The following is a 90,830-nucleotide window of genomic DNA, read 5'->3' as shown; positions in this document are numbered from 1 at the left end:
CTCAGCCGAGCATGCCCGCCATCCGACAGGCCATCATTGACCGAATATCAAGACCTCCGCCAGACCAATGCCCTCATTGCGGTGGGAGCCTATCAGTCACGCATTTCAAACTTCTGCCAAAGTAGTGTTAGGCTCAGGACTCGTTGATCAGAGCCAGAAGAGCACGGTGGCTGGCAGAGTGAGGGCGGCGAAGAACACGGTTGGGCAGCGGTCGTAGCGGGTTGCCACGCGGCGCCAGTCTTTCAAACGGCCAAACATGATCTCAATGCGGTTGCGGCGCTTGTACCGGCGCTTGTCGTATTTGATGGGCGGAGAGCGGGATTTTCGTCCGGGAATGCAGGGCTTGATCCCCTTTTTGCTCGAGCGCGTTCCGAAACCATTCAGCGTCATAACCCCGATCGGCCAGCATCCACTGCGCCTTGGGCAAATCATCGAGCAGGGCCGTCGCACCGGTGTAATCGCTGATTTGCCCTGCCGTGATGAAGAAGCTCAAAGGGCGGCCATTGGCATCGGTGACGGCGTGCAGCTTGGTGTTCATGCCGCCTTTCGTCCGCCCGATCAGGCATCCGAGATCCCCTTTTTTACCCCAAGGCTCGATGCCGTGCGGTGTGCCTTGAGATAGGTCGCATCGATCATAACGGTCTGGGGCTCGGCCCTCTGGGCGGACAAGCCTTCCATCATTCGGGCGAATACGCCCATCGCGCCCCACCGTTTCCAGCGATTATACAATGTCTTGTGCGGTCCATATTGTCTTGGCGCGTCCCGCCAGCGCAACCCGTTGCGGTTGACGAAAATGATCCCACTCAGAACGCGACGGTCTTCCACACGTGGCTTGCCGTGGCTCCTGGGAAAATAGGGCGACAGGCGCGCCATCTTGCTCGTCCGTCAGCCAATACAGGTCGCTCATGCTCAGTCTCCTTGCGGAGCCTGAATGACATCGACCTCCGTCAATCAATGGGGCCTGAGCCTAGCGGTGCTTCTCGCTTTCGGGAAATACGTATCGTGAGCAAGTCTGCTTTGATCGCAATATCCGAGTTTAGAGGGTGGCAAAGGGGGGCTAAATTCTAATCAATGTATAACAATCATTATTTGGCCCTGCCTCCGCAACCAGTACTTGCAAAAACCAAGCCGTCCGAGCAGCGCTCAGGGCGGCTTTTCAGCGCTCGTCCGGGGGCTGTCGGAGGCTGAGAATCACGCGGTATTAACGACCCGGCGCGGACCGTAACCGGCGGTCCGCGCCCTTATCGATCATCTGGCCGCCGGCTTTCCCCGCAAGCGTCCGAGCCCCGATTGAACTTCGGCTGCTCGGGCGGCGGGGATGCCGTTGCCGTCAGGCGCCTGACGGCAACGGCGCGGCAGGATCGACGAGCCCGGCGACGCGCAGTTCCCGCCAGAAGTCCACCGGCACCGCCTCGCCGAGCGCCGCGCTGTCCTCGGCGATGCGCCCTGGCCGGCTGGCGCCCGGGATCACCGCCGCCACCGCCGGATTGGCAAGCGAGAACTGCAGTCCGGCCGCCTTCATGCTGACGCCATGGGCATCGGCAATGCCCTTGATGCGCGCGACCTTGTCGAGAATCTCGGGTGTCGCCGGGGCATATTCGAAGTTCGGCCCGCCGACGAGCGCACCCGAACTGTACGGCCCGCCGACCACTATTCCAGCGCCGCGTTCTGCCGCGAGCGGCATCACCCGCTGCAGCGCCCGGCCGTGATCGAGCAGCGTGTAGCGCCCTGCGAGCAGGAAGGCGTCAGGTCGCGGCTCCTCCAGCCCCAGAACGAGTTCGATCGGTTCGACCTTGTTGACGCCGAGGCCCCAGGCCTTGATCGTGCCTTCGTCGCGCAGGCGGTCGAGTGCGCGGAACGCGCCGGTGCGGGCTTCCTCGAACTTTTCCAGCCACAGGTCGCCCCAGAAATCCTGGGCGAGGTCATGGACGAAGGCGATCTCGACATGATCGGTGCGCAGGCGCTTCAGGCTGTCCTCTATCGAGCGCAGGGTCGCGTCGTAGGTGTAGTCGTTGACCACCCGATTGGCGCGGCCATGGGCGAAAACCCCGGATTTCTCACCCTGCTGACGGGCGCTGACGTCTTCCAGCTCGTCGAGGACGATGCGGCCGACCTTGGTGCTGATGACATACTGGTCGCGGGGCTTGCCCGCGAGCGCCTCGCCCATGCGCAGTTCGGCAAGGCCGGCTCCGTAGAAGGGGGCGTTGTCGTAATAGCGGATGCCGTCGTTCCACGCGGCTTCGACGGTGGCGAGAGCCTCGTCCTCGGGAATGTCGCGGAACATGTTGCCGAGCGGCGCCGCGCCGAAGCCGAGCTTGCTTGGCAGGATGTCTTTGAGAGTCATGTGGAAGGATCCTTTCAGGCGACTGCCAGGTGATCGAGCGTCAGGGCTGCCCGGGCCGCAAGCGGGTTGCTGTACGGCAGGGCCCGCTGGAAATGCGAACTGACCCGGTAGGATTCAACCATGTTCCTGTCGATAAGCGGTCAGGTCTCCGGAAGCGGGGGCGGGGAAGGCGCGAGCAGTCCGTGCTCGTCCTTGAGCGCGGTGCCGGTGAGGCGGCGGTGGCGGGCCTGTGTCATCAGCCAGGCCAGCTTGTCCGCCGCCCGTTCGGGCGAGAGGCCGTGCGGGCGGCGGATGTTGGAGACGCAGTTGCGCTCCGCATCGCTGCGGCCGATGCGGGGATGCCACGTCAGGTAAGCGCCGAGGCTGTCGGGGGAACTGAGGCCCGGCCGCTCGCCGATCAGCACCAGCACGAGGTCGGCCCCGAGCAGCGCGCCGATCTCGTCCCCCACCGCGACGCGGCCTTGCGTGACGATCGTGGTCGGCGCCCAGTTCCAGCCTTCGAGCCGCTGCATCAGGGCACGGGCGAGGGCGGCGGCGTGGCTGTGCACGGCGACGGCGGAAAGGCCGTCGACGATCACCAGCGCGGCGTCGCAGGGGGACGCTGCCACGCCTTCCAGAACGCCGCGCGACCGGTCGCTCAGGCCGCGGCCGAGGTCGGGGCGGGTGAGGTAGTCCGCGCGGGTCCGCGCGGCGCTTTCCAGCAGCAGCGGGGCTTGGGGCAAGGCGCTCGCCACCGCCTCGGCATCGAGCGCGTGATGCACCGCGTCGCGGGCGAGCGCATGGTCGAGCTGGAACGCGAGCAGCGCCGAGGTCGGCAGCCCGGCGCCGTTGCGGCCGAGGCCGATGCGTGCAGGGGTCGCGCGGCGCAGGCGGGCGGGGGTGCTCTCGTCGTTCATCGCGCCAGATCCGGCAGCGCCAGCACGCCCGGCGCCTTGTCGAACGCCACCTGCCGCAGCCGTCCGTCGTCGCCCAGCAGGCCGACCGAACCCAGCCACGCCTCGAACTCGGGCGCGGGGCGCAGCCCCAGCGTGGTGCGGGCGTAGAGCGCGTCGTGGAAGCTGGTGGACTGGTAGCCGAGCATCACGTCGTCGGCGCCGGGCACGCCCATCACGAAGTTGACGCCCGCCACGCCCAGCAGCGTCAGCAGCGTGTCCATGTCGTCCTGATCGGCCTCGGCGTGGTTGGTGTAGCAGACGTCGCAGCCCATCGGCAGGGCCATCAGCTTGCCGCAGAAGTGGTCCTCCAGCCCGGCGCGCACGATCTGCTTGCCGTCGTACAGGTACTCCGGCCCGATGAAGCCGACCACGGTATTGACCAGCAGCGGCGAGAACGCGCGCGCCACTGCATAGGCGCGGACTTCCATGGTCTGCTGGTCCACCCCGTGATGCGCATCGGCCGAGAGCGCCGAACCCTGCCCGGTCTCGAAGTACATGACGTTGTCGCCCACCGTTCCGCGCCCGAGCGCAAGCGCCGCCTCGCGCCCCTCGCGCAGCAGGGCAAGGTCGATGCCGAAGCTGCGGTTGGCGGCCTCGCTTCCCGCGATCGACTGGAACACGAGGTCCACCGGCGCGCCGCGCTCGATCGCGATCAGGGTGTTGGTGATATGCGTGAGCACGCACGTCTGCGTCGGGATGGCGTGGGCGAGGCGCACCTGCTCCAGCATGTGCATCAGCGCGCAGGCGGCATCGACGCTGTCGCTGGCGGGGTTGATGCCGATCACCGCGTCGCCGCAGCCCATCAGCAGCCCGTCGAGCACGGCGGCGGCGATGCCCAGCGGGTCGTCGGTCGGGTGGTTGGGCTGCAGCCGCACCGCCAGATGCCCCTTGAGGCCCAGCGTGTTGCGAAAGCGGGTGATGACCTCGATCTTCGCAGCGACGGCGATCAGATCCTGATTGCGCATCAGCTTGGAGACGGCGGCGACCATCTCGGGCGTCAGGCCGGGGCTGGCGGCGAGGATCGCGGCGCCGTCGGTCTCGTCCGCCAGCAGCCATTCGCGGAACTCGCCGAGGGTGAGGTGGGCCAGCGGGGCGAAGGCGGCGGCGTCATGGCTGTCGAGGATCAGCCGGGTCACCTCGTCGGCCTCGTAAGGGACGAGCGCGTCGGTCAGCAGGTCGGCCAGCGGCATGTCCGCCAGCAGCATACGCGCCGCCACCCGTTCGAGGTTGTTGCCCGCCGCCAGCCCCGCCAGCACGTCGCCCGAACGCAGCGGGCTCGCCGCCGCGAGCAGCGCGGCGAGGCTGGCGAATGTGTGGCGGGTGCCGCCGAGGTCGATCCTATACATCAGGGTTAGAACTCATGATGGGTGTCATGCGGTCGTCCTTTTTCGCATTCCGGCCCCTCCCTTCGTCATTGCGAGGACGCGAAGCGGGCGAAGCAATCCAGGGCGGTTTGCGCGGCCCTGGCTTGCTTCGCTGCGCTCGCAATGACGAGGGGGGCGGGAGGGTCGGGAAGGGGGAGCGTGCTCAAAACGGCGCCTCAATGATCCAGCAGCAGGGTGTCCTCGGGACGGAACGCCAGCGTGACCGGGCCGGTTTCGAAGCGGTCCTCGCTTTCGGCGGTGACGAGGCGGTCGCCCACGCGGATGGCATAGCCATTACGCACGCCGAGGAAGGTGCGCTCCTCGATCACGCCGTCGAGCCGGTTGTTGCCCGCCGCCACCGCGCTGCCCGCAGGGGCGAGGCGCAGGTATTGCGGGCGCACGGTCATGAACCCCTGCGTGTCGCTTCCCGTTGCGACGCTGCGGGTAGCGCGCAGCACTTCGCCATGGTCCAGCCGGGCCTCGACGATCTCGCCCTGCGCCCCGCGCGATGCGCGTACCGGCAGAAAGTTGCCCGCGCCCACGAAGTCGGCGACGAAGCGGGTGGCGGGGCGGTTGTAGATCGCCTCGGGCCGGTCGATCTGGACGATGCGGCCCTTCTCCATCACCGCGATGCGGTCGCTCATCGCCAGCGCCTCTTCCTGATCGTGCGTGACGTAGAGGGTGGTGAGGCCCAGCTGGCGCTGCAGCGACTTGAGCAGCGCGCGCGACTTGATGCGCAGCTTGGCGTCGAGGTTGGACAGCGGCTCGTCGAGCAGCAGCAGCGAGGGGCGGAACACCAGCGTGCGGGCCAGCGCCACGCGCTGCTGCTGGCCGCCCGACAGCTCGTGCGGGAAACGGTCCGCGTAATCGCCGAGGTCGACGAGTTCGAGCGCCTCGGCGATGCGGGCGCGTTGCTCGGGCTTGGGCACCTTGCGCAGTGCCAGCGGGAAGGCGAGGTTCTTTGCCACCGTCATGTGCGGCCACAGCGCGTAGGACTGGAAAACGAGGCCGAGGTTGCGCTCCTCCGGCGCGACGAAAGTGCCGTCCTCGCCGTCGTAGAAGGTGCGCCCGCCCACCGCGATATGCCCGCCCGAGGGCTTGTCGAGCCCCGCCAGCGCGAACAGCGTGGTGGACTTGCCGCAGCCCGAGGGGCCGAGCAGGGTGAGGAATTCGCCGCGCGGCACGTCGAGGTCGATGCCGTGGAGCACGGTCACCTCGCCGTGGCGCTTGGTCAGGCGCTGGATCAGGACATCAGACATCGCGGTTGGTCCTCGTGACGAAATGGGCAAGGGAGACGAACACGCCGGTGATCGCGATCTGGATCACCGAAAGCGCGGCGACGGCGCCGGTATCGCCATTGGACCACAGCGAGAGCATGGTGGTCCCGATGATCTCCGATCCCGGCGCATAGAGGAACACCGCCGAGGCATATTCCTTGAGGAAGCCGAGGAACAGCAGCGTGAAGGCGGAGAACAGCGCCGGGCGGACCAGCGGCAGGACGATCGCGGTGCAGGTCTTCCACCAGCCCGCGCCGACCGAGCGGGCGCTCTGGTCCAGCTCGGTGCCGACCTGGACGAGCGCGGCGGCGATGGCGCCATAGGCGGTGGGGATGCCGCGCATGGCGAAGGCGATCATCAGGATCCAGATCGTCCCCTGCAGCCAGTGCGCGAACGGCAGCAGCAGCATCGCCCAGAAGAAGCCGATGCCAGCGACGATCCCCGGCATCGCGCGCGGGAACATCGCGAGGTACTCAAGCCCCTTCGCGAAGCGGAAGGCGGAGCGCTTGGCGACCAGCGCGATCACCGCGATGCCCAGTGTCGCCACCAGCGCACCGACCGAGGCGACGATCACGCTGTTGGTGATCGAACGCAAGTAGGCCGGGTGGCCGAGGACGAGCGCGTAGTTGTCGGTGGTCAGAACCTTGAGCGGCGAGAGCAGCGGCGTCAGGAACGTGGTGAATGACCGCAGGGTGATGGCGAGGAGCGGCAGCATCAAGGTCAGCACGAAGTAGACCCAGAAGACCGCCGCGACCGGCCGCCGCAGCGCGCCCAGCGCAATCCGGCGCGGCCGCTGCGCCTTGCCGCGTACGGTGACGAACCGCCCTGCGCCTTTCAGCAGCACGCTCTGGATCACCAGCAGCACCGCGACGAGCACCAGCAGCAGCACGGCGGCGGCGCCTACCATTCCATAGTCCGGGGTGATCGCGCCAAGGCCCCGGCTGAACAGGAACGTGGTGAAGCTTTCGAGGCCCACCGGCCGCCCGAACACCAGCGGCACCGCCAGCGTCTCCAGCGTGCCGATGAACACCAGCAGCGCGGCATAGATGATCGAGGGGCGCATCAGCGGCAGCGACACCGACCACAGCACCCGGAGCGGCCCGGCACCGACGCTGCGCGCGGCGTCCTCCAGCGTGGCGTCGGCCATGCGCGCGGAACTGGAGCAGAACAGGTAGACCAGCGGCGTCATCGACGTGCCCGCGACGATCGCCATGCCGCCGATGCCGTACATGTCCCAGGGCGGCACCCCGATCAGCTTCTCGCCGAAGAGGGTGAGGTAGCCCGCCGGGCCATAGATCAGGTACCAGGCGAAGGCGTTGACCAGCTGCGACATATACATCGGCGCCAGCGCGAACAGCCGGAAAGGCCCCCGCGCGGGCAGGTCGGTGCGTTCGAGGAACAGCGCGAGGCCGACCCCGGTGACGCAGGCGATGGCGGTCGCGGTGAAGGCCAGTTCGAACGAGGTGGCGACGGCGCGCAGGAACCCCGCGTCGCTCAGCAGCCGGGCGAAATTGTCAAACGAAAGGACGGCGTTCGGCTGGTAGAGCGGCCGGTCGAGCAGCGATTGCCACAGGATCGGACCCAGCGGCGCGAGCACCAGAACGAGCGTGGCGATGGCGGTCAGCCACTGGATGCCGATGGCGAGCGTAAGCTGGCGGTTGGTGCCGCTAGGTGCCGCTATGGTGCCGTTGAGTGCCGTTGTGTCCCCGGACGGGAAAGCGGGCGCGTTCATCCGTCGAACCTCTTGAAAATGCTGTCCCATTTGCGGATGAAGGCGGCATTCTGCGCCACCATCCGGTGGTCGTAGCCGACCATGACCAGGTTGTCCCGGCCGATCCTGCGGGCGATCCCGTCGAGCGTGAGATAGGGCACCTCGCGCTCTCCCACGTCATGGCGATAGGGCGTCAGGCCCCCTTGCGCGGCGGCGATCTGGCCCGTGCGGCCGAGCATGAAATCGAGCGCGAGCGCGGCGCTGGCGGGATTGCGCGCCTTGCGCGTCACCGCGATCCCGCGCGGGACCACGGGGGTGCCATCGGCGCACAGTTCCCAGCTCACGATCTCGGCGCGGCCCTTGTCGCGCATCTTGGGCAGCACGGTCACGGCAGAGATGTGATAGCCCGCCAGGTATTCGCCGACGGTCACCTTGTCGAGCATCGTGGCGCCGCCGCTTTCCACGCGAACATAAGGACTTAGCTTCGCCATCAGATCCCAGCCGCCGGGCCTCCCGGCACTTATCGCGGCCCACTGCACGGCATAGGCGAGGGCATGGACTTCGGCATCGTAAGTGGTGATCCGGTGGCGGAACTTGCGCGGATTTGCGGCGGCGATCGCAGCCAGCTGGCGCAGCCCGCGCGGGCGCATCTGCGGGGGGAGCAGCGCCTTGTTGTAGACCATCACCATCGGATCGGCGGAGAGCGTGTGCAGCCCCGGCAGCGGCTTAGACCAGCCCGGCAGCGCCGCATCCTCAAGGCTGCGATGCGCGGCAATCTGCTGCTGCCCGGCGAAGCGCAGCCAGGCATCGGGCGCGCTGCTGACGATGATGTCGGCCGAGCGCCGACCGGCGGAAGTCTCGGCGTAATAGCGTTCGAAAACCTCGGTCGGCCCCATGTCGAGGGTATCGACGCGCAGCCAAGGATAGCGGCGGCGCAGGCCCGTGACGATCGGCTGCCAGTTGTACTCGGCCATGTTGGAATAGATCAGCAGATTGCCCTCGGCGCGCGAGCGGCGCTCCCGATCGTCCGCCATGGCCATGCGCGGGACAGCCGCTGCGGCGAGGGCGCCGCCGATCCACTGGCGGCGGGAGAGGATCGGATCAGCCATTGCGATCCGCTCCGGCAGTGGCCAGCGCCTGCAGCGCGGCGCTGCGCAGGAAGCCCGCGTCGGCCCCCACCGTAACGAAGGAATAGCCGCGTGAAAACAGCGCCTTGGCGTCATGGCCGGGAATGATCGCACCCCCCAGTGCCGCGCCCGATTCCAGGATGCGCCGCTCGGCCTCGTCCAGCGCTTCGCGGAACAGCGGGTGCGCATAGTCCCCGGCATGGCCGAGGCTGGCGGAGAGGTCGAGCGGGCCGACGAAGAACATGTCGACCCCGCCATGCGCCACCATCTGCGACAGGGCGGCGACGCCGGCTGCGGATTCGATCATGGCCACGGTCAGCAACTCGCGCTCGGCATGGTCGGCGTACTCGTTGACATGGCGCCCCCATCCGGCGGCGCGCGAAACGGTGTAGTGCAGCCCCCGGCGCCCGCGCGGCGGATAGTGCATGGCCTCGACGAGCGCGGCGACCTGTTCGACGCTCTCGACATTGGGGGCGAAGATGCCTTCCGCGCCCGCATCGAGCAACGGCTTGATGGCAGCCATCGAACAATCCGGCGCCCGCGCCAGCAGCGCCGGGGGGCTTCCCACCGACCCGGCGGCACGCAGCTGCGCGACGACCGATTCCAGCCCGCCGGGCCCGTGCTCCTGATCGATGACGAGGGCGTCGAACGGCACGTCGGCGAGCAGTTCGGCGTTCGCTGCCGAGGCCATGAACAGCCACGCCCCGATCGCCTGCCGCCCTGCCGCGATCGCCTGCCGCAGCGGGTTAGGCCGCAACATCGTTCTTGCCGTAGACCGCATCGAAGAACCCGGTCGCCGCCGCCACGAGGCGGTCGCGTTCGTGGCGCACGCCCGGCAGGATGTCGAACCGCGCGTCGATGCCCGCCTCGCGCAGCGAGCGCTCCAGGCTGGCGGCGCGGTCGACGCGGGTGACGCCGGCGTCGTTGGCACCCGGCATCCACGCGGCGCTGCCGGGCTTGTGGGTGATCTCCCCGGTGGCGTCGTCGGCCCCGCCCACCGCGACATGGACGCGCGTGCGCCGCATCGAGGGCAGGTCTAGCCAGCGGCCGAAACGGGCTTCCATGTCCGCCACGCCGACCCACCAGTCGCGCTGTTCGTCGAGCAGCGTGACCGAGCCCGGCGAGCAGATCGACACGGCATCGAGCCGCTGTGGGTGCAGGTAGAGGAAGCGATGCGCGAAGTGCGCGCCGCCCGAGAACCCGAACAGGGCAAACCGGTCCGCGCCGATGCCGTAGCGCTCAGCCACTTCGTCGACCATCGACAGGACGAGCGTGTCGAAGCGGATGTCGCCATATTCGATGTACTTGTAGTTCTCGCGGTCGCGCGGGTCGTCTATGCCGCAGGGGAACAGCGGGGCGATGACGATCAGCCCGTGCCGCTCGGCCAGCGGCGCGAAAAGATCGCGTAGCGCCGCGTTGTCTCGCTCGGTACCGTGAATGGCGACCAGAACGCGCGCCTTTGCGGGATCGAGTTCGGGCGGGACGTATAGGCAGTAGGAAAAGCGCTGGTCCGCCTTGCAGGCCGTGGCCGGCGTGCGCTTGAGGTCGTAGGCGGAAAAGCGCCCGGCTTCGGCTAGGGTGGTCATGTGGTATCCCGTATCGTGCCCTGCCGCCGGTCGGGTGATCCGGGGGGCGGCGGCAGGGCGACGTTGCTCTAGGTAGTCAGTAATTGGTGGCCGGTAATTGACGGCCATTAGTTGGCGGTCAGTAATTCACGCCCATCTTGATGAAGATGGTCCGCCCCTCGGCCTTGCTGTAAAGCTCGTTGCGATTGAGGAGCTGGGAGTCGATCGAGTAGTAATCGGCGTTCAGCAGGTTGCGGACGCCCACGCTGAAGTCGAACGGCGCGACCTTGAACCGGCTCGACAGGTCGATGCGGTCGGTCGGGCGCACGCGGCCGGTGTAGTAGTTGCCGATGGGCGAAGCCGGGAAGGCGTTGCGGCTGCCCGAATGGTTGTACTGCGCGCTCACGCTCCAGTCGGTCGCGAGGTCGTGCTCCAGCATCAGGTTGAACTGGTCCGGGCCGATGCGGCGGCCGCTGAGCGGGGTGTCGAGCTTGCCGTCCTGGTCGGCGTCGGTGCGCCCTTCGGTGTGGGCATAGTTCGCCGACCAGCGTGTCGCCGCGCCGATCTTGCCGCTGGCGGTGATCTCCCAGCCGTGGACGCGCTCCTTCTGGCGCAGGGTCGCGGCGTCGTTGGGGTTGAGCGGGTCGATCACGAAGTCGGTGCCGAACTTCGCGGTGCTGATAAAGTACGCGGCCGAGTAATTGACGCTGCCCAGGATCGTGCCGCGCAGGCCGAGTTCGTAGTTGTTGACGATCTGCGGTTCGGGGTGGAACCCGTCGAGCGAGGTCGCGGAGACGCGCCGCAGCGGTGAGCCGATGTCGGGGATCGAGAACCCCTGCGAGAACCCGCCGAACACCTCCACGGCGGGCGAGATCTTGGCCGTCGCGCCGATGTTGACGGGGGTGGCGTTGTATTTGAGCTTGCCGCCGGCGACGTGGACACTGGTGAGCGCGGCGACGAAGTCGTCGATCTTCATGCGGAACACGTCGTGGCGGATGCCGGCGCGCAGGGTCAGCCAGTCGGTCAGCGGCTTTTCCAGCTGGATGAAGGCGGCGTAGTTCATCTGCTGCAGCGGCGGCGTATAGGTGCGGCCGTCGCCGGGGGTGGCGGTCTGCGGGATCAGCGGCTGTGCGGTCTCGTCGCGGTTGATGTCGGCGCCCCACAGGATCTCGCCGTCGCCCAGCCCCAGCATCGCCAGCGGCGTGTTGAAGTCCATCTGCAGGCCGAGCTTCTTCGAGCGGATCACGCTTTGCGTGCCCCCGAAGTTGGCGGCGTTGAACGAGAACACCGAGTAGTTCTTCAGGTAATAGCCCTGCGCGTGGAAGCTGCCGAGCAGGCTGTTGTTGAAGTACGACAGCGACGAGATGAAGTTGCGGTTGACCGGGTCCATCGCGCGCGGATCGAGTTCGCCCTTGACGGCGGTTTCCTTGATGCCGGCGGCGATATCGCCCGCGACCGGGATGTAGTCGCTGTCCTGGTGCTGGCGGTAGTAGTTGACCATGCCCTCGATGCGCTGGTCGCCGAAGGTGTAGCCGATCTTGCCGAACACGTCGTAGATCTCGGAATCGGCGATGCCGCCGAAGTTGTTGGGATCGGGGGCGATGCGGTCGCCGTCGGCGTCGAACTGGCCGTTGGTGCGCTCGTAACGGCCGTCGAACGTCACGTCGAAGCCGCCGATCGCGCCCGATGCGCTCTGCTCGATGGCCGGGTTGAGGCTGTCCTTGAAGTGCTGGGTGGAGAAGCCGGTCGAGAGTTCGGTGCGGAACTTCCACTCGTCCGAGGCGCTGCCCCGCCGCGTCACGTAGTTGATGATGCCGCCCGCGCCGCCCTGGCCGTAGAGCGCCGAGGCGCCGCGGATCACCTCGATGCTCTGGATCGCGTTGGGCGAGATCAGCCGCAAGTCGCGGCCGCCGTCGCGCAGCGGGTTGGAGATGGGAATACCGTCGATGAAGACGCGCAACGGGCGGCCGCGCAGGCTCTGCGTGACGTTGGCGGCGGTGTTGCTCGACGCGGCGAGACCGGGGATGGTGGCGGCAAGGACCGAGCCGAGGTCGTTGGTGACCGAGAGCTGCTGGTCGAGCCGGGCCTTGTCGACCACGGTGGAGGAACCGGGGAAAGTCTCGAGCGTGTCGGCGATGCGCGATCCGGTGACGACGATGTCACCGCCGACGGCATTGTCGGCTGGGGCCGCGTCCTGCGCCAGAGCGGGCGAGGCGAGGGCGCAAAGCGCAGCGGTGCAAAGCAAATTCGTTACGATCTTCATGCGTGTACCATCCCTGTATCTTTTTTGAAAAAATAGTAGCCAATTTCCCTCGAGGTAAAATTTTTTGCGAGTACGGCGCGATCAGACCGCGCGCAGGAAGGATTCGAGGGTGTCGAAGTACGCTTCGGGCTGCTCGTAGAAGGGCATGTGCGAGCTTTGCTCGAACACCCGGATGCGCGAGTTCGGCATCGCCGCGTGCATCAGGTACGAGCAGGCCGGTGTCAGTTCGTCGTAGCGGCCGCACAGCACCAGCGCGGGCACGGTGATCGCGTGCATGGCGGGGATGCGGTTCCACGCCTTCATGTTGCCGGTATAGGTGAACTCGTTCGGGCCCTGCATGGTCTGGTAGGGCCCCATGTTCCAGTCGGCGAGGGCCTCGGTGAGACTGGCGGGCCACTCGGCCAGGCGGCAGACGTGGCGATAGTTGAGGAGCGTGATCGCGGCCTGATATTCGGGGTGGTCGAGGCTGCCTTCGGCCTCGCGCGCGATCATCATCGCCGCCGTTTCCGGCCCGAGCGCCCCGCGCAGGCGCTGGAGTTCGCCGACCAGGTGCGGGATGTCGCAGGCGCCGTCGGCGGCGATGTAGCTCTTCACCTTGTCCGGATGGGTCAGGCAGTATTCGGTGCCGAGCCAGGTCCCCCAGCTGTGGCCGAGGAAGTGGACCTGCCCCAGGTCCAGCGCGGCGCGCACCTGCTCGGCCTCGGCGACGTAGCGTTCGAGGGTCCACAAGGCCGGGTCTTCGGGCCGGTCCGAGGCGCCGCAGCCGAGCTGGTCCCACGCGACGACGCGGTATCCGCGCTGGCCAAGCACTGCATGTGGCTCACGCAGATAGAGGCTGGGGAGGCCGGGGCCGCCGTTGGCGAGGAGCAGCGTTTCCGGCCCGTCGCCATAGACATAGGCGACGACGTCGAAGCCTTCGGCAAGGCGGATGCGTTCGACCTGCGGAGTCATGCGGCGCTCTCGATGGCAAAGGTGCGGTCGGGCGCGAGCGAGGGTATCGCGGCGCGAAAGCGGGCCACTTCGGCCAGGTCGAGGTCGGCCGTGACGAAGCCGGGCTCGTCCCCGGCCTCGGCGAGCACGCGGCCCCAGGGATCGACGATCAGCGAATGGCCGTGGCTGCGGCGCGCGCCATAGTGGTGCCCGCACTGCGCCGGGGCGACGACGAAGCAGCCGGTCTCGATCGCCCGGGCGCGCAGCAGCGGTTCCCAGTGGAGCGGGCCGGTCATGCTGCTGAAGGCGGCAGGGGCGGCGATCACCGCCGCACCGTTCGCGGCGAGCGCGCGGTGCAGGTACGGGAAGCGCACGTCGTAGCAGATGCTGAGGCCGAGGTTGCCCCAGGGCAGCGGCGTCACCACCGCGCGGCGGCCGGCCTCGTAGAAGTCGGATTCGCGGAAGGTGTCGCCGTTGGGCAGGTCCACGTCGAACATGTGGATCTTGTCGTAGCGCGCGGCCACGTTGCCGTCAGGGGCGAACAGCAGCGAGCGGTTGGCCGGGCGGCCATGCTCGGCGAGCACCGAAACCGAACCGGCGAGCAACCATACGGCGTGCGACCGTGCGAAGGCCGCGCAGGCGAGGACGGCGGCGTGGCTGTCCTCTGGCCGGACATAGTCGAGCAGTTCCTCGCGCGTCGGCACGAGGCAGTCGAACGCCTCGGGCAGCCCGATGAGCTGCGCCCCGGCCCCCACCGCCTGCGCGGCAAGGTCGAGCGCCTCGGCGACGCTGCGGGCATGATCGGGCGTCGCGCGGCTTTGCACGCACGCCACCTTGAAGGTCGCGGTCAAGAAATTTGCCTCCCTGTTGGAGCGGTGAACACGCTCAAGAATAGGCGTGTTGATATGCGCATAGATTGGCTACTATTTTGAGCGTGTCAACACGTAACCGTGCTTTCGCGCTTTTCCATGCGGCGCGGTCGCCGCGTGAACTTCTGGCCCGCGCCGCCGAGTGGAGCTAAAGGACGTGGCGAGGAGAAGATTTTGGCGACTATTCAACCTTCGACGCGCAAGGCGCGCAGCCCCAGCACGCTGATCCAGCAGATGGAGGAAGACCTGCTGTCCGGTCATTTCAGGCCGGGCGAATGGTTGAAGCAGGCCGATATCGAGGAGCGATACGAGGCGAATCGCTTTGACGTGCGCATGGCGCTCAAGGATCTGAGCGCGCGGCGGATGCTGGAGCACTTGCCGAATCGGGGTTATCGCGTCTCGTCGCTGAGCGACAAGGAGCGTTCGGACCTGCTCGACACCCGCGCCATCCTCGAGCGGGCGGCGATGGTTCTGGCTGCGCGTAATGTGACCCCGCAGGATCTGGCGGACTTGCGCGAAATTCTCGACAGTTTCGCCGCGAACATGCTCAGCGGTGATCTCGTGTATCTGCGTCAGCTCAATGCGGTGTTTCATGACCGGCTCTACGCGATTTGCGGCAATGCCGTGCTGGAGGAGCAGATTCAGGCGCTGAGACACCGCGCGCAGAACGGCTTTCGCGGAGGCTGGCGCACCGTGGAAAGCATCGGGCGCAGCCACGAGGATCACGTCCGGATGTTCAATCTTCTGGAAGCCGGGGATGGTGAGGGCCTGGTCCGGCTTGTCGATCGGCATCTTCACTTGCGGGATCAGACTGGCGCTGAATGAGAGCGCTGCTCTACCCGGCGATAGACTGGTCGCTGGTTGGCGGTCGATGATGCCTTCGCCCCGAGAAGGACGGTGCTCGCCAGCGCCGGCTCGGTTCACACCGCTCGGGCCTCTTGGGTTCCGGGCGGCCCGCTTGCCAGCAAGCCATTCCGGACGCGCCCGTCAGAACGCGCGCGCCAGCGCGAGCGAGAAGACCGCGCCCGATTGCTGGTCCCGCTGCTCGCTCCCGTAGAGCGCCCCGGCCCGGCTGGGTGCATGGAACCGGCGCATGCGGTAGGCGTCCTGCCCGTTGAACGCGGCCGCGCGCAAGGTGGTCTTGAAGCCCGCCAGCGCGGTCGTCTCGACATAGGCGCCCCACAGCGCGCGCTCGCGCCAGCGCAGGACTTCGCCGGTGTAGAAGACGCTGGCTTCCTCCGGCGCGGTCCAGGTCAGGCCCCAGGAGGACTTCAGGGCGGGCAGGTCGTGGCGCAATTCCGCCGTGAGGCTCTGCGCCGGGATATCGTCCATCGCACGGGTCCGGCCGGTGACGGGATCGCGCAGGCGCGAGCCGCGCCAGGTGCCGTCGACGGTGAGCCGCGCGCCTTTCAGCAAGGCTTCGAGCGGGAGCGTTCCCTGGGCCGAGATGCCCCATTGCCGCCCATCGCCGATAGTGCCGAGCGCCTCGTCGCCGCTGGCCAGGAGAAGGTAGCCGAGCAGGCCGGCGTGCCATTGGTGATAGGCCTCCAGTGCGATCGCGCCGCCCTTGCCCCAGCGGTGGTCGAGGCGGGCCAGGGCGCGGGTCACGCGGGCCGGGCGCAGGCCGGAGTTGCCGCCCAGCGGGCGTCCGTCGGCCTGGTTCACCGAAGCCGCGAAATCGCCGAAGTCCAGCTGGTCCACGGTCCTGCGCAGGCCGAGCCGAAGCTGCGTGCTGCCGGCCGGCGACCAGACGAGGGCGGCGGAGGGCTTCAGGTATGACAGGCTCTGTTCCTGCGCGGCCTCGCCGGTCACCCGGATGCGGGAGAACTCGGCCGCCATCCCGGTTTCGAGATTGAGGTGCCCGGTGAGCCTGACGGTGAGGTTCGCGAAGGCCTCGCCGCGCATTTCCGAGACGCGGGTGCGGGCGTTGGCGAGGGCGACCGGGATGAGGCCGCCGCCGGTATCCTCGGCATAATCCAATCGGCTCGACAGGCGGTTGTAGGCGATCTCGGCGCCGAATTCGGGGCGCAGCGGATGATTGCCCTCACGCGTGACGGTGGTGCGGGCGACGAACTCGCTGGGCTTTTCCATTTGCGAGGAAAGGCCGCGATAGTCGGCTTCGACGTAGTCCTCGTCGGTTTCGTAGCGTTCGATCCGGCCAAGGCCGACGAGCTTGGCGGTCCAGCCCGATCCCAGCCGCCGGGTCCAGTCGAGCCCCAGTTCGCCGCTGCGGCCCTTTTCGTCGTAGGCGATGTCGCGCCGGGCGTCCGGGCTGTCGTCGGCGGTGCCTTCGAAGATGTCGATGCCCCGGCGGGAGGAGTAGCCGTCCTTGTTGAGCCGCAGATTCACCGTCAGCGTGCCGCCGCCCAGCGCGCCGGAGGTGCTGAGCGCCAGTCCGTATTCGGGCGCCTTGCCGGCGATGTGCTCCTTCCGGGTGCGGTAGAGCGCGCCGGTCGCTTCACGGTCGAGATAGATGCCGTCGGTGGGAAAGCGGGCCATTTCGCCGGAAAGCTCGATGTTGGTCTGCCAGCCGGCGATCCGCCGGGCGTGGCTGATCCGGGCGGAGGGCGAGACGACGCCGTCCGCCGTGTGGCTGAGGGTCAGCGAGGCGTTGCCCGACCCCCCGGCATCGGCGCGCAATACCAGGTTGGCGACGAGGGTCTGGCCTTGCGCCTCGGCCGCGTCGGTGCCGCGCAGCAGGACGATGCGCTCCACCCGCGACGCGGCGATGCGGCGCAGCACTTCGGTGATGCCGCCGCCCTTCACCGTCGGGCGTTGCCCGTCGATCAGGACATTGCCGGCTGCCCCGCCGAAGCCGCGCACGGACGATCCCTCGCTGAGCAGGAAGCCGGGGGTGCGCTCCAGCATGTCCAGCGCGGTCTGCGGCTGGAACGGCTTGTAGAAGTCGGCGGGATAGACCGGGTCCGGCCCGGTGGGAACGGCTGCGGGCGGCGCTTCCTGCCCGAGGCGCTGCGCGGGGCCGGTCTCTTCCATCGGTGCGGCCGTCGCGGCGACACCTGCGAGCATCAGGGAAAGGCTGTTCATCGAAGCGGGCTCAGAATCCATTGCAGCAGTGCCAGCGGAACCGCCGTGGCGGCCAGCCAGAGCCATGCCCGGCCGGCGCTGCGGGCGTGGAACGTCGCCATCGAAATGCCCGCGAAGATCGCGAAGCTGGCGAGCGTCGCGGCGACCACCGCCTCGGCGCGGGCCATGCCGGCCAGGGCGAGGAGGAAGGAGAGGACCACGGTGGCCTGCGCCGTCAGCCCATAGGCTCCAAGCGTGCCCGCGAGGGTTCGGGAGAGGGGCCGGGCGATCGCCGCGAGACGATGGCGGTATGGCGGCGGCGGGGCGGCGGCTGGATCGAGACCGGGATTACGGCTGGGCATGGGGCTTCTCACGAGAACAGGCGCAGGATGCGTTCGCGGTTGGTTTGGGCGGTTAGCACCAGCACGGCGGCGACGCTCAGCCAGCCGCACCATGCGACTGCGCCGTAAGCCCAGCCGAGACCCAGCCCGGCGGCGGCGAAGGCCAGCGCGAGGACGCCGAACCCGCCGCCGCGCAGCGCCGTGGAGGTGCGGGCAGGCAGCTTGCGGCGCAGCCAGTCCTGCTGATGACGCGGCATCGCCAGCAGCAGCAGGACGAAGCCAGACAGGGCGAGGGCGGCGATGGCGATATGGATCATGCGGCGGCCTCCACGGTATTGCGCCGGCGTCTTGCGGGCGGGGCCTTGGGCTGGTGGCGCAGCACCTTCCAGGCGGTCCAGGCGAGGCTGGCGGCGAGTGCGGCAAGGGTCAGGTCGAAGGTGGCGAAGACCCAGTCCCCGCGAAGGAGGCTCGGCCCCAGCCCGCGCGACGTGGTCACGGCGTTGACGATCGGGACCAGCGCGAACAGCACGGCGCTGGCCGCCAGCGCCTCCACCCAGGCGCGCTTGGCGGGCCGGGCCAGCGTCCAGGCGAATATCAGGCCCCAGACGATGAACAGGCTGTCGATTTCCCACTGGTCCCGCTCCGCCAGAGTGAAGGGCAGCAGGCGGTTGGCGAGGAAGTAGGCCGCCACGCCTCCGGGCGCGCCGGCGATGAAGCCGATGTTGAGCCGCTCCACCAGCCTGAACCCGAAGTGCGGGCGTGCCGGGTCAGGCAGCTTGGTGCGCCGCTTCACGCACCACAGCGCAAGGCCCGTGGCGCACATGGCGGTGCCGCCGATGCCGGACAGGAAGTAGAGCCAGCGCACGCCGATGCCGGCGAACCAGCCGGTGTGCAGGTCGACCATGACCTCGCGGGTCAGGCTGCCGCCGCCCTTGTCCTGCGCGGGGAGCGGGATGACCCGGCCTTGCGCGGCGTCCAGGTACAGGGAGTCGCGCCGTCCGCCGCTCCAGTCGCTGCGTTCGGGGATGAGCCTTGCCGCCGCATGGGTGTCGCCGGGGTGCTCGATGATGATGTAGCCGGGACGGACGCCCTGCCACTTGCGCTCGGCGGCGGCCATGATGCGGGTGAGCGGCATCGTCGGCGCCGGGATGCCGCTGGCGGCGCGCTCTTCGGGACGGGGGCTCGATGCCTGCGAGAAGGCCTTCTGGTCGACGAAGTTCGCGGTGATCGCCCAGGGCATCAGCGTGAAGAGCAGCGTGACCAGGCCGGTATAGGTAATCATGATGTGGAACGGCAGGGCCAGGACGCCGGTGGCGTTGTGCGCGTCCAGCCAGCTGCGCTGCCCCTTGCCCAGGCGCATCTGGAAGAAGTCGGTGAAGATCTTCTTGTGCGTGACCACCCCGGAGAGGATCGCCACCAGCATCGCCAGCGCCGCCGCGCATACCGTGTACCGGCCCCAGCGCACCGAGATGTAGTGCAGGTCGAAATGCATCCGGTAGAGGAAGAAGCCGCCCTGGGTGCCGCGCACCGCCAGCTCGCGGCCGGTCTGCGGGTCCAGCGTGATCTCCTGCCGGTCGTGCCGGTCCTGCCCCGGCACGCTCCACGAGACGTTCAGCCCGCTGCCGCCGCGCGCATTGGGCAGCGAGACGGTCCAGCTCTCCGCTCCCGCGCCGCGCCGGCGCAGGAGCGTGTCGGCGGCATCGAGCGCCCGCGAACTGACTGCCGTTCCGGCAGGCAGTTCGGGCCGCATCCAGGCGTCGATCTCGTGATGGAAGAACGCCGCGGTCCCGAACAGGAAGACGATGTAGAGAATCCAGCCCGGGACCAGCCCGGCCCAGGTGTGCAGCCACGCCATCGACTGGCGGAAACCCTGCTTCATGATCGCACCCGTGCCCTTGCCATCCGGCCCTCAGAATTCCGTCCGCGCCGAGAAGGCGATCGTGCGGGGAAGGCCCAGCTGCCAGTACGAGGACCAGTAGTCCTTGTTGGTCAGGTTGCTGACGTAGAGGTTGAAGGTCGTCGGCTGCCCCAGCGCCTCGGTGCGATAGCGGATGCCCGCATCGAACAGCGTGTAGCCGTCGATCCTGTTGGCATTGGCCGCATCCTGGAACTTGGGGCCGGTGTAGTAGGCGCCGCCCGACAGCACGAGCCCTTCGAGCGCGGGCACCGAATACTCCACCGATGCCTTGGCCATCACGGCGGAGGAGCCGATCGGATCCTTGCCCTTGAGCGCGGCATTGGTCGCCTTCTGGATGCTGAGGTCCATCCAGGTGCCGCCGGCCACCACGCGCAGGTGATCGGTGACATTGCCGTCCAGCGTCAGTTCGATGCCCTGGTGGACCTGCCGGCCATCCTGGTTGATCGTGATGAGGCCGTCCGCGCCGGTTTCGCTGTAGCTGTTGGCCTTCTCGATGCGGAACAGCGCGGAGGTGACCAGCAGCTTGTCGGAGAAGGCGTACTTGGCGCCGATCTCGTACTGCTTGGAGATGATCGGATCCATCACTTCGCCGGGATTGGCATAGATCGTCTCATCGTTGCCCACGATCGTCCCGGCCTCCAGTGCCTCCATGTAGCTGGCATAAGTGGTCAGTGCGGGGACCGGCTTGTAGATCAGCGAGACGGTGGGCGTCAGCGCGGACTTCCTGTACCCGGTAGGCGCGGTGTTCGCCGACGGGATCGAGTAGCTGTGCGTCCTGATCGTGCTGTAGTTGAAGCCGACGAGCGCGCTCAGGGTATCGGTGAACGTGATATCGTCGCCGATGATCGCATTGAAGTTGGTGGAATCGTTGGCCTTGTAGAGCGGGCCCGGATCGCCGTTGAACACCGGCGTCTCCATGCCGAGCAGTTCCTCGAGCGTCATGTTGGCGCCGGCCGGGTAGGTCGTCCCGTCCGCATAAGTACCCTGCACGTTGCCGACGACGTGGCGCTGTAGGACGACAGGCGTACGCCGTCGATGATGCCGGTGCTGCTGTCCCGGTGCTGGCCACGTTGTCGAGCCGTTCGTGCTGGCCGGTGACGAGGATCGTCCCGTCCTCGCGCCGCGTCGCGGCTTTCGTTTCGTCGTCCTCTTCCCCGGCGGTATAGGCGACGGTCTGGATGCGCATCGGGTCGAGTTCCAGGCGTCCGGTCGTGGCTTGCACCACCGTCACCGTCCCTGCATCCGGGGTGCGCGCCACCAGCCCCGTGCCCGCGAGCAGACGCGAGAGGGCATCGCGGGGCAGGAACGTGCCGCGCAGGCCCGGCGTCATGCGGCCTTCGGTCAGGCGCCCTTCATAGGAAATCTGCACGCCGGTCTGGTCGGCAAAGCGGCTCAGCGCCTGCGCCAGCGAGCCGGCCGGAATCTCGTAGTGGCGCATCGCCTCGGCCTGCTGGGCCTGGGCGGGAACGCAGAACGCCGCCGAGGTCAGCATCGTCGTGCCGGCCCATGCCGCTGCCAGCAGCGAACGCGCGGAAAATCGCTTCATTTCGTAAAACCCCCACATTGCATTCGAGTGGCCGCAAATGCTGTTGCGATGCACTCTCATAAGTAAAGTCGGAGGTGGACGGCATTTGGAGCCTACCTTCGGTGAAAAAAATTCCGGCGCGGACCGGCGATGCTCAGCGGCTGATGACGATGAACCTGTCCGAGATGCGGACGGAGCGCAGGTCCAGCGTCTTTTCCAGGGCGGCCAGCGCCTCGAGCGGGTGGTCGAGATCGTAGACCCCGTTGACCCGCAGCCGGCCGGCGTCCCCCCGCACGGTCCAGTAGCCGCGCCGCTGCCCACCGATGATCGCCACGACTTCGCCGAGCGGCCGGTCGAACACGATCAGCTTGCCGCGTGTCCAGGCGGTAGCGGCCAGCACGTCGGACCGCGCCGGGCGGGCGATCGCTTGCGCGGTGAAAGTGGTGCTCTCGCCTTCATGGACGACGGCGCTGGCGCCGCCAGAGGTGCGGATGGCGACGCTGTGCTCGATCACGGCGACCTCGGGGTTGCCCCTGGCCTCGCGCACCGAGAATACGGTGCCGAGGGCGGTCACGCTGCCTTCGGCGGTTTCGACGCGGAAGGGATGGCGCGGATCGGGCGCCACCGTGAACTGCGCGGTGCCGCCCAGCAGCGTCGCGATGCGCGCTCCGCCCGAACGCTCGAAGGCGAGGGCGGAACCGCCCGCCAGTATCGCGATCGACCCGTCAGGCAGCGCCACGCTGCGCCGCTCGCCGATGCCCGTGGCGTAGTCGGCGCGCAGCCGGGTCGGCCAGTCCTCGGCGAATCCCAGCAGGGCCAGCGCCAGCGCCGCCGCGATGGCGGGCAGGGCGGCGCGGGGGCGGAGGGCCCGGCGGACGCCGCGCCAGCGGCTCGTCCGGGGCGGGAGGGGCGCCGTCTGCGCCGTCACCGGCAGCGTGGCCATGCGGCGATAGCGCTGCCAGACCGCGTTCTGGCGATCGTACTCCCGGCGATGCTCCGGCACCGCGATCCAGGCGGAGAAGTCGGCCTGCGCGGCCGGGGGCAGCGCCGTGCCGTCCTGCCGGACGATCCAGTCCGCCGCCTGTTCCTCGACGGTCCCGATCGGAGCCTCCGCGTCGTCTTCAATCGCCATCGCGCACCTCATGCCTGGGTTCGACGAAGACGGCGATATCGTGCCGTCCCGTAAGGGTTGTCGGAGTTCGTGCCGATCTGGCGCCCTGCTGGTGCATTTTCAGTCGTCCTGTTCCTGCCCGGCGAGGATGCGGGCGCAGAGCATGAGGGCATGGCGCAGCTGCTTCTCCACCTGCTTGACGTGAATGCCGAGCCGCTCCGCGATCTCCGCTTTCTCGAGCAGTTCGACGTGGCGCATGGCGAAAATCTCGCGGCAGCGCGGCGGCAGGGTGGCCATGGCCCCGTGCAGGCGGTCCAGTTCGTCGCGGCCGGCGGCATGGGCTTCGGGCGAGGGAGCGTCGTCGGCGACGTGCTCGGCGCGGTCCTCGTCCACCAGCCATTGCGACCAGCGCTGCTGCTGCCGCATGGCTTCGGCGCCGAGGTTGCGGGCGATGCCGTGGACGAACGCCTGCACGTCCACGACGCGGCCGGCCTCGATGGCGGGAATGGCGCGTGCGAAGGCTTCCTGCACGATATCGGCAGGCTCGACCGGGGGGCGGACGCGGCGGCGCACGCTGGCCAGCAGCGCGGTGCGGTGCCGGGCGAGCAGGGCCAGCGCCTTGACCGTCACCGCGCGGCCATCTGGCGGCCGGGCCGCACGATCAGGAACTGCAGCGGCATCGAGACGGCCAGTTCGTCAGGCAGTTCGGGCGGAATCTCGGGGAACGGGGCGGAACGCCGGACCTGGGTGAGCGCGGCCCGGTCGAGCAGTGCCCGCCCGGTCGATCGCTCCATCGCGGCGCCCAGCAGGTTGCCGCCGCGATCTATGCGGAACAGCACGGCGCCGTCGCCCTGGTAGTCCCTGAGGCGCGCGGCCTCCGGATAGTGCCGCCGGGCGGCGAGCCGGTCGAACAGCGCCTGGCGATAGTCGTCGATGACGTCGCTCGGCGAGCGGTGTGCCGGTGACTGCGGCAGTGCGGGCATTTCCGCGCCGGGGGCGAGGACTTCCGCTGGCGGAGCGACGATCGCCTGGAGCGGGATCGCCGGCAGCGGGGGCATCTTCGCTTCGGTCTCGGCGGGTTTCCTTGCCGTCTTGCGGGGGCGGGGCGCAGGCTCGACCGGGGGCTGCGGCGCGTGGGACATGATGATGACCTGCTCGGCGACGTGGGCGGTGCGGGTGGGAGCGGGCCGGAACTGTCCCTGGACGAGCACCGCGAGAAGCAGCAGATGGACGAGCGCGGTGACCGCCGCCGCGACCACGCGCGGGCTCGCGCGGCGCAGTCGGCCCCGGCCATGTCCCATCAGCATTTTTGCGAATCCCGGCATGGGCTGCCCCTTACGCATTACTGCAAGTGAATCGCAACAAGGATCGCATATCGGGCTCGGCCGAGGGTAATTTCGGGTTGTTGCGAATAGTTCGCATCTATGGTAGCGGGCCGGCTATTGTCGTCGTTTCTCCCCGGATTCTCGATTTCTTGGACGAACTGTTCCGCCATCGTGCCGCTCTGGTGTGCTATGCGCGGCCGATCGTGCGCGATCGGGCCGAGGCGGAGGACGTCGTCCAGGAGGCGTTCCTGCGGCTCGCCGGATCGAGTGACCGATCGCGTGATGGCGCGGCGCGGGCGGAGGTGCGCAATCCGCTGTCCTACCTCTACCGCATCGTGCGCAACATCGCGCTCGACAAGGTGCGGCGCGACAGGATCGAGCGGCGCGAGGAGGAGGCCCCGCAATGGTGGATGCTTCCGCCGCAGGCCCCCAGCCCGGAGGACGAGGCCGCGCGCGCGCAGATGATCGAGCGGATCGAGCACGTCCTGGGCGAGATGGAGCCGCGCATGCGCCTGGCGCTGGAGATGAACCGGTTCGAGGGTTTCACCCTGCAGGAAATCGCGCAGCGGCTGGGCGTCTCGGTCGCCACCGTGCACCGGCTGGTCCGCGATGCCCTGACCCGCGTGGCACTGATGCTGGGGGAAGACGAGGAATGACGTTTCCGCACGTTCCGCCAGGGAAATCGCGCGCCGGTGAAAAATCCGCGCGCTTCAAGCGTCATCACCGTTGCCCGCACACCGGCAACGCAGCAAGGCAAGGACGATGACTCGCGCCGCACTTTCCAAGGAGACGATGGACACCGCCGTCGGTTTCCTCATGGACGCCCGAGCCGCGCCCGGCGACGCGGCCCTGCGCGGCCGGATCGAGGCCTGGCTGGACGAGGCCGACGACAACCGCCGCGCCTGGCTGCGGGCGCAGCGGGCCTGGGCGATGCTAGGTGAGGTGGAGGCGGGTGAGGCGGAACTGGGTGAGGCGGAATCGGGCGTCCCGGCCCCGTCGCCCGCCCAGGTGATCGCTTTCCCGGCGCCGCGCGAGCGGCCGGGACGGCGGCGGGTGTGGGTGACGCTGGGGGCGCTGGCCGCCTCGGTCGCGCTGGCGCTGGCTGCCTCTCCTTCGCTGCTGCTGCGGATGCGCGCCGACTATGCGACGGGCACCGGAGAAATCCGCGACGTCCGGCTGGCCGATGGCAGCGTGGTGCGGCTGGGCGCGCGCAGTGCGATCGATGCGGACTTGTCGGGCGGCGTCCGCCGGGTCCGCCTCCTGGCCGGCGAGGCCTGGTTCGATGTCGCCCGCGATCCCGCGCACCCCTTCGTCGTCGATGCCGATGATGTGGAGACGCGGGTGCTGGGCACCGCGTTCGAGGTTCGTGCGAAGGCGCTGGCGACCGAGGTTGGCGTCGCGCGCGGGCATGTGCGGGTCACCGCCGCCGCCGGTCGCCGCGATCTGCTGCCGGGCGACCGGGTGACGGTCGACCGCGCCGATGGCCGCATGCGCGCGCAGAAAGTGCCGGTCGGCTCGCTGGCCAGCTGGCGCGACGGCCATGTCTTCGCGGACGATGCGACGGTGGGCGAGATCGTCGAGGAACTGCGGCGCTACGACAAGGGCTGGATCGTGCTGGCGGACGGGGCGCTGGCGTCGCGGCGGATCACCGGGCTCTACGATGCGCGCGATCCCGGCCGGGCTCTGGAGGCGGTCGTCGCGCCCGCCGGCGGCACGATCACGCACGTCACCCCGTACCTGACGATCATCCGCGCCCGCTGATCCGGCGTTTTTCACGCCGATGCAGAAAAAATCCGCATCGACGTGAAAAAGATTCGCGAGCGCCCCGTCTACCTCGCGATTGCAACGCAATTGCAATATCAGATCAATCTGGGGGTCATATATGACAATCTTTCTGCGTGGCGGGCTGCGTCCCCGCCGTGATGCTCTGCGCCCTGCGCTGCTGGCGACTGCTCTGGGAACGGGCCTGATCGCCCTGGCCGTTCCGGCCCAGGCGCAGGATGCGGCATCCAGTGCGGGCCAGGCCGCGACGCGCCGCTTCGACATTCCCGCACAGTCGCTGGCGAGCGCGATCAACATGTTCGGCCGCCAGTCCGGTCTGCAGGTCACCGCCGAGGCGGCGGTCGTCAACGGCGTGCGCAGCCAGGCGGTGCAGGGCGACATGCCCGCGATCACCGCGCTCAGCCACATGCTGTCGGGCACCGGCGTCACCTGGCGCATGGCGGGCGGCACGATCGTCCTGATCGCGGCACCGCGCGGCGGCGACGGCGCCGTCCAGCTCGGCTCGGTGCGGGTCGAGGGCGGCGCGGCCGGTACGGGTACTTACTCCGGCTCCCCCGACCTGCCGCCCGCCTATGCCGGCGGCCAGGTCGCCACGGGCGGCCAACTCGGGCTACTGGGCAATGTCGGCGTGATGGACACGCCGTTCAACGTCACCCGCTACACCAGCGAACTGATCGAGAACCAGAACAGCCGCAGCCTGCTCGACGTGCTCGACAACGATCCCTCGATCCGCGCCAGCGGCGCGCGCGACGGCGAGACCACCACCGTCATCCTGCGCGGCTTCGAGCTTACGGGGCGCGAAGTCCTCGTCAACGGCATGTTCGGCGCCTCCGACACGCGCGGCACGATGATCGAGGCGGTCGAGCGGGTCGAGGTCCACAAGGGACCGAGCGCGATGCTCAACGGCGTCAGCCCCTGGGGGTCGTCCTATGGCGGCTCGATCAACTACGTGCTCAAGCGTGCCGGCGACACGCCGCTCAACCGCGTGACGGCGACATATGCCTCGGAAAGCCAGTTCGGCGCCAACCTCGACGTGTCGCGCCGGTTCGGGGCGAACAAGGGCTTCGGCGTGCGCGTCAACGCGGTCTGGCGCGACGGCGCCACCGACGTCGATCACACCGACAACCGCTCGGCCATGCTCGCCGCCGCGCTCGACTATCGCAGCGACGACTTGCGCGTGACGATCGACCTCGGCCACCAGGACCGGCTGCTGAAGGGCGGCTGGAGCAGCACCCGCATCAGCTCCAGCGTCGCCGTGCCCAAGGCACCCGATGCGCGCACCAACTCCAAGCAGAAGTGGGAGTTCTGGGACGGCCAGAACGACTACGCCATCGGCCGCATCGAGTACGACTTCGCGCCGGGCTGGACTGCCGCTGCCGCCTATAGCCGCAACCAGTCGGATGAACTCTACATCCAAGTGATCGACAGCATCAGCAACGCGAACGGCAACAAGAGCGGCTACCCCTACTGGATTCCCGCGCGCAGCCGCAACGAAAGCTACGAAGGCTCGGTCAAGGGCAAGTTCGATACCGGCCCGATCGCGCACAGCGTCTCGGTGATCGCCTCGGCCAACAATGCAAAGCGCGGCCAGCTGAACTACTACATCGCGAACTGCACCACCGGTTGCGCGGCCTCGAACATCTACACCCCGATCTATTACCCGGCGCCCGATACCAGCGCCTTGAGCAAGGATGCCGGGCGCCTGACCTCTCAGTACGACTACGAGGGACAGGCCGTGGCCGACATCATGACCATGGCCGATGACCGCGTCGTGCTGATGGTCGGCGCGCGGCGTCAGAAGGTGGGGCAGAAGACCTTCTCGACCGCCGGTGCCCTGACCCGCCGCTACAACCGCAGCCGCGTGTCGCCCTCGGTCGGGATGGTGGTGAAGCCGGTGGAGAACCTCTCGGTCTATGCCAGCTACATCGAATCGCTCAATCCGGGCGGCATCGCCAGCAGCTACTACGCCAATGCCGGCGACATCTTCATGCCCTTCGTCACCGACCAGTACGAGGCCGGTGTGAAGTACGACCTCGGCACTTTCACCGTCACCGCCGACGTGTTCCAGATCGCGGTGCCGAGCGCGGTCGAAGTGGCCAGCACCACCGGCGGCTCGCCGACGCTCGAATACGACGGCCTGCAGCGCAACCGGGGGATCGAGCTGAACCTGTTCGGCCAGCCCTTCGACCACCTGCGCCTGCTTGGCGGCGTGATGTACCTCGACGCCGAAATGACGAAGACCGAGGGTGGGCTCAACGACGGTCGCCGCGCGCGCGGTTCGCCGGAGTTCAACGTCAACCTCGGCGCCGAATGGGACGTGCCGATGGTGCCGGGCCTGACCGTGACCGGCCGCGTCGTCTACACCAGCCGCGAGTACATCGACCTCACGACCACCAGGGCACGCAGCATCCCTGCCTGGACGCGCGTGGATGCCGGTATCCGCTATGCCTTCGAGGCGGCAGGACGGCCGATGCAGCTGCGCCTGACCGCCGACAACCTGTTCGACCGCAACTACTGGGCGGCGGCGTCGCGCGGGGTGCTGACGATGGGGGCGCCGCGCTCGATCCGCGCGTCGCTCGCCATCGACTTCTGACCGGGGCGATGGCCTATCGCCAATCCCCGGCGGACCGCCTGCGCGGGTTGTCGATCACGCTCCTCCTGCACGTCTGTGCGGGGGGAGCGTTGCTCGTCGGGTGGTCGTTCGCGGCGGCGGCGCCGCCGCTGCGCGATCCGCTGACGGTGATCGACCTTGCCGCCCCCGCCTCGCCGCCCCAGCCCGAGCGGGACACCCGCAAGGATGCGCCCGAGCCGGTGGAGCAGCAGGATCCGTCGCCGCCCGTGCCCCGGCGGATCGAGGTGCCGCAGGCCGCGGTCACGCTCGCCCCGCCGCTGCCGGCGGCGCGCCCCGTGGAGGCCACGCCGCCGCGACCAGCGCAGGCGGAGGCGGCCGCGCCAAAGGCGATCGAGGCGCCGCCCGCCGCCACCGTGTCCTCCAACGCCCCCGACAGCTGGGAAGGCCGCGTCCTTGCCCGGCTCGCCAGCCGCAAGCGTTATCCGGGCACGGCCCGCGCGCGGCGCGAACAGGGGGTCGTCTGGGTCCGCATCACTATGGACCGCAAGGGCCGCGTGCTCTCCGCCGTGCTGGCACAGGGATCGGGCAGCGCCGGGCTCGACCGCGAGGCGCTGGCCCTCCCGCGCCGCGCGGACCCGCTGCCCGAGCCACCGAAGGAGCGCGGCGGAGAGACGCTGGACCTGGTGGTGCCGGTCGAATTCATGCTGCCGCGCTGAAGCTCAAAGCACCCGCAGGAAGGCGACGAGCGCCTCGCGGTCCTCACGCGTCAGGTCGCGGGGCTTCAGCAGCGGATCGGCCTGCGGCGGCGGCGCGGCCTCGCCCGCCGCCTGTCGCTCCGGGTTCGGTCCGCCGCCGCCGGCGTAGAACATCACCACCGGCTCCAGGAACGGGAAGAAGCCGTTGTGCATGTAGGGCCGGGTATGGATCAGCCCGCGCAGGGTGGGGGTGCGGAACGCCCCCACGTCCTGTGCCCGCCCGGTGACCAGCCAGCGCCCGAGATCCTGCCGCGCCGTGCCGTAGAAGCCGAGGCCCAGGTTGTGGAAGCGATCGTCCGTCAACAGCGCGCCGCTGTGGCAGTTGGCGCATCCGGCCTTCGTGCGGAAAAGGTGAAGGCCCCGAAGCTCCTGGTCGCTCAGCACGCCGGGCCCTTGGGCGAACACCCGGTCCCAGCGGTTGCGGGGCGGGGCCAGGCTGCGCTCGTAGGCGGCGATCATCGCGGCGATATCGGCCAGGCGAATCCGGCGCGAGCCGATCAGGCCCGCGAAGGCCTGCCGGTAGCCGGGCTGCCGGTTGATCCATCGCTCGACGCGGGCCCGGTCGCCGGCCATCTCCAGCGGATCGGACAGCGGCCCCAGCACCTGCCCTTCCAGCGAGGCCTCGCGCCCGTCCCAGAACAGGGCGTGCGTCCATCGCGCCGCGAACAGCGCCGGGGCATTGCGGCGCCCGCGCTGGCGATCGTGGCCGAACGAGGTCCGCAGCCCGTCCGTGAACCCCATCTCGGCATTGTGGCACGAGGCGCAGGCGATCTGGCCGGAACCGGAAAGCCGGGGCTCCTCGAACAGTCGCTGCCCGAGCGCGATCCGTGCCGCATCGGCCGGAGACGCTTCCGGCGTTTCGGGCACCGGCGCGAATTCGGTGAAACGGGCGCCGGGTTCGAGCCATGGGCGGGGCCAGCTCTGCGGCGGTCCCGCATAGAGCGCCCGCAGTGCCGCGTCCGGCGGGGCCGGGGCGCCGGTCGCCCGCAGCGCGACCAGCAGTACCCCGGTGGAGGCCGCGAGCACGGCGCGGCGGATGGTGGAAGCAGGCACGGGTTCACTCGCACGATGGACGGGCCCCCATAGACGCGCGAGCGGGCGATTGTTTTCAGGTCTTCGAATCGAAACGCGGAGCGCGTTCGAAATCCGCCTTGCCGAACGGGCGGTCGCGGAACAGGTAGCCATAATAGAACGCGCGCAGGCGGCGGTGATAGTCGCGGATATGGTCGCGATAGGCGATCTGGGCGGCGAGGTCGGTCCGCGCCATCCGGGTCAGCAGCGCCTGCACGCCGACCGAAGGCAGTATCCAGCCGAGGCCGCGCGCGGCCCGGTCGCGGGTTTCGAGGCCCTGGCGATAGGCGTGAACCTTGGCGGACACGCTCTCGTCGCCGACCTGGTGGAAGGCGAAGTACCACTTGTAGTGGAACGCCGTGCCCAAAGGCGCGGAATCGGCCCACTGCGGGTGGCTGGCGTAGAACCGGCGCATCGTCTCCTCGCGCGGGATGTCCCACGCGTGGTTGACGGCCTCGCGCTGGGCGAGGGCGATCTCGGCGCCCTGTTCCAGCGGGACCGCACGGTCGATCGCGACGTGGCCGAGCGTCGGCAGGACGAGGACGAGCACCAGCCAGAGCGCGGCCAGGCTGGCGGCATTGGCGACGCTGCTCCAGCGAAGGCGCCCGACCAGAGCACAAAGGCCGGCCCAGAACAGCAGGTAGGCGAGGATCAGCAGCAGGATCGCGAGGATTGCCGTCGCTTCCACGCCCGAGATCGCGGCGGTAAAGGCGAAGGGTACGCCGAGCACGGACCAGAGCAGCGCGAGGCGAAGCCATGCGCGGCGGCGCCACAAGGCCGCGCCGCCGTGCGGCAGCGCCGCCAGGGTACGCCATCGCCCGGCTTCGCGCTCGGCCGAAATCAGGTCATGGCACAAGGCGATGACGAAGAGCGGGGCCAGGAACACCAGCACGAAGGCGAAGTCGAAGCGGCCGGGCAGGGCCAGTTCGGGGTTGAAGGTGTCGCCGTCGTATATCTGCGCTTCAAGCCCCAGCGCCCGCACGCGAAGAATGTAGGGCGCCACGTCGCGCATCCCCAGCGCTGCGAAGGCCAGCGGGGCAGGCGCGTCCCAGGTCGGGTGGAAGCTGTAGTAGGCGGCGCTCCCGGCATCCTTCTGCTTGTCGACCCAGGCGGCGATGGCGCCGATGTCCTCGGCCTGCGCGGCGGGAATGGCGGCGATGGCGGCGCGCTGGCGAGATGTCTCGGCCATTCCGGCGGCCAGCGCGGCCACGGTCAGCACTGCGAGCAGGGCGAGCGCGATGACGGCAAGGCGCTGGCGCAGCAGCAGGCGGGCTTCATGCATCCACAAGGTCATTGGCGCGCTCCCATGCGGCGGGTGGCGAAGGCGAGCAGGGCTCCGGCAAGCCCAAGCCAGCCCAGGATCACGACAAGTCCGGGCAGCGCCCGCGCCGCGAGCGCCGCACCGCCGGGCGCGTGATACGTGAAGTCGGGCATGTCACCCCAGTTTCCGGCGCCGATGCGCTTGCGGCGGTCGGCGCCCGCATCGCTGGCGGTGTCATCGGCGTAAGTGACGCCGTCCGCCTGCAGCCGGTTGAGGCGCTGGACCAGATCATAGCGATAGGCCTCGGCCTGTTCGAGAAAGCCGCGATGGGCCGCGAAATCGGTCCCCGCCGCCGCCATCGACAGCGAGCGCAGCGCGATCGCCGGGCTGACCACGCCCACCGCGCGGATCATGGCGTTCTGCCTCTGCTGCGCGGCATGGCTCTCGCCGCTGTAGCGGTCGAACAGGGCGGAGGTGATCCGCTCGCCCTCCATCGCCAGCAGGCCCTTGTAGTTGACCGGCAGGTCTTCCACCCGCGCCACGCCGTGGCGCCGCAGGACCGATCGCTTGAACGCGGCGAAGTGCGGATCATCGGGGTTGTGGGCATCGCCCAGCCTGCGCAAGTCGCGGGCGATCGCCACCTCGGTCTGGAGGCGGTTCTGCAGCGGCACCGCCGCGCTGGCAACGTCGGGCGCGACGCGCGGCAGCAGCACCACGCTCACCGCCCAGATCGCGACAAGCGCGAGCAGTGCGTCGCGGCTGCGGCCCGCCAGCGCGGAAACCAGTACGATGACGGTGACCCACAGCAGCAGCCATGCGCCATAGCCCAGCACGATCGCCGCCGTCGGCAGGATCGCGGCGCCGGATGTCGCCGCCAGCACCGCAAGGCCCAGGAATGCAGGCAGCGCCACCAGCAGGGCGACCGTGCCAAGCGCGCGCAGCTTGCCGCGCACGATCGCCCCGCGCGCGGCGCCCTGCATCATCAGCACGCGCAAGGTGCCGCGTTCGGTCTCACGCGCGATGGCGCCGTAGCCGAGGAAGATCAGCAGGAGCGGCGCCACGGTCTGCAGCACGAAGGCCGGGGTCAACTGGCCGAAGCGCACCAGCAGCGTGCTCTGGTTGACGTCGCCGAAGTTCGCGGTGTTCTGCCGGTGGCCTTCGAGGAACATCGAATTGCCGGTGAAGGCATCGACGCCCGGATCGAAGGCGGCAAGCGCGCTCAGCGGGCGAAAGATGAAGGTGCCGTAGTGGACCATGCGGTGCGGATGCCGATCGGGCTGCGCATCGAAGGCCTGTTCGGCCGCATGCTGGTGGCGGGCGCGCAAGTCCTCGATCCCACGCTGGTGCGCCCAGGAACTCGCCACCGCCACCAGCGTGAGCAGCACCAGCAGGGCGCAGGCGATCACGGCCACGCGGTTGCGGCGCATCAGCCGCAATTCGTCGCGGGCGACCAGAGCCGCCGCGTTCATGCCGCCAGCCCTTGCGCGGCGACCGCGAAGCGGGCGTGCAGCGCGCGCACATCGAAACGCCCGGGGCCTTGCGCGGCCACGTCCTCGACGATGCGTCCGGATTCGAGGAAGCAGATGCGGTCGGAGATATCGGCGGCGCCGAGCAGGTCGTGCGTCACCATCAGCACCGCCGTGCCGCGTGCGCGCACCGCAAGGACGAGCGCGTTGAAGTCAGCCGTGGCGCGCGGGTCGAGGCCGGAGGTGGGCTCGTCGAGCAGCAGCACCGGCACTTCGCGCAGCAGGGCGACGGCGATGGCCACCTTCTGGCGCATGCCCTTCGAAAAGGCACCGAGGCGCTGGTCCCAGCCGCGCTCCTGCAGTCCGGCGGCGGCGAAAGCCCCGGCGATGGCCGTGCGGTCCTGGTTTCCGCCGGAAAGCGCCAGCAGGTACTGCGCGTTCTCCACGGCGGTCAGGTGCTCGTACAGCGCGACGTTCTCGGGGAGATAGGCGATGCGGCGCCGGGCTTCGTCGGGCGTGGTGCCGGGATCGATATCGCAGACCGAGACACGGCCCGAACGCGCCTTCACGAAGCCGAGCAGCGCCGACAGCGTGGTCGACTTGCCTGCGCCATTGCCACCGAGCAGGGCCGTCACGCTTCCCGCCGGCACGGACAGGGAAAGTCCATCCAGAACGCGGTGGTCGCCGTAAGTCACGGCAAGCTTCTCGGTCATAATCGGCGGCGGGGTTTCGGTCATAATGTTTCCCGATCATTGCTGAAAACGTGGGATTTCTGCGGATTTCACGGCTTCCTGCCTTAATGAAGGTTATGATGCAACATATCATTGACGACCCGTCTACGGCCTGACAGAAGCCCGACCCGATCGAGGGGGCACGTCGCTCTCGCGGCCTGTTCATCGTGGGGATCGCATGCTTCGTTTTGCCAAGGACCGCCGGCTGCTGGCCGGAACTCTGCCGTTCGCCATGGCGCTGGCGCCCTGCGGCGAAGCCGGAGCCGAAGAGGCCGGGTTCGAGGGCGAGGAGCGCAGCGAAGTGATCACGGTGACCGGCGTGCGCCAGGCTTATCGCGGCAACTTCGCGGTTTCGGAAATCCCGCAGTCGATCGCCGAGATCGACGCGGAGACGCTGGAGCAGAACGGCATCCAGCGCCTGACCGACGCGCTCGACCTCAATGCCTCGGTCGTGCGGCAGAACACGCTGGGCGGCCTATGGGATTCCTTCGCGATCCGCGGTTTCGCGGGGGATGAGAACATGCCGAGCGGCTACCTCGTCAATGGGTTCAACGGTGGGCGCGGTTTCGGCGGGCAGCGCGATGCGGCGGGGATCGAGCGGGTCGAGGTGCTCAAGGGCCCCGCCGCGGCGCTGGTCGGGCGCGGCGAGCCGGGCGGCACGATCAACCTGGTGACCAAACAGGCCGAAATCGGCCGCACGTTCGGCAGCGCCGCGATCCAGTACGGCAGCTGGGGCCGGGTGCGCGGCGAGGCGGACGTCAACGTCGCGCTGACCGGCGGCCTCACCGCGCGCCTGATCGGCTATGCCGAGGATGGCGACACTTTCCGCGATCACGTCCACCAGATGCGCTGGGGCTTCCTGCCCTCGATCGGGCTGGCGATCGGCCCCGATACCCGGCTGACGTACGACTTCGAGAAGACCCGCGTGGAAGTGCCGTTCGATCGCGGGATCGTGGTGCTGGACGGCGATTTCGGCACCGTGCCGCGTTCGCGCTTCCTGGGCGAGCCGGGGGACGGCGATACCGTGGCGCGCGCGCAGGGGCACCAGCTTCGCCTGCAGCATGAATTCAGCGATCGCTGGAGCCTGCTGGTCGGCGGCAGCATCCGCGACACGCTGCTTACCGGTTCCTCATCGGACGCCGAGACGGTCGCCTCGCGCCAGGCGCTTTACGGCGATGGCCGCTCGCTTTCGCGCCAGCGCCGCTCGCGCCGGTACGATGCGGAGCACAAGGTCGTCCGCGCCGAACTCGCGGGCGAATTCGAAACCGGTGCGCTGCGCCACCGCGTGCTGATCGGCGCCGACCATGACGAGTTCACTTACGTGAACTACTTCACCCGCTATCGCCCGCCGACGCTGGCCTCCAACCCGACCGAGCAGCAGGGCAACGTCATCGACATCCTCGATCCGGTCTATGGCCGCTTTCCGCTGCCGACCACCTCCGTCATCACCGATCGCACCGACCGCCAGCGCGCGACGGGCGCCTATGTGCAGGACCAGGTCGCGGTCACCGAGCGGCTGCAGGTCCGCATCGGGGGGCGCTACGACCGGGTGACGCTGGAGACCGACAATCGCCTGAGCGGCGTCAACAGCCGCCGCAAGCACAGCCGCTTCAGCCCGCAGGCGGGCATGGTCTACAGGCTGAGCGATCCGCTGACGGTCTATGCCGCCTATGGACAGGGCTTCCGCGCCAATGTCGGCACCGACGTGAACGGCGTGATCTTCGATCCCGAGACCAGCGAATCGATCGAGGCGGGGCTGAAGCTCACCCTGCTGGGCGGCGCGCTCAACGGGACGCTGGCGGCGTTCCAGTTGACCAAGGCCAACGTGCTGGCCACCGACCCCAATTCTCCCGGCTATTCGCTGGCCATCGGCAAGGCGCGCAGCCGGGGCGTCGAGTTCGACCTGAACGGCCGCCTGCCGGGCGGCATCGACGTGCTGCTCAGCTATGCCTACGTGGATGCCGAGGCGCGTTCGAGCATGAAGGATCCGAACTACCAGCTTCAGATCAGCCCCGGCGATCCGCTCATCAATATTCCCAGGCACAACCTCAACCTGCAGCTCTCCAGGGCTTTCGCGATCGGCCGGCGCAAGGCGCAGATCGGCGCGGGGATGCAGCATGTCGGCAAGCGATCGGGAGAGACGGGCACCGGCTTCATGCTGCCCTCGCACACGCTGTTCCGCCTGTTCGGCAAGGTGGAGGTGCTGGAGCAGCTCGAACTGTTCGGCTCGGTGACCAATCTGTTCGACGAACACTGGTACGCCAACAGCTATTCGCCCTTGTGGGTGCAGCCCGGCACGCCGCGCAGCGGCACCGTCGGCCTGCGCGCCCGGTTCTGAAGGGCTGGACGGATCGATGTTGAAGTTCGCCGTTCTCGCCGCCTCTCTCGCCGCTGCCGCAACCAACGCTGCTGCGGCAGAGCCGTCACCGCCCGCCGTGCTGCCGCCCGCGCTTGCGTGGTCGGGGGCGAGCGGGAAGCTGGTCGTCCCGGCGGACGATCCGTGGATCACCCCCGCCGAGGCCGCCGGTTTCCGCACCACGCCGCGCTACGACGAGGTGCGCGGCTGGCTCGACAAGCTGGCCCGGGCCTCGCCGCTGATCCGTGTGGAGAGCTTCGGCAAGACCGGCGAAGGCCGCGACCTGCTGATGGTGCGTGCCAGTAATTCCGGAACCGGCAAGGGCGGTTCCGGCAAGCCCGTCGTGCTCGTGCAGGCAGGCATCCACGCGGGCGAGATCGACGGCAAGGACGCGGGCCTCATGCTGCTGCGCGACATCGCGATGCGCGGCAAGCAGGGCCTGCTCGACAAGGTCGACCTGGTCTTCGTGCCGATCCTCAACATCGACGGGCACGAACGGGCGAGCCCGTGGAACTTCCTCCATGTGCGCGGCCCCGAGGCCAAGGGCACCGAGGGCAACGCGCGCGGCATCAACCTCAATCGCGACTACGCCAAGCTCGACACGCCCGAAGTGCGCGCCATGGTGGCGCTGCTGCGGCGGCTGGACCCTGTGCTCTATATCGACTGCCACGTCAGCGGCGGCTTCGACATGCAGTACGACGTGACGTACACATATGCCGGGTGGGGCAAATATGCGCGCCACCGCGCCACCGCGCTCTGGCTGGAGCAGCGCTTCGGCCCCGGCGTAAAGGCCGCACTGACCCGCGCCGGGCACGAGCCGGCCATCTACCCCAGCCCGATCGACACGCGCGATCCGGGCAAGGGCATCCGCTACAGCCCCGAAGGCCCGCGCTACTCGACCGGCTACGGCGACTTCATCGGCGTGCCGACGGTGCTGGTCGAGAACCACATGCTCAAGCCCTATCGCCAGCGCGTGCTGGGCACTTACGTGCTGCTGGAGGCTGCCCTGAAGCTGGCGGCGCAGGACGCCGGCCGTATCGCCGAGGCCAAGGCGATCGACCGCGCCGATCGCCCGGTGCGCCTGCTCACGCGGTGGGCACCCGCGCAGCAGCCGATCGGCTGGGTGGACAAGTTCAAGGGTGTCGCCTTCGAGACGTATGCCTCGCCGGCGACCGGCCGGCTGGAGCAACGTTTCACCGGCAGGCGGATCACGTTCCGGATGCCGATCATCGGCCAGGACGCGGTGGAATCGGTTCGCCTGCCCCAGGCCTGGCTGATCCCGGCGGCCCAGACCGAAGCGATCGAAAAGTTGCGGCTCCACGGTATCGCTTTCGAGCCGCTTGCCGAGGATCGGACGCTGCCGATCGACACGGTGTACCTTCATGACGTGAAGCTGGCCCCCGCTCGCGACGGGCGCATTCCGGTGCAGGCGCGCTTCACGCACGAGGCGGGCGAGGCGACCATCCCGGCGGGTACGATACGCGTTCCCGCCGACCAGCCGCTCGGCCTGTTGGCGGCGGCGCTGCTGGAGCCGGAAAGCCAGGACAGCTTCCTCGCCTGGGGCCTGTTTCCCGAAGTGCTGTCCGCACCGGCGGGGACCGAGGATTTCGTGATGGCGCCGATCCTCGACGCGCTGCTGGCCTCGGACGCCAAGGTGCGCGCGGATTTCGATCGCAAGCTGGCGGCCGATCCGGAATTCGCCGGGGACGCCGACGCCCGGATGACATGGCTGGCCGCGCGGCTGCCCCATCGCGATGCGTTCAGTCGCGCCTATCCGGTAGGACGGGAAATGCGGGAACGTCAGCCCGAGTGAGTTCCGCGTGTCCGGACTTCCCGCGAATGGCCTCTCAAGCCCGGGCGGCGAAGATCATCCGGCCCTTGCCGAGGAAGGAGAACACATCGTCGAGCTTGTTCTCGCCCACGGCGAAACAGCCCTGGCTGCGGCCGAGCTTGCCATGGGCGCGGATCATGTCCTCATTGGCGTACCATGCGCTATGGATCACGACCGCGCGATCCAGCGCGTTGCTGTTGGTGGCGTCGAGGCCGATCAGCCGCTGCGAGCGCCCGTGCTTGCCCACGTAATAGTCCTCGGTCAGGAAGGCTCCTTCGCTCGACGCGTTGGAGCCGAATGCGTTGGAGAACCGCTCTACGAATCCGGTATGGTGCGGGTCGGAGCCGGACCCATGTGCCACCAGCAGCCGAGAGGCCTTGCCATCGACGACGTCGAGGAAGTGCATCCGCATATCGGAGGAGGACGCCGAAAAATCGACGATGGCGATCCGGTCGCGCGCCTTGATCCGGGCGGAATGCCGGTCGAGCGACGCGAGGGCCTTGCGCAAGAGGCCGGGATCGACCGTCGAGAACGCCCTTGGCGGACGGTCGCCGCGCACGGCTGCGGGTATGCTGGGCGCCGTTGCTGCCGGCGCGCCGGGCATCGCGCCCGCCGCGGTGGATTTCAGGGGCGAAGAAGAACGCGAGCAGGCGCCGACCACCATGGCCGCGCCAGCCATCATCATCGCCCTGCGATGCATTGTGGTTTCATGCTGGGCCATGAGCGCGATATGGGGACGGGCCCGGCGAATGGAAGAGGGGAATTACCCTTAATAAACAATGGAATATGGTCAGTCGTGCACATTTTCGGATCGACCGGGCATGGATCGACCCGGCAAAAGATGGCCCGCCGTCCGCCCGCAAGGGCATCCGTCCGGCCACCGGGCGGCAAGTGCAGGCGCCGTCGCCGCTACCGGTCAATCGGCGTCCGGATCGTCCCTGCGCCCGCGCAGCGCCGCGATAACTTCGCGCATCGTCTCGGTGTCGCGCAGGTTGAGGTCGCGCTGGGGGAAGGGCACCTTGATGCCGTTGTCCCGCATGAGCCTCCACAACCCCTTCAGGACGTCGGAACGCACGTTTCCGGTGCCTTCCTCGGGGTCGGTGATCCAGACGTGGATCACGAAAGCGACACCGTTCTCGGCGAAGCTATCCAGCCAGACGGTCGGCGGCGGGGCCTTCAGCACCCGCTTCACCGATCCCGCTGCCTCCAGCATCAGCGTCTCGGCAAGCGCGATGTCGGATGTGTAAGGCACCACCACGGGAACCTGGATACGCACGTTCTTCGACGAGTATGACCAGTTCTCCACCTGATTGATCATCAGGTTCTCGTTGGGGATCAGGTATTCCTTCTGGTCGCGCGTGGTGAGCGAGACGGCGCGGATGCCGATGCGGCGGATCTGGCCGAAGGTATACTTGCCGCCCTGGTCGGTGATGGCGATGACGTCGCCCGGCTTGATCGACTTGTCCATCAGCAGGATGATCCCGGCGATCAGGTTGCCGAAGGTCTTCTGCAGGCCGAAGCCGATCGCCAGCCCGAACGCCCCCGAGAACACCGTCAGCGCGGTCAGGTCCAGCCCCAGCACGTCCAGCCCGACGAGGATCGCCACCGTCCAGATCAGGATCGCGGCCATCTTCTCGATCAGCAGCCGCTGCGTCAGATCGAGCCGGGTGGCGCGCGCCAGCAGGCGGCTCGACAGGCGGCTGGCGCCCCAGGCGATCGAGATGACCAGCGCCAGAACCCCGACGACGACCACGAAGTCCCACACCGAGAATCGCGTCGCCCCGACCTGGACCGCCAGCCCGTCGAGCGTGTCGATCACGCCGCCCACGGCGTCGCTGCGGGCCGAGACGACCTTGCGGATGCCTTCGGCGCCCGCCATCGGCTCGGCATGGCCGGTCGCCATGGCGGTCGCCGTCGCGGTGGGGCCCGGCGTCGTGACGGCGGCGGTCAGGGGGTTCGCCACGCGGCCAGTGCCTGCTCGATGTCGGCGATGAGGTCGGCGGACGCCTCCAGCCCGATGGCAAGGCGCACGCCGTGGCGGTCGGCGGCGTCGGCAGGTGCCGGCGGCCAGGCCATGCGGCTGCGGTAGGCGGTCGGCTCGATCGGGATGGCGAGGCTTTCGAACCCGCCCCAGGAATAGCCGATGCCGAACAGGCCCAGCGCATCGATGAAGCGGTTGCGCGCGGCGGCGTCACCGCCCCGGAACACGAAGCTGAACAGGCCGCAGCCACCGGTGAAGTCGCGCCGCCACAGATCGTGGCCGGGCGCGCCCGGCAGCATCGGGCAGAGCACTTGCGCCACTTCCGGCCGGCCGGCCAGCCACTGCGCCACCGCCAGCGCGCTCTGCGTCTCGTGCGCCAGCCGCAAGTGCAGGGTGCGCAGGCCGCGCAGTGCCAGCGCGGCGTCGTCGGGCGAGACCACGTTGCCCAGCTGCTGCGCCCGCGCGCGCAGTTTCTCGTAAAGCGCCGCGCCCGCGCTGGCGCTGCCCATCATCAGGTCCGAATGGCCGCCGACATGCTTGGTCAGCGCCATCAGCGTGATGTCGATCCCGTGCTCCAGCGCGGCGAAGCCCAGCGGGCTCGCCCAGGTGTTGTCGAGCACCGAGACGGCGCCCTTCTCGCGCGCGATACGGGCGAGGGCGGGCAGGTCGCACATCTCCATCGACAGGCTGCCCGGCGCCTCCAGCAGCACCGCGCGGGTGCGCTCGCAGAAGGCGTCGGCATAGCCGTCGAGGTCGAGCGGGTCGAAGAAGCGCGGCTCGATCCCGAGGTCGGTCAGCAGGCCCTTGCCCATCGACCGGGTCGGGTCATAGGCGTTGTCGCTGATGAGCACGACGTCGCCCGGCCGCAGCAGCGTCAGCATGACCCCGGCGATCGCGGAAACGCCGGAGGGGTAGAGCATCGTCCCCGCCGCGCCCGGTTCCAGCGCGGTGAGCGCGTCGGCGAGCGCCCATTGCGTCGGCGCGCCCCGGCGGCCGTAGAAGAAGCGGCCGTCCTCGTTGGTGCGCGGCCCCTGAGCCAGCGCGGTGGTATCGGCGTAGAGATGCGTGCTGGCGCGCCAGACGGGCGGATTGACCACCGGCCCGGTCCATTCGGGGCGCCGCCCGGCACCGACGATCCGGGTCGCTGCCTCAAGGTCGTCCGGGCGCTTGCTGTTATCCAATGTCATCTCCGCTGTTCAGGCGGCGACACTAGGACATTTTTCGCGGGCGGGGGAAGCGTTTACCGTGCGGACGCGGCGCCGTCACACCGCGCGGCGCAGCGGGGAGAGGTCCACGGCATAGGCGCGCGCGGCCTCCACCTCGCGCGCGGCGAGGTCGCGGTGATCGCGCGGGCCGGTGTCGAGGCGCAGCGGGGTGAGCGCGTCGCCGCCCGTGAGCCCAACGGTGTAGACCCGCCGCAGCGCCGTGTCGCCCGCCACCAGGCACAGCCGCACCAGCGGCACGAACAGCGAGGCGTCGCCCTGCCGCACCGGCCGGATCGCGCCGAGCGGCAGCAGGATCTCGCCCGTCACCGCCACGCTCTCTCCCGGTGCCAGCGCGGGCAGCGGCTTGAGCGTGGCGAGCAGGTCGGCGGGCGGCGCCAGTTGCTCCTCGGGAGGAATCGAGCCGTGGGCGCCGATCATGTCGCCCAGCAGGTGCCCGGCGGGGAAGTCGGCGGCGAGGTCGGCTCCGGCCCGCACGGTGACGCGGTACTGCAGCGTCGCGTAGACCAGCGACAGGCGCAGGCCCAGCGGTTCGAATTCCAGCACCGGCGCGTCCGCCGTCGCGGCCGGGAGCGCGGGCGCAGGAGGCGGTGGCGGGGCGGGAGCAGGCGGGGGCGCGGCTACTTCCGGTTCGGCCGCTTCGGGCTCGATGGGGACCGGCTCTTCCCATTCGGCGGCGGCACGGGACCGGCGGCGCAGCACCGCCAGCAGGCCGAGGGCGGCGAGCAGCACCAGCGCCGCCGCCCACCACCACGCCGGCCACCCGGCATCCGCGCCGGCATCCGAAGTTGTCGGCGCAGTCGGGGACGCCGTGGCGGGCTGGGGCGTCGGCGTGGCGGCGGGCGCGGTGTCGGCCTCGGGGCTCGGCTGCGCTTCGGGCGCCGGAGCCTGCGGCGTGGTGGATGCCTCGGGCGTGGGCGTCGCGGTGGCCGCCGGGCGCGGCGGCGGCGTGCTCGCTGCCTGGTGCGGTGTCGGCGCTGCGGCGGAGGGCGCAGCGCTCGGCCGGGCGGCGGGGGCGACGACAGGCGGGGGCGGGGTGATCGTCGGCACCGGAGCGGCAGGCGCCTCGCCGGGCCGCACGACCGGGTTCTGGGCATCGACCGGCCCCTGTCCGCGCGGGGTCGGCGTCCCGCTCGGTTCGGGCAGGCTCCACGAGTTGACCGACTGCGCCCTGGCCGAAGTGCCGAATACCGGCCCCAATACCGGAACGGGCATCGGCGCGGCGAGCGCCGCCAGGATAAGCGCCGTCGCGGCCGCGTGCGCTGGTTTGAAAAACGTGCCCCTCATGATCCCCCGGCATTCGCCTAATTCGGTGTGAACGAGGCGTTAATGCCTCGCGCGGGGAGAGCAAGCCCGGATGCGCTCCCGGACGAGCCGTTCCCTGCGCGCCGCCGCCTGCGCGCGCTCTTGCGCGGGGCGCGTATTGGAGGCATGGCCGGGACCATGAACGACAGCTCCATTCCTTCCATGCCGCTGCATCTGGGCCAGCAGAGCGCGCTTCCCGCCTCGCCCGAGCAGGCGGTGCTCGACTACGTGCCCAACCCGCGCGTCGGCTCGCTTTATCTGGTGCGCTTCGCCGCGCCGGAGTTCACCTCGCTGTGCCCGGTCACCGGCCAGCCCGATTTCGCGCATCTCGTGATCGACTATGCCCCGGGCGAGACGATCGTGGAATCCAAGAGCCTCAAGCTGTTCCTCGGTTCCTTCCGCAATCATGCGGGCTTCCACGAGGACGTCACCGTCGGCATCGGCCAGCGCCTGTTCGACGAGATGAAGCCGCGCTGGCTGCGCATCGGCGGCTACTGGTATCCGCGCGGCGGCATTCCGATCGACGTGTTCTGGCAGTCCGACGCGCCGCCCGCCGGGCTGTGGGTGCCCGACCAGGGCGTGCAGGGCTATCGCGGGCGGGGTTGAGATCGCCTCGCTTCCAGCTTTTCCCCTGCCACCGCTCATGCTGAGCGTGTCGAGGCATCGGACGCAGTGTCTTGCCTCGGGGCCTTCGACAAGCTCAGGCTGAGCGGGATTGGTGAGGTCAGAGTTTGCTGGATTTGCGGGGATTTTCAAAACCCCGCGCTGGCAAATCGCGCACCATTGACCCGCGTGAGGTCCACGGTGCCCTTGCCGATCGAGGCCATCTGCGTGCTGGTGAGGCACTGGGCGTAGACCGTGGGCGCCTCGGCCTTGCGCGCGGCCTCGGTGGCGAGGGCGTCGTCGAGGCGGGCGTCGCACTGGGTGCGGTCCTGGTAAGTCTGGACGGGCGTTTCGAGGCGCTGGCAGGCAGTGCCGTCGTCCGAGCAGGCGAACAGTGCAAGGGCGAAGAGAGTAGCGCTCATGGGGGCAGTCTCCTTTCATGGAGAGAACGGCCCGGCGCCCCGATGTATCCCGCCGCCGCCAGAAAAAGGTGCTGGAACCATGGACCGCCGCATGCGTAATACGCGGCTCATGGACCAGACCAAAGCCAAGCTCATCATCCGCGAAGCGACCGTCGCAGACGCCGCCGCGATCGCCCGCCTCTCCGTCAAGGTCTACGGCAAGGCCGACGCCTTCACCCGCGCCGAAATCCGCGGCCAGGTCATCAATTTCCCCGAAGGCCAGTTCGTCGCCGAATACGAAGGCAAGGTCGTCGGCCACTGCGCGACGATGATCGTGACGTCCGACCTCGCCTTCAAGCCGCATACCTGGGAAGAGATCAGCAACGGCGGCTATGGCCGTCCCCCTGCGCCCGAGGGCGACGTGCTCTATGGCTTCGAGGTCTGCGTCGATCCCGATTACCGCCGCCTGCGCATCGGCCAGCGCCTCTATCGCAAGCGCCGCGAGGTGTGCCAGTATTTCGAGCTGAAGGGCATCGCTTTCGCGGGCCGCATGCCCGGCTATTACCGCCGCAAGCGCGCCTATCCCGATCCGGCCGACTACGTGCAGGCGGTGCGTGACAAGAAGATCCGCGACCAGGTCATCAACTTCCAGATGAACGAGGGCTACGAGCCGCGCGGCATCCTGCCCGACTACATCCCCACCGACCGCGAGAGCGGCGGCAATGCCGTCCTCATGTACTGGACCAACCCGCTCGCCCCGCTCGATACGGGCAAGTCGGTGCCCGGCCTCAAGGAGCGCGTGCCCTCCAGCGTGCGCGTCGCCACCGTGCAGTTCCAGATGCGCAAGATCGCCACGATCGACGAGTTCGAGGCCCAGGTCGAATACTGGATCGACGTCGCCGCCGATTACGAAAGCGACTTCGTGGTGTTCCCCGAACTGTTCACCCTCGAACTGCTGTCCATCGAGGAAACCAAGCTGCAGCCGGTCGAGGCGATCGAGAAGATCGCCGAGTACACCGAGCGCTTCGTGGAATTCATGGCGCGCATGGCGGTCAGCTACAACATCAACATCATCGGCGGCTCGCACCCCACCCGCGTGAAGCTGAAGGGCGGCAAGAGCGAGATCCGCAACATCGCCTATACCTTCCTGCGTGACGGCGCGGTGCACGAGACGCAGAAGCTGCACCCCACCCCTTCCGAACGGCGCTGGTGGAACATCAAGGGCGGTTACGGCGCCAACGTGATCCCCACCGACTGCGGGCCGATCGGGGTGATGATCTGCTACGACAGCGAGTTCCCCGAACTGGCCCGCCACCTCGTCAACCAGGGCGCGCTGATGCTGTTCGTGCCGTTCTGCACCGACGAGCGGCGCGGCTACTTGCGCGTGCGCTACTGCGCGCAGGCCCGCGCGGTGGAGAACCAGTGCTACGTCGTCACCTCGGGCGTGGTGGGCAACCTGCCCAACGTCGAGAACATGGACGTCCACTATGCCGAAAGCGCGATCCTGACGCCGAGCGACTTCCCGTTCTCCCGCGACGGGGTGGCGGCGGAAGCGGCGGCCAATACCGAGACGATCGCGATCGCCGATCTCAGCCTGGACGCGCTGCTGACCGCGCGCCAGTCTGGCGCGGTGCAGAATCTCAAGGACCGCCGCTTCGACCTCTACCGCGTGGAGTGGGCGCAGCACTGAGGCGCTTTGCGCGCCGTTGGTACCCTTCAGGTGCCGTTGAGTGCCTTTGAGTGCCCCCCTATGCGGCGGCTGCGGAACGGTCTATGGGCAAAACGTATCCAAAACCGGACGGCGCCATGACCAGAGATCTTCCCGTACCCCAGGGCGCCGCCAGCGAGCGTGTCGCCGATATTCTCGCCGATCGTATCCTTTCGGGCACGCTGCCCCCCGGCGCGCGGATCAAGCAGGACGAACTGGCCGAGGAACTGGCGACCAGCCGCATCCCGGTGCGCGACGCGCTGCGCATCCTGGAGGCGCGCGGGCTCGTCACCATGCGCGCCAATGCCGGCGCGCGCGTCACCAGCCTGACGCGCCGCGACCTGGAGGTGTCCTACGAGATCCGCGAGCGGATCGAGCCGCTGCTGCTTGCCGACAGCGTTCCGCACCTTACCGAGGCGGACCTTGCCGACCTGCGCGCGGTGATGGAGCGCAACGAGCGTACCAGCGACATCGACGAGGCGATCGCGCTGGGCCGCGAATTCCACTGGATCACCTATCGCCGCCACTCGACCCCGCTGCTGGCGCAGATCGTCGAGCGGGTCTGGGACACCACCCAGAGCTACCGCCGCGCCTACATGAAGCTGGCGATCGGCAGCGCTCCGGGCGAAGGCGGGCACAAGAGCGAAGGCGGGCGCACGCACGACCTCGAGCACCAGCTGCTCTACGACGCGATCGCCAAGCGCGAGGTCGAGACCGCGCAGGCGGCGCTCGTCATGCACATCCGCCGCACCCGCACCGCGCTGCTGGCGCGCGGCCACCTCGCGGGTGACGCGATCGCCGGGTGACGGTTTCCAACGCGATGAAATCGCTTTAGAACCCGGCGGCCTTCCCCAAGGTTCGCCCATCGATTCAGGAGAACCTCCCGGCATGATTACCCTCGACCAGTCCCGCACCCTGATCGCCGCCACCCGCGACAGGGGCCGCGCGATGGGGCTCAATCCGCTCACCGTCGTCGTCCTCGACGCCGGGGGGCACCTCGTCGCGATGGAGCGCGAGGACGGCTCCGGCTACGGCCGTCCGGACATCGCCGCCGGCAAGGCGGCGGGCGCGCTGGCGATGGGCGTCTCCAGCCGCAAGCTGGGCGACATCGCCGCCGAGCGCCCGCAATTCATCGCCGCGCTCTCGGCGACGTGGCAGGGCCGGTTGATCCCGGCGGCGGGCGGCGTGCTGGTGCGCGACGCGGCTGGCGCGCTGCTGGGCGCCGTGGGCGTGAGCGGCGACCTCTCCGACAAGGACGAGGAAGCGGCATTCGCGGGCATCGCGGCAGCCGGGCTGCAGGCGGGCTGACCCGGAATATCTTCCTCCCCGAGCTTGCTCGGGGAGGGGGACCGCCGACGCAGTCGGTGGTGGAGGGGGAGGGGCCTTCAGGATTCCCCCTCCGTCAGCCCTGGCGGGCTGCCACCTCCCCGAGCAAGCTCGGGGAGGAATTCAGATACGCGCCTCGTAGATCTCCCGGCCCGGCACCGGCATCTCCACCCTGTAGACGGTGCCGGTGCTCGATTCGGTGAGGAACAGCCAGCGGTTGTCCGGGCCGCCGTATGCCGCATTGGTGGTGTAGCGGCCTTCCGGCACGTCGATCCGCAGCATCGGCTCGCCCCGGTCGGAGAACAGCCAGACCGCTCCGAAGCCGACGTGGCACACCACCAGATTGTCGTTCGCGTCGATGGTCAGGCCATCCGGGCCGGAGCCGCCGGAAAGCTGGATATAGGTGCCGACCTTGGAGATCACCTCGTCCCCCTCGATGCCCGTGGGGTTCACCAGCGGGCAGCGCCACACCGCATTGGCGCGCGTCACCGCCAGGTACAGCGCGGTCCCGGCCTTGTTGAGGACGAGGCCGTTGGGACTGGGAATGCCGTCCAGCATCAGGTCCAGCCGTCCGGTCCCGGCGCGCACCCGGAACAGGCGGCCGTTGGGATTCTGCCAGCCCGATTGCCCCTGGTCGGTGAACCAGACGTCGCCGTTGCGGGCGACGGTGAGGTCGTTGCAGCCCAGGAACGGCTCCAGCAGGTAGCGATCGAACCAGGTTTCCGATGTGCCGGTGGCGGGGTCGCAGATGACCATGCCCTTGTGGTGGTCGGCCACCAGCAGGCGCCCGTCGCTCAGGAACTTCATGCCGTTGGGCTGGCCGTCGTATTCGAAGCCGAGGTCGCAGGTGCCGTCCGGGGCGATGCGGAACAGGCGGCCCCAGGGGATGTCGGTGACCCACAGGTTGCCCCCGGCATCGAACACCGGTCCCTCCAGGAACACCGGCGCCGCCGCGCCGTGAAGCTGGACCTGCGCCCACTCGGTGCTCTCGCCGAACCGGCGGAAGGTGTCGGGGATGCGGCAGAACACTTCGGCGGTGACGGCGGGCGGGGCGGCGAACATGGACGGTCCTCTCGATTTATCGCCCGGACGGCAATGCCCCGGATCGGATACATGTTTGATGGCGAAAAGGTCTATTACGCCTTGACCCTCCGGCAAAGAGCTTTCACCAAGCCCTGCAGCGCCATCGCCCAGATGGTATACATAACCCGTCCCCCGGAAGGCAAAAGCCGTGAATTCCCGAGAACGCGTCTGCATAATCGATCCAATCCATCCGGCGGGGCTCGAACGTATCGCCTCGGCGCATGAGGTGATCGACCTGCATGGTCCGCGGGCGGACGAGGCGAGCGTGCTGGTCATCCGCACCAGCCCGCTCGGTCCCGAGGTCTTCGGATCGATGCGCGGGCTCAAGGCGATCGTGAAGCACGGCGCGGGGGTGGACAACATCGCCATTCCCGCCGCCAGCGCGCAAGGGGTGATGGTCGCCAATACCCCCGGCGGCAACAACGCCTCGGCCGTTGCCGAGGGGGCGGTCTCGCTGATGCTCGGGTTGCTGCGCCGCACGCGCGACATGGACGCGCTGGTGCGCGGTGGCCGCTGGGACGAGCGCTGGGGCATCCGCCTGGGCGACCTGACCGGCGCGCGGGTGGGGCTGGTCGGCTTCGGGCGCATCGCGCGGCAGGTGGCCAGGATCTGCGGCGCGGGCTTCGGGTGCGAGGTGCTGGCGCACGACCCCGTGGTACCGGACGCCGAGGTCCGCGCGGAGGGCGTCCGTCCGACCGACCTTGCCGGCGTGCTGGCATGCGACATCGTATCGATCCATACGCCGCTGACGCAGGGCACCCGCAACCTGATCGACACGCTCGAACTGGCGCTGATGCAGCCCCATGCGCTGCTGGTGAACTGCTCTCGCGGGGGGATCGTCAACGAGGCCGCGCTGGCCGAGGCGCTGCGCGCGGGCCAGATCGCCGGGGCCGGGATCGACGTCTTCGCGCAGGAGCCGCCGCCCGGCGACCATCCGCTGCTGGGCCTGCCCAATTGCCTGCTCTCGCCCCACGTCGCGGGCGTGACCGAGGCGGGAATGAAGGACATGGCGCTCCACGTCGCCGCCGTCATCGACACCGTCAGCCGGGGCGAAGTGCCCGCGACCCTGCTCAACCCGGAGGTTCTGCCGTGACCGTGCCCACCAAGTCCGTGATCTATGCCAGGGTGGACCGTCCCGATCCGGCGCTTGTCGCGCGGGCGGCGAAGTTCGGCATCGCCGACCTGCACGAGGGGCTCGGCGAGATCGCCGGGCGCATGTGCCTGATGAGCCCTGCCATGGTCCCCATCGCGCCCGGACAGAAGGTCTGCGGCCCGGCGGTGACGGCGTGGAACTTCCCGGGCGACAACCTCGCCATCCATGCCGCACTCTATACCGCCGAGGCGGGCGACGTGCTGGTCCTGACCAACGGCGGCGGGCATCAGGGCGCGCTGTGGGGCGATGTCGCCTGCACGTTCGCGCAGAAGAAGGGGCTGGCGGGCACCGTCGTCCATGGCGCCACGCGCGACGTCGATGCGATCCGCGACCTCGGCTATCCGGTCTGGGCCACCGCCGTTTCTCCCGAGCACCCCAAGAAGCGCGGCCCGGCGGCGGTCAACGTGCCGATCGTGGTCGATGGCGTGCTCGTGGAGCCGGGCGACCTGATCGTCGGCGATTCGGACGGAGTGCTGGTGATCCCCCAGGCGCTGCTCGAACTGGCGGTGACCAATGCAGAGGCGCGCGCGGCCAAGGAAGTCGAATTCCGCCGCCGCATCGGCGAGGGCGAAGTGCTGTTCGACGTGCTCGGCATGCGCGAACTCGTCGGCGACCTCGGGATAGAGATCAAGGACTGCACCTGGAAAGAGGACCGCTAATCCACAGCCCGGCAACATCCTCGCCATTGCTTCGCTGCGCTCGCAATGACGAGGGTGAGGCAGGATGATCGTCCGCTCGGTACATGCGGGAGCGCCGGGACCGCCTTCCGGCAGTTCCGGCCCTTCCCGGGCAGGAAAATCATTGCCGCACTGCACAATCTCTCTTGCCGCATCGCAAGCCTGTGCTAGCCATTGCTCCTTAGGAACGGGAAGGGGGCATCGCCTTCGTCCTGGCATCAACCGGCCCGTCCCGTCGAGCCGTATTCGGTACGTCGGCATGGCCTGCTATGGAGTGTGCTCATGGCCAGCGAACCCGTGTCCGACATCAAGCAAGATGCCGTCCCGCAGATGGAACAGGATATCCTGCGCGTCCTGCGCCGCCGCATCGGCAAGGACCAGCGCGCGGCCAAGCAGCATGACTGGTACGCCTCGTCGATCCTGACGCTGCGCGACCACATCATCGATTCCTGGATCGAATCCACCCAGCGGACTTACGAGGCGGGCGGCAAGCGCGTCTACTATCTCTCGATGGAGTTCCTGATCGGTCGCCTGCTGCGCGACGCGCTCTCGAACCTGGGCGTCACGCGCGACATGGAGAAGGCGCTGGCCAGCTTCGGCCTCAGCCTCGCCGACCTCGAGGAGTTGGAGCCCGACGCGGCGCTCGGCAACGGCGGCCTCGGGCGGCTGGCGGCGTGCTTCATGGAGAGCCTGGCGACGCTCGACATTCCCGCCTACGGCTACGGCATCCGCTACGTGAACGGCATGTTCCGCCAGCGCATCGACGACGGCTGGCAGGTGGAACTGCCCGAGACCTGGCTCGCCCACGGCAATCCCTGGGAGTTCGAGCGGCTGGAGAGCACCTACCGCATCGGCTTCGGCGGTGAAGTCGTCGCGGCGGGCGACGGGGTGACGTGGAACCCGGCCGAGGAAGTGGACGCCACCGCCGTCGATACCCCGGTGGTCGGCTGGCGCGGCAAGCGCGTCAACACGCTGCGGCTGTGGACCGCCAACCCGATCGACCCGCTGAAGCTCGACGCCTTCAACGCCGGCGACCACTTCGGCGCGCTGTCGGAGAAAGTGCGGGCAGAGGCGCTGGTGCGCGTGCTCTATCCCGCCGACTCCAGCCCGGCCGGCCAGGAACTGCGGCTGCGGCAGGAGTATTTCTTCACCGCCGCCTCGATCCAGGACATCGTGCGCCGCCACGTCCAGTACGAGGGCGATATCCGCACCCTGCCCGAAAAGGCCGCGATCCAGCTCAACGACACGCATCCTTCGGTGGCCGTGGCCGAACTGATGCGGGTGCTGGTGGACGAGCAGGGGCTGGAATTCAACGAGGCGTGGGAGGTCACCAAGAAGACCATCTCCTACACCAACCACACCCTTCTGCCCGAGGCGCTTGAAACCTGGCCGCTGCCGCTGTTCGAGCGCCTGCTGCCGCGCCACATGCAGATCATCTACGCGATCAACAGCCGCGTGCTGCGGGAAGCGCGCAAGGCGGGCCTGACCGACGCGCAGATCGCCGCGATCAGCCTCATCGACGAGAGCGGGGAGCGCCGCGTGCGCATGGCGAACCTCGCGTTCGTGGGCGCGCATTCGATCAACGGCGTCGCCGCGCTGCATACCGACCTGATGAAGGAGACGGTCTTCGCCGATCTCCACGCGCTCTACCCGAGCCGGATCAACAACAAGACCAACGGCGTCACCCCCCGCCGCTGGCTGCAGCAGTGCAATCCCGGGCTCACCAAGGTCATCAGGGACGCCATCGGCCCTGAATTCCTCGACGACGCGGCGAAGCTGTCCGACCTCAACGTGCTGGCGGACGACGCCGCGCTGGGCGAGCGCATCGCCGAGGTCAAGCGATCGAACAAGGTCGCGCTGGCGGACTACATCAAGCGCACGATGGGCATCCGCCTCGATCCCGACGCGATGTTCGACGTCCAGATCAAGCGCATCCACGAATACAAGCGCCAGCTGCTCAACCTGATCGAGACGGTCGCGCTCTACGACCAGATCCGCAGCCACCCGGAGCGCGACTGGGTGCCGCGCGTCAAGATCTTCGGCGGCAAGGCGGCGTCGAGCTATCACAACGCCAAGCTCATCATCAAGCTGGCCAACGACATCGCCCGGCGCGTCAATTCCGACCCCTCGGTGGGCGGGCTGCTCAAGGTCGTCTACGTCCCCAACTACAATGTCAGCCTGGCCGAGCGGATCATCCCCGCCGCCGACCTGTCGGAACAGATCTCGACCGCGGGCATGGAAGCCTCGGGCACCGGCAACATGAAATTCGCCCTCAACGGCGCGCTGACGATCGGCACGCTCGACGGCGCCAACGTCGAGATCAAGGAACACGTCGGCGACGAGAACATCGTCATCTTCGGCCTCACCGCCGAGGAAGTCGCCGCCAAGCGTGCCGAGGGCTACAACCCGCGCGCCATCATCGAGGAATCGCGCGAGCTGGGGCAGGCCCTGTCGGCCATCGCCTCGGGCGTGTTCTCGCACGACGATCCGCACCGCTACGAGGGGCTGGTCAACGGCATCTACGAGCATGACTGGTTCATGTGCGCCGCCGACTTCGACAGCTACACCGCCGCCCAGCGCGAAGTCGACGCGCGGTGGGAAAATAAAGCGGGCTGGCGCACCTCTGCGATCCGGAACATCGCCAACGTCGGGTGGTTCTCGTCGGATCGTACTATTTCCGAGTACGCCAAGGAAATCTGGAAAGTTCTGTGAAGCCACCCGAAAGCGCTCTTGAATCCCTGCTGCTTGGCTCTCACGCGGACCCATTCTCGCTTCTTGGAACCCATGCCGGCCCGGACGGCACCCACCTGAGGGCCATCCTGCCCGGCGCCGAGACCGTCGAGGCGTTCAGCCTCGACGGACACTGGCTCGGCAAGCTCGACAAGGTGGACGACCGTTTCCTGTTCGAAGGGCGGCTGCGCATCAAGCCGCAGCCGATCCGCTATCGCTGCACCGCGCGCGGGCACGACTGGCTGGTCACCGATCCCTATACCTTCGGGCCGGTGCTGGGCCCGGTGGACGACCTGCTGATCGCGCAAGGCACCCACTACCGCCTGTTCGACAAGCTGGGCGCGCACCTGATCGAGCATGAGGGCGCCCACGGCGTCCACTTCGCGGTCTGGGCGCCCAACGCCCGGCAGGTCAGCGTGGTGGGCGACTTCAACGACTGGGATGCGAAGCGCCACGTCATGCGCGGGCGCGCCGACATCGGCGTGTGGGAAATCTTCATCCCCGACATCGGCGACTACCGCGCCTACAAGTACCACGTCGTCGGCGCCGACGGCGCGGTGCAGCCGCTCAAGGCCGACCCGTTCGCGTTCATGTCGGAAATCCGGCCGGACAACGCCTCGGTCACCGCCGTCCCCGCCAAGCTCGACTGGGGCGACGACGCGCACCGGGACCACTGGGCCTCGGTCGATGCGCGCAAGGTGCCGGTCTCGATCTACGAGGTCCATCCCGGATCGTGGAAGCGCGATCGCTGGAACTGGTTCCTCGACTGGGACGCGCTGGCCGACGAACTGATCCCCTATGTGGTCGAGATGGGTTTCACCCATATCGAGTTCCTGCCGATCAGCGAGCACCCCTACGATCCTTCGTGGGGTTACCAGACCACCGGGCTCTACGCCCCGTCCTCGCGCTTCGGGGAACCCGCCGGATTCGCCCGCTTCGTGGACGGTGCGCACCGGGCCGGTATCGGCGTCCTGCTCGACTGGGTGCCCGCGCACTTCCCCAAGGACGAGCACGGCCTCTGCCGCTTCGACGGCACCGCGCTTTACGAACATGCCGATCCCAAGCTGGGCCAGCAGCCCGACTGGGGCACGCTGGTCTACAACTTCGGCCGCCGCGAGGTTGCCAGCTTCCTGCTCAACAACGCGCTGTTCTGGGCCGAGCGCTACCACGTCGACGGGCTGCGCGTGGATGCCGTCGCCTCGATGCTGTACCGCGACTATTCGAGGCTGGCGGGCGAGTGGATACCTAACCAGGAAGGCGGGCGCGAGAACTGGGAGGCGGTGGAATTCCTGCGCGAAGTCAACCGCGCCGTCTACCGCGAGCACCCCGGCTTCATGACCATCGCCGAGGAATCGACGGCGTGGCCCGGCGTCACGCAGCCGGCCTACGAAGGCGACGGCAAGGGGCGCGAGACCGCGCTGGGCTTTGGCTTCAAGTGGAACATGGGCTTCATGCACGACACGCTGCGCTACATGGCGCGCGATTCGGTGCACCGGAAGTATCACCATGAAGACCTGACCTTCGGCCTCGTCTACGCCTTCTCGGAAAACTACGTCCTGCCGCTCAGCCATGACGAAGTGGTCCATGGCAAGGGTTCGCTCCTGGGCAAGATGAGCGGGGACGACTGGCAGAAGTTCGCCAACTTGCGCGCCTACTACGCCTTCATGTGGGGTTATCCGGGCAAGAAGCTGCTGTTCATGGGGCAGGAATTCGCCCAGCGCCGCGAATGGAGCGAGGACCGCGCGCTCGACTGGGACTTGCGCGGCGCGCCGGCGCACGAAGGGGTGCGCAACCTCGTGCGCGACCTCAATCGGCTCTACCGCGCCAAGCGCGCGCTGCATGCGGGCGATTGCGATCCTTCGGGCTTCGAATGGCTGGTGGTGGACGACAAGGAGAACTGCGTCTTCGCCTGGCTGCGCAAGGCGCCGGGCGCGAAGCCGATCGCGGTGATCGCCAACATGACCCCCTCGATACGCACCGGATACCGCGTGCCGCTGCCGATCGACGGCAAGTGGAGCGAGATCCTCAACAGCGATTCCGTCCACTACGGCGGCACGGGCAAGGGCAACCTCGGCCAGGTCAAGGCGTCGGACGGGCACGCGACGGTCACCCTGCCGCCATTGGCCACGATCATGCTCGAATACGCCGGATAAGACGATGCGATTGCCGCCTCATCAAAGCGAGAAGTTATGATCCCGTACCACTTCGTCATTGCGAGCGTAGCGAAGCAATCCAGCGCGGCGCAGAACTGCCATGGATTGCTTCGCTACGCTCGCAATGACGAACGATGGTGGTGACGCGACGCCCTGAATTACCTCATCAAGTTTCCAATCAGACACATAACTACGGAGAGACACGAAATGAGACCAGCTTCCGGCGCCCCGCTAGCGCGCGACGCCATGGCCTATGTCCTGGCCGGTGGACGAGGCAGCCGCCTCAGGGAGCTGACCGACAATCGCGCCAAGCCCGCCGTCTACTTCGGCGGCAAGGCGCGGATCATCGACTTCGCGCTCTCGAACGCCATCAACTCGGGCATCCGCCGCATCGGCGTGGCGACGCAGTACAAGGCGCATAGCCTGATCCGCCACATGCAGCGGGCGTGGAACTTCATGCGGCCAGAGCGTAACGAGAGCTTCGACATCCTGCCCGCCAGCCAGCGCATCTCCGAGCTGCTGTGGTACGAGGGTACCGCCGATGCGGTCTACCAGAACATCGACATCATCCAGCCGCACGATCCCAAGTACATGGTCATCCTGGCGGGCGACCACGTCTACAAGATGGACTACGAGCGGATGCTGCAGCAGCACGTCAACTCGGGCGCCGACGTGACCGTGGGCTGCCTGGTGGTGCCGCGCATGGACGCGACCGAGTTCGGCGTCATGCACGTCGATGCGCAGGACCGCATCACCGCCTTCGTCGAGAAGCCCGCCGATCCGCCGGGCATCCCGGGGCAGGAGGACATGGCGCTGGCCTCGATGGGCATCTATGTCTTTAACACCGATTTCCTGTTCGACCAGCTGCGCCGCGATGCCGCCGACCCGGATAGCAAGCGCGATTTCGGCGGCGACATCATCCCCTACATCGTCCGCCACGGCCACGCGCAGGCCCACCGCTTTACCGACAGCTGCATCCGCGCGGCAGAGGAGATCGGGGAATACTGGCGCGATGCGGGCACGCTCGACGCCTATTTCGACGCTAACCTCGACCTGACCGACACTGTGCCGCAGCTCGACATGTACGACCGCGAATGGCCGATCTGGTCCGACGCCGTCGTCGCCGCCCCGGCCAAGTTCGTCCACGACGAGGAAGGCCGGCGCGGCCATGCGATCTCCTCGCTGATCTCGAACGACTGCATCGTCTCGGGCGCGCTGGCGCGGCGTTCGCTGCTGATGACGGGCGTGAAGATGGGCAGCTTCTCCAGCGTGGAGGAAGGCGTGATCCTGCCCTACAGCAACATCGGCCGCGGGGCGCGGTTGAAGCGGGTCATCATCGATTCCGGCGTGCGCATTCCCGAAGGGCTGGTGGTCGGCGAAGATCCGGAGCTCGATGCCCGCCGCTTCCGGCGGACCGACAACGGCGTCTGCCTCATCACCAAGCCGATGATCGAGCGGCTGGACCTGTGAGCCGGACGGGAAGCGCGGCATGACGCTGAAGGTTCTTTCGGTCGCCTCCGAGGCGGTGCCGCTGGTCAAGACCGGCGGCCTCGCCGACGTCGCGGGCGCGCTGCCCGCCGCGCTGGCGCCGCACGGGGTCGAGATGACCACGCTGCTGCCGGGCTATCCTGCGGTGCTCGCGGCGCTGGGCGGCGGGCGGCGCGCCAAGGTCTTGCATGCCTGGGACTCGCTGCTCGGCACTCCGGCGCGGCTGCTGGCAGGCAGCCTGCCCGATGGCCATCCGCTGCTGGTGCTCGATGCTCCGGCGCTCTATTCGCGGGAGGGAGGCCCTTATGCCGATGCCGCCGGGATCGACTGGGCGGACAACTGGCAGCGCTTCGCGGCGCTCGGAAAAGCCGCCGCCGAGATCGCCGGCGGGGTGATCGTCAAGCGCGGCAAACCGCAGGGCTTCGATGTGCTCCATGCACATGACTGGCAGGCCGCCATGGCACCCGCATACCTGCGTTACGTGCCGTTAGGTGCCGTTGAGTGCCGTTCTGTCATCACCATCCACAACATGGCTTTTCAGGGCTGGTTCGCCCCGGAAGCTTTTGATCGCATTGAACTTCCCCAAGGCGCATGGGCGCTCGACGGGGTCGAATACCACGGCGGCGTCGGCATGCTGAAGGCGGGCCTCTCCAGCGCCGATGCGATCACCACCGTCAGCCCGACTTACGCCCGGGAGATCCGCTCGGCGGCCTTCGGCATGGGCCTCGAAGGCCTGATCGTCGAGCGCGGCACGGCGGTCCACGGCATCCTCAACGGCATCGATACCGATGTCTGGAACCCGGCCACGGATACCGCGCTGGCCGCCCGCTATTCGCACCGCAACCTCGATCGGCGCCGTGCCAACAAGCGCGCTCTTGAGGAAGAATTCGGCCTGGATCAAGGGGATGGACCGATCCTCATCGTCGTCACCCGGCTGACCTGGCAGAAGGGCATGGACGTCCTGCCCGAAGTGCTCGACCACCTCGTCGGGCTCGGCGGACGGCTCGCGCTGCTGGGTTCGGGCGATGCCGCGCTGGAGCGGGCGCTGATCGACGGCGCCGCCCGTCACCCGGGCAAGGTCGGCATCCGCATCGGCTACGACGAGGCCCTGTCGCACCGCATGCAGGCCGGCGGCGACGCGATCCTGATCCCCTCCCGCTTCGAACCCTGCGGCCTCACCCAACTCTACGGCCTCGCCTACGGCTGCCTCCCGGTCGTCGCGCGCACCGGCGGGCTGGCGGACACGGTGATCGACGCCAACCCGGCGGCGCTCGCGGCCGGCTGCGCCACGGGAATCCAGTTCGATGGCGTCACTTACGACGCGCTCGCCGCTGCGATCACCCGCACGGTGCAGCTCCACCGCCAGCCGGATGTGTGGGAGCGTCTCGTGAAGAACGCCATGAAGTGCGACTTTTCCTGGACCGCAAGCGGCCGGGCTTACGCTGACCTTTACGCAGGGTTGCTCGCGTGACACGTCCGGGCGTGACCGTGGAAGGGGGCCAGACCAGCTTCACGGTCCGCTCGCCGCGCGCCCGCGCCTTGTGGCTTTGCCTGTTCGAAGGCGAGGTCGAGACGCGTCACGCCATGGCCCGGCAGGCCGACGACTGGACCTGCGAACTGCCGGGCGATCTGGCCGGCCTGCGCTATGCCTACCGCGCCGAGGGAGAGTGGGCGCCGACGGACGGCCTCTGGTTCGACCCGGCCAAGCTGCTGGTCGATCCCTATGCGCGCGAACTCGACCGCCGCTTCATCCAGCATCCGCGCCTCGCCCGTTTCGGAGAGGACACCGCAGACATCGTGCCCCGTGCCATCGTCCCCGCAAGGCAGGCGCCGCTGCCGCCCGAACCGCCGCATTTCGCGCGTGGCGCACTGATCTACGAACTGAACGTCCGCGCCTTCACGATGCTGCACCCCGATGTGCCGGAAGCCTTGCGTGGCACCGTCGCGGCCCTCGCCCATCCCGCGGTACTGGCGCATCTCAAGGCGCTGCACGTCACCGCCATCGAACTGATGCCGGTCATCGCCTGGATCGATGAGCGCCACCTGCCGCCGCTCGGGCTGGTCAATGCCTGGGGGTACAACCCGGTGGCGATGATGGCGCTCGATCCGGGCCTGTGCCCCGGAGGCGTCGCCGAACTGCGCGAGACGGTGGCGGCGCTCCATGCAGCGGGTATCGGCGTCCTGCTCGACCTGGTGTTCAACCATTCGGGCGAAAGCGACGTCGAAGGCGGAGTGCTCTCGCTGCGTGGGCTCGACGATGCGATGTACGCCCATGCACCGGATGGCCGGCTTATCAACGATACCGGCTGCGGCAATACCCTCGACTTCGCCAACCCTGCGGTGCGCCGTCTTGCACTCGATACCATGCGGCATTTCGTTGCGAACTGCGGCATCGACGGCTTCCGTTTCGACCTGGCCCCCGTCATGGCCCGCGGGCCGGGCTTCGATCCCGCTGCGCCGATCTTCGACGAGATCGCCGCCGATCCGCTGCTCGCCGACCGTATTTTCATCGCGGAACCGTGGGACATCGGACCGGGCGGCTACCAACTCGGCAAGTTCCCGGCCAACTGGCTGGAATGGAACGATCGCTTTCGTGACGACGTCCGCCGCTTCTGGAGGGGGGACGGCGGTATTGGCATACTGGCGACCCGTCTGGCGGGATCGACGGACATCTTCGGACCGCAAGGCCCGGAGGCGCCATGCCGATCGGTAAACTTCCTTGCCGCGCATGACGGTTTTACCCTGGCCGATACTGTCGCTTACCAAGACCGTCACAACCAGGCGAACGGCGAAGACAATCGTGACGGCCATGGCGAAAACTTCAGCTGGAACAACGGTGTCGAGGGGCCGAGCGACGATCCCGCGGTGGTGGCAAGGCGAAGCGCAGACCTGAAGGCCCTGCTGGGCACGCTGTTCGCCTCTACCGGAACCATCATGCTTACGGCCGGTGACGAGTTCGGCCGCACCCAGCAAGGCAACAACAACGCCTATTGTCAGGACAACCCGATCGGCTGGATCGATTGGGTGGGCCGAGACGAAGCCCTCGCCGCGTACGTTGCGGAGTTGTCGAGCATGCGGGCGTCACGGCTCGGAGAATATGTCCGATTTCCTGAAGGGGGCAACTGGCTGACGCGCGAAGGGCACGCCATGAGCATCGAGGATTGGGAGCGGCCGAACAACGGTTGGCTGTGTTTCGTGCCCAAGGCTGGAGAAGCGCCTGCGGGTCTTGTGATAGATCGCTCGGTACGCCATGTCACCTCGAATGCTGGCTGTTCTTTCCGGCGCGACTGACCTGATGAGATGCAGGCCTGAACGCACAAATTTCGCTTGGCCACCTTTAGCCGCTATCCCTCATGACGCAGCCATCTACAAACATCTAAGCAGTATCGAACGATGCTTCGGCCGCCTCAAACACTTCCGCCGCTTCTCTACTCGCTATGACCGACGAACCTTAAACTTCGCAGGCTTCGTATACCTCGCTGCCGCCATGATCTGGCTTTGGTGAACGTCAATCGGCCAGCGTATGATGCGAATTTATTGCATTATCTGCCTGTGCCGATTGGGCGCGAAAAACGCGTGAAGGCTTCGGCCGGGCGCAGTGCCGGTCAAGGCCCGGTCATCCGCGACTGTGCGTAGCGCCGATTAAAGTGGCGGCAAGGTCTGGAGAATATTCCAGGGCCGAAGCCATTTCCGTCAGAATGAAAGGCACACGCGATGGATGCCGACCCGACCCTCACTCATGTTTCGGCCTTCTATGTCGCGGCCATGGAGAGGCTGGTCGCAGTCGTCCAGGATTTGTCCCGTGCCCGCGACCTCGATGCCGTCAGTGCCATCGTCGGCGAGGCAGCGCGGAGCCTGACCGGGGCGGACGGGGCCACCTTCGTGCTGCGCGATGGCGACCAGTGCTATTACGTCGAGGAAAGCGCCATCGCCCCGCTGTGGAAGGGCAGGCGCTTTCCGATGAGTGCATGCGTGAGCGGCTGGGCGATGCGCAATGCCCGCAGCGTGGTCATCCCCGACGTCTACGCCGATCCGCGAGTGCCGGTCGAAGCGTATCGCCCTACTTTCGTGAAAAGCCTGGCTATGATGCCGATCCGCACAGCCGCGCCGATCGGAGCCATCGGCAACTACTGGTCGCATCATCACGAGCCCTCTGCAGAGGAACTGGCGATCCTGCAGGCGCTTGCCGACACGACTTCGGTGGCGCTGGAGAACGCCGAACTCTACATGAGGCTGCAGGGCGCAGTGCGCACGCTGCAAGAGCAGAAGCAGCGGATCAGCGAACAGCACACCAGCCTCGGCGTCTTCACCCGCGCGCTGGCTCACGACTTGCGCGAGCCGGTGCGCACGCTGATCGCTTTCTCCGAACTGCTGCGGCAGGCGCCAGGCGACAAGCAGGACACGTATCTGCGCTACATCGGTGAATCCGCAGAGCGGATGGGCTCGCTGATCGATTCGGTGGGGCAGTATACCCGGCTCGACGCTCCCGCGCGCACCGGTCACGCGCTGTGCATGCTGGCGGACGTGATCGCCGACGTGCGCGGGAACCTCGCCCGGATCATTGCCGAATGCGATGCCAAAGTGGTGCACGGTGCGCTGCCGGGGCTCACCGCCGATGCGGTCCATCTGCGCCAGCTGTTCCAGAACCTGATCGCCAACGCCGTCCTGCACAATGCTCCGGGGGTGACCGTGACGATAGGACGGGAGATGATCGACGGTCGCAGCACGTTCTTCGTCCGCGACGACGGTACCGGCGTTCCCGAGGACCAGCGCGAGCAGATCTTCCAGCCCTTCCGTCGGCTGGTCCACCGTAACGACGCTTCCGGCCTTGGCCTCGCGATCTGCCGGCGGATTGTCAGCCTTTATGGCGGGGAGATATCCTGCCGGTCGGCGCCCGGGGCGGGTGCGGCCTTCTACTTCTCGCTGCCCGAAGCGGAGCATCCGGGCTTGTCAGCGCAGGCGAAGGATCCCGCCGGGGCAGGAGCTGATGAATCGATCGCATCCTCCGATGTCGCCACCGTGCTTATCGTCGATGACCGCGAGGCGGATCTTGAACTGACGGAAATGGCGCTGTTCCGCCGTCCCCGCCTGCGCTGCAACCTGCGTAGCGTACGCGACGGGCGCGAGGCGCACCGCATCCTATCCGACCCCGGCAATGACATCGACTTGATCCTGCTCGACATCAACATGCCCGATATCGACGGGTTCAGCCTGCTCAGCCAGATCCGTGGCGACGATGCGCTGGAGGAACTGACCGTCATCATGTGCAGCGGCTCCGACCATGAGCCCGACCAGCGGCGCTCGGCGGAGTTGGGGGCTGCGGGTTACCTGCTCAAGCCGCCGCGCTTCGCCAGCTTCCGCGATATCGTTGCGGGCCAGCGCGGCCTGCGCCTGCTCGACGACGGGACCGGACTGAGTCTGATCCGCAGCGGAGCATGAAGCGCCTTCCTGAAGGTCGGGGAGGGGCGTTGTAATGGAGCGCAGGTTCGTCGAGGTTCGCTCTGCGGCGTTCACGTAGGCATGAGCTTCGGGCGTGGCGCTGCATTGCCTGGCGCCGATCCGGGGAAGGGGCGGCTCAGGCCAAGACCATCGCCCGATGTGCCGAAGTTCCCTGCGGTGACTTCGCCAGCTACGGCCCAGCTGACACTGCGGCGCGCGCGATATCGCCGGCGGCATGGACTCCGGGCACGTCCGTCATCTTTCCGGCATCGGCGCGGATGACCGGCCCCATCGGGGTTGCATCGATCGTGATGCCCATCAGGAGGCAGGAGCGCGGTGCGATATAGAGCGCATCGATGCCCGCTCGCCATTCCAACGCATGCCCGCAGCACGGATGCTTGAGCCGCGATCCGGGCCAGCCTAGCATAGGGCATGACCTTCGGTGTGATCGCCCTGCTATCCGTCCTCGGCTACCTGCTGGTCATGCCGCTCGTCGCGCTGCTGACCGGGAGCCGGCGGATGAAGGCGCCGCTGCGCTCGATCAGTTACGGGCTTTCTCTGGCTACTGTAGCCACTGCCTGGAGCTACTTCACGGCGACGGGGCGCGCTATCGAAGGCAACTGGCTGTTCGTCGCCAACGGCCTGGGCCCGATCATCGCCTCGACGATCGGCTTTCCGATCTGGCGCCGCGTGGCGCGTCTGACCAAGCAGGAAAACGTCACCTCGATATCGGATTTCCTGGCGGCCCGCTACGGCAAGAGTACTTCGCTCGGCGCGTTGGCCGCAGTGGTTTCCATCGTCAGCACGCTGCCCTACTTCGCGTTGCAACTGGGATTGCTGGCCAGCCTTCTGGGCGCGGTGAGCGGCGCCGAGCCCATTGCCGGCCTGGTTTCGCTGGGATTGATGGGCGCGATGGTGGCGACGGCGATCGTCGTGGGCGTTCGCCGGGCGGAGCTTTCACGCTTCAACCGCGGCTTCGTCAACATGATCGCGCTCGACGCCGTCGTGAAGATCGTCGGCTTGCTGGCGGCGGCGGGGGCGTGCCTCTGGATCGCGCATTCCGCCGGTATCTCCGCGGTGCAGGAGGTGAAGGCGATGCCGCCGCTCGCCGCCCACATCGATTTTCGGTTCCTCACCGCGACGCTGCTCTGCACCTTCACCGCGTTCACGCTCCCGCGCCAGTTCCACCTCAGCTTCGTCATGCTCGAGAAGCCCGAGGACATCCGGGGGATATGGCTCTATCCGATGTACTTCGCGCTTTGGATCCTGGCCACTTACGCCATTGCGACCACCGCGCGTGCGGGGCTCGCCATGCCGGGGGTGGAGCGCCACTTGCAGATACTGGCCATTCCCGATGCAGGCGGGGCATTCCCGCTCACGCTCGTCGTGCTGCTGGGAGGGTTCGCGGCGGGAACCGGGATGATCGTGGCCGAACTGACGGCATTGTCGGCGATCATCTCCAGCGAACTCGTGCTGCCGGTGGCGATCAAGTACGGCCGCAAGGGCTTCGACGAGACGCGCATGGCCGGGACAGTCCAGTCGATGAAATGGGTGTCGATGGCGCTGTACGGCATCGTTGCTTGGGTGATATCGCTGTACATCCTCGACAACGATCAGATCAGAAGTCCCGGCATGATGACGCTGGCGATGTCCGCGCAGCTGTTTCCGGCGCTGATCGGCGGCATCTACTGGCGGCGGGCCAACGAGATGGGTGCGATCGTCGGTATCCTGTCGGGGCTGTTCACACTGGTGCTGGTGGCGGCGACGGACTTTCGGCCCGGCGGAATGCCGCTGGACTTCCTGTTCTCCGCCAGGCGGGATACGCCGGTCATGTTCGCGGCGCTCGTCAGCCTTTGCGTCAACGCGCAGGTCTTCATCATAGTCTCCCTGCACGCCAGCCCGCGACTGATCGATTCGATCCAGGCGGAAAGCTTCGTCGGCACTTATCCCGATCGGCCGGCGATCTTCCAGAGACAGATCCAGGCCACGGTGGAGGATCTGGAGCGCGTTCTGGCGCAGTTCGTCGGGGACACGGAAGCACGGCGTATCCTGCTCGACTTCGAGGTCAGCACGCATACAGGCCGGCTGGCGGATGGCGCGCCCGTCACGCCGACGATGGCGCTGGTCGCGGAACGCAGGCTGGCGGGCGTGCTCGGCGCCTCGTCGGCGCGCAATGTGGTCGCGATCGCGCTTGCAGGCGGCGATCAGGATGCCACCACCGTGCGCCGCGTGCTCGACGAGGCGGGCCTTGCAATCAGCTTCAATCGTGAACTGTTGCTGCGTACGCTGGAAGCGCTCGAAGACGGCATTGGCGTCGTCGACAGGGATCTGAGGCTGGTGGCCTGGAATGCAAGCTATCTGCGCTGTGTCGGGCTCTCGCTCGACCAGGTCTATGCGGGAAAGTCGCTGCGTGAATTGCTGGAGCGCCCCGATACGCCGGCGCCTGCGGTGTCGGTTCGCACGCTGCTGCTGGGCAGCCTTCCCAGGATCGCCGCCGGCACCGGGCTGCTCGAGGAAATCCAGCTGGACGACGGCACGATCCTGCGCATGGCCGGCGCACGCATCGCCGCCGACGACTATCTCGTCACGTTCGCGGACGTCACCGAAATGCGCCGCGCCGCTCTCGTGCTGTCGCGCAGCAACGAGGAACTGGAGCGCAGCGTCCAGCAGCGCACGCATGAACTCATCGTCCTGAACGAGCAACTGGTGCAGGCCAACCGCGTGGCCGAGCAAGCGTCCTTTTCCCAGCGCCGGTTCGTCGCGGCGGCCAGCCACGACCTTGTCCAGCCGCTGCACGCCGCCCGCCTGTTCATCGGCACTGCCCTGGCGGAAAGCGGATCGTCGGGCGCGCTGACATCGCTGCTGGAGCGCGCCGACATCGCCATCGAAGGCGCCCACCGTCTGATGCGGGCGCTGCTCAACTTGTCGAAACTGGAAATGGGGGCCGCGACGCCCAAGGTCGAGCCGATCGAGCTGAGCACGTTCCTGCAGTTGATCGCGGACGAATTTGCCGGCCAGGCGGAAGCGGCGGGCATCGAGCTGATCTGCCTGCCGACCCGCCTACGCGGGGTCTCCGACCGGGATCTGCTGCGCTCCATGCTGCAGAACCTGACTGCGAACGCCTTGCGCTACAGCAACCGGGGGAGGGTCGTGATCGCGGCACGCTACGCCCGCAGCGAAGTGCGGATCGAGATTCGCGACGCCGGCATCGGCATGGAACCGGCGGCGGTCGAACGGGCGTTCGGCGAGTTCGAGCGACTGACCGACGGCAGGCGGATGGCTGAAGGGGCCGGACTTGGCTTGTCGATCGTGGCGCGCATCGCGCAGGTTCTGGACCATAAGGTCAACGTGCGCTCGATGCCGGGGCGCGGCAGTACCTTTTCCGTCACCATCCCTGCGACGACGGCGGAGGCACCGCGCGTGGTCCAGCGGCCGGGTCCGGTCGATCTCGGCGGCCTGCGCGTCCTGTGCCTCGACGACGAGCCCGATATCCTGGCGGGCACCACCGCGCTGGTGACCCGCTGGGGCGGTGTCGTCACGGCGGTGGCGACCGTCGAGGAAGCACACGTGACCGGGGATGCGTGGGACGTGGTGATCGCCGACTACCTGCTTTCCGGGGAGGTGGACGGGCTGAGTTTCCTGCGCGGGATGACCACATCCACACCCGCACGCGCATCGGCATCCGCGCGGGTGCCGATGCGCGTGCTCGTCACGGCAACCGCCGACAGTCTGCCCGTCGAGGCGCTGGCGGACGAGGGCATACGAGTCATGGAAAAGCCCGTCCCGCCGCTGGCGCTGCAGGGCCTGCTTGCCGAATGCGCGCGCGCGGTCAGGCAGGCGTCATTCGCGACCGCGCCAGCAACTGGGACCGGGTCTGCACTCCCATCCGCTTGAAGATGGTGGTGAGGTGATATTTCACCGTCGCCTCGCACACGCCCACTTCGTGCGCGATCTGCTTGTTCATGAGCCCGCGCTGGACGCCGTCGAGAATGCGTGCCTGCGTGGAACTGAGGGCTTCCACGTCCGCGGCGGGCGGTGACTGGCCGAACCATTCCTGTCCGGCGAGCAGTGCCCGGATCGCGGTGGTCAGTTCGGCGACGCCGACCGCCTTGGGGATATAGCCCGAAGCGCCGCACACGATCGCATTGCTGACGACATCGGGGTCGTCGTTGGCCGACACGATGGCGATCGGCACGTCGGGATAGTTGCCCTTGAGCGCCGGCAGCCCCACCATTCCCGAACAGTCGGCCAGGTTGAGATCGAGCAGGATCAGGTCCGGCGAAGGGCCACGGGCCAAGGCATCGCGAACCGCCGTAAGCGAACCGTATTGTTCGACCTCGATCGCCTTGTCGACATGCGTGACCGTGGCGGCCAACGCCTGTCGGAAAAGCGGATGATCATCGACGAGCATCACGCGCTTCATGGCACTCTCCCTCTTCTTTTCCGGACAGCAAGCAGCATTCCCGGCGCGGCGCAAGCCGGGGCTGGCCGGCTAGACGCAAGTCTAGGCGCATTTCAGCGGATTATCTCTATGAATGGATGAAGCGATCCCTCAAAGAAAGGGGCGTTTTGGAGACGGGTGTATAAGTATCAGCAAGCTGACGTATTTTTGTCGGCGTTGTTCGGGGAAAATTGGATCATTTTCGATGGTTTGAATGCCGTTCTCGATCGAGAACTTAGGCACAATTTTCTTCGTCTTGTTAATTCATGGAAATAACATTCATGAAAATAATTATTTTGCGTAGTGAAGGTGCAAGAATTTATCACGATCGCCGTCAAACTTATTTTCTCAACTGTAAAGTTATGCATAAGAAAAAATAAAATAAAGCCGCAGTAGCGGATAATAAATGGAGGAGAGATCGTCATGAAGCGGTTAGGTCTGAACGGCGTGTCCAAAGTTGCGATGTTGACTTGTCTGGCGTGGCCTTGCGGCGCCCTGGCACAGGCCGAGCCTGCAAAGGCACCGGAACCGCTTGAAGCGCAGCAGCCGGCCGGGGCCCGTGCCACTGCCGAGGAAATCGTGGTGACCGGCAGCCGCCTCGCCACCGGCTTCTCGATGCCCACCCCGGTGACGGCGGTAACGGCGGACGAAATGCAGAACGTCGCCCCGACGACGATCGCCGAAGCGCTGCAGCAGATTCCCTCGCTCAGCGGCACGCAGGTGACCTCCTCGTCGGGACGCGGTTCCGGCACGTCGCAGACCAACGGCCAGAGCCTGCTCAACTTGCGCAACCTGGGCAGCTACCGCACGCTCGTGCTGCTCAACGGCAGCCGGCTCGGCCCAACCAACGTGGTCGGTTCGGTCGATATCAACATGATCCCCAAGGAACTCGTCAGGAAGGTCGATATCGTGACCGGCGGCGCATCGGCGTCCTACGGTTCGGACGCGGTCGCTGGCGTTGCCAACTTCATTCTCGATACCCAGTTCGAAGGGCTGCGCCTCAACGCCAGCAAGGGCATAACGACGTACGGCGACAATCCCAGCACTTCGGTGTCGGGCGCTTTTGGCTTCGCCGTAGGCGACAACTTCCGCTTCGTCGGCAGCGCGGACTATTACAAGTCATCCGGCATCGGTTACCGGCTGACTGGGCGTAAATGGCTGGACTATCCCGAAGTCGGGTATGCCAATCCTATCGCCGGATCGACGCCGACCACCATCACGCCGGAGAATGTGCGCGTCAACAACGCTACGTATGGCGGCTATATCAACAGCATCGCCGGCTGTCCGGCGGGCGCGGGCGGCGATGCCTGCCGCGCCCTGGCGGGCATGCAGTTCGTCGAGGGCGGGGCGCTGGCGCCGACCGACCACGGCGATCCTGCGACGGCAGGTTCGGCGTTCACTTCCGGCGGCGACGGTCCGCTGGCGATCAACGGCATCAGTCCCGACACCGAGCGCGAGTCCTTCTTCGGTCACGCCGAGTTCGACCTCGCGCCCGCCACGACGGTCTGGGCCGAGGCTATGTACTCGCGTAGCTATACGTACAACAGTGCGCAGCCGCCGCGCCAGAACGGCAACACTGCCTTTACGATCTACGAAGGCAACCCCTATCTCCCCGCCGAAGTGGCGGCGATCCTGGCGGCCACGCCCGGCACCCAGACCTTCAAGCTCTCGCGCTACGACATCGACTGGCCGTCGACCGACGTACGCGGCATCACCAAGGTCGCGCGCGGCGCGCTCGGCATCAAGGGCGGGATCGGCAACAGCTGGTCCTACGATGCCAACGTCGCCTACCAGCACGCGCACCAGGATCTCGACATCTACAACACGATCGAGCGCAACAAGTATGCGGCGGCCGACGCGGTGCTCGATGGCAACGGCAATATCGTCTGCCGCTCGACGCTGCTGGGCTACGATCCGGGCTGCGTGCCGATCAACCTGTTCGGCTACGATACCGCCAGCAGCGCCTCCACCGACTACATGATGGCCTGGAACACTGCAGACATCACGCTCAACCAGACTTCGGGAGAAGCGAACGTGCGCGGAGACCTGCCGTTCGGGTTTGGTGCGGGTGATCTGAGCGCCGCGTTCGGTGTCGCCGGGCGCCGCCTCACCGCCGAGCGCGTGGTGGACGAATATTCCGACATCAACATCGATTTCACCGGCATCCGTGGCTACCCCACGTCGCTGCAGGGCCGCTACGGTGGATACCAGTTCTACAATCCGAGCGATCTTTCCGGCAAGGTGACGATCTACGAAGCCTATGGGGAACTCGGCATTCCGATCCTCAAGGACAAGCCGTTCTTCGACTCGCTCGATCTCACGCTGGCTGGCCGCTACACCCATTACAGCCAGAGCGGATGGGAGCCGACCTGGAAGATCGGCCTCAACTGGTCGCCGACATCGTCGCTACGGCTGCGCGCCAACTATTCGCAGGACAGCCGTGCCCCGAGCGTGATCGACCTGTTCAACCGGGCACAGGCGGCGCAGGCGAACAGCAACGTGCCCTGGTCCGGCGCATCGACGATCTATCGGACCGACGGCCAGACCATCTCGGTCGGCAACCCCAACCTGTCCCCGGAAAAGGCCCGCACGCTGACGGTGGGGGCGGTGTTCCAGCCCGATTTCCTGCCCGGCTTCCAGGCCTCGCTGGACTATTACCGCATCAAGATATCGGGTTCGATCCTGTCGCCGGGCGCGCAGAACATCATCGATGCCTGCTACACCGGCAACGATGCGTACTGCGCGCTGATCACCGTCGACGGAGTGCAGGGATCGCCGGCGGTGCTCGACGGGGCCAATGCGTCTTCGTACACGATCGTCATCAACCCGCTCTACAACCTGGGCAGCGAGCTGAATTCCGGTCTCGACGGCGAAATCGACTATCGGACCGCAATCGGCAACGACAGCCTGCGGATCCATCTGAGCGGCAACTACGCGCTCGACATCCGCAATCCCGCCGGCTGCGTGCCCGGCGAGAACGAAGTGGGCAGCCTGACGCTCAACTGCCCCTATCCGCGGGCACGCGGCAACCTTGGCATCACGTACGAGACCGGCGCCTTCACGTTCTTCGTGCAGGAGCGCTTCATCAGCAGCGGCGTGCGCGACAAGAGCTATGTCGAAGGCGTCACGATCGACGACAATCACGTGCCGGCGGTCTTCTACACCGACTTCAACCTTACAGCGAAGATGGGCGAGGCGTTCGGCATGGCCGGCGAGTTCTTCTTCAACGTGAGCAACGTATTCAATCGCTATCCGCCCAATACCACGGCCGTGGTCCGGTCCTGGATCGAGCCGAGCAACCCGGGTCTCTACGACCTGCTCGGGCGCCGTTTTACCGCCGGTGTGCGCATCGCGATGTGAGTGAACCCGGCCGTGGCGGCACGCCCGAGGGATGCATCCGCCACGGCCATCAATTGGCAGAAGGTAGGGAAAAATCGCATGACTGACTCCATCGATACCAAGAAGACCGCCCTTGATCGTCGTTCCCTGCTCGGCCGCAGCGCCGCTGTGGTGGGCGGCGTGGCGGCATCGCAGATGCTGCTTGCGCGTCCGGTCAGGGCGCAGGGCAAGCCGACCAAGAGCGCCGGTGCGAACAAGGGGTTCACCCTTTCCGCGATGGGCGAGGCGATGGTCGGCCGCCGCTTCGCGGCCGACGACAACCCGGAATTCCTGGCGCTGGTGAAGCAGCTGCGCGAATCCGACGTGGGTTACTGCCACCTCGAGACGAACCTCGCCGACGACGACGAGCTGTCCTATGCGCCGCGCGGTTCGGCCGGTGCTTCGGGATATCTCGTCACCGATGGCGATACCGCGAAGGATTTCGCCTGGGCGGGGATCGACGTGATGTCGACGGGCATGAACCACAGCTTCGACTGGGGCCCGGAGGGCATCCTGGCGACGATCAGGCACTGCCACGATGCGGGCATCGCCTGCGCGGGCACCGGCAAGAACCTGGAGGTCGCACGCGCGCCGGCCTACTTCATGAACGAGAAGGGCCGCATGGCGATGGTCTCGGTATCGTCGGGCAATTCGCCGTTCGAATGGGCGGGCCTGCCCAAGGGCGCGGTGCCGGGGCGCCCGGGCGTCAACCCGCTGCGGGTTCTTACCACCATCGAGGTTCCCAAGGCCGCGGCCGACCAGATGAAGGACACCGCGCAAAAGGCCGGTATCATGAGCAAGGCGGCTGCCGCCAAGCCCAACTTCACGATGGGCGGCGGCGCGGTTTCGGGCTCCAACGGGTTCTCCGGTACGCAGTTCGCGGAAGGCACCGAATATGCCATCCATAGCCAGAGCCACCCTGCGGACCTCAAGGGCAACTTGCGCTCCGTCGCCGAGGCGCGCGCCCAGGCCGACTACGTTATGGTGGCGCATCACAACAGCACCTCGGAAGGCGCGCGCTCGCAGGACCCGAGCGAATTCGTGGTCGATTTCGCGCGCAAGTCGATCGACGCGGGCGCCGACGTCTACTTCGGGCACGGCTGGCACAGCTTCGTGGGCATCGAGATCTACAAGGGCAAGCCGATCATCTACGGCATGGGCAGCATGTTCGTGCAGAGCAACTTCATGTCGCGCGTGCCTGCCGATCAGTACGAGTCCTATGGCTTCGACATGGACCAACTCACCACGTTCAACATGGCCTCGGAAAATCTCCATCCCGGTGGCGGTTCCGACTGGGGCTGGTCGGCGCTCTACCAGCTCCGGTACGACAACAACCTGCTTCAGGGACGCTCCAAGCTGGTGGAGATCGTGCTCTATCCGGTCGAGTGCGGCTGGGACTACAGCCAGAACCCGCCCAAGAAGTACCGCGTCGTCGGCGTGGGCGACCACGAATACGTGGCCGGCAGCCCGCGTCTCGCCACCGGAGCCAGCGGCGCCAAGATCCTCGAGATGCTCAAGGCGGTGAATGCGCGGCGCAACACCGCGATGACCATCCGCAACGGCGTCGGGGTCATCACCGTCGCCTGACAAGGCGGCAGACCGAACGGGAAAAGGGACGGAGCCGATGGATGACAAGCAGGACAAGGCAGGCCCGGGCACGCTCCCGGGCCTGCGCGGGGACCGCCGCGCCGTGCTCGGCAAGGGCGCGGCCGCGATCGGGGCGGTCATGGCGGCTCCCCTGCTGAACGCGGTTTCGGCGCGGGCGGCAGGTGGCCGGATAGGTACGGCGGCCCGTCCCTTCACCGTTTGCGGCGCGGGCGAATTCATGTCGTCGCGCCGGCTCAACGGGACGGCCGCGCCGTTCCGCGCCGTGGTGGGCAGGATGCAGAAGGCCGATCTTACATATGCCCACTGCGAGATGAACTTCGGTACGCCGCAGGAGCTTCCCTACACTCCGCGGGGTACTGCGGGCGTCGCCAGCTACATGAACGCCGATCCGGTGATCGTGAAGGATCTCGCGGACATAGGCATCGACGCCATGTCGCTGGCGATGAACCACAGCTTCGACTGGGGCGCGGCGGGCCTGGAATCCACCGCCCGGCACATGGCCGACAACGGCATCGCCCATGCCGGGACTGGCAGGAACCTGATGGCCGCGCGCCAGCCCGCCTTCTTCGATGTCGACGGCATGCGCTGTTCGCTGGTCTCGGCCGCTTCGGGCAACAATGCCTACGAATGGGCGGGTCTGCCGCTTGGCGACATCGACGGCCGCCCCGGCGTCAACCCGATCCGCGTGCGCACCCGCTACGTCGTCGACAAGGCCTCCGCCGCCGAACTCAAGCGGATCGGCAAGGGGCTGGGCGTGCTGAACGACAAGGCAGCCGCGCGATCGACCTTCAACATCACTCCCGGCGGCGGCGCGGGGGGCACCGGCACCGCCGACTTCGCCTTCGAGGAGGGCGATGCGTTCGCCATCCGCTCGATGGCGCATCCCGGCGACGTCGAGGCCAACGTGCGCGCCGTGCAATGGGCGCGCTCGATGTCCGATTTCGTGATGTTCGCGCATCATAACAGCACTTCGGAAGGGTCGCGCGGGACCGGGCCGAGCGGCTTCGCGGTGGATGTCGCCCACGCCGTGATCGACGCCGGGGCGGACGTGTTCTGGGGGCACGGCTGGCACGTGTTCCTCGGCATCGAGATCTACAAGGGCAAGCCGATCGTCTACGGCATGGGCAACTTCGTCTACGGCAATGTCCACCTGACCCGCATCCCCGCCGACTCCTTCGAATCCTATGGCAAGGACCTTAACAACCTGGGGGCGCTGACCCCGCAGGGCGACATGCATCCCGGCGGCGGCGCCGAGGACTGGTCCTGGACCGCGCTCTACGAGATGGACTGGGTGGGCGGCCGGCTCAGGCAGATACGGCTCTACCCCGTCGAACTGGGCATGGACTTCACCGGCGGCAAGGGCGTCATCAATCGCGCCGTCGGCGGCGACGGGATCATCGACGGCACCCCCTACCTCGCCACCGGGGCCAATGCGCAGGCGATCCTGCGCCGGCTTCAGGAACGCAACGCCATGCGGGGCACCGCGATGACCATCCGCGGCGACGTGGGCATCATCGACGTACCCGCCTGAAGCCCCCGGCCGCCCCTCGGGCGACACGACAAAGGATATTGCGAGTGGATTGGTTTCGTGCACTGGATGGACGGCAGCGCAAGGCGTTCTGGGCCTGCTTTGGGGGATGGGCGCTCGACGCCATGGACGTGCAGCTCTACGCCCTGCTGCTGCCCACGATCATGGCGATCTGGAGCCTGACCAAGGCAGAGGCAGGGACGCTGGGCACGGTCGCGCTGCTGGCATCCTCGCTGGGCGGCGCGATCGCCGGCAATCTGGCGGACCGCATCGGCCGCGTGCGCATCCTGCAGCTGAGCATCCTGTGGTTCTCCACCTTCACCTTCCTGAGCGGCCTTGCGCAGAACTACGAGCAGTTGCTGGTGGCGCGCACCCTCCAAGGCCTGGGTTTCGGCGGCGAATGGGCGGCCGGTGCGGTGCTGATGGCGGAATTGATCTCGCCGAAACATCGCGGGCAAACCATCGCGGCGGTATCCAGCGGGTGGTCGGTGGGCTACGCGGCGGCCGCGATCCTGTTCGCGCTGATCTTCAACTTCGTCGAGGCGGAGACGGCGTGGCGGGTGATGTTCTTCCTTGGCATCCTCCCCGCGCTGTTGATCCTGTTCGTGCGCCGCCACGTCCCCGAACCCGAGATGTATGCGAAGGCCAAGCGAGCCGATGCCGATGCTCCGCAACCGCGCTTCAGCGAGATATTTCGCGGAACGCTGGGCGCGCGCACGCTGGTCGCCTGGCTGACCTGTCTGGGCGTGCTGGGCGGCAACTACACCGTGCTGACGTGGCTGCCCGCCTATCTGCAGAGCGAGCGGGGACTGTCCTATTCGAACACCGGGCTGTTCCTGTTGGTGAACATCGTTGGCAGCTTCGTCGGCTATCTGGTCGGCGGCGCCGCGTCGGATCGCTTCGGGCGCAAGAACGCGCTGCGGCTGTTCGCCTTGCTGGGGACGCTGAGCGTGGGTTCGTACCTCCTGTTCGGTGGCAGCTCCGCCGCGATCCTGCTGCTGGGCTTTCCGCTGGGTTTCGCGCAGTCCGGCATGAATGCGGGTATCGCGCCGCTGCTCTCGGAACTCTACCCGACGCGGCTGCGCGCCACCGGGCAGGGCTTCACCTACAATGCCGGGCGCGGCACGGGAGCCCTGTTCCCGATGCTGGTGGGCATTGCCGCCGCGCACGTGAGCCTGACGGTCGCGATCGCTGCGGGGGCCGCCTGCGCCTATGCCCTCGTCGTGCTTGCCAGCATCGCCTTGCCGGAGACCCGCGACCGCCAGCTGGAGGAAATCGGCACCGGCGCCTTGTGAGTTCCGGTGCCGCGAATTGCGTCAGGGCCGGGCAGGCGGGGCGACCGGCGCGTCCCGCTGCCCGGCCCTGTCGAGCGCGGCGCGGACGAACCCGTCGGCCTTCAACTGCTCGATCAGCGCCGAGACATAGGCCAGCCCCTTGTCCCGCCCGCGGGGGACCGCGACGGCCTGTTCGATGCGGTTGAAGGCATCGGGCAGGACGCGGTAGCCGGTCTTGCGCGCCCGTTCCTGCTCCAGCGCCTGGCGCACCCCGGCGACCGCATCGATGCCGGGGTCGTTCTCGAAGGCGGAGATCGCCGCAGGAGAGCTTGCCTCGCGCACTAGCGCGGCGTGCTTCAGGGCGCGCGAAAGGTACAGGTCGTAGGCGGCACCCTGGCCCACCGCAATCCGGCTGCCTTCCCGGTCGAGGTCCGCCACGGAGCGCGCCGGTGATCCCTCCCGCACCATGTAAGTGCCGTCTATGAAGACATAGGGACCGGTAAAGGCAATCTGTTCGGCACGCTTGGGATCGATCGCCATGAAGCCGATGTCCCATTTGTCCCGATCGAGCCGTGCCACGACATCGCCCGCAGCGGCGTAGACGACGAGGTCCACCGGCACGCCGAGGCGGCGGCCAAGTTCGTCGGCAATGTCCACTGAAGGTCCGGTGGCGCCGCGCGGTCCGCCGGGCTGCGCCAGCACGACGTTGCCGGTATTGATCGCCACCCTGAGGCGCCCGCTCGGCGCCAGCTGCGCGCGGACATCGCTGTCGGCCAAAGGCGAAGGGGCTGCGGGCACGGCGGCTTCGGCGGGGGAAGCGCCTGCATGGGCGGCACAGCCCGAAGTGGCGATCAGAAGCGCCGCGGCGCCGATCCGGCCGGTACGGTATGGGGACATGGAAGTGCTCCGTCTGTTCATGGCCGGTCGGCGGTCCTGCCGCCTGTCGAAAAGCGATACTCGATACGGGCCCGGTAAGTCTGCCCGGGGCGCAGGACGATCGAGGGAAAATTCGGATGGTTCTGGGCGTCGGGAAACATCTGGGGTTCCAGCGCGACGCCTTGCCCCCTCGCGTAGGGAACCGCGCCCTTGCCGACAATGCCGTTGTAGCTGCCGCCGGCGAACATCTGTACGCCGGGCATCGTCGCGCGCATGGCCATGATCCGGCCCGACACCGGATCTTCCAGCCGCGCGGCGAGGCGCGGCCTGCTGGACGCGGCGCGGCCGATCACCCAGTTGTGATCGTAGCCGCGCCCCAGCGCCAGTTGTGCGTCGGCGCTTCCGGCCCGCGCGTCGATGCGCGCCGGGCGGCGGAAGTCGAACGGCGTCCCCGCGACGGAGTAGAACGCGCCGGTCGGCAGATGGTCCGGGCCCAGCGTGGTGATGTGCGAGGCCGGGATCGTCAGCAGCATGCCGGTGGCCGGACGGCCGGCCCTGCTTCCGGCGAGGTTCCAGTAGGTATGGTTCGAAAGGCTCACCACCGTGGGCTTGTCGGTCGTCGCCTGATAGCGCACCGACAGCATGCCGCGATTGTCGACGGCGTAAGTCACCCGCGTCGTCAGCGTTCCCGGGAAACCGTTGTCGCCATCGGGACTGACCAGTTGCAGCGTGACGCTGGCCGGGCGGCCGCTCGTGGAGGTCGCGACCACGTTCCAGACGGCCTTGTCGAAGCCGCGCGGGCCGCCGTGCAGGGTATTGCCCGCGACGTCACCGGCGAGCCGGAACACTGTGCCGTCGAGTGTAAAGCGGGCATGACCGATGCGGTTGGCGACGCGTCCGAGCGTCATCCCGAAGAAGTTGGGGCGGGCGATGTAGCCCGCCAGATCGTCGTAGCCCAGCACGACGTCATCCCGGTGGCCATCCCGGTCGGCGGTCGTGATTGATTGTATCGCCGCGCCGAGCGTCAGGATGGTGACGGCGGTGGCTCCGCCTGCAAGGTCGATCGCCTCGACCGCTTGCCCGCCGGGCAGGACACCGAAAGGCCGCCGCGTGACTTCGCCTGCCTGGCAGGGAGCGGCCCATGCGAGGAGCACGCCGCAATGTGCCGCGATCGCGGCGCGAAGGCCGATCGTCCGCATCCGCGCCTAGCGCGCCTTGTCGAACAGCGCGTTCATCAGGGCGGCGTAACCGGGCTCGATCGTGCCCACCTTGTAGCGCATCTTCGCGGCGTGCCAGCCGCCGTGGATCATCGCGTAGTCGTCCGGGATGTAGCTGGTGAAGATGTCCGGATTGGCAAGCCCGCGCACCTGGTTGGACACCAGCGTGTAGCGGGCCGGCGCGTGCGCCTGCAGGTAGAGCCCGGTGCTGTTGAAGATCTCTCCCGGATTGCCGACCAGGGCGATGTCGCCCAGCCGCAGCAGCTTGAGCTGGATGGCGAAATCGGGTTCGCCGGCAGTGGCAGCGGGCAGGGCGGCGTCGCCGGCGGCGTAGCGTACCGGAACATCCGCCTGCATCGGGCTGATCGCCTTGAGCGCGCGCAGCACGTCGGCGAACTGGACCTTGCCGTAGAAGTCGCGCAGTTCGGTGACGGCGCGTGACATCACCTGGGTCTGCTGTTCGCCGGTCTCGATGGCGGGGGTGAAGTATTCGTTGCTCAGGATCGGGTTCTGGTCGCCCGAGGCACCGGGAATCCAGTTCGCGACCGATCCCGGGAAATGCGCCTCGATGGCGCTCGACACGGCGCCGCCGATATCGGAACTGATCCCCGCGCCCTGGGCGCCGAAGCGGTTGTCGTACATCACCGTGTTGTGCACGGCGTAATGGACGATGAACGCGATTGGCTTTCCGGCCATATCCTCGAACCGGACGACCGAGAGCGTCTTGTCGGACGGCCCGGCGGGATTGTAGCCCTGCGCGCCGTAGGGGGTGCCGTCGGCGCGGGTGAATTCGCCCTGGCGGTTGACGTTGATGTAGCTGCGGGTCTGCCCGATCCCGACGCGCGCGGGGCGCATCGCGGCGATGGCCTCGTCCGCTGCGGCGAGCAGCTGGGCGTAGACGAAGTCCCGATAGGCTCCGCTGGCGGGATACTTCGGGTCCGCTGCGATGGTGGGCGAGGTGTGCCCGTGCGTCGCGCCGTAATAGATCGCCTCGGCGGGAATGCCGGTGTGGTCGGCCAGTCCCTTGAGGAAACGTGCCGGTTCCGGCGGGCCGCCCGCCTCGAAGGTGACGACAAGCGCCGTGGGCCGGCCATTGCCGAGCGCGATGACGCGCAAGTGCACCGGATCGAGCACGCCGACTACCCGCGTCCCCCCCGTGGAACCGAGCGGCAGCCATTCCGCGCGCGGCGTCGTGTCGCGCACGGCGGCGCCGACCGTCAGCGGCGCCGGGGCGGCAGAGGCCGCGTTTTGGGGAACGGTCAGGGCGAGCAACATGGCCAGGGCAAATCGGAACATGAGGAGCCTCGTCATTTCGGCAGTTCGTCGGTCAGCGCGCGGGCGCGGGCGCTTCCCAGCCGCGCGGCTTCGATCAGCATCGGGATGCCCTGCGCGTAGTGTTCCCTGCGAAGTAGCGGGAGCGCCTCGTCGTAGAGCGCTTCGGCATGGCCGGAAAGCCGGCTGTAGGCTTCGGTGCTGCCGTATTGGGCTGCCAGTTTTTCATAAGCGAGCGCCTGCGCCGGATCGGCGTGCACGACCTTGCCCTCGGCATATAGCCGGGCCAGCGTTTCGGCGGCGTACTGGTCTTCGGCACCGCCCCGCTCGTGCGCGGCATTTTCGCGGTAGATTGCCAGCGCTCGGGGCACGTCCCTTGCGACGCCGCGACCGTCCATCAGGAGGTTGGCATAATAGAAGCTTCCGGGATCGTAATACGTCGCCGCCATTGCATAGTCCCGCGTGACGCCGCGCCCATGTTCATAACAGATGCCGACATAGCGCCGCGCCTTGCTGTCTCCCTTGTCGGCGGCGAGCTTGAAGAGGTGGAAGGCAGCGGCGTCGTCGCGCGGCAGCGCATTCGCTCCCGCGCCCCCGGTTCCCGGCACTTCGGCGCCGAAATGCAGCAGGGCGATGTCGTGGTAGCCGCGCGTGGCGCCGTATTGCCAGGATTTTTCCCACCAGCGAACCGCCTCGGCCACGCGATCCCGGCCTCGCGCGATCGGCGCACGGCCGGACAGAACCATCTCGCCCAGTTGGACCATCGCCTCGCCATTGCCCTTCGCCGCCGATGCCTGGAGAAGTTCCAGCGCCATTCTCGTGGTACCGGCGGTGGCGGGCTCGATATGCTTGATCGCATAGCCCGCGGCATAGAGTTTACCGGCATCGAACCTTTGTGCATTGACCGGGGTTGCTGTCAGAGCGGCCGCGGCGGCAAGGAGCAGGGCGTATTTCATAGCGTGAGCGCTGCCCGGTTTGCGGTGGGCTGGCACCGGCAATCGTATCAGCCTGAAAGAGGTCTGCATCGCATCCTCGCCGATAAGGCTCACTCGTGTTCCGGTGTTTCGTCCGTCCCTAGCAGTGGTCATGCGCCAATGCGACTAGACGTAAGTCGAAGCGCGGGATGCGGGCATTGCGATGGACGCTGCCGATGACGACAACGGGCCTGCACATGCCGTGTCTCTTTGGCTAGGGTGCCCGCTCCATCCGTTGCGCTTTTGCGTTCATGGCGTCGGTCAGGCGCCATTGCCGAAGTATGATGCCTCGAGACTTTTGTCCGAAATGATATCCGCAGATGCTCCGGTCGCCGAGATGCGGCCCTCTCGCAAGATATAGGCTCGGCTGGACAAGTTCACGGCCAAGTCGGCCATCTGGTCGACGACGAGCATCGCCATTCCTTCATCCCGAAGCAGTTTGAGCAGATCGAAAAGGTCCGACGTCATCTGCGGCGAGAGACCCAGTGACGGTTCGTCAAGCAGGAGCATCCGGGGACATGACATGAGCGCCCGGCCGATCGCCAGCATTTGTTGCTCGCCGCCCGAAAGCAGTCCGGCCTGGCGGTCCAGCATGGTCGCCAGACGAGGCAGGCGCTCCAGGATCGAGGCCATCCGCGCGGCCGCACCTTTGGGCTGCGAGTAGCTGCCGAGGCGCAGGTTGTCATAAACAGAGAGTTCCGGAAATATCTGACGTCCCTCCGGGACCAAGACAAGCCCCTGACAGACGCGTGATCGTGTATCCAGCGCTCCGATCTGCAAGCCGTCGAACCGAAGATGGCCGGAACGCGGGGTCATCAATCCGGACAATACGCGCATCAGCGTGGATTTGCCCGCACCGTTCGCGCCCAGCAGAGCGACCGCTTCACCAGGGCGAACTTCTATGTCGATACCATGCAAGACATCGACGGCCCCGTAGCCCGCGTGCAGCGCGTAAGTCCCCAGGCACGGCTCGCCGTTCTTGGGCACGGTTGCTGCCTGTCCCCCGATCCGCCTTTCGCCGAGATAGGCCTCGCGCACCAGAGGGTCGGCATGGATCTCGGCGGGACTGCCCTGTGCGATCAGTACGCCCGTGCGCAGCACCGCGACCCGATCCGACACGCCCATGACGAGGCCCATGTCATGCTCGACCAGACCTATGCCGATGCCCGCGCCGGCTATCTCGCGCAGCAAATCTCCCAGAGCACGTTTTTCGGTGCGCGAGAGACCCGCTGCCGGCTCGTCTAGCAGGAGGATGTCCGGGTCGGTTGCCAGTGCACGAGCGATTTCCACCAGCCGCCGATCGACATGAGGCAGATCGCCCGCGCAAGTGGATGTGGCTCCGGCGAAGCCGCAGGTTTTCAACAGCGCGCGCGCGTGCCGTACGTCTGCGGCGGCCCGATTCAGCGCTCCGCCGTACAATTTGCCCAGATGCCCCTTGCGCATGGCGAGCAGGACGTTGTCCTCCACGCTCATGCTGTCGAACAAGGCGGATGTCTGGTACGTTCGCGCGATCCCGGCCCGCGCCGAAAGCCAGGGCCGCCCGGGGGGCAGCACCTGTTCGCCAATCAGGCGTTCGCCGTCGTCGGAGCGGTAGAAGCCGCCAAGGATGTTGATGACGGTCGATTTTCCGGCGCCGTTCGGGCCAATCAGCGCCGTCACCGTCCCGGCGGGAACGACGATGTCGAGGTTGTCGATTGCACGCACCCCCCCGAACCGGATGCCGATCCCGCAGCCGGAAAGAGCGTCGCGGTGGCGGCGCGGCAGCAGTGAGGAGAATGCCTCGGCATTGACGGGGGCTGCATGGTCCGGCGCCGCGCGGCTGATCGCCCCGGCAATGCCGCGAGGCGCCAGCCACAGCACGAGCAGGACCAGAGCGGCATAGCCGAGGATGCGGTAAGCTTCGAACGAGGAGAGGAGTTCGGGCAGCAGGCCGATCACGGTCGCACCCATGACCGGGCCGAGGCGCGATCCGGCACCGCCGATCACCACCGACAGGACCAGCAGGATCGAGAAATTGAGCCCGAAGGATTGCGGCGTTACGAAACTGTTGAGCGGCGCCGACAGGCCGCCCGCGAGGGCGCAACATCCCGCCGAGATCATGAATGCGACGACGCGCGTGAGGGTGGGAGAGATGCCTATCGATGCCGCCGCATTCTCGGAATCCCGTACGGCGCGCATCGCCTGACCCCAGCCGTTGGCGTACAGGAGATTATAGGCCGTCATGACCAGTGCGGCGACGAGGATTGCGACGATTGCCATCGCCCGATCGCCCAGCGCCAGACCCAGGACCGAGAGTGGGGGAATCTGAAGGATGCCGCTCTGGCCACCAGTCAGACTTTCCGCCTCTACCAGAGTCTGCTCGGCGATCAGGCCGAAAGCGATGGTAACCATCGCCAGGTACGGACCCTTGACGCGCAGGGCAGGCAGAGCCAGCAAGGCGCCCACCCCAACCGCCAGGGTAACGCCCAGCGGCCATGCCAACCAGAACGGCAGCCACCCGCGGGATGTGCAGATCGCCACGGCATAGGCGCCGATCGCGTAGAAGGCGGCATGGCCAAAGCTGAACTGGCCGCTCAGCCCGATCAGCACGTTGAGCCCGATCCCCGCGATCGCTAGCAACGCGATCTGGCCGATGACGAAGGCGTAGTAACCGTTGAGCAGCAGCGCTCCGGCCACGCCGCCCAGCACACACAGGCACCAGAACGATGACGTGGCGGTGCGATGGGAGAGAATGGTCATACCTTGCGCACCTGTGCTCGACCGAGCAACCCGTCGGGGCGCACGGCAAGGACGACGATGACCAGCAGGAAGGTCACGATCTGGGTATAGCCCGAGCCGATGCCGAGCGTGACGAGCGCCTCCACCAGTCCGAACAGCAATGCGGCGGAAACTATTCCCCAGGCGCTGCCGAGGCCGCCGAGGATGGCGACTGCGAATGCCTTGAGTCCGAGGACCACGCCCATGCTGCTCTCGACATGAGAAAGCGGCGCCACCAGCATCCCCGCGATCCCCGCGAGCGCGGAGGAAAGGCCGAATGCCGCGGCGATCACGCGGCCTACCGGAATTCCCATAATTGCAGCGGCATCACGGTTCTGGGCCACCGCCAGCATGGCGACACCGTGCAGTGTACGGCGTCGGAAAAGATCTATTCCCGCTGCCAGTGTCAACATGACCAGGGGGATCAGCAGATGCAGAGGGTAGATGCCGAGATCGACGTCGCCCGCCTTGATGGAGGCTTGCGCCAGCGGTGAAGCAAGCGAACGTGGCTCTGCACCGAACACCAGCATCATGGCATTGTCGCAGACTAGGCCAAGCGCGACCGTTGCCATCAGCCATGCTTCGGATTTCCGGGCGAGGAATGGGCGGATCGCCGCGCGCTCCACGATCAGGCCATAGACGCCGCAGGCGATGATCGCGGCGCCTATGGCGATCGGCGTAGGCCATCCGGCCTCAACCATCATCCAGACCAGCACCGCGCCAAGCATGGCGCTGGACCCTTGCGCGAAGTTGACCGCTCCGCATACCGAAGCAGTGATGTGGAAACCCAATGCGATCAGGCCGTAGATCGAGCCAAGCGCCAGGCCGGTGAGAAGCGCGGGGAGAATGTCCATTCTTCAGACCGCCTTCACTGGCAGGGGTACGATGTGGCCCCGGTCGAATTCGGCCCAGATATAGTCGCTTTCGTTCAGGGCATCCTGGCCGTGTGCGAACGGGGCGTCGTAAGTCTTGATGAGGCCTTCGTAGCGTCCGATCCGGGTGAAGCCGCGCCGCACCGCCTCGCCATCGAGCGATCCGGCCTTACGAATGGCGAGCCCTGCAAGGTGCATGGCATCGTAGGCATTGGCGACGCCTACGGCGGGTGTCACGTCCTGCGGTCCTTCGATATCCGGGTACTTCGTCTCGAGCGCTGCGAGGATGCGGGTCTTCGCCGGGCTGTCGGCACCGAGGAAGCTGTATGTCTGCACGAATTTCACCCGGTTCGCGTGAGGTCCGGCCAGTTCGGAAAAGCGTCCGCCGGCCGGGCCCCAATGAGAGACGATGGGCACGTCCCAGCCCATCTGGTCCAGGGACTTCACGACCTGGGCTGAGGGTCCGACCGTCGCCACCATCAGGAGGCAGTCTGCTCCGGCCGCCCGCAGGCGTCCCAGTTGCGGTGTGACATCGACGTCCGAGTGCTCGAATTTTTCCGATCCCGCCAAAGGCAATGCGGTAGCGGCAAGTGCGGCCTTGAGACCCTTTTCGTTGGACTGGCCCCATGGATTGTTCAGCAGGATAAGGCCGGGGCGGCGAGCGCCGTAATTGTTCCGGGCAAAGGCGACCATCGCCTTGTCGACCAGTTCGTCGACGGCCGAAACGCGGAACACGTAATTTGGGGCGGTGCCGTTATGCGTGATCGCCGTTCCCGCCGCCCAGGGTACCACGAAAGGCGTCCGAGCCGACGTGGCGATGGGTACGATGGCGCGGGCGACCGGCGTATCCAGCCCGCCGAACAGTACTGCCACGCCTTCCTTGTAGAGAAGCTCTCGCGCTGCGATGACGCCTTTGCCGGGGTTGCTCTCATCATCCCGGCGGATCAGTTCCAGCCTGCGACCGAGCAGTCCGCCGTTTGCGTTGATCTCATCGATGGCGATGGACAATCCGCGCGAGATCGCTTCGCCCGACTTGGCTGACTGGGCTGTGAGGGCGGTTATCAGGCCGATGCCGATACGATCGGCCCGCTGTCCGCAGCCGGAAAGCGCCGCTGCCGCACCGACGGCCAAGCCGGATAGGATCGAGCGCCTGGAAACAAGAATCGCCATGGTTCGCCTTCATTGAATTTTGCAAGTTGGCTACCATTCTTGAAAAACAATTCAATGGAAAAATCGTAGACGATTTGTGATGTAAATTGTAGATGATTGTTCTTGCCAACGGAATTGATTCTGGTGCAGAGCGAATCAGGTGCTTTCATCGGGGGTTTTGGGGTGGTGAGTGGGGTTTGAGGGTGGTTTTGGATCATGGAGCAGAGTGTCGATATGTCGGACGGTGCCACTTCCGTCAGCAATTCCGGGCGCCGCCGCGTGCGCAAGGCTGAGGCTGGGCCTGATCTGGGGGGGGCTGCGGTCGCCAGTGGGGGCGATGTCGAGCAGCATATCTACCAGACCGTGTTCGACAGCGTGCTCAACCAGCGGCTGACGCCCGGGACCAAGCTGCCGGAGCCGGCGCTCTGCGAGTTGTTCGGGGTTTCGCGAGCGGTAATTCGCAAGGTTTTACAGAGGCTTGAGCACGAACGGATCGTCGAATTGCGGCCCAACAAGGGTGCCGTCATCGCCGCGCCTACGCCTGAGGAAACGCGGCAGATCTTCGAGGCGCGGCGCGCGCTGGAAGTCTCGATCGTCGAGATCGCGGCGCGGCGGCATACGGCGAAGGATCTGGCCGACTTGCGCAAGCTGCTTGCGCATGAGCATGAGGTTACGCACAACCTCTATCAGCCCGCCTGGGCGGCGTGTGCGCGCGAGTTCCACTTGCGCATCGCGGCGGTGGCGGGGAACCCGATCCTGACCAACTACCTGACCGAACTGATGACGCGGTGCTCGCTGATCGTGGCGCTGTACCAGCCGACCGGGAATGCCGCCTGCGAGCATGCCGAGCACGGGCGCATCGTCGACTACATGGAGAAGGGCGACGTCGCCTCGGCCCGCGCCGAGATGGGCCGCCATCTGCGTGCACTTGAGGACAATATCAGCCTCGATCGCGGGTCTTCGACGCAGAGCCTTGCGCAGATGTTGAACCTGGGATGAGCGTCTCCGCGCCCGCCACGCACGTCGATTTCGAGGCGATCGGCGCCTATCAGCGCTACAAGCTGATGGCGAGCCTGATCGTGCCGCGGCCGATCGCGCTGGTCACCACCGTCAATGCGGGCGGCGTGGTCAATGCGGCGCCCTTCAGCATGTTCGCGATGCTGGGCGAAGACCCGCCGCTGGTGATGATATCGATCAACCGGCTGCAGGACGGCGCGCTCAAGGATACCGCTGCCAACATTCTGGAATCGCAGGAATTCGTCGTCCACATGGCGGATGAGGCGATCGCCGCGCAGATGCACGATTGCGGCACTTCGCTGCCGCCCGAGCAGAGCGAGCTGGACCTTGTCGGCTTCCATTCGGTGCCGTCCACCGGCGTCCTGCCGCCGCGTATCCTTGAGGCGCCGATCGCCTTCGAATGCCGGTTGTGGGAGACGATCGAAACCGAGAGCCGGTATATCTTCCTGGGGAAAATCCTGCACTTGCATGCGCGCGAGGGACTGGTCGATACCGCACTCTGGCGAGTGAATCTGCAGGACTATTTCCCGGTCGGGCGCTTCGGTGCCAGCTTCTATACCCGCACGCGGGACCGCTTCGCCTTGCAGGGCGAGGCGCGGGAAACCGCCATCGATCGGATCTGATCGCTACCTTCGGCACTACCTTCGTCGCGTCATTGCGAGCGCAGCGAAGCAATCCAGGGCAGTTTACCGCCGCCCTGGATTGCTTCGCTGCGCTCGCAATGACGAAAGGGGTGGGGCTGGCTCCCTGCCTTCGCAGGGGTGACGGGGTGGTTCTGGGCGAGGCTTTTGCGGGAATCCGCCGGTTTTTCCGGCCGGTACTCAACGGCACTCAACGGCACCTAACGGTACCACAAAGGGGGCCAGCGGTGCCCTGAAAGGCTGCGACAGGCCTTCAGTGGGGCGGATCGGCGCCAGCGCTGTGCTTCTATATCGTGAACGATTCGATTTTCAACAGCCTGAAAATCTCACCCAACCGGCATCCGCATCGTCGCCCAAATGCTGCGTCGCAACAGAAACCCGCAGAAAATCAACGTTCGCGAAAAATTGTTAGATCGTTGACGATTTAATCTTGGATGATCGACGAAGATCGCCTTATGACATGAGTCGCAACGAGCGATCGGGTCGCCAGGTGCGGGAAGGGTAACAGCCCGCCGCACCGCATTCCGGTCGTGATCTCGACAGCCATGGGGGTGACGATCATGCGTAACGCGAAGCTGACTGCCAGATTTTCTCTCGGTCTTTCTCTGGGTGCGATGGGGATCGCGCTTGCGGTGCCGACCGCGATCCACGCGCAGATCATTACAGGCGCGATCAACGGCCGCCTGACCGATCCGGACGGCAATCCCGTCGGCGGTGTGCCGGTCACCGTGGTCCACGTTCCCTCGGGCACGACGACCACCGCGACCACCAGCGCCGACGGCGTCTATGCCGTGCGCAACCTGCGACCCGGCGGGCCGTACCGCGTCACCGCGACGTCGCCGGAACTGGGCACCAAGTCGGTCGACGTGCCCGCGATCAATACCGGCGATGCCTTCCAGCTCAACTTCGCGCTGGGCGAAGTCACCGAGATCGTCGTCAGCGGCAAATCGTTCGAGGGCGGCGACCTCAAGACCGGACCGAGTTCGAACTTCTCCGCGCAGAAGATCGAGGCGGCGCCGTCGATCAGCCGCGATCTGAAGGATCTGGCGCGGATGAACCCGTTCGTCGCGGTCGATCCCAGCAACAGCGATGCGCTGGTCTGCGGCGGCGCCAACAACCGCACCAATTCGCTGACCATCGACGGCGTGCGCCAGAACGACGATTTCGGGCTGCAGGCCAACGGCTATCCCACGCAGCGCTCGCCGATCTCGATCGACGTGGTCGAAACGCTGGGCGTGGAACTGGCGCCTTATGACGTGAACTACGGCGCGTTCGGCGGCTGCACGCTGAATGCCACTACCAAATCGGGCGGCAACAGCTTCCACGGTCAGGTCTTCTACGAATATACCGGCGATGCGCTGCAGGGCGGCCGCTTCGGCTACACCGATTTCCAGGACGGATCGAAGCAGGACCGCCGCCTGACCGGCAAGTTCTCCGAAAAGACCTTCGGCGCCACGCTGACCGGCCCGATCATCAAGGACACGCTGTTCTTCACGCTGAACTACGAGAAGTTCGAGCGTTCGGAGCCGTCGCTGGTCGGCCCTTCGGGTTCGGACTTCGCCAATCAGGTGCCCGGCGTCAGCGTGGCACAGGCCAACGAAGTGCGCCAGATCCTGAAGGACCGCTACGGCTACGACCCGCTCGGCTACGAGGCGACCAAGCTGCCTTCGCGCGACGAGAAGTTCTTCGGCAAGCTGGACTGGAACATCGCGCCGGGCCACCGCGCCACGGTTTCGTATCAGCGCACGCGCGGTTCCTCGATTTCGGCGAACGGCAACACGCTGACCGGGTCGAGCACGTCGCTGGGGCTGCTGTCGCAGTGGGTGGAGCGGCAGAACAACCTCGACGTCTACAAGGCGCAGGTGTTCTCCGACTGGACCGACAACTTCAGCACCGAAATCAGCGCGTCCTACAAGAAGATGGACAACCCCGGCTTCCCGCTGGCGGGCAACGATTTCGCGCAGTTCCGCGTCTACCTGAACGGCACCACCACGGGCCCGAGCGTCTATGCGGGCACCAATGCCTCGTATCAGGCGAACGAGCTGACGACGTATCTGCAGCAGTACCGCGCCAAGGCGACCTATACCGCCGGATCGCACCGCATCACCGCCGGGTACGAGCGCGAGGCGCTGAAGATCTGGGATCTCTTCGTGCAGAACGCCAACGGCTCCTACGTGTTCAACTCGCTGGACGATCTGCGCGCGGGCAATGCCTCTTCGGTCAGCTATGCCAATGCGGGCAATAACGTGAAGGCGGATGCGGGCTTCACGCTGCACACCACGACGAACACGCTCTACCTGCAGGACGAATGGTCGGTGCTGCCCGAACTGACGATCAAGGCGGGCCTGCGCTACGACTTCTTCGAGCAGTCGGACCGGCCGGACGAGAACCCGGTGGTGATGGCGCGCTACGGCATTTCCAATACCGAGAACCTCGACGGCAAGCACCTGCTGCAGCCGCGCTTCGGGTTCAACTGGAAGCCCGATCCGACGCTGACGGTCTATGGCGGCGTCGGCCTGTTCGGCGGCGGCTCGCCCACGGTGTGGACGGCGAACACCTTCTACAACACCGGGCAGATGCTGGGTAACGTCACCTGCACCCGGAGTGTCACGGCGAGCGCGGCATGCCTTGCGGGGCTGAGCAACGTGGACGGGTTCAACGTCAACCCGGCGCTGCAGGCGGCCAATACCGCCAGCGCGGCGCGCGGGCAGGGGCTCATCAATGCGCTCGACAAGAACTTCAAGCCGCAGTCGACGTGGAAGATGTCGATCGGGGCGCAGAAGGAGTTCGATCTGGGCGCGTTCGGCAACGGCTGGCGCGTGGCGGGTGAGTTCATCCACTCCGAAGTGCAGAATGCGGTGGCGTGGTACGAACTCTATGCCGGCGCCAATCGCGGGCCGGATGCGCCGGACGGGCGGCCGACGTATCTGCCGGGGCGCGAGAACCGTAACGATATTCTGGTGACCAATACCAAGCAGGGCTATGCCAACCAGCTGGGTCTGGCGCTGGCGAAGACCTGGCGTGAAGGGCCGCTGGACGGGCTGGAGGCGATGTTCTCGCACACCTACATCCGCTCGAAGGACGTCAATCCCGGTATCACCACGGTGGCGGCGTCGAACTACAGCGGGGTGGCGACTTCGGACCCGAACGATCCCGATCTGGCGACCTCGAACTATGAGTTCCGCCATCTGTCGAAGCTGTCGGTCAGCTATTCGCATGCCTTCTTCGGCGACAACCGCACGCGCCTGACGCTGTTCGGGCAGAGGCGCTCGGGGCAGGTGTTCAGCTATACCTTCGATGTGGGCGCGAATGCCAACATGGCCGCGGACATGCTGGTGGGCGAGAACGGCGCGCTGGCGACGCGCAATCGCCAGCTGCTCTACGTGCCGCAGACCAGCGGCGGGCAGGTGACGGCGGGCAGCGATGCGATCGTGACGTATGCGCCGGGCTTCGACATCGCCGCGTTCAATGCTTTCCTGAAGCAGAACGGGCTGCTCAAGTATGCGGGCAAGATCGCGCCGCGCAATGCCTTCAAGGCGCCTGCGCTGACGACGATCGACATGCGGATCAGTCAGGAGATTCCGGGCTTCTTCCCCGACGGGGCGAAGGCGGAGATCTATCTCGACGTCGAGAACCTGGGCAATCTTCTCAACCGCAAGTGGGGCGTGCTGCAGCAGATCCCGTCGCCTTATGTCTCGGCGAACGTGGTGGCGCGCAATTGCCAGATCGCCGGGGCTTGCCCGACGCAGGGCAACTTCTACCAGTACGACAGCTTCGTCGGCCGCGCGGCGACCAGCTTCAACACGCAGTCGGTCTGGCAGATGAAGATCGGTGCGCGGTTCAAGTTCTAAGGCTTAGGGAAGGGACGACGATGATGGATCGCAATGACATGCAGCTTTCCCGCCGGGGTATCCTTGCCGCCGCTCTGGTGGCGGGGGCGGCCGGGGTCGCGGCTCCGGCACTGGCGGCGAAAATGAAGCCGGCCGGGGCGAAGCCCGCCGAGGCGAAGGGCGCGAGCTTCCTGCTGCGCGGCGTGACGCTGGAGACAGGCTACCGGCGCGAGGGCAGCGAGGTGGTTGGCACCGAGACGGCTAAAGCCTCGGTGCTGGTGCAAGGCGGGAAGATCGCCGCGATCCTCCCCGCCGATGCGCCTGCGCCGATGGGTGTGGCGGTGCGCGATGGACAAGGGATGCTGCTGCTCCCCTCGTTCCGCGACATGCACATCCACCTCGACAAGACCTTCTACGGCGGCCCGTGGGTGCCCCCGCGCAAGCGGACCGAGGGCATTCGCGGGCAGATCAAGCTGGAGCAGACGCTGCTGCCGCAGCTCCTCCCCACGCTGGAGGAGCGCGCGGGCAAGCTGGTCGATCTGCTGCAGTCCAACGGCACCACGTTCGCGCGCAGCCAGTGCAACGTCGATCCGGTGGTGGGGACCAAGCACGTCGAACTGCTCAAGCACGCGCTCGACAGCCGCGCCGACGGGTTCGGGCATGAGATCGTGGCGTTCCCGCAGCACGGCTTTGTCAGCGCCGACCTGATTCCGACGATGCGCGCGGCGATGGCGGCGGGGGCGACGCATGTGGGCGGCATCGATCCCACCGCGCTCGACGGCGGCATGGAGAAGTCGGTCGATGCGATGATGCAGGTCGCGCTCGACATGGACAAGGGCGTGGACATCCACCTGCACGAACCCGGCGCCAGCGGCATCGCCGCGATCCGCCGCATCGCCGACACGGTGGAGCGCGAACCCGAACTGCGCGGCAAGGTGACGCTCAGCCACGCCTTCTCGATGATGTCGCTGCCCGCGCCCGAGATGGAGGAACTGGCCGCGCGCCTCGCCGCGCTGGACATGTCGGTGGCCTCGACGCTGCCGTTCGGCACGCGGATGATGCCGATCCCGATCCTGCTGGACAAGGGCGTCAAGGTCTACACCGGCACCGACAGCGTCGAGGATCACTGGTCGGTCTTCGGCAGCGGCAACGTACTGGAAAAGGCCAAGCTGGCCTGCCAGCTCTATGGCTGGAGCGACGAGTACACCATCTCGCAATCGCTGAAGATCGCCACCGGCGGCCCGACCCCGCTGGATGCCGCGGGCAAGCAGGTCTGGCCCAAGGCAGGCGACGCCGCCGACATGGTGCTGGTCCCGGCCGCCTGCTCGGCCGAGGCGGTGGCGCGCCAGTCGCCGCGCAAGGCGGTGTTCCACGCGGGCAATCTGGTGTCGGGCGCGCTGGACGCGGCCTGACGGGCCGTAGTTCGACGCCGCCGGAATGAACCCCCGAAATGAACCAGAACGTCTAGGCGCCGGGCTTCCAGCTTCAGGCCTGCCACGCACGGCCTTGGGCAGGCATCACCCGGGATGGGGGTCATGCGCAAGAATCGGGCGAGGCTCTGCCTGATCGGCCGCACTCGCCTCCGGCGGACCGGCGGCAGTTGGGGAGAGGCGCCTCTCTCCGCTGCGCCGAGGGTCAGGCAGGTTCGCGTGCAACGCGGGCAATGGCCTGCGTGGAACCGAGAAGATCAGCGGGCCGGCCGGTGTCGCTTCGATCAGCCGCGCGGTAAAGGCGGCCGCGATCAGGGTCGCCGCCATAGTCAGGCACATCGACAGCGGCCATGGTAGTATAGGGTTCAGAATGGCGGCAATGGCAAGGTTGAAGGGCGCGTGCAGCAGGTAGATCTGCAAGGACCGACTGCCGATCCAGGTCATCAGCTTGAACCCGGCGAGCATTCGCGCGAAGACCATGCAGGACAGGGCGCCCAGCAGCAGCTGCATGTCGCACAGCGCGAGTGCCGCCGGGGTCGAGGCACTGGGCATCCGGAAGTCGCTGAGGATGACTTCCATCCTGAACGTCACGATCAGCACGGAGCAGAACGCGAACCCGGCCATCACGATCGGCGGGCCATATCGTGTGTCCAGCAGCGATCTGGCCGAGGCGAACACCAGCGACGGAAAGAACAGGAAGATCGTCACGGCCGCCCCGAATGGCACCAGCGTCAGGGTTTCCGGTGGCAGCATGGCGATCGTCGCATGCCCCAGCGCGGCGACCGCCCATGCCGTTCTCCTCGCCGCGGATCGTAACTGGCCGTAGACGTTGTACAGCAGACAAAAACTCATGAACGCGGGCAGGAACCAAAGCAGTTTCAATCCGGTCGCTTCATCGAGAAAGGGTGCGGTGGCAAGTCCTGCGGCAAGCACCAGGTTGCCCATCCATCCGCGCAGGGTCTGTTCCGGCGTGGAAAGGTATATCGGCAAGTACAGCACGGCATAGCCAAGCGTGAAGACGAGAAATGGCCTGTAAAGATGCGAAAGCATGCTTTGCAAAGCCCGCCAGTCCGGCTTTCGGGGCGGGGAGAGCATGGACAGCAGAAAGAAAGATCCGACATGGAAGGAGTAGATCAGGATGTATCCTGAATAGTAGAAATGCCCCCGGAATATCTTGTTGTGGCCGATCACGACGAGAAGGATCAGGATAGCCCGGGTGGCCAGTCGTATCTCGGCTTCGGGCGTGAACGATGGCCGGCTGGGCCTATTTCGCATTTTCATGTCCTGGCCCCGGCCCGGACCGCCGCGGGCCGCGGCACGGCAGCGATGAACCCGGTGAGCAGGATCAGCAGCAGCATGGTGGTATCCATCGCTTCGCCATAGATATAAGTGCACAGCAACCCGAGCATATACAGCGGGAAACGCGCATGGGCGCCCGCTTCCAGCCCACCGCGTCGCCATGCGAAGCGTACTGCCGCACCGGCCGTGGCTGTGAGGTAGGCAAGGACCGTCAAAATGCCGACGATGCCGTTCTCGGCCGGTACCCGGTACCTTTCGCCGTGAACGTTCATCGACAACCCGCGAGACCCGGTAAGAGACCCGTACTTTTTGCGTGCCCAATGCATGTAACCAGTCGACCCGGTCCCCAGAACCGGATGTGCCTCGAACAGTAACTGGGCGTTCCGATTGACGAACGTCCGGATATAGTCACTGTGCTGGCCGATGCTTTCGACGGTGAAGAAGAACCGGTTGCTCAATTGCGAGGAATCGGCAGCCTCGCTCCGCAGTTGTCTCGCCACGTAGGATTGCGGCATCGCGGACACGAACGTCATCGTCAGCGCT

Annotated in this window: 67 protein-coding genes and 2 pseudogenes (1 of these 69 cut by a window edge); 28 read left to right on the top strand and 41 right to left on the bottom strand. The window is 67.3% G+C overall.

The annotated features are described in order from the left end of the window. Positions 1-147 precede the first annotated feature (147 nt). From V2S85_RS04270 to V2S85_RS04215, 12 genes and pseudogenes are all read right to left on the bottom strand, one after another. A pseudogene (locus V2S85_RS04270) lies at positions 148-907 on the bottom strand (IS5 family transposase). Positions 908-1,330: 423 nt separating this feature from the next. Continuing rightward, positions 1,331-2,344: an aldo/keto reductase gene (locus V2S85_RS04265; RefSeq protein WP_330701628.1), complete on the bottom strand. Its 1,014-nt coding sequence runs from the start codon at positions 2,342-2,344 to the stop codon at positions 1,331-1,333. Positions 2,345-2,484: 140 nt separating this feature from the next. Beyond that, the gene (eutC, locus tag V2S85_RS04260; protein ID WP_330701627.1) at positions 2,485-3,240 is read right to left on the bottom strand and encodes an ethanolamine ammonia-lyase subunit EutC; all 756 of its coding nucleotides are present in this window, start codon (positions 3,238-3,240) and stop codon (positions 2,485-2,487) included. Continuing rightward, a complete protein-coding gene (locus V2S85_RS04255; RefSeq protein ID WP_330701626.1) occupies positions 3,237-4,625 on the bottom strand; it encodes an ethanolamine ammonia-lyase subunit EutB in 1,389 nt (462 codons plus the stop codon). Before V2S85_RS04255 ends, eutC begins: the two co-directional genes overlap by 4 nt. 194 nt (positions 4,626-4,819) lie before the next feature. Continuing rightward, positions 4,820-5,902, bottom strand: a complete 1,083-nt coding sequence (locus V2S85_RS04250; protein WP_330701625.1) for an ABC transporter ATP-binding protein — start codon at positions 5,900-5,902, stop codon at positions 4,820-4,822. Beyond that, positions 5,895-7,652: an iron ABC transporter permease gene (locus V2S85_RS04245; protein WP_330701624.1), complete on the bottom strand. Its 1,758-nt coding sequence runs from the start codon at positions 7,650-7,652 to the stop codon at positions 5,895-5,897. Before V2S85_RS04245 ends, V2S85_RS04250 begins: the two co-directional genes overlap by 8 nt. Next, positions 7,649-8,740: an ABC transporter substrate-binding protein gene (locus V2S85_RS04240; protein ID WP_330701623.1), complete on the bottom strand. Its 1,092-nt coding sequence runs from the start codon at positions 8,738-8,740 to the stop codon at positions 7,649-7,651. The genes V2S85_RS04245 and V2S85_RS04240 overlap by 4 nt, the downstream gene beginning before the upstream one ends. Then, a complete protein-coding gene (locus tag V2S85_RS04235; protein WP_330701622.1) occupies positions 8,733-9,518 on the bottom strand; it encodes an HpcH/HpaI aldolase family protein in 786 nt (261 codons plus the stop codon). The genes V2S85_RS04240 and V2S85_RS04235 overlap by 8 nt, the downstream gene beginning before the upstream one ends. Continuing rightward, positions 9,505-10,344, bottom strand: a complete 840-nt coding sequence (locus tag V2S85_RS04230) for a hypothetical protein (RefSeq protein ID WP_330701621.1) — start codon at positions 10,342-10,344, stop codon at positions 9,505-9,507. The genes V2S85_RS04235 and V2S85_RS04230 overlap by 14 nt, the downstream gene beginning before the upstream one ends. A gap of 118 nt (positions 10,345-10,462) precedes the next feature. Beyond that, on the bottom strand, positions 10,463-12,586 hold the full coding sequence (locus V2S85_RS04225; RefSeq protein ID WP_330701620.1) for a TonB-dependent receptor: 2,124 nt from the start codon (positions 12,584-12,586) through the stop codon (positions 10,463-10,465). 81 nt (positions 12,587-12,667) lie between these two features. Beyond that, positions 12,668-13,537, bottom strand: coding sequence for a proline iminopeptidase-family hydrolase (locus tag V2S85_RS04220; RefSeq protein ID WP_330701619.1), 870 nt, complete (start codon positions 13,535-13,537; stop codon positions 12,668-12,670). Next, positions 13,534-14,367, bottom strand: a complete 834-nt coding sequence (locus V2S85_RS04215) for a carbon-nitrogen hydrolase family protein (protein ID WP_330701618.1) — start codon at positions 14,365-14,367, stop codon at positions 13,534-13,536. The genes V2S85_RS04220 and V2S85_RS04215 overlap by 4 nt, the downstream gene beginning before the upstream one ends. Positions 14,368-14,502: 135 nt before the next feature. Here V2S85_RS04215 and V2S85_RS04210 point away from each other — a divergent pair, with 135 nt between their 5' ends. Further along, complete coding sequence (locus V2S85_RS04210) at positions 14,503-15,210, top strand: GntR family transcriptional regulator (RefSeq protein WP_330701617.1); 708 nt, start codon at positions 14,503-14,505, stop codon at positions 15,208-15,210. Positions 15,211-15,372: 162 nt separating this feature from the next. Here V2S85_RS04210 and V2S85_RS04205 read toward each other — a convergent pair whose 3' ends face one another. From V2S85_RS04205 to V2S85_RS04170, 9 genes and pseudogenes are all read right to left on the bottom strand, one after another. Beyond that, positions 15,373-17,430 (bottom strand): TonB-dependent receptor domain-containing protein, encoded by a 2,058-nt coding sequence (locus V2S85_RS04205; RefSeq protein WP_330701616.1) that lies wholly within the window; start codon positions 17,428-17,430, stop codon positions 15,373-15,375. After that, positions 17,427-17,771, bottom strand: coding sequence for a hypothetical protein (locus V2S85_RS04200; protein ID WP_330701615.1), 345 nt, complete (start codon positions 17,769-17,771; stop codon positions 17,427-17,429). Before V2S85_RS04200 ends, V2S85_RS04205 begins: the two co-directional genes overlap by 4 nt. 8 nt (positions 17,772-17,779) lie before the next feature. Next, the gene (locus V2S85_RS04195) at positions 17,780-18,067 is read right to left on the bottom strand and encodes a DUF3325 domain-containing protein (RefSeq protein WP_330701614.1); all 288 of its coding nucleotides are present in this window, start codon (positions 18,065-18,067) and stop codon (positions 17,780-17,782) included. After that, on the bottom strand, positions 18,064-19,629 hold the full coding sequence (locus tag V2S85_RS04190; RefSeq protein WP_330701613.1) for a PepSY-associated TM helix domain-containing protein: 1,566 nt from the start codon (positions 19,627-19,629) through the stop codon (positions 18,064-18,066). Before V2S85_RS04190 ends, V2S85_RS04195 begins: the two co-directional genes overlap by 4 nt. A gap of 30 nt (positions 19,630-19,659) precedes the next feature. Then, positions 19,660-20,832: a TonB-dependent receptor gene (locus tag V2S85_RS04185; RefSeq protein ID WP_330701638.1), complete on the bottom strand. Its 1,173-nt coding sequence runs from the start codon at positions 20,830-20,832 to the stop codon at positions 19,660-19,662. A 64-nt stretch (positions 20,833-20,896) separates the two neighbouring features. After that, positions 20,897-21,106, bottom strand: a pseudogene (locus V2S85_RS27240) (STN domain-containing protein); the annotation flags it as partial. 241 nt (positions 21,107-21,347) lie between these two features. Further along, positions 21,348-22,325, bottom strand: coding sequence for a FecR family protein (locus V2S85_RS04180; RefSeq protein WP_330701612.1), 978 nt, complete (start codon positions 22,323-22,325; stop codon positions 21,348-21,350). Between the two features lie 99 nt (positions 22,326-22,424). Next, on the bottom strand, positions 22,425-22,934 hold the full coding sequence (locus V2S85_RS04175; protein ID WP_330701611.1) for an RNA polymerase sigma factor: 510 nt from the start codon (positions 22,932-22,934) through the stop codon (positions 22,425-22,427). Next, entirely contained in the window at positions 22,931-23,629 is a 699-nt protein-coding gene (locus V2S85_RS04170; RefSeq protein ID WP_330701610.1) for a TonB family protein, read from the bottom strand. The genes V2S85_RS04175 and V2S85_RS04170 overlap by 4 nt, the downstream gene beginning before the upstream one ends. A 149-nt stretch (positions 23,630-23,778) precedes the next feature. On the opposite strand from V2S85_RS04170, the gene V2S85_RS04165 reads away from it, so the two are divergent. From V2S85_RS04165 to V2S85_RS04150, 4 genes are all read left to right on the top strand, one after another. Then, a complete protein-coding gene (locus V2S85_RS04165; protein ID WP_330701609.1) occupies positions 23,779-24,285 on the top strand; it encodes an RNA polymerase sigma factor in 507 nt (168 codons plus the stop codon). 106 nt (positions 24,286-24,391) lie between these two features. Further along, a complete protein-coding gene (locus V2S85_RS04160; RefSeq protein ID WP_330701608.1) occupies positions 24,392-25,390 on the top strand; it encodes a FecR family protein in 999 nt (332 codons plus the stop codon). Positions 25,391-25,511: 121 nt separating this feature from the next. Next, complete coding sequence (locus tag V2S85_RS04155; protein WP_330701607.1) at positions 25,512-28,004, top strand: TonB-dependent receptor; 2,493 nt, start codon at positions 25,512-25,514, stop codon at positions 28,002-28,004. A gap of 8 nt (positions 28,005-28,012) precedes the next feature. Then, positions 28,013-28,699, top strand: coding sequence for an energy transducer TonB (locus tag V2S85_RS04150; RefSeq protein WP_330701606.1), 687 nt, complete (start codon positions 28,013-28,015; stop codon positions 28,697-28,699). A gap of 3 nt (positions 28,700-28,702) precedes the next feature. On the opposite strand, the gene V2S85_RS04145 is transcribed toward V2S85_RS04150, so the two are convergent. Genes V2S85_RS04145 through V2S85_RS04130 form a run of 4 tightly spaced genes read right to left on the bottom strand, consistent with a single transcriptional unit; the run spans position 28,703 to position 33,273 of the window. After that, entirely contained in the window at positions 28,703-29,791 is a 1,089-nt protein-coding gene (locus V2S85_RS04145; protein ID WP_330701605.1) for a cytochrome-c peroxidase, read from the bottom strand. Positions 29,792-29,846: 55 nt separating this feature from the next. After that, positions 29,847-31,103 carry a DUF3526 domain-containing protein gene (locus V2S85_RS04140; protein WP_330701604.1) on the bottom strand — a complete coding sequence of 419 codons (1,257 nt, stop codon included), beginning with the start codon at positions 31,101-31,103 and terminating at the stop codon, positions 29,847-29,849. Continuing rightward, the gene (locus tag V2S85_RS04135) at positions 31,100-32,539 is read right to left on the bottom strand and encodes an ABC transporter permease (protein WP_330701603.1); all 1,440 of its coding nucleotides are present in this window, start codon (positions 32,537-32,539) and stop codon (positions 31,100-31,102) included. The genes V2S85_RS04140 and V2S85_RS04135 overlap by 4 nt, the downstream gene beginning before the upstream one ends. Further along, the gene (locus tag V2S85_RS04130) at positions 32,536-33,273 is read right to left on the bottom strand and encodes an ATP-binding cassette domain-containing protein (RefSeq protein ID WP_330701602.1); all 738 of its coding nucleotides are present in this window, start codon (positions 33,271-33,273) and stop codon (positions 32,536-32,538) included. The genes V2S85_RS04135 and V2S85_RS04130 overlap by 4 nt, the downstream gene beginning before the upstream one ends. A 172-nt stretch (positions 33,274-33,445) precedes the next feature. On the opposite strand from V2S85_RS04130, the gene V2S85_RS04125 reads away from it, so the two are divergent. Continuing rightward, positions 33,446-35,605: a TonB-dependent siderophore receptor gene (locus V2S85_RS04125; protein ID WP_330701601.1), complete on the top strand. Its 2,160-nt coding sequence runs from the start codon at positions 33,446-33,448 to the stop codon at positions 35,603-35,605. Between the two features lie 16 nt (positions 35,606-35,621). Continuing rightward, positions 35,622-37,436, top strand: a complete 1,815-nt coding sequence (locus V2S85_RS04120; protein ID WP_330701600.1) for a M14 family metallopeptidase — start codon at positions 35,622-35,624, stop codon at positions 37,434-37,436. 34 nt (positions 37,437-37,470) lie between these two features. Here the strand turns inward: V2S85_RS04120 and V2S85_RS04115 are convergent, their stop codons facing one another. The 4 genes from V2S85_RS04115 to V2S85_RS04100 all read right to left on the bottom strand — a co-directional run bounded on the left by V2S85_RS04115 (position 37,471) and on the right by V2S85_RS04100 (position 41,945). After that, positions 37,471-38,139, bottom strand: coding sequence for a murein L,D-transpeptidase catalytic domain family protein (locus tag V2S85_RS04115; protein WP_330701637.1), 669 nt, complete (start codon positions 38,137-38,139; stop codon positions 37,471-37,473). A gap of 231 nt (positions 38,140-38,370) precedes the next feature. Next, positions 38,371-39,417: a mechanosensitive ion channel family protein gene (locus V2S85_RS04110; RefSeq protein ID WP_419198160.1), complete on the bottom strand. Its 1,047-nt coding sequence runs from the start codon at positions 39,415-39,417 to the stop codon at positions 38,371-38,373. Further along, positions 39,402-40,622: a cystathionine beta-lyase gene (metC, locus tag V2S85_RS04105; protein WP_330701599.1), complete on the bottom strand. Its 1,221-nt coding sequence runs from the start codon at positions 40,620-40,622 to the stop codon at positions 39,402-39,404. Before metC ends, V2S85_RS04110 begins: the two co-directional genes overlap by 16 nt. 75 nt (positions 40,623-40,697) lie before the next feature. Beyond that, on the bottom strand, positions 40,698-41,945 hold the full coding sequence (locus V2S85_RS04100) for a hypothetical protein (protein WP_330701598.1): 1,248 nt from the start codon (positions 41,943-41,945) through the stop codon (positions 40,698-40,700). Between the two features lie 156 nt (positions 41,946-42,101). Here V2S85_RS04100 and queF point away from each other — a divergent pair, with 156 nt between their 5' ends. Beyond that, positions 42,102-42,569 carry a preQ(1) synthase gene (gene queF, locus V2S85_RS04095; protein WP_330701597.1) on the top strand — a complete coding sequence of 156 codons (468 nt, stop codon included), beginning with the start codon at positions 42,102-42,104 and terminating at the stop codon, positions 42,567-42,569. 146 nt (positions 42,570-42,715) lie between these two features. On the opposite strand, the gene V2S85_RS04090 is transcribed toward queF, so the two are convergent. Continuing rightward, positions 42,716-42,988, bottom strand: coding sequence for a hypothetical protein (locus V2S85_RS04090; protein WP_330701596.1), 273 nt, complete (start codon positions 42,986-42,988; stop codon positions 42,716-42,718). Positions 42,989-43,097: 109 nt separating this feature from the next. Between V2S85_RS04090 and V2S85_RS04085 the strand changes: the two genes are divergently transcribed. The 3 genes from V2S85_RS04085 to V2S85_RS04075 all read left to right on the top strand — a co-directional run bounded on the left by V2S85_RS04085 (position 43,098) and on the right by V2S85_RS04075 (position 45,983). Next, positions 43,098-44,657, top strand: a complete 1,560-nt coding sequence (locus V2S85_RS04085; protein WP_069709413.1) for a carbon-nitrogen hydrolase family protein — start codon at positions 43,098-43,100, stop codon at positions 44,655-44,657. Positions 44,658-44,773: 116 nt separating this feature from the next. Further along, positions 44,774-45,481, top strand: coding sequence for a GntR family transcriptional regulator (locus V2S85_RS04080; RefSeq protein WP_330701594.1), 708 nt, complete (start codon positions 44,774-44,776; stop codon positions 45,479-45,481). An 82-nt stretch (positions 45,482-45,563) separates the two neighbouring features. Next, positions 45,564-45,983 carry a GlcG/HbpS family heme-binding protein gene (locus tag V2S85_RS04075; protein WP_330701593.1) on the top strand — a complete coding sequence of 140 codons (420 nt, stop codon included), beginning with the start codon at positions 45,564-45,566 and terminating at the stop codon, positions 45,981-45,983. A gap of 141 nt (positions 45,984-46,124) precedes the next feature. Here the strand turns inward: V2S85_RS04075 and V2S85_RS04070 are convergent, their stop codons facing one another. Then, positions 46,125-47,063, bottom strand: a complete 939-nt coding sequence (locus V2S85_RS04070; RefSeq protein WP_330701592.1) for an SMP-30/gluconolactonase/LRE family protein — start codon at positions 47,061-47,063, stop codon at positions 46,125-46,127. Between the two features lie 169 nt (positions 47,064-47,232). Between V2S85_RS04070 and V2S85_RS04065 the strand changes: the two genes are divergently transcribed. The 9 genes from V2S85_RS04065 to V2S85_RS04025 all read left to right on the top strand — a co-directional run bounded on the left by V2S85_RS04065 (position 47,233) and on the right by V2S85_RS04025 (position 64,618). Continuing rightward, positions 47,233-48,177 carry an NAD(P)-dependent oxidoreductase gene (locus V2S85_RS04065; RefSeq protein WP_330701591.1) on the top strand — a complete coding sequence of 315 codons (945 nt, stop codon included), beginning with the start codon at positions 47,233-47,235 and terminating at the stop codon, positions 48,175-48,177. Beyond that, positions 48,174-48,896, top strand: coding sequence for an RraA family protein (locus V2S85_RS04060; RefSeq protein WP_330701590.1), 723 nt, complete (start codon positions 48,174-48,176; stop codon positions 48,894-48,896). The genes V2S85_RS04065 and V2S85_RS04060 overlap by 4 nt, the downstream gene beginning before the upstream one ends. A 300-nt stretch (positions 48,897-49,196) precedes the next feature. Beyond that, positions 49,197-51,626 (top strand): glycogen/starch/alpha-glucan phosphorylase, encoded by a 2,430-nt coding sequence (locus V2S85_RS04055; RefSeq protein WP_330701589.1) that lies wholly within the window; start codon positions 49,197-49,199, stop codon positions 51,624-51,626. After that, positions 51,623-53,797 (top strand): 1,4-alpha-glucan branching protein GlgB, encoded by a 2,175-nt coding sequence (gene glgB, locus V2S85_RS04050; protein ID WP_330701588.1) that lies wholly within the window; start codon positions 51,623-51,625, stop codon positions 53,795-53,797. The genes V2S85_RS04055 and glgB overlap by 4 nt, the downstream gene beginning before the upstream one ends. Positions 53,798-54,004: 207 nt before the next feature. Beyond that, positions 54,005-55,267, top strand: a complete 1,263-nt coding sequence (gene glgC / locus V2S85_RS04045; RefSeq protein WP_330701587.1) for a glucose-1-phosphate adenylyltransferase — start codon at positions 54,005-54,007, stop codon at positions 55,265-55,267. Between the two features lie 19 nt (positions 55,268-55,286). Next, positions 55,287-56,756 (top strand): glycogen synthase GlgA, encoded by a 1,470-nt coding sequence (glgA, locus tag V2S85_RS04040; protein ID WP_330701586.1) that lies wholly within the window; start codon positions 55,287-55,289, stop codon positions 56,754-56,756. After that, positions 56,753-58,576 carry a glycogen debranching protein GlgX gene (glgX, locus tag V2S85_RS04035; protein WP_330701585.1) on the top strand — a complete coding sequence of 608 codons (1,824 nt, stop codon included), beginning with the start codon at positions 56,753-56,755 and terminating at the stop codon, positions 58,574-58,576. The genes glgA and glgX overlap by 4 nt, the downstream gene beginning before the upstream one ends. Positions 58,577-58,999: 423 nt before the next feature. Next, complete coding sequence (locus tag V2S85_RS04030) at positions 59,000-60,724, top strand: ATP-binding protein (RefSeq protein ID WP_330701584.1); 1,725 nt, start codon at positions 59,000-59,002, stop codon at positions 60,722-60,724. A gap of 432 nt (positions 60,725-61,156) precedes the next feature. Next, positions 61,157-64,618, top strand: a complete 3,462-nt coding sequence (locus tag V2S85_RS04025) for an ATP-binding protein (protein ID WP_330701583.1) — start codon at positions 61,157-61,159, stop codon at positions 64,616-64,618. Here V2S85_RS04025 and V2S85_RS04020 read toward each other — a convergent pair. Beyond that, positions 64,554-65,147, bottom strand: coding sequence for a response regulator transcription factor (locus V2S85_RS04020; RefSeq protein ID WP_330701582.1), 594 nt, complete (start codon positions 65,145-65,147; stop codon positions 64,554-64,556). The genes V2S85_RS04025 and V2S85_RS04020 overlap by 65 nt on opposite strands. 441 nt (positions 65,148-65,588) lie before the next feature. On the opposite strand from V2S85_RS04020, the gene V2S85_RS04015 reads away from it, so the two are divergent. The 4 genes from V2S85_RS04015 (at position 65,589) to V2S85_RS04000 (ending at position 72,974) form a co-directional block, all read left to right on the top strand. Further along, the gene (locus tag V2S85_RS04015) at positions 65,589-68,525 is read left to right on the top strand and encodes a TonB-dependent receptor domain-containing protein (RefSeq protein WP_330701581.1); all 2,937 of its coding nucleotides are present in this window, start codon (positions 65,589-65,591) and stop codon (positions 68,523-68,525) included. Between the two features lie 78 nt (positions 68,526-68,603). Then, positions 68,604-70,130 carry a CapA family protein gene (locus V2S85_RS04010; protein WP_330701580.1) on the top strand — a complete coding sequence of 509 codons (1,527 nt, stop codon included), beginning with the start codon at positions 68,604-68,606 and terminating at the stop codon, positions 70,128-70,130. Between the two features lie 37 nt (positions 70,131-70,167). Then, positions 70,168-71,682 (top strand): CapA family protein, encoded by a 1,515-nt coding sequence (locus tag V2S85_RS04005; protein WP_330701579.1) that lies wholly within the window; start codon positions 70,168-70,170, stop codon positions 71,680-71,682. A gap of 44 nt (positions 71,683-71,726) precedes the next feature. Beyond that, complete coding sequence (locus V2S85_RS04000; RefSeq protein ID WP_330701578.1) at positions 71,727-72,974, top strand: MFS transporter; 1,248 nt, start codon at positions 71,727-71,729, stop codon at positions 72,972-72,974. A 21-nt stretch (positions 72,975-72,995) separates the two neighbouring features. On the opposite strand, the gene V2S85_RS03995 is transcribed toward V2S85_RS04000, so the two are convergent. The 7 genes from V2S85_RS03995 to V2S85_RS03965 form a co-directional block, all read right to left on the bottom strand. Further along, entirely contained in the window at positions 72,996-73,850 is an 855-nt protein-coding gene (locus tag V2S85_RS03995) for a transporter substrate-binding domain-containing protein (RefSeq protein WP_330701577.1), read from the bottom strand. A gap of 17 nt (positions 73,851-73,867) precedes the next feature. Continuing rightward, entirely contained in the window at positions 73,868-75,028 is a 1,161-nt protein-coding gene (locus V2S85_RS03990) for an aldose epimerase family protein (protein ID WP_330701576.1), read from the bottom strand. Positions 75,029-75,034: 6 nt separating this feature from the next. Next, positions 75,035-76,342, bottom strand: coding sequence for a hypothetical protein (locus V2S85_RS03985; protein ID WP_330701575.1), 1,308 nt, complete (start codon positions 76,340-76,342; stop codon positions 75,035-75,037). A gap of 11 nt (positions 76,343-76,353) precedes the next feature. Then, on the bottom strand, positions 76,354-77,274 hold the full coding sequence (locus V2S85_RS03980) for a tetratricopeptide repeat protein (RefSeq protein WP_330701574.1): 921 nt from the start codon (positions 77,272-77,274) through the stop codon (positions 76,354-76,356). Between the two features lie 279 nt (positions 77,275-77,553). Beyond that, a complete protein-coding gene (locus V2S85_RS03975; protein ID WP_330701573.1) occupies positions 77,554-80,031 on the bottom strand; it encodes an ATP-binding cassette domain-containing protein in 2,478 nt (825 codons plus the stop codon). Beyond that, positions 80,028-80,903 carry a branched-chain amino acid ABC transporter permease gene (locus tag V2S85_RS03970; protein WP_330701572.1) on the bottom strand — a complete coding sequence of 292 codons (876 nt, stop codon included), beginning with the start codon at positions 80,901-80,903 and terminating at the stop codon, positions 80,028-80,030. Before V2S85_RS03970 ends, V2S85_RS03975 begins: the two co-directional genes overlap by 4 nt. A gap of 3 nt (positions 80,904-80,906) precedes the next feature. After that, entirely contained in the window at positions 80,907-82,091 is a 1,185-nt protein-coding gene (locus V2S85_RS03965) for an ABC transporter substrate-binding protein (RefSeq protein ID WP_330701571.1), read from the bottom strand. 195 nt (positions 82,092-82,286) lie between these two features. Between V2S85_RS03965 and V2S85_RS03960 the strand changes: the two genes are divergently transcribed. From V2S85_RS03960 to V2S85_RS03945, 4 genes are all read left to right on the top strand, one after another. Continuing rightward, positions 82,287-83,069: a GntR family transcriptional regulator gene (locus V2S85_RS03960; RefSeq protein ID WP_330701570.1), complete on the top strand. Its 783-nt coding sequence runs from the start codon at positions 82,287-82,289 to the stop codon at positions 83,067-83,069. Continuing rightward, the gene (locus V2S85_RS03955; protein WP_330701569.1) at positions 83,066-83,710 is read left to right on the top strand and encodes a flavin reductase family protein; all 645 of its coding nucleotides are present in this window, start codon (positions 83,066-83,068) and stop codon (positions 83,708-83,710) included. The genes V2S85_RS03960 and V2S85_RS03955 overlap by 4 nt, the downstream gene beginning before the upstream one ends. A gap of 578 nt (positions 83,711-84,288) precedes the next feature. Next, positions 84,289-87,579, top strand: a complete 3,291-nt coding sequence (locus tag V2S85_RS03950) for a TonB-dependent receptor (protein WP_330701568.1) — start codon at positions 84,289-84,291, stop codon at positions 87,577-87,579. A gap of 23 nt (positions 87,580-87,602) precedes the next feature. Beyond that, the gene (locus tag V2S85_RS03945; RefSeq protein WP_330701567.1) at positions 87,603-88,970 is read left to right on the top strand and encodes an amidohydrolase; all 1,368 of its coding nucleotides are present in this window, start codon (positions 87,603-87,605) and stop codon (positions 88,968-88,970) included. A 105-nt stretch (positions 88,971-89,075) separates the two neighbouring features. On the opposite strand, the gene V2S85_RS03940 is transcribed toward V2S85_RS03945, so the two are convergent. Together V2S85_RS03940 and V2S85_RS03935 are read right to left on the bottom strand one after the other, a co-directional pair. Beyond that, positions 89,076-90,269 carry an acyltransferase gene (locus tag V2S85_RS03940; RefSeq protein ID WP_330701566.1) on the bottom strand — a complete coding sequence of 398 codons (1,194 nt, stop codon included), beginning with the start codon at positions 90,267-90,269 and terminating at the stop codon, positions 89,076-89,078. After that, a protein-coding gene (locus V2S85_RS03935; protein WP_330701565.1) for a hypothetical protein crosses the window boundary here: on the bottom strand, positions 90,266-90,830 show its final stretch. 701 nt of this gene lie beyond the right edge of the window; only the last 565 of its 1,266 coding nucleotides appear in the window; the start codon falls outside the window, past its right edge — the gene reads right to left on this strand; it ends in the stop codon at positions 90,266-90,268. Before V2S85_RS03935 ends, V2S85_RS03940 begins: the two co-directional genes overlap by 4 nt.

This window comes from Novosphingobium resinovorum, assembly GCF_036352595.1.
GTDB classification, from domain to species: domain Bacteria; phylum Pseudomonadota; class Alphaproteobacteria; order Sphingomonadales; family Sphingomonadaceae; genus Novosphingobium; species Novosphingobium resinovorum_B.
Note: the sequence above shows the minus strand (reverse complement) of the source record. Positions and strands in the feature narration are given on the sequence as shown.

Excerpts from the sequence above, each read along its gene's own strand:
- V2S85_RS04265 (WP_330701628.1), bottom strand. The coding sequence starts at position 2,344 with ATGACTCTCAAAGACATCCTGCCAAGCAAGCTCGGCTTCGGCGCGGCG.
- eutC (WP_330701627.1), bottom strand. The coding sequence starts at position 3,240 with ATGAACGACGAGAGCACCCCCGCCCGCCTGCGCCGCGCGACCCCTGCA.
- V2S85_RS04255 (WP_330701626.1), bottom strand. The coding sequence starts at position 4,625 with ATGTATAGGATCGACCTCGGCGGCACCCGCCACACATTCGCCAGCCTC.
- V2S85_RS04250 (WP_330701625.1), bottom strand. The coding sequence starts at position 5,902 with ATGTCTGATGTCCTGATCCAGCGCCTGACCAAGCGCCACGGCGAGGTG.
- V2S85_RS04245 (WP_330701624.1), bottom strand. The coding sequence starts at position 7,652 with ATGAACGCGCCCGCTTTCCCGTCCGGGGACACAACGGCACTCAACGGC.
- V2S85_RS04240 (WP_330701623.1), bottom strand. The coding sequence starts at position 8,740 with ATGGCTGATCCGATCCTCTCCCGCCGCCAGTGGATCGGCGGCGCCCTC.
- V2S85_RS04235 (WP_330701622.1), bottom strand. The coding sequence starts at position 9,518 with ATGTTGCGGCCTAACCCGCTGCGGCAGGCGATCGCGGCAGGGCGGCAG.
- V2S85_RS04230 (WP_330701621.1), bottom strand. The coding sequence starts at position 10,344 with ATGACCACCCTAGCCGAAGCCGGGCGCTTTTCCGCCTACGACCTCAAG.
- V2S85_RS04225 (WP_330701620.1), bottom strand. The coding sequence starts at position 12,586 with ATGAAGATCGTAACGAATTTGCTTTGCACCGCTGCGCTTTGCGCCCTC.
- V2S85_RS04220 (WP_330701619.1), bottom strand. The coding sequence starts at position 13,537 with ATGACTCCGCAGGTCGAACGCATCCGCCTTGCCGAAGGCTTCGACGTC.
- V2S85_RS04205 (WP_330701616.1), bottom strand. The coding sequence starts at position 17,430 with ATGAACAGCCTTTCCCTGATGCTCGCAGGTGTCGCCGCGACGGCCGCA.
- V2S85_RS04200 (WP_330701615.1), bottom strand. The coding sequence starts at position 17,771 with ATGCCCAGCCGTAATCCCGGTCTCGATCCAGCCGCCGCCCCGCCGCCG.
- V2S85_RS04195 (WP_330701614.1), bottom strand. The coding sequence starts at position 18,067 with ATGATCCATATCGCCATCGCCGCCCTCGCCCTGTCTGGCTTCGTCCTG.
- V2S85_RS04190 (WP_330701613.1), bottom strand. The coding sequence starts at position 19,629 with ATGAAGCAGGGTTTCCGCCAGTCGATGGCGTGGCTGCACACCTGGGCC.
- V2S85_RS04180 (WP_330701612.1), bottom strand. The coding sequence starts at position 22,325 with ATGGCGATTGAAGACGACGCGGAGGCTCCGATCGGGACCGTCGAGGAA.
- V2S85_RS04170 (WP_330701610.1), bottom strand. The coding sequence starts at position 23,629 with ATGCCGGGATTCGCAAAAATGCTGATGGGACATGGCCGGGGCCGACTG.
- V2S85_RS04160 (WP_330701608.1), top strand. The coding sequence starts at position 24,392 with ATGACTCGCGCCGCACTTTCCAAGGAGACGATGGACACCGCCGTCGGT.
- V2S85_RS04155 (WP_330701607.1), top strand. The coding sequence starts at position 25,512 with ATGACAATCTTTCTGCGTGGCGGGCTGCGTCCCCGCCGTGATGCTCTG.
- V2S85_RS04150 (WP_330701606.1), top strand. The coding sequence starts at position 28,013 with ATGGCCTATCGCCAATCCCCGGCGGACCGCCTGCGCGGGTTGTCGATC.
- V2S85_RS04140 (WP_330701604.1), bottom strand. The coding sequence starts at position 31,103 with ATGACCTTGTGGATGCATGAAGCCCGCCTGCTGCTGCGCCAGCGCCTT.
- V2S85_RS04135 (WP_330701603.1), bottom strand. The coding sequence starts at position 32,539 with ATGAACGCGGCGGCTCTGGTCGCCCGCGACGAATTGCGGCTGATGCGC.
- V2S85_RS04130 (WP_330701602.1), bottom strand. The coding sequence starts at position 33,273 with ATGACCGAAACCCCGCCGCCGATTATGACCGAGAAGCTTGCCGTGACT.
- V2S85_RS04125 (WP_330701601.1), top strand. The coding sequence starts at position 33,446 with ATGCTTCGTTTTGCCAAGGACCGCCGGCTGCTGGCCGGAACTCTGCCG.
- V2S85_RS04120 (WP_330701600.1), top strand. The coding sequence starts at position 35,622 with ATGTTGAAGTTCGCCGTTCTCGCCGCCTCTCTCGCCGCTGCCGCAACC.
- V2S85_RS04115 (WP_330701637.1), bottom strand. The coding sequence starts at position 38,139 with ATGATGATGGCTGGCGCGGCCATGGTGGTCGGCGCCTGCTCGCGTTCT.
- metC (WP_330701599.1), bottom strand. The coding sequence starts at position 40,622 with ATGACATTGGATAACAGCAAGCGCCCGGACGACCTTGAGGCAGCGACC.
- V2S85_RS04100 (WP_330701598.1), bottom strand. The coding sequence starts at position 41,945 with ATGAGGGGCACGTTTTTCAAACCAGCGCACGCGGCCGCGACGGCGCTT.
- queF (WP_330701597.1), top strand. The coding sequence starts at position 42,102 with ATGAACGACAGCTCCATTCCTTCCATGCCGCTGCATCTGGGCCAGCAG.
- V2S85_RS04090 (WP_330701596.1), bottom strand. The coding sequence starts at position 42,988 with ATGAGCGCTACTCTCTTCGCCCTTGCACTGTTCGCCTGCTCGGACGAC.
- V2S85_RS04085 (WP_069709413.1), top strand. The coding sequence starts at position 43,098 with ATGGACCAGACCAAAGCCAAGCTCATCATCCGCGAAGCGACCGTCGCA.
- V2S85_RS04080 (WP_330701594.1), top strand. The coding sequence starts at position 44,774 with ATGACCAGAGATCTTCCCGTACCCCAGGGCGCCGCCAGCGAGCGTGTC.
- V2S85_RS04075 (WP_330701593.1), top strand. The coding sequence starts at position 45,564 with ATGATTACCCTCGACCAGTCCCGCACCCTGATCGCCGCCACCCGCGAC.
- V2S85_RS04070 (WP_330701592.1), bottom strand. The coding sequence starts at position 47,063 with ATGTTCGCCGCCCCGCCCGCCGTCACCGCCGAAGTGTTCTGCCGCATC.
- V2S85_RS04055 (WP_330701589.1), top strand. The coding sequence starts at position 49,197 with ATGGCCAGCGAACCCGTGTCCGACATCAAGCAAGATGCCGTCCCGCAG.
- glgC (WP_330701587.1), top strand. The coding sequence starts at position 54,005 with ATGAGACCAGCTTCCGGCGCCCCGCTAGCGCGCGACGCCATGGCCTAT.
- glgA (WP_330701586.1), top strand. The coding sequence starts at position 55,287 with ATGACGCTGAAGGTTCTTTCGGTCGCCTCCGAGGCGGTGCCGCTGGTC.
- V2S85_RS04030 (WP_330701584.1), top strand. The coding sequence starts at position 59,000 with ATGGATGCCGACCCGACCCTCACTCATGTTTCGGCCTTCTATGTCGCG.
- V2S85_RS04025 (WP_330701583.1), top strand. The coding sequence starts at position 61,157 with ATGACCTTCGGTGTGATCGCCCTGCTATCCGTCCTCGGCTACCTGCTG.
- V2S85_RS04020 (WP_330701582.1), bottom strand. The coding sequence starts at position 65,147 with ATGAAGCGCGTGATGCTCGTCGATGATCATCCGCTTTTCCGACAGGCG.
- V2S85_RS04015 (WP_330701581.1), top strand. The coding sequence starts at position 65,589 with ATGAAGCGGTTAGGTCTGAACGGCGTGTCCAAAGTTGCGATGTTGACT.
- V2S85_RS04010 (WP_330701580.1), top strand. The coding sequence starts at position 68,604 with ATGACTGACTCCATCGATACCAAGAAGACCGCCCTTGATCGTCGTTCC.
- V2S85_RS04005 (WP_330701579.1), top strand. The coding sequence starts at position 70,168 with ATGGATGACAAGCAGGACAAGGCAGGCCCGGGCACGCTCCCGGGCCTG.
- V2S85_RS03995 (WP_330701577.1), bottom strand. The coding sequence starts at position 73,850 with ATGTCCCCATACCGTACCGGCCGGATCGGCGCCGCGGCGCTTCTGATC.
- V2S85_RS03990 (WP_330701576.1), bottom strand. The coding sequence starts at position 75,028 with ATGCGGACGATCGGCCTTCGCGCCGCGATCGCGGCACATTGCGGCGTG.
- V2S85_RS03985 (WP_330701575.1), bottom strand. The coding sequence starts at position 76,342 with ATGTTCCGATTTGCCCTGGCCATGTTGCTCGCCCTGACCGTTCCCCAA.
- V2S85_RS03980 (WP_330701574.1), bottom strand. The coding sequence starts at position 77,274 with ATGAAATACGCCCTGCTCCTTGCCGCCGCGGCCGCTCTGACAGCAACC.
- V2S85_RS03975 (WP_330701573.1), bottom strand. The coding sequence starts at position 80,031 with ATGACCATTCTCTCCCATCGCACCGCCACGTCATCGTTCTGGTGCCTG.
- V2S85_RS03970 (WP_330701572.1), bottom strand. The coding sequence starts at position 80,903 with ATGGACATTCTCCCCGCGCTTCTCACCGGCCTGGCGCTTGGCTCGATC.
- V2S85_RS03965 (WP_330701571.1), bottom strand. The coding sequence starts at position 82,091 with ATGGCGATTCTTGTTTCCAGGCGCTCGATCCTATCCGGCTTGGCCGTC.
- V2S85_RS03960 (WP_330701570.1), top strand. The coding sequence starts at position 82,287 with ATGGAGCAGAGTGTCGATATGTCGGACGGTGCCACTTCCGTCAGCAAT.
- V2S85_RS03955 (WP_330701569.1), top strand. The coding sequence starts at position 83,066 with ATGAGCGTCTCCGCGCCCGCCACGCACGTCGATTTCGAGGCGATCGGC.
- V2S85_RS03950 (WP_330701568.1), top strand. The coding sequence starts at position 84,289 with ATGCGTAACGCGAAGCTGACTGCCAGATTTTCTCTCGGTCTTTCTCTG.
- V2S85_RS03945 (WP_330701567.1), top strand. The coding sequence starts at position 87,603 with ATGGATCGCAATGACATGCAGCTTTCCCGCCGGGGTATCCTTGCCGCC.
- V2S85_RS03940 (WP_330701566.1), bottom strand. The coding sequence starts at position 90,269 with ATGAAAATGCGAAATAGGCCCAGCCGGCCATCGTTCACGCCCGAAGCC.